119 protein-coding genes, 2 tRNA genes and 1 pseudogene (1 of these 122 only partly in view) are annotated in these 109,577 nt (G+C 67.8%); 61 read left to right on the top strand and 61 right to left on the bottom strand.

All coding sequences use genetic code 11. The features are described 5' to 3' along the window. On the top strand, positions 1-1,137 hold the 3' portion of the coding sequence (mnmA, locus tag BMX37_RS08210; protein ID WP_093665245.1) for a tRNA 2-thiouridine(34) synthase MnmA. The gene continues 24 nt to the left of window position 1, outside the view; the window shows 1,137 of its 1,161 coding nt (coding positions 25-1,161); the start codon falls outside the window, past its left edge; the stop codon is at positions 1,135-1,137. A gap of 31 nt (positions 1,138-1,168) precedes the next feature. Here mnmA and BMX37_RS08205 read toward each other — a convergent pair whose 3' ends face one another. Genes BMX37_RS08205 through pdxH form a run of 3 tightly spaced genes read right to left on the bottom strand, consistent with a single transcriptional unit; the run spans position 1,169 to position 3,485 of the window. Further along, entirely contained in the window at positions 1,169-1,966 is a 798-nt protein-coding gene (locus BMX37_RS08205) for a PhzF family phenazine biosynthesis protein (protein ID WP_093665244.1), read from the bottom strand. Beyond that, complete coding sequence (locus tag BMX37_RS08200) at positions 1,963-2,910, bottom strand: cation diffusion facilitator family transporter (RefSeq protein ID WP_093665243.1); 948 nt, start codon at positions 2,908-2,910, stop codon at positions 1,963-1,965. The genes BMX37_RS08205 and BMX37_RS08200 overlap by 4 nt, the downstream gene beginning before the upstream one ends. Beyond that, on the bottom strand, positions 2,907-3,485 hold the full coding sequence (pdxH, locus tag BMX37_RS08195; RefSeq protein ID WP_093665242.1) for a pyridoxamine 5'-phosphate oxidase: 579 nt from the start codon (positions 3,483-3,485) through the stop codon (positions 2,907-2,909). The genes BMX37_RS08200 and pdxH overlap by 4 nt, the downstream gene beginning before the upstream one ends. A 125-nt stretch (positions 3,486-3,610) precedes the next feature. Here pdxH and ku point away from each other — a divergent pair, with 125 nt between their 5' ends. Together ku and ligD are read left to right on the top strand one after the other, a co-directional pair. Beyond that, complete coding sequence (ku, locus tag BMX37_RS08190; protein ID WP_093665241.1) at positions 3,611-4,498, top strand: non-homologous end joining protein Ku; 888 nt, start codon at positions 3,611-3,613, stop codon at positions 4,496-4,498. Positions 4,499-4,501: 3 nt separating this feature from the next. After that, on the top strand, positions 4,502-6,961 hold the full coding sequence (gene ligD, locus BMX37_RS08185) for a DNA ligase D (RefSeq protein ID WP_093665240.1): 2,460 nt from the start codon (positions 4,502-4,504) through the stop codon (positions 6,959-6,961). A gap of 81 nt (positions 6,962-7,042) precedes the next feature. On the opposite strand, the gene BMX37_RS08180 is transcribed toward ligD, so the two are convergent. Further along, entirely contained in the window at positions 7,043-7,339 is a 297-nt protein-coding gene (locus BMX37_RS08180) for a hypothetical protein (protein ID WP_093665239.1), read from the bottom strand. A gap of 97 nt (positions 7,340-7,436) precedes the next feature. Here BMX37_RS08180 and BMX37_RS08175 point away from each other — a divergent pair, with 97 nt between their 5' ends. Genes BMX37_RS08175 through aroC form a run of 5 tightly spaced genes read left to right on the top strand, consistent with a single transcriptional unit; the run spans position 7,437 to position 11,677 of the window. Next, complete coding sequence (locus BMX37_RS08175) at positions 7,437-8,381, top strand: DnaJ C-terminal domain-containing protein (RefSeq protein ID WP_093665238.1); 945 nt, start codon at positions 7,437-7,439, stop codon at positions 8,379-8,381. A gap of 7 nt (positions 8,382-8,388) precedes the next feature. Beyond that, positions 8,389-9,369, top strand: a complete 981-nt coding sequence (locus BMX37_RS08170; RefSeq protein ID WP_093665237.1) for a YihY/virulence factor BrkB family protein — start codon at positions 8,389-8,391, stop codon at positions 9,367-9,369. Continuing rightward, on the top strand, positions 9,366-10,169 hold the full coding sequence (fabI, locus tag BMX37_RS08165; protein ID WP_093665236.1) for an enoyl-ACP reductase FabI: 804 nt from the start codon (positions 9,366-9,368) through the stop codon (positions 10,167-10,169). Before BMX37_RS08170 ends, fabI begins: the two co-directional genes overlap by 4 nt. 10 nt (positions 10,170-10,179) lie before the next feature. Continuing rightward, the gene (locus BMX37_RS08160) at positions 10,180-10,548 is read left to right on the top strand and encodes a hypothetical protein (protein ID WP_093665235.1); all 369 of its coding nucleotides are present in this window, start codon (positions 10,180-10,182) and stop codon (positions 10,546-10,548) included. Between the two features lie 40 nt (positions 10,549-10,588). Then, positions 10,589-11,677 (top strand): chorismate synthase, encoded by a 1,089-nt coding sequence (gene aroC, locus BMX37_RS08155; RefSeq protein ID WP_093665234.1) that lies wholly within the window; start codon positions 10,589-10,591, stop codon positions 11,675-11,677. Between the two features lie 53 nt (positions 11,678-11,730). On the opposite strand, the gene BMX37_RS18775 is transcribed toward aroC, so the two are convergent. Then, a complete protein-coding gene (locus tag BMX37_RS18775) occupies positions 11,731-12,102 on the bottom strand; it encodes a hypothetical protein (RefSeq protein WP_170841894.1) in 372 nt (123 codons plus the stop codon). A 432-nt stretch (positions 12,103-12,534) separates the two neighbouring features. Then, on the bottom strand, positions 12,535-13,824 hold the full coding sequence (locus BMX37_RS08145) for an adenylosuccinate synthase (RefSeq protein ID WP_093665232.1): 1,290 nt from the start codon (positions 13,822-13,824) through the stop codon (positions 12,535-12,537). A gap of 159 nt (positions 13,825-13,983) precedes the next feature. Here BMX37_RS08145 and BMX37_RS08140 point away from each other — a divergent pair, with 159 nt between their 5' ends. Further along, a complete protein-coding gene (locus tag BMX37_RS08140; protein WP_244501455.1) occupies positions 13,984-15,183 on the top strand; it encodes a PQQ-dependent sugar dehydrogenase in 1,200 nt (399 codons plus the stop codon). Between the two features lie 7 nt (positions 15,184-15,190). Here BMX37_RS08140 and BMX37_RS08135 read toward each other — a convergent pair whose 3' ends face one another. The 4 genes from BMX37_RS08135 to BMX37_RS08120 form a co-directional block, all read right to left on the bottom strand. After that, a complete protein-coding gene (locus BMX37_RS08135; RefSeq protein ID WP_093665231.1) occupies positions 15,191-16,291 on the bottom strand; it encodes an ATP phosphoribosyltransferase regulatory subunit in 1,101 nt (366 codons plus the stop codon). Then, positions 16,288-16,953 carry a TIGR02466 family protein gene (locus tag BMX37_RS08130; RefSeq protein WP_093665230.1) on the bottom strand — a complete coding sequence of 222 codons (666 nt, stop codon included), beginning with the start codon at positions 16,951-16,953 and terminating at the stop codon, positions 16,288-16,290. The genes BMX37_RS08135 and BMX37_RS08130 overlap by 4 nt, the downstream gene beginning before the upstream one ends. A 46-nt stretch (positions 16,954-16,999) precedes the next feature. Further along, positions 17,000-18,577 (bottom strand): phosphoglycerate dehydrogenase, encoded by a 1,578-nt coding sequence (gene serA, locus BMX37_RS08125; RefSeq protein WP_093665229.1) that lies wholly within the window; start codon positions 18,575-18,577, stop codon positions 17,000-17,002. 96 nt (positions 18,578-18,673) lie between these two features. Then, positions 18,674-19,834, bottom strand: coding sequence for a phosphoserine transaminase (locus tag BMX37_RS08120; protein ID WP_093665228.1), 1,161 nt, complete (start codon positions 19,832-19,834; stop codon positions 18,674-18,676). Positions 19,835-20,030: 196 nt separating this feature from the next. Between BMX37_RS08120 and BMX37_RS08115 the strand changes: the two genes are divergently transcribed. The 3 genes from BMX37_RS08115 to BMX37_RS18770 all read left to right on the top strand — a co-directional run bounded on the left by BMX37_RS08115 (position 20,031) and on the right by BMX37_RS18770 (position 21,879). Beyond that, the gene (locus BMX37_RS08115; RefSeq protein ID WP_170841893.1) at positions 20,031-20,672 is read left to right on the top strand and encodes an extensin family protein; all 642 of its coding nucleotides are present in this window, start codon (positions 20,031-20,033) and stop codon (positions 20,670-20,672) included. A 68-nt stretch (positions 20,673-20,740) separates the two neighbouring features. Next, positions 20,741-21,628 carry an LOG family protein gene (locus tag BMX37_RS08110; protein ID WP_093665227.1) on the top strand — a complete coding sequence of 296 codons (888 nt, stop codon included), beginning with the start codon at positions 20,741-20,743 and terminating at the stop codon, positions 21,626-21,628. An 86-nt stretch (positions 21,629-21,714) separates the two neighbouring features. Then, positions 21,715-21,879, top strand: a complete 165-nt coding sequence (locus BMX37_RS18770) for a hypothetical protein (protein ID WP_170841892.1) — start codon at positions 21,715-21,717, stop codon at positions 21,877-21,879. A 139-nt stretch (positions 21,880-22,018) separates the two neighbouring features. On the opposite strand, the gene BMX37_RS08105 is transcribed toward BMX37_RS18770, so the two are convergent. The 13 genes from BMX37_RS08105 to flgB all read right to left on the bottom strand — a co-directional run bounded on the left by BMX37_RS08105 (position 22,019) and on the right by flgB (position 32,656). Next, on the bottom strand, positions 22,019-22,924 hold the full coding sequence (locus BMX37_RS08105; RefSeq protein WP_093665226.1) for a flagellar motor protein MotB: 906 nt from the start codon (positions 22,922-22,924) through the stop codon (positions 22,019-22,021). Between the two features lie 4 nt (positions 22,925-22,928). Further along, entirely contained in the window at positions 22,929-23,792 is an 864-nt protein-coding gene (gene motA, locus BMX37_RS08100) for a flagellar motor stator protein MotA (RefSeq protein WP_093665225.1), read from the bottom strand. Between the two features lie 78 nt (positions 23,793-23,870). After that, a complete protein-coding gene (locus BMX37_RS08095; RefSeq protein ID WP_093665224.1) occupies positions 23,871-24,764 on the bottom strand; it encodes a flagellin N-terminal helical domain-containing protein in 894 nt (297 codons plus the stop codon). Between the two features lie 9 nt (positions 24,765-24,773). Continuing rightward, the gene (flgK, locus tag BMX37_RS08090; RefSeq protein ID WP_093665223.1) at positions 24,774-26,117 is read right to left on the bottom strand and encodes a flagellar hook-associated protein FlgK; all 1,344 of its coding nucleotides are present in this window, start codon (positions 26,115-26,117) and stop codon (positions 24,774-24,776) included. After that, on the bottom strand, positions 26,114-26,482 hold the full coding sequence (locus BMX37_RS18485; protein ID WP_139198052.1) for a rod-binding protein: 369 nt from the start codon (positions 26,480-26,482) through the stop codon (positions 26,114-26,116). The genes flgK and BMX37_RS18485 overlap by 4 nt, the downstream gene beginning before the upstream one ends. Next, positions 26,479-27,591, bottom strand: a complete 1,113-nt coding sequence (locus tag BMX37_RS08080; RefSeq protein ID WP_093665222.1) for a flagellar basal body P-ring protein FlgI — start codon at positions 27,589-27,591, stop codon at positions 26,479-26,481. The genes BMX37_RS18485 and BMX37_RS08080 overlap by 4 nt, the downstream gene beginning before the upstream one ends. A gap of 49 nt (positions 27,592-27,640) precedes the next feature. Further along, positions 27,641-28,339, bottom strand: a complete 699-nt coding sequence (locus tag BMX37_RS08075; protein ID WP_093665221.1) for a flagellar basal body L-ring protein FlgH — start codon at positions 28,337-28,339, stop codon at positions 27,641-27,643. A gap of 15 nt (positions 28,340-28,354) precedes the next feature. Further along, a complete protein-coding gene (gene flgG, locus BMX37_RS08070; RefSeq protein WP_093665220.1) occupies positions 28,355-29,137 on the bottom strand; it encodes a flagellar basal-body rod protein FlgG in 783 nt (260 codons plus the stop codon). A gap of 11 nt (positions 29,138-29,148) precedes the next feature. Further along, entirely contained in the window at positions 29,149-29,895 is a 747-nt protein-coding gene (locus BMX37_RS08065) for a flagellar basal body rod protein FlgF (protein ID WP_093665219.1), read from the bottom strand. A gap of 23 nt (positions 29,896-29,918) precedes the next feature. Beyond that, a complete protein-coding gene (locus tag BMX37_RS08060; protein ID WP_093665218.1) occupies positions 29,919-31,181 on the bottom strand; it encodes a flagellar hook protein FlgE in 1,263 nt (420 codons plus the stop codon). A 24-nt stretch (positions 31,182-31,205) separates the two neighbouring features. Next, on the bottom strand, positions 31,206-31,892 hold the full coding sequence (locus tag BMX37_RS08055; protein ID WP_093665217.1) for a flagellar hook assembly protein FlgD: 687 nt from the start codon (positions 31,890-31,892) through the stop codon (positions 31,206-31,208). A gap of 4 nt (positions 31,893-31,896) precedes the next feature. Next, the gene (gene flgC / locus BMX37_RS08050; RefSeq protein WP_093665216.1) at positions 31,897-32,310 is read right to left on the bottom strand and encodes a flagellar basal body rod protein FlgC; all 414 of its coding nucleotides are present in this window, start codon (positions 32,308-32,310) and stop codon (positions 31,897-31,899) included. A gap of 1 nt (position 32,311) precedes the next feature. Continuing rightward, positions 32,312-32,656, bottom strand: coding sequence for a flagellar basal body rod protein FlgB (gene flgB / locus BMX37_RS08045; RefSeq protein WP_093665215.1), 345 nt, complete (start codon positions 32,654-32,656; stop codon positions 32,312-32,314). Positions 32,657-32,875: 219 nt separating this feature from the next. On the opposite strand from flgB, the gene BMX37_RS08040 reads away from it, so the two are divergent. The 8 genes from BMX37_RS08040 (at position 32,876) to BMX37_RS08005 (ending at position 39,038) form a co-directional block, all read left to right on the top strand. Beyond that, positions 32,876-33,523 (top strand): MotA/TolQ/ExbB proton channel family protein, encoded by a 648-nt coding sequence (locus BMX37_RS08040; RefSeq protein ID WP_093665214.1) that lies wholly within the window; start codon positions 32,876-32,878, stop codon positions 33,521-33,523. Then, complete coding sequence (locus BMX37_RS08035; RefSeq protein WP_093665213.1) at positions 33,520-34,041, top strand: hypothetical protein; 522 nt, start codon at positions 33,520-33,522, stop codon at positions 34,039-34,041. The genes BMX37_RS08040 and BMX37_RS08035 overlap by 4 nt, the downstream gene beginning before the upstream one ends. Further along, entirely contained in the window at positions 34,038-34,550 is a 513-nt protein-coding gene (locus BMX37_RS08030; RefSeq protein WP_093665212.1) for a flagella basal body P-ring formation protein FlgA, read from the top strand. Before BMX37_RS08035 ends, BMX37_RS08030 begins: the two co-directional genes overlap by 4 nt. A 67-nt stretch (positions 34,551-34,617) precedes the next feature. After that, positions 34,618-34,905: a flagellar biosynthesis anti-sigma factor FlgM gene (gene flgM, locus BMX37_RS08025; protein WP_093665211.1), complete on the top strand. Its 288-nt coding sequence runs from the start codon at positions 34,618-34,620 to the stop codon at positions 34,903-34,905. After that, positions 34,898-35,212: a flagellar protein FlgN gene (locus BMX37_RS08020; RefSeq protein WP_093665210.1), complete on the top strand. Its 315-nt coding sequence runs from the start codon at positions 34,898-34,900 to the stop codon at positions 35,210-35,212. Before flgM ends, BMX37_RS08020 begins: the two co-directional genes overlap by 8 nt. Positions 35,213-35,279: 67 nt before the next feature. Further along, entirely contained in the window at positions 35,280-36,107 is an 828-nt protein-coding gene (locus BMX37_RS08015; protein ID WP_093665209.1) for a flagellar biosynthesis protein FlgJ, read from the top strand. A gap of 4 nt (positions 36,108-36,111) precedes the next feature. Then, positions 36,112-38,202 carry a flagellar biosynthesis protein FlhA gene (flhA, locus tag BMX37_RS08010; RefSeq protein WP_093665208.1) on the top strand — a complete coding sequence of 697 codons (2,091 nt, stop codon included), beginning with the start codon at positions 36,112-36,114 and terminating at the stop codon, positions 38,200-38,202. Next, positions 38,199-39,038 (top strand): sigma-70 family RNA polymerase sigma factor, encoded by an 840-nt coding sequence (locus tag BMX37_RS08005; protein WP_093665207.1) that lies wholly within the window; start codon positions 38,199-38,201, stop codon positions 39,036-39,038. The genes flhA and BMX37_RS08005 overlap by 4 nt, the downstream gene beginning before the upstream one ends. A 13-nt stretch (positions 39,039-39,051) precedes the next feature. Here BMX37_RS08005 and BMX37_RS08000 read toward each other — a convergent pair whose 3' ends face one another. After that, positions 39,052-39,726 (bottom strand): hypothetical protein, encoded by a 675-nt coding sequence (locus BMX37_RS08000; protein ID WP_093665381.1) that lies wholly within the window; start codon positions 39,724-39,726, stop codon positions 39,052-39,054. Between the two features lie 87 nt (positions 39,727-39,813). Between BMX37_RS08000 and BMX37_RS07995 the strand changes: the two genes are divergently transcribed. Continuing rightward, the gene (locus BMX37_RS07995; protein WP_093665206.1) at positions 39,814-40,395 is read left to right on the top strand and encodes a TetR/AcrR family transcriptional regulator; all 582 of its coding nucleotides are present in this window, start codon (positions 39,814-39,816) and stop codon (positions 40,393-40,395) included. Positions 40,396-40,561: 166 nt separating this feature from the next. Here BMX37_RS07995 and BMX37_RS07990 read toward each other — a convergent pair whose 3' ends face one another. Next, positions 40,562-41,389: a flagellin N-terminal helical domain-containing protein gene (locus BMX37_RS07990; RefSeq protein ID WP_093665205.1), complete on the bottom strand. Its 828-nt coding sequence runs from the start codon at positions 41,387-41,389 to the stop codon at positions 40,562-40,564. A 205-nt stretch (positions 41,390-41,594) separates the two neighbouring features. Then, positions 41,595-42,455 carry a flagellin N-terminal helical domain-containing protein gene (locus BMX37_RS07985; RefSeq protein ID WP_093665204.1) on the bottom strand — a complete coding sequence of 287 codons (861 nt, stop codon included), beginning with the start codon at positions 42,453-42,455 and terminating at the stop codon, positions 41,595-41,597. Between the two features lie 317 nt (positions 42,456-42,772). On the opposite strand from BMX37_RS07985, the gene BMX37_RS07980 reads away from it, so the two are divergent. The 18 genes from BMX37_RS07980 (at position 42,773) to fliS (ending at position 58,526) form a co-directional block, all read left to right on the top strand. Then, a complete protein-coding gene (locus BMX37_RS07980; RefSeq protein ID WP_093665203.1) occupies positions 42,773-44,059 on the top strand; it encodes a sigma-54 interaction domain-containing protein in 1,287 nt (428 codons plus the stop codon). Continuing rightward, a complete protein-coding gene (gene fliE / locus BMX37_RS07975) occupies positions 44,056-44,418 on the top strand; it encodes a flagellar hook-basal body complex protein FliE (RefSeq protein WP_093665202.1) in 363 nt (120 codons plus the stop codon). Before BMX37_RS07980 ends, fliE begins: the two co-directional genes overlap by 4 nt. 6 nt (positions 44,419-44,424) lie before the next feature. Next, positions 44,425-46,113 (top strand): flagellar basal-body MS-ring/collar protein FliF, encoded by a 1,689-nt coding sequence (fliF, locus tag BMX37_RS07970; RefSeq protein WP_093665201.1) that lies wholly within the window; start codon positions 44,425-44,427, stop codon positions 46,111-46,113. After that, positions 46,110-47,123 carry a flagellar motor switch protein FliG gene (gene fliG, locus BMX37_RS07965; RefSeq protein ID WP_093665200.1) on the top strand — a complete coding sequence of 338 codons (1,014 nt, stop codon included), beginning with the start codon at positions 46,110-46,112 and terminating at the stop codon, positions 47,121-47,123. Before fliF ends, fliG begins: the two co-directional genes overlap by 4 nt. Then, positions 47,116-47,937: a FliH/SctL family protein gene (locus BMX37_RS07960; RefSeq protein ID WP_093665199.1), complete on the top strand. Its 822-nt coding sequence runs from the start codon at positions 47,116-47,118 to the stop codon at positions 47,935-47,937. The genes fliG and BMX37_RS07960 overlap by 8 nt, the downstream gene beginning before the upstream one ends. Next, positions 47,931-49,262 (top strand): FliI/YscN family ATPase, encoded by a 1,332-nt coding sequence (locus tag BMX37_RS07955; RefSeq protein WP_093665198.1) that lies wholly within the window; start codon positions 47,931-47,933, stop codon positions 49,260-49,262. Before BMX37_RS07960 ends, BMX37_RS07955 begins: the two co-directional genes overlap by 7 nt. Then, a complete protein-coding gene (locus BMX37_RS07950) occupies positions 49,255-49,674 on the top strand; it encodes a hypothetical protein (protein WP_093665197.1) in 420 nt (139 codons plus the stop codon). The genes BMX37_RS07955 and BMX37_RS07950 overlap by 8 nt, the downstream gene beginning before the upstream one ends. Positions 49,675-49,713: 39 nt before the next feature. Then, the gene (locus BMX37_RS07945) at positions 49,714-50,904 is read left to right on the top strand and encodes a flagellar hook-length control protein FliK (RefSeq protein ID WP_093665196.1); all 1,191 of its coding nucleotides are present in this window, start codon (positions 49,714-49,716) and stop codon (positions 50,902-50,904) included. Positions 50,905-50,922: 18 nt separating this feature from the next. After that, positions 50,923-51,528, top strand: coding sequence for a flagellar basal body-associated FliL family protein (locus tag BMX37_RS07940; RefSeq protein ID WP_093665195.1), 606 nt, complete (start codon positions 50,923-50,925; stop codon positions 51,526-51,528). Between the two features lie 4 nt (positions 51,529-51,532). Next, a complete protein-coding gene (locus tag BMX37_RS07935) occupies positions 51,533-52,519 on the top strand; it encodes a flagellar motor switch protein FliM (protein WP_093665194.1) in 987 nt (328 codons plus the stop codon). Next, a complete protein-coding gene (gene fliN, locus BMX37_RS07930; RefSeq protein WP_093665193.1) occupies positions 52,516-52,827 on the top strand; it encodes a flagellar motor switch protein FliN in 312 nt (103 codons plus the stop codon). Before BMX37_RS07935 ends, fliN begins: the two co-directional genes overlap by 4 nt. Positions 52,828-52,836: 9 nt before the next feature. After that, the gene (locus BMX37_RS07925; protein ID WP_093665192.1) at positions 52,837-53,196 is read left to right on the top strand and encodes a FliO/MopB family protein; all 360 of its coding nucleotides are present in this window, start codon (positions 52,837-52,839) and stop codon (positions 53,194-53,196) included. Continuing rightward, positions 53,193-54,059 (top strand): flagellar type III secretion system pore protein FliP, encoded by an 867-nt coding sequence (fliP, locus tag BMX37_RS07920; RefSeq protein WP_093665191.1) that lies wholly within the window; start codon positions 53,193-53,195, stop codon positions 54,057-54,059. The genes BMX37_RS07925 and fliP overlap by 4 nt, the downstream gene beginning before the upstream one ends. A gap of 81 nt (positions 54,060-54,140) precedes the next feature. Next, complete coding sequence (gene fliQ / locus BMX37_RS07915) at positions 54,141-54,410, top strand: flagellar biosynthesis protein FliQ (RefSeq protein WP_093665190.1); 270 nt, start codon at positions 54,141-54,143, stop codon at positions 54,408-54,410. Positions 54,411-54,651: 241 nt separating this feature from the next. Continuing rightward, positions 54,652-55,425, top strand: a complete 774-nt coding sequence (gene fliR, locus BMX37_RS07910; RefSeq protein ID WP_093665380.1) for a flagellar biosynthetic protein FliR — start codon at positions 54,652-54,654, stop codon at positions 55,423-55,425. Then, positions 55,422-56,549, top strand: a complete 1,128-nt coding sequence (gene flhB / locus BMX37_RS07905) for a flagellar type III secretion system protein FlhB (RefSeq protein ID WP_093665189.1) — start codon at positions 55,422-55,424, stop codon at positions 56,547-56,549. The genes fliR and flhB overlap by 4 nt, the downstream gene beginning before the upstream one ends. 52 nt (positions 56,550-56,601) lie before the next feature. Beyond that, positions 56,602-58,128 (top strand): flagellar filament capping protein FliD, encoded by a 1,527-nt coding sequence (gene fliD / locus BMX37_RS07900; protein WP_093665188.1) that lies wholly within the window; start codon positions 56,602-56,604, stop codon positions 58,126-58,128. Next, positions 58,128-58,526 carry a flagellar export chaperone FliS gene (gene fliS / locus BMX37_RS07895; RefSeq protein ID WP_093665187.1) on the top strand — a complete coding sequence of 133 codons (399 nt, stop codon included), beginning with the start codon at positions 58,128-58,130 and terminating at the stop codon, positions 58,524-58,526. Before fliD ends, fliS begins: the two co-directional genes overlap by 1 nt. 39 nt (positions 58,527-58,565) lie before the next feature. Here the strand turns inward: fliS and BMX37_RS07890 are convergent, their stop codons facing one another. The 4 genes from BMX37_RS07890 to BMX37_RS07875 all read right to left on the bottom strand — a co-directional run bounded on the left by BMX37_RS07890 (position 58,566) and on the right by BMX37_RS07875 (position 62,796). Next, a complete protein-coding gene (locus tag BMX37_RS07890; RefSeq protein WP_093665186.1) occupies positions 58,566-58,877 on the bottom strand; it encodes a chorismate mutase in 312 nt (103 codons plus the stop codon). Between the two features lie 145 nt (positions 58,878-59,022). Beyond that, on the bottom strand, positions 59,023-60,777 hold the full coding sequence (locus BMX37_RS07885) for a heparinase II/III family protein (RefSeq protein WP_244501454.1): 1,755 nt from the start codon (positions 60,775-60,777) through the stop codon (positions 59,023-59,025). Continuing rightward, positions 60,774-61,439, bottom strand: a complete 666-nt coding sequence (rpe, locus tag BMX37_RS07880) for a ribulose-phosphate 3-epimerase (RefSeq protein WP_093665185.1) — start codon at positions 61,437-61,439, stop codon at positions 60,774-60,776. Before rpe ends, BMX37_RS07885 begins: the two co-directional genes overlap by 4 nt. Positions 61,440-61,479: 40 nt before the next feature. Continuing rightward, positions 61,480-62,796: an RsmB/NOP family class I SAM-dependent RNA methyltransferase gene (locus BMX37_RS07875; protein WP_093665184.1), complete on the bottom strand. Its 1,317-nt coding sequence runs from the start codon at positions 62,794-62,796 to the stop codon at positions 61,480-61,482. Between the two features lie 50 nt (positions 62,797-62,846). Between BMX37_RS07875 and BMX37_RS07870 the strand changes: the two genes are divergently transcribed. After that, entirely contained in the window at positions 62,847-63,008 is a 162-nt protein-coding gene (locus tag BMX37_RS07870) for a DUF1674 domain-containing protein (protein WP_093665378.1), read from the top strand. A gap of 350 nt (positions 63,009-63,358) precedes the next feature. Then, positions 63,359-64,339 carry an aldo/keto reductase gene (locus tag BMX37_RS07865; protein ID WP_093665183.1) on the top strand — a complete coding sequence of 327 codons (981 nt, stop codon included), beginning with the start codon at positions 63,359-63,361 and terminating at the stop codon, positions 64,337-64,339. Positions 64,340-64,557: 218 nt separating this feature from the next. On the opposite strand, the gene BMX37_RS07860 is transcribed toward BMX37_RS07865, so the two are convergent. Next, positions 64,558-64,644 (bottom strand) — tRNA-Leu (locus tag BMX37_RS07860). A gap of 109 nt (positions 64,645-64,753) precedes the next feature. After that, complete coding sequence (locus BMX37_RS07855) at positions 64,754-65,518, bottom strand: zinc-ribbon domain-containing protein (protein WP_093665182.1); 765 nt, start codon at positions 65,516-65,518, stop codon at positions 64,754-64,756. Positions 65,519-65,683: 165 nt separating this feature from the next. Here BMX37_RS07855 and ftsE point away from each other — a divergent pair, with 165 nt between their 5' ends. From ftsE to BMX37_RS07835, 4 genes are read left to right on the top strand one after another with little or no spacing between them, the layout of a single operon-like run. Further along, positions 65,684-66,394 (top strand): cell division ATP-binding protein FtsE, encoded by a 711-nt coding sequence (ftsE, locus tag BMX37_RS07850; protein ID WP_093665181.1) that lies wholly within the window; start codon positions 65,684-65,686, stop codon positions 66,392-66,394. Next, a complete protein-coding gene (locus tag BMX37_RS07845) occupies positions 66,391-67,272 on the top strand; it encodes a cell division protein FtsX (RefSeq protein ID WP_093665180.1) in 882 nt (293 codons plus the stop codon). Before ftsE ends, BMX37_RS07845 begins: the two co-directional genes overlap by 4 nt. Then, entirely contained in the window at positions 67,269-67,802 is a 534-nt protein-coding gene (locus tag BMX37_RS07840; protein ID WP_093665179.1) for a YdcF family protein, read from the top strand. The genes BMX37_RS07845 and BMX37_RS07840 overlap by 4 nt, the downstream gene beginning before the upstream one ends. Then, entirely contained in the window at positions 67,799-68,548 is a 750-nt protein-coding gene (locus tag BMX37_RS07835; protein ID WP_093665178.1) for a lysophospholipid acyltransferase family protein, read from the top strand. Before BMX37_RS07840 ends, BMX37_RS07835 begins: the two co-directional genes overlap by 4 nt. A 609-nt stretch (positions 68,549-69,157) precedes the next feature. On the opposite strand, the gene BMX37_RS07825 is transcribed toward BMX37_RS07835, so the two are convergent. From BMX37_RS07825 to BMX37_RS07815, 3 genes are all read right to left on the bottom strand, one after another. Next, positions 69,158-69,691: an ankyrin repeat domain-containing protein gene (locus BMX37_RS07825; protein WP_093665176.1), complete on the bottom strand. Its 534-nt coding sequence runs from the start codon at positions 69,689-69,691 to the stop codon at positions 69,158-69,160. Positions 69,692-69,883: 192 nt separating this feature from the next. Further along, complete coding sequence (locus tag BMX37_RS07820) at positions 69,884-70,585, bottom strand: methyl-accepting chemotaxis protein (RefSeq protein ID WP_093665175.1); 702 nt, start codon at positions 70,583-70,585, stop codon at positions 69,884-69,886. Positions 70,586-70,650: 65 nt separating this feature from the next. Further along, positions 70,651-72,789, bottom strand: a complete 2,139-nt coding sequence (locus BMX37_RS07815; RefSeq protein ID WP_093665174.1) for an AsmA family protein — start codon at positions 72,787-72,789, stop codon at positions 70,651-70,653. Positions 72,790-72,951: 162 nt separating this feature from the next. Here BMX37_RS07815 and rpmI point away from each other — a divergent pair, with 162 nt between their 5' ends. Both rpmI and rplT read left to right on the top strand, forming a co-directional pair. Then, positions 72,952-73,155: a 50S ribosomal protein L35 gene (rpmI, locus tag BMX37_RS07810; RefSeq protein ID WP_007406658.1), complete on the top strand. Its 204-nt coding sequence runs from the start codon at positions 72,952-72,954 to the stop codon at positions 73,153-73,155. A gap of 13 nt (positions 73,156-73,168) precedes the next feature. Then, positions 73,169-73,549: a 50S ribosomal protein L20 gene (rplT, locus tag BMX37_RS07805; RefSeq protein WP_093665173.1), complete on the top strand. Its 381-nt coding sequence runs from the start codon at positions 73,169-73,171 to the stop codon at positions 73,547-73,549. Positions 73,550-74,014: 465 nt separating this feature from the next. On the opposite strand, the gene BMX37_RS07800 is transcribed toward rplT, so the two are convergent. Beyond that, positions 74,015-74,383: a hypothetical protein gene (locus tag BMX37_RS07800; RefSeq protein ID WP_139198051.1), complete on the bottom strand. Its 369-nt coding sequence runs from the start codon at positions 74,381-74,383 to the stop codon at positions 74,015-74,017. 87 nt (positions 74,384-74,470) lie between these two features. Between BMX37_RS07800 and BMX37_RS07795 the strand changes: the two genes are divergently transcribed. The 4 genes from BMX37_RS07795 to BMX37_RS07780 all read left to right on the top strand — a co-directional run bounded on the left by BMX37_RS07795 (position 74,471) and on the right by BMX37_RS07780 (position 79,548). Beyond that, the gene (locus BMX37_RS07795; RefSeq protein WP_093665171.1) at positions 74,471-75,094 is read left to right on the top strand and encodes a LysE family translocator; all 624 of its coding nucleotides are present in this window, start codon (positions 74,471-74,473) and stop codon (positions 75,092-75,094) included. Positions 75,095-75,162: 68 nt separating this feature from the next. Continuing rightward, positions 75,163-76,287 carry a phenylalanine--tRNA ligase subunit alpha gene (gene pheS / locus BMX37_RS07790; RefSeq protein ID WP_093665170.1) on the top strand — a complete coding sequence of 375 codons (1,125 nt, stop codon included), beginning with the start codon at positions 75,163-75,165 and terminating at the stop codon, positions 76,285-76,287. Then, positions 76,284-78,656: a phenylalanine--tRNA ligase subunit beta gene (pheT, locus tag BMX37_RS07785; protein WP_093665169.1), complete on the top strand. Its 2,373-nt coding sequence runs from the start codon at positions 76,284-76,286 to the stop codon at positions 78,654-78,656. Before pheS ends, pheT begins: the two co-directional genes overlap by 4 nt. A 22-nt stretch (positions 78,657-78,678) precedes the next feature. Beyond that, positions 78,679-79,548, top strand: a complete 870-nt coding sequence (locus tag BMX37_RS07780; protein WP_093665377.1) for an aldose 1-epimerase family protein — start codon at positions 78,679-78,681, stop codon at positions 79,546-79,548. 45 nt (positions 79,549-79,593) lie between these two features. On the opposite strand, the gene BMX37_RS07775 is transcribed toward BMX37_RS07780, so the two are convergent. Then, entirely contained in the window at positions 79,594-80,796 is a 1,203-nt protein-coding gene (locus tag BMX37_RS07775; protein WP_093665168.1) for an ABC transporter permease, read from the bottom strand. A 401-nt stretch (positions 80,797-81,197) separates the two neighbouring features. Here BMX37_RS07775 and BMX37_RS07770 point away from each other — a divergent pair, with 401 nt between their 5' ends. Continuing rightward, positions 81,198-82,718: a peptide chain release factor 3 gene (locus BMX37_RS07770; protein ID WP_093665167.1), complete on the top strand. Its 1,521-nt coding sequence runs from the start codon at positions 81,198-81,200 to the stop codon at positions 82,716-82,718. Here BMX37_RS07770 and BMX37_RS07765 read toward each other — a convergent pair. From BMX37_RS07765 to BMX37_RS07755, 3 genes are read right to left on the bottom strand one after another with little or no spacing between them, the layout of a single operon-like run. Continuing rightward, entirely contained in the window at positions 82,715-83,977 is a 1,263-nt protein-coding gene (locus tag BMX37_RS07765) for a spinster family MFS transporter (RefSeq protein ID WP_093665166.1), read from the bottom strand. The two genes, BMX37_RS07770 and BMX37_RS07765, sit on opposite strands and share 4 nt — an antisense overlap. Beyond that, positions 83,974-84,648, bottom strand: coding sequence for an RlmE family RNA methyltransferase (locus BMX37_RS07760; RefSeq protein WP_093665165.1), 675 nt, complete (start codon positions 84,646-84,648; stop codon positions 83,974-83,976). Before BMX37_RS07760 ends, BMX37_RS07765 begins: the two co-directional genes overlap by 4 nt. 21 nt (positions 84,649-84,669) lie before the next feature. After that, a complete protein-coding gene (locus tag BMX37_RS07755; protein WP_093665164.1) occupies positions 84,670-85,710 on the bottom strand; it encodes a Ppx/GppA phosphatase family protein in 1,041 nt (346 codons plus the stop codon). A gap of 139 nt (positions 85,711-85,849) precedes the next feature. Between BMX37_RS07755 and BMX37_RS07750 the strand changes: the two genes are divergently transcribed. Further along, positions 85,850-85,923: transfer RNA gene (locus BMX37_RS07750), tRNA-Gln, on the top strand. Positions 85,924-86,005: 82 nt separating this feature from the next. Here BMX37_RS07750 and BMX37_RS07745 read toward each other — a convergent pair. From BMX37_RS07745 to BMX37_RS07690, 13 genes and pseudogenes are all read right to left on the bottom strand, one after another. Further along, a complete protein-coding gene (locus BMX37_RS07745) occupies positions 86,006-86,695 on the bottom strand; it encodes a hypothetical protein (RefSeq protein ID WP_139198050.1) in 690 nt (229 codons plus the stop codon). Positions 86,696-86,718: 23 nt separating this feature from the next. Then, the gene (locus BMX37_RS07740; RefSeq protein WP_093665162.1) at positions 86,719-87,669 is read right to left on the bottom strand and encodes an ATP-grasp domain-containing protein; all 951 of its coding nucleotides are present in this window, start codon (positions 87,667-87,669) and stop codon (positions 86,719-86,721) included. A gap of 319 nt (positions 87,670-87,988) precedes the next feature. Continuing rightward, the gene (locus BMX37_RS07735) at positions 87,989-88,483 is read right to left on the bottom strand and encodes a JAB domain-containing protein (protein ID WP_425288448.1); all 495 of its coding nucleotides are present in this window, start codon (positions 88,481-88,483) and stop codon (positions 87,989-87,991) included. A gap of 29 nt (positions 88,484-88,512) precedes the next feature. Beyond that, positions 88,513-89,013 (bottom strand): hypothetical protein, encoded by a 501-nt coding sequence (locus tag BMX37_RS19160; RefSeq protein WP_244501481.1) that lies wholly within the window; start codon positions 89,011-89,013, stop codon positions 88,513-88,515. Positions 89,014-89,051: 38 nt separating this feature from the next. After that, a complete protein-coding gene (locus tag BMX37_RS07730) occupies positions 89,052-89,387 on the bottom strand; it encodes a hypothetical protein (RefSeq protein WP_093665160.1) in 336 nt (111 codons plus the stop codon). Between the two features lie 34 nt (positions 89,388-89,421). Next, positions 89,422-89,949: a response regulator transcription factor gene (locus BMX37_RS07725; protein ID WP_093665159.1), complete on the bottom strand. Its 528-nt coding sequence runs from the start codon at positions 89,947-89,949 to the stop codon at positions 89,422-89,424. Between the two features lie 382 nt (positions 89,950-90,331). Further along, entirely contained in the window at positions 90,332-90,541 is a 210-nt protein-coding gene (locus BMX37_RS07715; RefSeq protein ID WP_425288444.1) for a DUF6961 family protein, read from the bottom strand. 321 nt (positions 90,542-90,862) lie between these two features. After that, on the bottom strand, positions 90,863-91,309 hold the full coding sequence (locus tag BMX37_RS07705) for a thermonuclease family protein (protein WP_093665376.1): 447 nt from the start codon (positions 91,307-91,309) through the stop codon (positions 90,863-90,865). 222 nt (positions 91,310-91,531) lie between these two features. Next, positions 91,532-91,912, bottom strand: a complete 381-nt coding sequence (locus BMX37_RS07700; RefSeq protein ID WP_093665155.1) for a hypothetical protein — start codon at positions 91,910-91,912, stop codon at positions 91,532-91,534. A 125-nt stretch (positions 91,913-92,037) separates the two neighbouring features. Further along, positions 92,038-92,253: a hypothetical protein gene (locus BMX37_RS19155; protein WP_244501480.1), complete on the bottom strand. Its 216-nt coding sequence runs from the start codon at positions 92,251-92,253 to the stop codon at positions 92,038-92,040. Positions 92,254-92,279: 26 nt separating this feature from the next. Beyond that, positions 92,280-92,780: a hypothetical protein gene (locus BMX37_RS19150; RefSeq protein ID WP_244501479.1), complete on the bottom strand. Its 501-nt coding sequence runs from the start codon at positions 92,778-92,780 to the stop codon at positions 92,280-92,282. 50 nt (positions 92,781-92,830) lie between these two features. Continuing rightward, a pseudogene (locus BMX37_RS19145) lies at positions 92,831-93,172 on the bottom strand (DUF892 family protein); the annotation flags it as partial. A gap of 37 nt (positions 93,173-93,209) precedes the next feature. Then, complete coding sequence (locus BMX37_RS07690; protein ID WP_244501452.1) at positions 93,210-94,067, bottom strand: MBL fold metallo-hydrolase; 858 nt, start codon at positions 94,065-94,067, stop codon at positions 93,210-93,212. Positions 94,068-94,791: 724 nt separating this feature from the next. Here BMX37_RS07690 and BMX37_RS07685 point away from each other — a divergent pair. Both BMX37_RS07685 and BMX37_RS07680 read left to right on the top strand, forming a co-directional pair. Continuing rightward, entirely contained in the window at positions 94,792-95,289 is a 498-nt protein-coding gene (locus BMX37_RS07685; protein WP_244501474.1) for a recombinase family protein, read from the top strand. A 390-nt stretch (positions 95,290-95,679) separates the two neighbouring features. Next, on the top strand, positions 95,680-96,144 hold the full coding sequence (locus BMX37_RS07680) for a hypothetical protein (protein ID WP_093665152.1): 465 nt from the start codon (positions 95,680-95,682) through the stop codon (positions 96,142-96,144). 131 nt (positions 96,145-96,275) lie between these two features. Here the strand turns inward: BMX37_RS07680 and BMX37_RS07675 are convergent, their stop codons facing one another. Both BMX37_RS07675 and BMX37_RS07670 read right to left on the bottom strand, forming a co-directional pair. Then, on the bottom strand, positions 96,276-96,887 hold the full coding sequence (locus BMX37_RS07675) for a GDSL-type esterase/lipase family protein (RefSeq protein WP_170841891.1): 612 nt from the start codon (positions 96,885-96,887) through the stop codon (positions 96,276-96,278). 387 nt (positions 96,888-97,274) lie between these two features. Continuing rightward, positions 97,275-97,859, bottom strand: a complete 585-nt coding sequence (locus BMX37_RS07670; RefSeq protein WP_244501451.1) for a TlpA family protein disulfide reductase — start codon at positions 97,857-97,859, stop codon at positions 97,275-97,277. A 16-nt stretch (positions 97,860-97,875) separates the two neighbouring features. Between BMX37_RS07670 and argH the strand changes: the two genes are divergently transcribed. Genes argH through BMX37_RS07645 form a run of 5 tightly spaced genes read left to right on the top strand, consistent with a single transcriptional unit; the run spans position 97,876 to position 102,464 of the window. Next, on the top strand, positions 97,876-99,246 hold the full coding sequence (gene argH, locus BMX37_RS07665) for an argininosuccinate lyase (protein ID WP_093665146.1): 1,371 nt from the start codon (positions 97,876-97,878) through the stop codon (positions 99,244-99,246). Next, a complete protein-coding gene (locus BMX37_RS07660) occupies positions 99,243-99,479 on the top strand; it encodes a hypothetical protein (protein ID WP_093665144.1) in 237 nt (78 codons plus the stop codon). Before argH ends, BMX37_RS07660 begins: the two co-directional genes overlap by 4 nt. Beyond that, positions 99,479-100,741, top strand: coding sequence for a diaminopimelate decarboxylase (gene lysA, locus BMX37_RS07655; protein ID WP_093665142.1), 1,263 nt, complete (start codon positions 99,479-99,481; stop codon positions 100,739-100,741). Before BMX37_RS07660 ends, lysA begins: the two co-directional genes overlap by 1 nt. Next, positions 100,738-101,514, top strand: a complete 777-nt coding sequence (locus BMX37_RS07650) for a precorrin-2 dehydrogenase/sirohydrochlorin ferrochelatase family protein (protein ID WP_093665374.1) — start codon at positions 100,738-100,740, stop codon at positions 101,512-101,514. Before lysA ends, BMX37_RS07650 begins: the two co-directional genes overlap by 4 nt. After that, positions 101,511-102,464, top strand: coding sequence for a zinc transporter ZntB (locus BMX37_RS07645; protein WP_093665140.1), 954 nt, complete (start codon positions 101,511-101,513; stop codon positions 102,462-102,464). The genes BMX37_RS07650 and BMX37_RS07645 overlap by 4 nt, the downstream gene beginning before the upstream one ends. A gap of 138 nt (positions 102,465-102,602) precedes the next feature. Here the strand turns inward: BMX37_RS07645 and BMX37_RS07640 are convergent, their stop codons facing one another. After that, positions 102,603-102,953, bottom strand: a complete 351-nt coding sequence (locus tag BMX37_RS07640) for a VOC family protein (RefSeq protein WP_093665138.1) — start codon at positions 102,951-102,953, stop codon at positions 102,603-102,605. Between the two features lie 155 nt (positions 102,954-103,108). Here BMX37_RS07640 and BMX37_RS07635 point away from each other — a divergent pair, with 155 nt between their 5' ends. Next, positions 103,109-103,651 (top strand): TetR/AcrR family transcriptional regulator, encoded by a 543-nt coding sequence (locus tag BMX37_RS07635; protein ID WP_170841890.1) that lies wholly within the window; start codon positions 103,109-103,111, stop codon positions 103,649-103,651. Positions 103,652-103,791: 140 nt separating this feature from the next. Here BMX37_RS07635 and trhO read toward each other — a convergent pair whose 3' ends face one another. The 5 genes from trhO to BMX37_RS07610 form a co-directional block, all read right to left on the bottom strand. Further along, positions 103,792-104,760: an oxygen-dependent tRNA uridine(34) hydroxylase TrhO gene (gene trhO, locus BMX37_RS07630; RefSeq protein WP_093665134.1), complete on the bottom strand. Its 969-nt coding sequence runs from the start codon at positions 104,758-104,760 to the stop codon at positions 103,792-103,794. Between the two features lie 39 nt (positions 104,761-104,799). Beyond that, complete coding sequence (locus BMX37_RS07625) at positions 104,800-105,651, bottom strand: glutaminyl-peptide cyclotransferase (protein ID WP_244501450.1); 852 nt, start codon at positions 105,649-105,651, stop codon at positions 104,800-104,802. 64 nt (positions 105,652-105,715) lie between these two features. Next, on the bottom strand, positions 105,716-107,068 hold the full coding sequence (locus BMX37_RS07620) for a dihydrolipoamide acetyltransferase family protein (protein ID WP_093665131.1): 1,353 nt from the start codon (positions 107,066-107,068) through the stop codon (positions 105,716-105,718). Positions 107,069-107,075: 7 nt separating this feature from the next. Next, positions 107,076-108,080 (bottom strand): alpha-ketoacid dehydrogenase subunit beta, encoded by a 1,005-nt coding sequence (locus BMX37_RS07615; RefSeq protein WP_093665373.1) that lies wholly within the window; start codon positions 108,078-108,080, stop codon positions 107,076-107,078. Between the two features lie 53 nt (positions 108,081-108,133). After that, positions 108,134-109,420, bottom strand: a complete 1,287-nt coding sequence (locus BMX37_RS07610; protein ID WP_093665129.1) for a thiamine pyrophosphate-dependent enzyme — start codon at positions 109,418-109,420, stop codon at positions 108,134-108,136. Positions 109,421-109,577: the final 157 nt, after the last annotated feature.

The following is a 109,577-nucleotide window of genomic DNA, read 5'->3' as shown; positions in this document are numbered from 1 at the left end:
CTGCCCGAGCGGGGCCGGGCCGGGGATGAGATCGGGGACCAGATCGACTGGGACCTGGACACGCCCGCGTCGCGCCGGATCGTCGTGGCCATGTCGGGCGGGGTCGACAGTTCGGTGGTCGCCGCGCTCGCTGCCGGCACCGGGGCCGAGGTGATCGGCGTCACCTTGCAGCTCTACGATCATGGCGAGGCGGTGGGTCGTGCGGGATCCTGCTGCGCGGGCCGCGATATCCGCGACGCCCGCGCGGTGTGCGACCGGCTGGGCATCGCGCATTACGTGTTCGACCATGAATCGAGTTTCCGCACCCAGGTGGTCGATCGGTTTGCGGACGAATATCTCGCCGGGCGCACCCCCATCCCTTGTGTCCAGTGCAACACGGGGCCGAAATTCACCGACCTGCTGACGCTGGCCCGCGACCTTGGTGCGGACTGTCTGGCGACGGGCCATTATGTGCAGCGCGTCGCCGGTCCGGCCGGCGCGGAACTGCACCGCGGCTCCGATCCCGCGCGCGACCAGAGCTATTTCCTGTTCGGCACCACGCAGCAGCAGCTGGAGTACCTTCGCTTCCCGCTCGGCGCGCTGCCGAAAAGCCGGGTGCGCGCGATCGCCGCCGACCTGGGGCTTGGCGTGGCGGGAAAGCCGGACAGCCAGGACATCTGCTTCGTCCCCGATGGCGATTATGCCGGGCTGGTCCGCAAGTTGCGGCCCGATGCAGACACCGCCGGAGAGATCGTCGACATGGCCGGCCGTCCGCTCGGCCGGCACAAGGGGCTGATCCACTTCACGGTCGGCCAGCGGCGCGGGCTGGAGATCGGCGGCCAGGCGGAACCGCTCTACGTGGTACGGCTGGAACCCGACAGCCGCCAGGTGGTGGTCGGGCCGCGGGCCGCGCTGGCGGTCGGCGCCGCGCACCTGACCGACATCAATTGGATCGGCGGCGATCATGTCGGGCCGCTGCATGCCAAGGTGCGCTCCATGGCGCGGCCGGTGCCCGCCCGCCTCGATGGCGACCGGCTGGTGTTCGACGCGCCCGAATATGGCGTCGCGCCCGGTCAGGCGGCGGTGCTCTACGCCGGGGAGCGCGTGCTGGGCGGCGGCTGGATCGCCGCGACGGAGCCCGTGGCGCTCGCCGCCTGACCCACGTCAGGCGACATCCGGCGCAACCACTTTAGGGCAACAGGAACGTCCCCTCGATCACCGTGACGCAGGCGCCGGTCAGCACAACGCGATCGCCATCCAGCGAACAGCCCAGCCGCCCGCCCCGTGCGCTGGCCTGATACCCGGTCAGCCTGTCAAGGCCGAGGCGTTCGGTGAAATAGGGCACCATCACCGCATGGGCGGAGCCGGTCACCGGGTCCTCGTCGATGCCGAACGCGGGCACGAAGACCCGGCTGACGATGTCCGTCGCCTTTCCCTCCGCCGCCAGGATGACCACGATGTCGCCCTCCCGCGCCAGCGCCGCCATGTCCGGCGCCGCGCGGCGAACGCTCTCCTCGTCGTCGACGATCACCAGCGCATAGCCGGTTTCGTACCACAGCGTGTCGACCACGCCGCTCACCTTCAACGCGGCAACCACGCCAGGCAGGTCGCGCGGCGACGGCTTCCACGCAGGCAGGCTCATCGCATAGCCCGCGTCCTGCCGCGCGACCTCCAGCATGCCGGATCGCCGGGTGCGGAAGCGCACGCGGTCCTGCGCCACTCCGGAGGACAGCACGAAATGCCCGCTGGCCAGCGTCGCATGGCCGCACAGCGCCACCTCCGCCGTGGGGGTGAACCAGCGCAGGTCGTAATCGACGCCCTCGTCACTCGCCGGCACGAGGAAGGCGGTTTCGGACAGATTGTTCTCCGCCGCGATGCTTTGCAGCACAGCGTCGTCCGGCCATTGGCTGAGCGGCAGCACCGCCGCCGGGTTGCCGGCGAACGCCTCCGTCGCGAAGGCGTCGATCTGCGCGAAGGGAATCCTCATACCCGCTTTCCGAACCAATGGGGTGTCACGTCCGCTTCGACCAGCGGGTTGTCGGTGTCCTCATGCCCCTCCGGATCGAGGTGGATCAACACCTCCACCGTCGGAAAGGCGCGTTTCAGGTTCAGCTCCACCGCCTCCACCAGATCATGCGCGCGCGCGACGGTCAGGTTGCGGTCCACCTCCATGTGGAACTGCGCGAAATCGTGGCTGCCCGACCGGCGGGTGCGGAAATCGTGGATGCCGCGCAGGCCGGGCTGGCGCGCCGCCACGTCCAGGAAACGGTCGCGCTGATCCTGCGGCCATTCCTTGTCCATCAGCTGGTCGATGGCGTTGGACGATGCCTTGAACGCCCCCCAGGCCAGCCACAGCGCGATGGCGATGCCGAAGATCGGGTCCGCCTTCGGCATGCCCAGATACTGGTCCAGCACCAGCGCCAGAATGACCGATCCGTTCAGCAGCACGTCCGACTGGTAATGGACGTTGTCCGCCATGATCGCGACCGAGCCCGTGCGGCGGATGGCGGCGCGCTGATAGGCGAGCAACACCATCGTCGCCAGGATCGCGATCACCGACACGCCGATGCCGAACCCCGCGTCGTGCGTCGGCGCCATGTCGCCGAACGCGACGATGGCGCGCCACGCGATGCCGCCCGCCGACGCGGTGATCAGCGCCACCTGAAACAGCGCGGCCAACGCCTCCGCCTTGCCATGGCCGAAACGGTGATCGTGATCCGCCGGCTCCGCCGCCAGCTTCACCCCGTACAGCGTGACCAGGCTGGCCAGCAGGTCCAGCCCCGTGTCCGCCAGCGACCCCAGCATCGCCACCGACCCGGTGTGCCACGCGGCGAACCCCTTCAGCGCCAGCAGGAACAGCGCGGTCGCGACGCTGGCCAGCGCTGCCCGCACCGCGACCGGGATGACGCGGCGACGTTCCTCGCGCGTCATGGGAACAGCAGCCCCTCGGTCCAGCCGCCCTCCGCCCGGGTGAACAGGCGCCGTTCGTGCAGGCGATGCGCGCGGTCCTGCCAGAACTCGATGCGCGCCGGCACGACGCGATAGCCGCCCCAATGCGGTGGGCGCGGCACGTCGCCCCCGGCGAAGCGCGCCTCTACCTCGGCAAAGCGGCTCTCGAACGTGTCGCGGCTGTCCAGGGGGCGCGACTGGTCGGACGCCCATGCGCCCAGTTGCGAGTCGCGTCCGCGCGTCGCGAAGTACGCGTCGGACTCCGCATCCGTGACATGCTCCACCATGCCCTCGATCCGAATCTGGCGACGCAGCGATTTCCAGTGGAACAGCAGCGCGGCGCGGCCATTCGCCGCCAGATCGTCCGCCTTCTGGCTTTCGCGGTTGGTGTAGAACACGAACCCGTCTGGTCCATGCCCCTTCAACAGGACCATGCGCGCGGACGGCTGACCGGCGGCGTCGCTGGTCGCAACGGTCATCGCATTCGGATCGTTCGGCTCCGACGCCTCGGCATCCACGAACCACGCGTCGAACAGGGAAAAGGGATCGGTTGCCATCGCAGGCCCCATACTCCAGCCGCGCCCGATTCCAAAACCCCGCGACCGGAACAAAGCGGAATCGGAACGAGTCCCGCGCCCATGGATTGAGTCGCCTCCGAAACGCATGCGCGAAGGATGAACGCATGGCCGCCAGAGCCTATTGGCAGGGTCAGATCCGGCTCGCGCTGGTATCGATCCCCGTTGAAATCTATTCCGCCACCAAATCCGGCGCGCAGGTCAGCTTCAAGCAGATCCACGAACCGACCGGCCAGCCGATCCATTACGAAAAGATCGTCACCGGCGTCGGCCCGATCGACACCGACGAGATCATGAAGGGCTATGAGGTCTCCAAGGGCGAGTACGTCCTGCTGGAACAGGAGGAGATCGACGCGGTCAAGCTGGAGTCCAAGAAGACGCTGGAGCTGACCCAGTTCGTCGACGCGTCCGACATCGACGTGCTGTATTACGAGAAGCCGTACTTCGTGGTGCCTGCCGACGACCTGGCCGAAGAAGCGTTCATCGTGCTGCGCGAGGCGCTGAAACGCACCGGCAAGGTCGGGTTGGGCCAGCTGGCGATGCGCGGACGCGAATATGTCGTCAGCCTGAAACCCTGCGGACGCGGCATGGTGCTGGAAACGCTGCGCTACGCGGACGAAGTGCACAAGGCGCAGGGCTATTTCCGCGAGATCCCGGACGACAAGCCGGATGCCGACCTGCTCGATCTGGCCGAGGCGCTGATCCAGAAGAAATCGGCGCCCTTCTCCCCGCAGGAATTCCACGACCGCTATGTCGATGCGTTGAAGGACCTGATCGAGCGCAAGCGCAAGGCCAAGGGCAAGACGATCATCGAGGACAAGGACACAGGCACGCCGTCACGCGGCAGCAACGTCGTCGACCTGATGGCCGCGCTGAAGAAATCGATGGAAAAGCCGGATGCCAAGCCGGCGGCGAAACCCGCCAAGGCCCCGGCCAAGAAGACGGCCACCAAACCGGCGGCGGAGAAGAAGCCGGCGGCGCGCAAGCGGGCCTGACCGGTGGCGGACACCGATCCCCTCGCCCGCTACAACGCCAAGCGCGATTTCGCGAAGACAGCCGAACCGCGCGGCGACTTCGCGCCTGGCAACGGCCACAGCTTCATGGTGCAGAAGCATGACGCGACGCGGCTGCACTGGGATTTCCGGCTGGAGGTCGATGGCGTGCTGAAAAGCTGGGCGGTGACGCGCGGCCCGAGCCTGGACCCCGACGAAAAACGGTTGGCGGTGCGCACGGAGGACCATCCGCTGTCCTACGCGACGTTCGAGGGGACGATCCCCAAGGGCCAATATGGCGGCGGCACGGTAATGCTGTGGGATCGCGGCAGCTGGGCACCCGTCCCCGGCAAGAGCGCCAAGGACATCGAAAAGGGGCACCTGCACTTCACGCTCGACGGCGAGCGGATGAAGGGGGAGTGGCTGCTGATCCGCCTGAAACCGCGCGGCAAGGAAAAGAACGAGAACTGGCTGCTGCGCAAGATCGACGATGCAGAGGCCGGTGCGACCGACCTGCTGACCGAGGAAGCGCTGACCAGCGTATCGACAGGCCGGACGATGCAGGAGATCGCCGACGGCGCGCCGATCCCGGAGCAACCTTCGACCAAGCCGAAAGCGAAGACTGGCGCCCCCCGGCGCGGCAAGGCAGCGCCGGCCCCCGCGTTTCGCCCGCCGCAGCTATGTACCCTGGTCGATGCGGTGCCGTCCGGCAGCCAATGGCTGCACGAGGTCAAATATGACGGCTATCGCGCGCTGATCGCGGTCGGTGGCACCGGCAAGGGACGCCAGGCGCGGGTGTTCACCCGCAGCGGGCTGGACTGGACCGACAAGTTCGCGACCATCGCGGACGCGGCCGCCGCGCTGCCGGTCGGGTCCGCCCTGATCGATGGGGAGATCGTCGCCTTCAAGGACGGGCGTCCCGACTTCTCGACCCTGAAGGACGCGATCGGATCGGGTGGCGCCATGACCCTGTTCGCATTCGACCTGCTGGAGCTGGACGGCGAAGAGCTGACCGCCCTTCCCAATGTGGCGCGCAAGGAGCGGCTTCGCCCGTTGCTCGCGGATGCCGACCCCGTCATCCAGTTCGCGGAGCATGTGCTGGGATCGGGCGAGCAGCTGTTCGACGCGATGTGCGCCGAAGGGCTGGAGGGCGTCGTGTCCAAGCTGGCCGATGCTCCCTACAAAGGGGATCGCAGCCGCGCATGGTTGAAGACCAAGTGCATCCAACGGCAGGAATTCGTGATCGTCGGCTGGCTGCCCTCCGACAAGAAGCGTGGCTTCCGATCGCTGCTGCTCGGCGTGAACGAGGACGGCGCGCTACGCTATGCCGGAAAGGTCGGCACGGGGTTCGACGCCGCGATGATGGATGCCCTGCGCGACCGGATGGACGCACTCGCGCGAACCAAGCCGACGGTGGAGGCGCCGAAAGCGGCGGTGCGGGGGGCGCGCTGGATCGCCCCGGACCTGGTGGCGGAGGTTGCCTTTGCGGAGGTGACACCGGATGGCGTGCTGCGCCACTCCAGCTTCATCGGCCTGCGCGAGGACAAGCCGGCGAACAGCGTCGTTGCCGAACGCGCCGAACAGGTCGTGGCGGATGCGCCTGCGATCCATGTAAAGGTGTCGAACCGCGACCGGGAGATCTTCCCGGAATCCACCGTCACAAAGGGGGAACTGGCCGACTATTACGCGGCGGTGGCGCCGTTGATGCTGCCCTGGGTCGCGGAACGGCCGATCAGCCTGGTGCGCTGTCCGCAGGGGCGCGGCAAGAAGTGCTTTTTCCAGAAACACGATGCCGGAAGCTTCGGCGAGCATGTGCATCAGGTCCCGGTGCTCGAAAAGGACGGGGCAACCGAGAACTACCTCTACGTGTCGGATGCCGACGGGCTTGTCGCCTGTGTCCAGATGGGCAGCATCGAGGTGCACGGCTGGGGCTCGACAGTCGCCCAACTGGAAAAGCCGGATCGTCTGGTGTTCGATCTGGACCCGGACGAGGACCTGGACTTTGCCGACACTCGCGGCGCGGCGGAGCATCTGCAAGGTCTGCTCGGCGATCTGGGGCTGGTGTCCTTCCCGCTCCTGTCCGGCGGCAAAGGCGTCCACGTGGTGGTGCCGCTGACCCCGGAGGCGGAGTGGCCGGCGGTCCGCGACTTCGCCGAACGCTTCGCCCGCGCGCTGGAACAGGCCGATCCGGCCCGCTTCGTCGCGAACATGGCGAAGGCGAAGCGCAAGGGGCGCATCTTCGTCGATTATCTGCGCAACGGGCGCGGCTCGACAGCGATCATGCCCTATTCCGCCCGCGCCCGCGCAGGCGCGCCGGTGGCCGTGCCGGTATCGTGGGCCGAGTTGCGCGACATGCGGGACGCGCACCCCTTTTGCGTACGGGATGCCGCCAAGTTGATCGAACGCGCGACCGGCCGGGGACTGCATGGCTGGGGTGTCGCCGATCAGGTTCTGCCCGACCTCTGACGGCCGGCCTGGCGCGTCCCAAACCGGATTGGACGCGGGCTGGAAAGGAGCGCGACCCGCCCCTTCCCAGCCACGCCGCCCTTACTTCGTCACGGCGTTGCTGTTGCCGACATCCTCGTCATCGTCGTGCCCGCCCTGTCCGGTGCCGGAATAGGCGATCTCCGTCTGACCGCCATGACCCATGAAACCACCCTGTTCGCCGCCCTTCTTGCCGGTGTGCGGGTTGGGATAGGCGCCGCCGTCGCTCTCGCCGCCGTCGCTCTCGCCGCCGCCGCTCGCCGCCGCACCCTGGGGGGCGCCGGGATCGCTGTTCACGCCGTCCGGCGCGCCCTTGTTCTTGTCACCGCCCGCCACCGGGGTTGGAACCTTGTCCGTCATGCGCCTTGCTCCTTTGCGTCATTAACGCAACGGCACGAATTGCGCTCCGCCCCGCTCTGCCCCACATAGCCGGGTAACACACCTATACGGGGAACACATGGCCGATCCGTACCAGACACTCGGCGTCGCGCGCGACGCGAGCGAGGCCGATATCAAGAAGGCGTACCGCAAGCTCGCCAAGGAGCTGCATCCCGACCGCAACAAGGACAATCCCAAGGCCGCCGAGCGTTTCAGCCAGGCCACGGGCGCCTATGACCTGCTGTCCGACAAGGACAAGCGGGCACGGTTCGACCGGGGCGAGATCGACGCGGAGGGCAATCCGGCGATGCCGTTCGGCTTTGGCGGCCGCACCGGTGGGGCGGGCGGCGCGCGTCCCGGCGGGGGCGGGTTCCGCAGCCAGGGGTATGAGTTCGGCGCCGGTGGCGACGGCGACATGTCCGACATCTTCGAGGGGCTGTTCGGCGGTGGCGGCGGACGCGGCGGCGGCTTCACCGGCGGCTTTGGGCGGCAGGCTCCGCAAAAGGGCGCCAACATCGCTTACCGGCTGCAGGTGCCCTTCACCGACGCCGCGACGCTGTCGCCGCAGCGCGTGACGCTGGGCGATGGCAAGTCGATCGAGCTGAAGCTGCCGGCGGGTGTCGAGACGGGCACGCAGATGCGCCTGTCCGGGAAGGGCGAACAGGGCGGCGGCGGGGCCGGCGACGCGATCGTGACGATCGAGGTCCAGTCGCACCGCTTCTTCACGCGCGAGGGCGACGATATTCGCGTCGACCTGCCGATCACCCTGGCGGAGGCGGTGTTGGGCGGGACGGTGCGTGCGCCGACCGTGGAGCGGCCGGTGAATCTGACCATTCCGAAGAACACGACGTCCGGCCGCACCCTGCGCCTGAAGGGCAAGGGGTTCCACAAAAAGGGCGGCGGTCGCGGCGACCAGCTCGTCACGCTGATGGTGGACGTGCCCGCCGACGATGCCGCGCTTGCCACCTTTGTGGAGAGCTGGTCCGGCGCTGCGGGGAACCCCCGGGCCGCGATGGGCGTCTGACGCGGTTATGGACGCCGCGACCAACCACCCGATGGAACTGACGCCCGAAGCGCGGGCACATCAGCATGGCCGCGCGCGACAGCGCCTGACCAAGGAATTCGCGAAGGTCCGACCCGGCAGCGCCGCGTTCGAGGTCACGAAACGGGCGGCGCTGGGCGTGTACAACGACGGCTTCATCCATGCCGGGAACCTCGCCTATTTGGCGTTGATGACGCTGTTTCCGTTCTTCATCGTGGCGGCGGCGATCCTGTCGCTGCTGGGACAAAGCGCGGAAACGCAGCGCACGGTCGTGTCTTTCCTCCACGTCCTGCCGCCGGATGTCGCGGACCTGTTGCGCAAACCGATCGCGGACGTGCTCGCGGCGCGGACGGGGTCGCTGTTGTGGCTGGGCGGGCTGGTCGGGTTGTGGACCGTGGGCAGCTTCGTGGACACGATCCGCGACATCTTCCGCCGCGCCTATGGCACGAAGTCGAGCATGTCGTTCTTCAAGGCGCGGTTCCGCCTGACGCTGGCGATCATCGGGTCGGTGATCATCGTGCTGCTGTCGTTCCTGGTGCAGGGCCTGCTGACGGCGGCGGAACAGTTCGTGTACCGACTACTGCCCTTTGCGAAGGATGCGGCAGGCTGGATCGGCCTGTCGCGCCTGATCCCCGGACTGGTCATGTTCGGCGCGCTGTATGTGTTGTTCTATTCGGTGACTCCGTCCAAATATAGGTATTCGGAGAGCCGCAAATGGCCGGGTGCGTTGTTCACGGCCGCCTGGTGGGTCGGGATCACCGCGCTGCTACCCGTCGTGCTGGCCAATCTGGGTGGCTACGACCTGACCTATGGCGGTCTGGCGGGCGTGGTGGTGATGCTGCTGTTCTTCTACATCATCGGACTGGGCTTCGTGTTCGGCGCGCACCTGAACGCGGCACTGGCGGAACCGGATCAGCTCGGGCTAAAGCATCAGGACAAGACCGAGAATAAAGAGGCGATTGCGGCGTGACTGGACTGATGGCGGGAAAGCGCGGGCTCATCATGGGTCTGGCCAATGACAAGTCGCTCGCCTGGGGTATCGCGCAGAAGTTGAGGGAGGCGGGGGCCGATCTCGCCTTCACCTATCAGGGTGCGGCGATGGAAAAGCGGGTGCGCCCGCTGGCCGAACAGCTGGGCAGCAGCATCGTGATCGACTGCGACGTCTCCGACATGGAGGGCCTGGACGCGGCCTTCGACGCGCTGGAGGCGGAGTGGCCGCGCATCGACTTCGTCGTCCACGCGATCGGCTTTTCCGACAAGAACGAGCTGCGCGGCAAATATGTCGACACCAGCCTCGACAATTTCCTGCTGACCATGAACATCTCCGCCTACAGCTTCGTGGCGGTGGCGAAGCGGGCGCGGCGCTTGATGCCGGACGGCGGGTCGCTGCTGACGCTGACCTATTACGGCGCTGAAAAGGTCGTTCCGCATTACAACGTCATGGGCGTGGCGAAGGCGGCGCTGGAGGCGAGCGTCAAGTATCTCGCGATGGACCTGGGTCCCGAGAACATTCGCGTCAACGCTGTGTCCGCCGGCCCGATCAAGACGCTGGCCGCATCCGGTATCGGCGATTTCCGCTACATCATGAAGTGGAACGAGCTGAACGCACCGCTGCGCCGCAACGTCACGATCGAGGATGTGGGCGGCGCGGGTCTGTACCTGCTGTCCGACCTGGCATCCGGCGTGACGGGCGAGGTGCACCACGTCGATGCCGGCTACAACGTGATCGGCATGAAGGCGGAGGACGCGCCGGATATCGCGTTGGCCTGACGCGCCGGCCGTGCTAACCTATTTCGCCTGTTTCGCCGCCGTGATCGGGTACTGGGCATGGCAGCGCAGCCGATACGAGCGCCGCCTGATTGCCCCAACCGCGCAGGCGCATGCCCTCGCGGATGCCGCGGCGATGGCGCTGGTGATCGCCCTATTGTGGGTGGGCGGGTCGGCGGCGGCGCGCTGGGGCATCGTCGCCGCGCAGGGGTTGCCGGGGGCGACGATCGGCGCGATCCTGGGCGTCATCCTGTCCGACCCGCTGCGCCAGGCGATCCTGCGCGGTTCCCGTCAGGGACGAAATGTCAGCACGCTGCGCGATGCGAGCCGGCCGGCAGGTGTCGACCCCCGCAAAGACGATCTTCCGCCCCCACGCGACTGAACGGGGTTGCGGGCCGCACCGGGCGGGCTATCGCTGCGGCATGAGTTGGAACAGCTTCGGCCGCATCTTCCGCTTTTCGACCTGGGGCGAAAGCCACGGCCCCGCGATCGGCGCGCTGGTCGACGGGTGCCCGCCAGGGATCGCCTTGTCCGAGCAGGATATCCAGCCGTGGCTGGACAAGCGTCGCCCGGGCACCAGCCGCTTCACCACGCAACGCCGCGAACCCGATCAGGTGCGCATCCTGTCCGGCGTGTTCGAGGGACGCACCACCGGTACGCCGATCAGCCTGATGATCGAGAATGTCGACCAGCGTTCCAAGGATTATGGCGAGGTCGCAAAGGCGTACCGCCCCGGTCATGCCGATTATGCGTACGACGCCAAATACGGCTTTCGCGACTATCGCGGCGGCGGGCGCTCCTCGGCGCGCGAAACCGCCAGCCGCGTGGCGGCCGGCGCGGTCGCGCGACTAGTGGTGCCGGGCGTCCGTATTCGCGCCTGGGTGGAGGCGATCGGTGGCGATGCGATCGACCCGACCGCGTTCGACGACGCAACGATCGATTCGAACCCCTTTTTCTGCCCCGATCCGGTCGCCGCCTTGCGGTGGGAGGAACTGGTCGACACCGCCCGCAAGGCCGGATCGTCCCTTGGCGCCGTGGTGGCGTGCGAGGCGACGGGCGTGCCCGCCGGCTGGGGCGCGCCGCTTTATGCCAAGCTGGACGCGGAACTCGCCGCGGGTGTGATGTCGATCAACGCGGTAAAGGGGGTTGAAATCGGCGACGGCTTCGCGGCCGCTGCGCTGAGCGGTGAGGACAATGCCGATCCGATGCGCCCCGGGCAGGACGGCCCCCGCTTCCTCGCCAATCACGCCGGCGGCATCGCCGGAGGCATCGCGACCGGACAGCCGATCCGCCTGCGCGCCGCGTTCAAGCCGACCTCTTCGATCCTGACACCTGTCCCGACCGTCACCCGCGAGGGCGAGGCCACCGACATCGCCACGCGCGGACGACACGACCCGTGCGTCGGCATCCGCGGCGTGCCGGTGGTGGAGGCGATGGTGGCGCTGGTGCTGGCGGATCAGGCTCTGCTTCACCGCGCGCAGTGCGGCGCTGACGCCAACATGGGTCAGTAAAGGGAACGTAAACCACGCTGTCTTGTTGAGCTCCCACGAAATATTGGGAGAACTCACATGCGTAGCATTGCCATGATCGCAGCGGGCGCGCTGCTCCTGCCGGCCGCCGCAATGGCGCAGACCACCGCTGGTGGCACGACCGGGACGATGGGCGCCACCACCGGAACGTCGGGCACCACCGGCACCGGGATGTCGACTGCCCCGCAGACCAGCACGACCACCGCGACCCGGTCGTCCAGCCGCCGTGGCACCACCACCGGCACCCACCGCGGCAGCGCCACGACGTCCGGCTCCACGATGACCGGCCCGACGACCAATGGGTCCACCACCACCGGCGTCGACTCGTCCACCACCACCACGACAGGTACGATGGGTAGCGGTACGGCGGGCACGACGACCGGCACGATGGGCACGACCGGGACCATGGGCACTGGAACCATGGGGACGACGGGGTCTGGGACCATGGGTTCGGGTACCACCGGAACGATGGGTACCGGGACGACGGGTTCGACCACCACCGGCGGAACCACGTCTCCCCGCTAAAACGATGCGAAGGGCGCGCTTCGGCGCGTCCTTTCTTCGTTCTCCAAGACGAGAGGGTTTGCCGCTGAATTGCTGTCAGCGTCGGAGCAGTGATTCTCTAGGTTAATCGAAGTTACCTTCGGATCAGCGAGAGCGACAGACAGCTTTGTCAGCCCTCCGTAATTAAGCGTAGCGCGTAGCCTCTAACAACGGATCATGGCCAGCGTGTCGAACGTCCGCGCGCAGCTAACTCAAGCGCAGCCGCCGACGGCACGCCACCGCCTACTCGCAGTGCCGAGCCTTGAGCCCACCGACCGCACCGCTGACAGCCGATATCAATCGGCGAACGGGTCCCGCACCAGGATGGTGTCCGCCCGCTCCGGGCTGGTCGACACCAGCGCCACCGGACAACGGATCAGCTCCTCGACACGGCGGATATACTTGATCGCCTGCGCCGGCAGCTCGGCCCAGCTGCGCGCACCAGCCGTGGTGTCCTGCCAGCCCTCCATCGACTCATAGATCGGCTCCACGCGTGCCTGATCCGCGGCGTGCGATGGGAAGTAATCCAGCACCTCGTCGCCCAGCCGATACCCGGTGCAGATGCGCACCTCGTCGAAGCCGTCCAGCACGTCCAGCTTGGTCAGGGCGATGCCGGTAATACCGCTGACGGCCGCCGACTGGCGCACCAGCACCGCGTCGAACCAGCCACAGCGGCGCTTGCGCCCCGTGACCGTGCCGAACTCATGGCCGCGCACGCCTAGCCGCTCGCCCGTCTCGTCGTGCAATTCGGTCGGAAAGGGCCCGGACCCGACGCGCGTCGTATAGGCCTTAGCGATGCCGAGCACGAAGCCGACCGCACTCGGCCCCAGGCCGGAGCCGCCCGCCGCCGCGCCCGCGATCGTGTTGGAGGAGGTGACGAAGGGGTAGGTGCCGTGATCGATATCGAGCAGCACGCCCTGCGCGCCCTCGAACAGGATGCGCCGGCCGGCCCCACGTGCCTCGTTCAGGTCGCGCCACACCGGACGTGCGAAGGGCAGCACGAAATTGGCGATCGCCTTCAATTCCGCGACCAGCGCGTCGCGGTCGATCGGTGCTTCTCCGAAACCGGCACGCAGCGCGTCGTGATGTGCGGTCAGCCGGTCCAGCTGCGGCCCCAGCGCGTCGAGATGCGCCAGATCGCAGACCCGGATCGCGCGTCGCCCGACCTTGTCCTCATAAGCGGGGCCGATGCCACGCCGGGTGGTGCCGATCTTGCCCGACGCGCTCGCATCCTCTCGCAGTCCGTCCAGATCGCGGTGGAACGGCAGGATCAGTGCACACGTGTCCGCGATCCGCAGCGTGTCGGGCGTCGCAACGACGCCCTGTTCCGCCAACCGCGCCACTTCATCGCGGAGCGCCCATGGGTCCAGCACCACGCCGTTGCCGATCACCGAAGGCGTTCCGCGCACGATCCCCGACGGCAGCAGCGACAGCTTGTACGTCGTCCCGTCCACGACCAGCGTGTGCCCGGCATTGTGGCCGCCCTGAAAGCGCACCACCATGTCGGCCCGGCTGGCGAGCCAGTCGACGATCTTGCCCTTGCCCTCGTCGCCCCACTGCGCGCCGATGACTGCTACGTTGGCCACACACCGTTCCTCGTTGTTCGGCCCGCGATTAGGGAAGGTGGGCGGCAGGGTCCACGCCTTATTTGCCAGGCGGCGGACCTGCCCGGGATGGCCGCGCGCGGAACGAGGGCGCGGGCGACGCGTAGGTACCCCAGAGTCTATGCGCGAAGGGACCGCAACATGCGCCCATGGATCTTTGGCACCTCGCTTGTCGCACTGGCGATGCTCGCCGCCTGCGGAGCGGACGGAGAGAACAGCGATGCCCCGGTCGCGGGCTTGCCCGGTGGCACCCCGACCCCGACCCCTGCGCCCACCCCGACACCGACGCCCGCCCCCTCACCGGCACCGACACCGACCGCTTCGGTCAGCCAGCGCAGCGTTGCGACGTTCGACAATCCATGGGCCATGACCTTCCTGCCCGACGGGCGGATGCTGGTGACCGAGAAGTCGGGTCATCTCCAGCTGGTCACGCAGACCGGGACCAAGACGGAGGTCACGGGCGTCCCGACCGTCACCTATTCGGGACAGCTGGGGTTCCAGGACGTCGTGCTCGACCCGGAGTTCGCCACTAACGGCCGTATCTGGCTGAGCTATGCCGAACCCGCGACCGGTGGACAGCGGCTGGCGGTCGCGCGCGCGACGTTGGTGACGACGGGGACGCCGCGACTGGACGGGCTGGCTGTGATCTGGCGCGCGACGCCCGCCACCACCGGCGGACAATTGGGCGCGCGCCTGGCCTTTTCCCCCGACAAGCGCTTCCTGTTCATCTCCAGCGGCGAACAGCAGCAGGGCACGCCTGCCCAGGACATGTCGGGTACGCTGGGCAAGATCATCCGCATCGCGGTCGACGGGTCCGTCCCGGCGGACAATCCCTTCGTCACGACGGCGGGCGCACGGCCGGAAATCTGGTCGCTGGGCCACCGCAACCCCTATGGCCTGGTGTTCGCCAGCGACGGGCGCCTGTTCGAAAGCGAGATGGGGCCGGCCGGTGGGGACGAGTTCAACCTGATCGAACCGGGCCGCAATTATGGCTGGCCTCGTGTGTCGGAGGGCGACAATTACGACGGCACCCCGATCCCGCGCCATGCGACGGACACGCGCTACACCCCGCCCTTGACCAGCTGGACGCCGGTGATCGCGCCGGGCGGGATGATCCAGTATCGCGGCACCCCCTTCATCGGTTGGACCGGCGATTTCGTCCTGGCCGGCCTAGTCGCGCAGGGGCTGGTCCGCGTCCATGTCGACGGCAACACCGCGCGGGAGGCCGCGCGCCTATCCCTCGGCGCCCGCATTCGCGAGGTGGAGGAAGGGCCCGACGGATCGATCTGGGTGCTGCAGGATGGCAGTGGCGGCAAGCTGATCGAGCTGACGCCGAACTAGCCCCCGGTCAGACCGGCTGGACGCCCCCGCCCTGCCAGATATGGGTCGCGAGTTGCGCGCCCGGCGTATCGTCCGCATCCAGCGCCGCCACCGTCACCCAACCCTGCGCACGCAACGCGGCGCCATCGCCCGGCGGCGTGCCGAACGGCAGGAACAGGCGCCGCCGTTCGGGTCGCGGCGCGCCCGCGACCAGCGCGTCGGCATAAAGCGAAAAGCCGGTTGCCGCTTCCTCGCTCCCATCGTCGCGCACCACGGTATAGGTGCCGCCACGCCCCACCTCGCGCTGGGCGCCCGACACGAACAGCGAGAAGCCCAACCAGGACTGGAACTCGAACCCGTGCCGCTCGGTCGGGTCCAGCGTCAGCGTGACGTCGCCGCCGATCCCCGCGGCGATCGTCTCCAACCCGTCGAGCCGGCTGGCCAGCGCACCCGCCACGTCCAACGCACGCAGCCGCTGCATCGCGGTCGCGAACGGCCCCGCCGCCTCGATCAACGGCAGATAGTCCGGCGCGATCGCGGCCACCGCACCGGCATCCTTCGCGTCCAGCCGGTCGCGCAGCATCGCCACCCTGTCCGCCGCCACAGGGAGCGGTCCGCCGGCCAGCACCTCGACCAGATCGGGCAGCGTGAAATCGATCGACACCCCGCCGGCACCGGCGGCAGACAGCGCCTCCACCGCGATGCCGACGATCTCCTGCGCCGCGACGACCGAGTCGAGCCCGATCAGCTCCGCGCCGATCTGTCGCCGCTGCCGCGCCGGGGCGAGTTGCCCGCCGCGCAGCTTCAGCACTTCGCCGGCATAGCTGAGCCGCACCGGGCGCGGATGGTGGCCCATGCGTGTCGCGGCGATGCGGGCGATCTGTGCGGTCAGGTCGGGGCGGATCGCCAGCGTCTGCTGGCTGATCGGATCGACGAAGCGCACCGCATCGGTCAGGCCACCCGCCTTCAACCGCGATGCGAGCCCCTCGGCGAACTCGGCCAGCGGGGGCGCGGCGCGCTCATAGCCATAGCTGGCCGCGACGCGCAGCACCGCCGCCTCCGCCGCCGCCTCCGAATCGGCAAAGGGAGGCAGGGCGTCGCGGAACCCCTCGGGCAGCAGCGCGGTCATGCCGCCTTCTCCCGCGCGTACAGGTTCATCGCGATGGAGATGCGGTCCCGTAAGCCCCGATGCGGCCGCACGCCGTGGCGCAGATAGCCGGGAAACAGCACCAGATCGCCCGCGCCGGTCGTCACCGTCCGCTCATGGGATTGCGGCCGGCCATCGGCGCCGATCGCGCGGAAACCGGGAAAGGTCATCAGGGGCATGGGAAAGCGTGGGTCCTCAAGGTAAAGCTCGCCGCCGGCATCCTCGCCCGGATCCGCACCGCGATCGACATAATAGACCGCCGCCCACAGCACCCCGGGATGCGCGTGGCTCATGTTGAGCGCGCCGGGTGGCGAGACATTGGCCCACATGCGCACCGACCAGTCGATGCTGGCCGGATCGCGATCCTCGAAATGCGACAGGCGGCGGGCGGCGCGTATGGCGGCGTCCGCCACCCGCTCCGCCGGCGCGCCGCCCCATTCCAGCATGTCGGTGCGCGAATGCCAGCCGCCGATGTTGGAGCGATTCAGCCCCTCGTCCGCCGCCATTCGATCACGGATGGCTGCTGCCAGTTGCGCGTCGATCGCGCCATGATCGGCGACATGCGCGGTCATCACCACCGTTTCGAACAGCGGCAGCATGTCGGCCTTCAGGCGCAGCATGTCGGGTCTGGCGGCGGGCGGCATCCCGCGCGCCTAGCCCGCCGCCGCGCCCGAATCCACTAGCGGGCGATCAGAAGTTCAGCCCCATCGCGGTCTTCACCCCCGGCAACGCCTTGACCCGCGCCAGCAGTTCGCCCGTGACCGGCTCGTCCACCGACAGCAGCAGCACCGCCTCGCCCCCCGCGGCGCGCCGGCCGAGGTGGAAGGTGCCGATGTTCACGCCCGCCTCGCCCAGCGTCGTGCCGAGCCGGCCGATAAAGCCGGGCGCATCGACATTGACCACGTACAGCATGGCGCCGGTCAGGTCGGCCTCGACCTTGATGCCGAACAGTTCGACCAGGCGCGGCGCCTGATCGCTGAACAGCGTCCCCGCGACGGAGCGCTCCCCGTCCTGCGTCGTCACGCTGACGCGCAGCAGCGTGTGGTAATCGCCCTCGCGCTCGGTCCGCACCTCCCGCACCGCGATGCCGCGGTCCTTCGCCAGCAGCGGCGCGTTGACCATGTTGACGGTCGCGGTCTGGGTTTGCAGGAACCCGGCCAGCACGGCGCTGGTGATCGGCTTCTGGTTCAGCATCGCCGCCGCCCCCTCGGCCTCGACGGAGATCGCGGTGATCGCCCCGGTCGCGAGCTGCCCGACCAGACCGCCCAGCTTTTCCGCCAGCGCCATGTACGGCTTCAGCTTGGGGGCTTCCTCGGCGGACAGGCTGGGCATGTTGAGCGCGTTGGTGACGCCGCCCGACACCAGGAAGTCGGCCATCTGCTCCGCCACCTGGATCGCGACGTTGACCTGCGCCTCGGTCGTGGATGCGCCCAGATGCGGGGTGGAGACGAAGTTGGCCGTCCCGAACAGCGGGCTTTCCTTGGCCGGCTCGGTCACGAACACGTCCAGCGCCGCGCCCGCGATGTGGCCCGAATCGAGCCCCGCCTTCAACGCCGCCTCGTCGATTAGGCCGCCGCGCGCGCAGTTGATGATGCGCACGCCCTTTTTCGTCTTCGCCAGGTTGTCCGCCGACAGGATGTTGCGCGTCTGGTCGGTCAGCGGCGTGTGCAGCGTGATGAAGTCGGCGCGGGCGAGCAGCGTGTCCAGCTCGACCTTCTCCACGCCCATTTCCAGCGCGCGTTCGGGCGTCAGGAACGGGTCGAACGCCACCACCTTCATCTTCAGACCGCGCGCACGATCGGCGACAATGGAGCCGATATTGCCCGCACCGATCAGGCCCAGCGTCTTGGCGGTCAGCTCCACGCCCATGAAGCGGTTCTTTTCCCACTTGCCAGCCTGGGTGGAGGCATCCGCCTCCGGCAGCTGGCGGGCGAGCGCGAACATCAGCGCGATGGCGTGTTCGGCGGTTGTGATCGAGTTGCCGAAGGGCGTGTTCATCACGACCACGCCTTTTGCGGAGGCGGCGGGGATGTCGACATTGTCGACACCGATGCCGGCGCGACCCACGACCTTCAGGTTGGTGGCGTGTTCGAGGATGTCCTTGGTCACCTTGGTCGAGCTGCGGATCGCGAGCCCGTCATATTCACCGATGATCGCCTTCAGCTCATCGGGCGTCTTGCCGGTGATCTCGTCCACCTCGACCCCGCGCTCGCGGAAGATCTGGGCGGCCTTGGGGTCCATCTTGTCGGAAATCAGTACCTTGGGCATGGGAATGTGTCTCCACCCGGCGCAGGCCGGGGTCCTGGAAAGCGGTGCCGCTTTGGGCGGTGGATCCCGGCCTGCGCCGGGACGATGCGAAAGGAGTCAGGCCGCCTTGGCGGTCGCGTAGGCCCAGTCGAGCCAGGGACCGAGCGCCTCGATATCGGCGGTGTCGACGGTGGCGCCGCACCAGATGCGCAGGCCCGGCGGGGCGTCGCGATATCCGGCGACGTCGAACGCCGCGCCCTCCTTTTCGAGGAGGGAGGCCATCTTCTTGATGAACGCCTCGTCCGCGCCGTCCACGGTCAGGCAGACGCTGGTTTTCGACCGGGTCGCCGGATCGGTGGCGAGATGGCCCAGCCAGTCGCGCGCATCCACGATCGCGTCCAGCGCGGCGGCATTGGCATCCGACCGAGCGATCAGCGCGTCCGCGCCGCCCAACCCCTGCGCCCATTCCAGCGCGAAGATCGCATCCTCGACCGCCAGCATCGAGGGCGTGTTGATCGTCTCGCCCTTGAACACGCCCTCGGCCAGCTTGCCCTTGGACACCAGGCGGAACACCTTGGGCAACGGCCAGGCGGGAGTGTAGCTTTCCAGGCGCTCGACCGCGCGCGGGCCGAGGATCAGGACGCCGTGCGCCCCCTCCCCGCCCAGCACCTTTTGCCAGGAAAAGGTCGCCACATCGATCTTGGTCCAGTCGATATCGTACGCGAACACGCCCGACGTCGCGTCGGCGAAGCTCAGGCCCTCGCGGTCCGCCGGGATCCAGTCGGCGTTCGGCACCCGCACGCCGCTGGTGGTGCCGTTCCAGGTGAACAGCACGTCGTTCGACCAATCGACCTGCGTCAGGTCGGGCAGCTGGCCGTAATCGGCGCGGATCACGATGGGATCGATCTTCAGCTGCTTGACCGCATCGGTGACCCACCCCTCGCCAAAGCTTTCCCAGGCGAGCGTGGTGACCGGGCGGGCGCCGAGCATGGTCCACATCGCCATCTCGAACGCGCCGGTGTCGGAACCGGGAACGATGCCGATGCGGTGCGTGTCGGGCAGGCGCAGCATCTCACGCATCAGCGCGATGCAGTGAGCCAGGCGATCCTTGCCCAGTTTCGATCGATGGGAACGGCCGAGCGCGGCGGTGTCGAGCCGGTCGGCGGACCAGCCGGGCGGTTTCGCGCAGGGACCGGAGGAGAAAAAGGGGCGCGCCGGCTTGCTGGCGGGCTGTGCGATGGACGCACGGGTAACGTCGGAAACGGCAGTATCAGTCAATGCAACTCTCCTTACAGAGAGCACGCGCGGCGTTGGGACCGCGTGGCCCGTCGACGGGGGTACAGAGGACCATCCCGCCGGGCAAGCGGGATTCGGCGCGAACTTCGCTCCTTTTGTCACCGCGACCTTGAGCCGGGCGCGCCGCTTGCGCATGGACACGCGGGTGAGGCGTTCGCGAAGAAGGGGATGCCGGATCATGTCCGGCATGGTGGTGGTCGTTGCGGCAATGTTCGCGGCCGCCTGTGGCCGGGTAGAGCGTCCGGCGGAACGGCGCGCGGAGCCGGAGCGGGTGCCGCTCCGCGAGACCGCGCAATGCCTGCGCGACCTGGACGCACAGGGCATCGCCTATCGCCGCCTGCCGGATAAGGCGACCGGTCCCGGCTGTGGCCTGTACGGCACGGTGCAGCTGCTAGACATCGGCGTGCCCGTGAACAACCTGACCGCGGTCCGCTGCGGCGCAGCGCGGGCGTTCAGCGCCTGGGTCCGCAACGCCGCCGTGCCCGCCGCCTATCAGATCATGGGATCGGAACTGGCGCGGGTGGACACGATGGGCAGCTATGCCTGCCGCAACGTCGTCGGCACGGCCGGGATCGGCAACCGACGGTCGGGCCACGCCCTTGCCAACGCGATCGACGTATCCGCCTTCGTGCTGAAGGACGGGCGGCGGATCAGCATCGTCGGCGACTGGAACACGCCCGACCCGGCCACGCGCACCTTTCTGCAGACCGTCCGGCGTTCCGCGTGCCGGCGGTTCGGCACGGTGCTGAGCCCCGACTACAACGCCGCGCACCGCGACCACCTGCACCTGGAGGACGACCACGCCGCGTTCTGCCGGTAACGGCGCGCGGAGCCGCCGGCATCCGCCCCGTCTGGACAGGTGTAACATTGCGGGCGTAACGCCCCGTGATGACTGATCCACGAGTACCATCGCGTGTATTCCCGCGCGCCAAGCAGGACGCCGAAGCGGCCGCGCACATCGCGACCCACACGCCGCAGACCGAGAACCCGGCCTATCGCCTCGCCTTCCAGGACATGGACTTCCTGCTGCGCGAGGATTTGCGACCCGTCCGTTTCCAGCTCGAACTGCTGAAACCGCAGCTGCTGCTGAACGAGGCGAACATCGCCTCCACCTTCGTGATGTACGGCTCCGCCCGTATCCCGGAGCCGGAAAAGGCGCACGCGCTGCTCGAACTGGCAACCGACGACAAGAGCCGCCGCATCGCCGAGCGGCTGATCGCCAAGAGCAAATATTACGACGTCGCCCGCGAGCTGGCGGCCAAGGTGTCGCGCCTGCCGCGCGATGCGGACGGCAAGCGTCAGTTCGTGGTCTGCTCCGGCGGCGGTCCGTCGATCATGGAGGCGGCCAATCGCGGCGCGGCGGATGCCGGGCAGGAATCGATCGGGCTGAACATCGTGCTGCCGCACGAACAGGCGCCCAATCCCTACGTCACGCCCTCTCTCAGCTTCCAGTTCCATTATTTCGCGCTCAGGAAGATGCATTTCCTGCTGCACGCACGCGCGCTGGCAGCGTTTCCGGGTGGCTTCGGCACGTTCGACGAACTGTTCGAGCTGCTGACCCTGATCCAGACGGGCAAGATCGCGCCGATCCCCGTGCTGCTGTTCGGGCGCGAGTTCTGGGAACGCGTGGTCGATTTCGATGCTCTGGTCGAAGAGGGCGTGGTGTCCGAACGCGACCTGGGCATCTTCACCTATGTCGAAACCGCCGACGAGGCGTGGGACGCGGTGCAGACCTTCTACCGCAACCGCGAAAAGGCGGAGGCGGAACAGGGCTGATCGCGCGCGGGAAACGCTTTCGATCGCGGCCGCTTACCTGCCGTTAACGAGCGGCGCGGCATCGCGGGCGCGAGAAGGAGCGTCCCATGTTCCACGATCCCGAAGCATTCCAGCGGCCACGCGCGTTCGACCGCCTGCGCCGCAAGATGCTCGCCCCCGCCCCGGCGCACCCGGCCGGCGCCTCCGTCGCTCCGGGCGAGTTGATCGCGCGCATCGATGCCATGCTGAAGGACCGATCCCCGGAACGGTGACCCGCGCCGGCGCGGCGTGGCGCCCGCCGGTCCCACCACGCCAGCAACACGAGAAACCGCGCACCCGGTCGTCCCGGATGCGCGGTTTTTCTGTTGTCGCTGAAATCCCCTGCGCCCGTCCCGCGCCGCTGCGCGTGATCTATTGGCCGAACCCGCTGCGGCGATAGAGCAAGGTGATCGCCACGCGACGGTTGCGTGGGTCGGCGGGATTGTTGGCGATCATCGGCTCCCGGTCCGCGACGCCTTCGATCCGCTCGAACCGCGATTCCGGGATGCCACCGCTCGCCAGTCGGCGGCGCGTCGCCTCCGCCCGGCCCGACGACAGCATCCAGTTGTTCATGGCGCGCGGGTCGCCATAGGGCACGCTGTCGGTATGGCCGCGGATCATGATCGGGTTGCCGGTCGCGCGGATCACCTCCGCGATCTTGCCGATCAGCTCCGACGCACGCGTATCGAGCGCAGTGGTACCCAGTGCGAACATCGAATAATCGGCGTCGTCGACCAGGTCGATGCGCATGCCCTGATCGGTCATGACGAAACGAACATGGTTGGCCAGCTTCGCCAGCTCGCGCTGCGCGGCCATCTGGCTGAACACCTTGCGGCGCATCGCCTCGAAATTCTTGCGATCCTCCGCACGGGTCTGCGGGTTGTTGAGCGATCCGCGATTGCCCGTGCCCGCCTTCGGCCCGCCGCCCGCCGTCGTGTTCGGCTGCGCCATGAACTGCATGGTGCTGGCACCGGAATTGGTGCCGACACCGGGGGCCTGCGCGGCGGACTGGCCACCCATCACGCCCTGCCCCCCGATACCCAGCGCACGCGTGTCGAGCAGCGTCGGCGCGAAATAGTCCGCGATACCCTTGCGCTGCTTTTCGGTCGTGGCGCCGAGCAGCCAGAGCAGCAGGAAGAACGCCATCATCGCCGTCACGAAGTCGGCATAGGCGACCTTCCATGCGCCGCCGTGATGGCCGCCATGGCCATCGGCGATGATCTTCTTGACGATGACGATCTTGGGCGGCTCGTTGCGCCCATGGGGAGCCTTTGCCATCGGATCAGCGCCCGCGCAGCCCGTCGAAGACTTCGGCGAAGCCGGGCTGGTTCTTGTGCGCGATGCCGGAGCGCGCAGCCTCAATCACCAGCGGCTGCGGATGGCCGTGCAGCGAGGCGATGATGATCTGCTTCACCGTGTGGTAGATCGCGGCATCGGCGTCCAGCACCTGCTTCAACCGTCCCGCCAGCGGCGACACGATGCCATAAGCGAGCAGCACGCCCATGAAGGTGCCGACCAGCGCCGACCCGATCATGCCGCCCAGGATGGCAGGCGGCTTGTCGATCGAACCCATGGTCTTCACGATGCCCAACACGGCGGCGACGATGCCCAGCGCGGGCAGCGCATCGGCCAGGCTTTGCAGCGTGCCGTGCGGCCCCTCCACCTCGTGGTGGTGGGTCTTGATGGAATTGTCCATGACCTCTTCGACCGCATGCACGTCGAGGGTGCCCGACGACACCACCACCAGGCGCAGCGTGTCGGCGATCAGGTTGACCAGCGTGTGGTCGGCCTGGAGGCGCGGATATTCGGCGAACACGGCGGAGGACTTCGGATCCTCGACATGCGGCTCCAGCGCGATCGGCCCTTCGGTCCGCAGCATCTTCATCAGCTTGCTGACCAGGAAGATGACGTCGAGATAATCCTGCTTCTTGTACTTCGGCCCCTTGAACACCTTGGCCAGGCCGCCGCCCATCGCCTTCAGCTCCGCACCGGAATTGCCGATGATGAGCGCGCCGACAGCGGCGCCGCCGATGATGATGAGCTCGTGCGGGATCGCCTCGAACACGGGGCCGAGCGCGCCGCCGGTGAAGGCGAAGCCGCCGAACACCATCGCGAAAAGAACAACAAGACCGATTGCCGGAAACATGGCTGGCTATCTATCCCCCGGGATTGCGAGGAACAGTGTTAACCGGAGAACGTAGCCATCCGGTTACCGGCGCGCGCGTTATTTCAGATAGTCGAACAGCGACAGGCTGGACAGCTTGGTGAAGCTGGCCTGGGTCGCCGACAGGACGGTCATCGTCTTTTGCAGCTCGGCGATCGCGCTGGTGACGTCGACGTCCTCCACCGAGGACCGCAGCGCGGCGCGGTCGGTGTTCGACTGGGTCAGCAGCGTCTGTTGCAGGTCGACGCGCGCCGCGCGGGCACCGACGGAGGCGCGCACGGTCGACACCTGGTCGTTCGCATCGTTCAGGTCGCCCAGCGCGTCCTTCACGGTGTCGCCGACGTCACCACCGCCCTGCAACGCGGCCGCCAACTTGGCGATCACGCTCAGCGTGTCCTTGCCCTTAAAGGTGAACACGCGTTCGGCCGACTCGTTCGCCTGAACCGTCTGACCATCGCCGATCGGGATTTCCGACACGTTGGTCTTGGCGTAGGAGAAATTGCCCTGCGCATCGCGCGACACCGCCGGCGTGCCGTCGGGCGTGCCGAACAGCGGCTGGCCGCGCACGTCGGACGTGTTCGCCAGGCCCTGCAGGGCGCCGACGATGGAGCCCAGCTCGTTGCCGATGATCGACCGGGTCGCGCCGTTCTGCGTGCCGCTGGCCGCCTGGATCGCGAGTTCCAGCGCGCGCTGAACCTGGCTGGCGATCTGTTTCAGCGTGCTGTCCGTCTGGCTCAGCTGCGAATCGGCCAGCGTCAGGTTGGTGCCATAGACCTTGGCATCCGAGTCCATCCGGTCGAACTCGGCCGACTGCTGCGACAGCACCGGGTTCTCCGACGGCGTCTGGATCTTCTTGCCGGTGGAGATCTGCGTCTGCAACAGGGTCGCGCGGTCGTTCAGCGCCGTCATCCGCTTGGACGACGTGTCGTAGAACATGCTGGTGGATATCTGCATGGGCGGCGCTTACCGAATTTCGAGAATGGACTGGAAGGTGTCGCGCGCGACCTGGATCACGCGGCTCGATGCCGAATAGGCCTGCTGGAACCGCATCAGGTCGACCGCCTCCGAATCGAGGCTTACGCCGGTCGTCGTCGACAACGTCGTCAGCGCGCCCTGGCGGATCGCGGCCTGCGCATCGGCGATGGTGTTCTTCTGATCGATCGCGCTCGCGGTGGAGGTCACCAGCGCGGTGGTGTTCGCCTCGAACCCCTTGGCCACGCGGTCGACCTGCAACATCGCCAGGTTGGATGCATCGCGCACGCCGCCGCCCCGCGCCGACGCGGCGATGCCGCGCCCGTCGGTCATCGCGACGGTGATGTCGGTCGCGTCCGCGCCGGTCGCGAACAGGGGGCCGCCGGGCTTGCGATCCAGGTCGTCGCCGCTGGCCTGCACGTCGTTGACCGTCTTCACGAAACTGGTGGCGATGTCGTTCAGCGTGGTGCGCGCGGCAGCGATCTTTTCGGCGCCGTCGACCAGACCGGCGATCGCGCCGCCCTCCGTCGCCAGCGGCGTCTGATCTCCGCCGAACGCGACGGAAAAGCTGACCGCGCCCTCCGCGTTGCGGCGATAGGACACCGCGCCGGCCTCCGTCATCCACACCAGCGTCGGACCGTTCGCGCCGCCCGCCTTCACCGTCGCGCGCCCGACCTGGTCGAAGGTGGCACTGACGGTGGAGATGTCGCTCATCTGCTGAAGGATCTGGTCGCGCTGGTCGGCCAGCTGCGCCGCCGCAGCCGTGCCGGGCTGGGTCCGGCCCAATCCGTCGTTGATCCGCGCCAGAGAGGTGGCGAACGAGGTCAGGTCGCGCGCGGCGTTCAGCGCGGACGCGTCGAAATCCTGGTCGATGCGGTCGAACGCATTGCCGGTGGCGGTGAACGCCGCCGCCGTGGTGGTGGCGGTACCGAGCAGATTGGCGCGCAGCGCACTCGATGTCGGGTCGGCCGCCAGGCTGCTGGCGGCGGAGAAGAACGAGGTGAGTCGGTTGGAAACCTGATCGCCGGTCAGGGCCGACTGGATGCGGCCCAACCACGTCGTGCCCGTAGTTGTGCGCGACAGGTCGGCGCCGGCGGAGCGGACCGCCTGGCCGGCGTAGACGTCGGTGGAACGGGCGATGCCGCCGACCGCGACGCCCATGCCGGCGTCCATGCGCGTGGCACTCAGCCCCTGCCCTGCCGATACCTCCTTCAGCTCGACGGATCGGCGCGCATAGGTGCTGCTCCCCGCGTTGGCGATGTTTTCGCCCACTGTGGACAGCGCGGTCTGATACGCGCGGACGCCGGATGCGCCGATGGAGAGCAGATCGCTCATTTCGGCGGGCTAGTGCCTGGCTGGTTAAGATTCGGTTTAGAAGCGTCAGCCTCGGCAAGTTTTTGCGATTTCGACAGAAACTCCGTCATCGCCTTGCCGATTCCCATCGGTGCATGCTGCGCCATGGTCTTTGCGATCTGCGCATCCTGCATCTCGCTGAACGTGTCGATCGCCTTCGAGTCGAACAGCGGATCGGCCAGTTTCGCCTGTCGCATCGACTTCAGCATCATGCCGGTGAACACCGCCTCGAACTTCTCGCCCGCCGCCTTCAGGTTGGCGCCCGATTTCAGCCGGCTGGTGTCCGTGGAGATGCCGGCGGTCGGCGTCGGCGCCGCGGCGTTCGGGACGGCGGGAATGTCGCTCACAGGACGATCAACTCCGCCTTCAACGCGCCCGCTTCCTTCAGCGCCTCCAGGATGGCGACCAAGTCGGCGGGCGACGCGCCGATCGCGTTCACCGCCTTCACCACATCGGCCAGCTTCGGCCCCGGAGCGAGCAGGAACATCGGACGACGCTCCTCCTCCACCGCGACGCCCGACTTCTGCACGGCGGCGGTCTGTCCCTGGCTGAAGGGGGCCGGCTGGCTGATGCGCTGGTTCTCGTCGATGCGGACCGTCAGCTTGCCATGGGTGACGGCGGCGGGTCCGACGCGCACGGCGGAGTTGATGACCACGGTGCCGGTGCGCGCGTTGACGATCACCTTGGCCGACGGTTCGGCGGAGGCCACGTCGAGGTTCTCGATCGCGCTCATCATGGATGCGCGCACGTCGGCGCCGACCGGCGCCTTGACGGACACGGACACCGCGTCGAGCGCCTCGGCGCTGCCGAAGCCCAGCTTCCGGTTGATCGCGGCGGCGACGTTCTGCGCGGTGGTGAAGTCGGCGCGCTGGAGGTTGAAGGTCAGCGTGGGCGCCGTGTCGAAGCCGGTCGACACCGCGCGCTCCACGGTCGCACCTTCGGGAATGCGGCCGGTCGAGGGGATGTTGACGACGATCTTCGACCCGTCCGCGCCCTCCGCGCCCAGGCCGCCGACGGCCAGGTTGCCCTGTGCCATCGCATAGATCTGCCCATCCGCGCCGAGCAGCGGGGTCATGATCAGGCTGCCGCCGCGCAGCGACTTCGCCTTGCCCATCGATGCGACGGTGATGTCCAGCCGCTGGCCCGGCTTGGCAAAGGCGGGCAGCTCTGCGGTGACCAGCACCACGGCCGCGTTCTTCATGCCCGGATTGGCACCCGGCGGTAGTTGCAGGCCGAACCGGCTCGCCACCGCCTTCAGGCTCTGCACCGTATACTCCAGATTGTCGTCGCCCGTGCCCGGCAGGCCGACCACGATGCCGTAACCGGTCAGCTGGTTGGCGCGGATGCCCTGGAACCCGCCCAGGTCCTTGATCCGGTCGGCATGTGCCGGGCCGCTGAACGCGACCACCCAACACATGGCGAAGATGCAGGCAAGCAGGGTGCGAAACGTCTTCATGATGCCGATCCTGGCGCGAACATGGTTACCGGGCCGCTAACGAGCGGGGTCAAAAGGGCGAAACAGTCTGGAAAAAGCGCGACAGCCAGCCCTGGCGTCCGGCGCGGGCGACATCGCCCTTGCCGGTATAGGCGATCTGCGCATCCGCGACGCGGGTGGAGGCGACGCGGTTGTTGGCGTCCACGTCGGCGGTGCGGATCAGCCCCTTGATGCGGATGAACTCGTCGCCGCGGTTCAGCGTGACGCGCTTCTGACCCTGGACCAGCATGGTGCCGTTCGGGAACACCTGCGCCACCGTGACGCTGATCTCTCCGGTCAGCGAGTTGGCCTGGTCGGACGTGCCCGCGCCGTTGAAATTGCGCGAGCCGCTGGCGCCGATATCGCTGTTCTTGAACAGCGACAGCGGGCCGGTGCTGGGCGGGGTCAGGCCGAAATCGCCGGTCGAGCCCAGCTTGGACGAGGACGATTTGGACGCCGCCGTCTTTTCCACCAGCACGATGGTGACCGGATCGCCGACACGACGCGCGCGCCACCCCTCGTACAGCGCGGCATAGCCGTTGTCGGCCTGGAAGATCGCGCCGGTGGCGATCACCGGCGGTGCGATCGGCACGGCGGCGGGATGCGTGGTGGAGAAATCCTCGGGCGGTGCCTTCTTGCCGAACAGGCCAGCCAGGGCCGGCGACGGCGCGGCGACCGCCAGCATGACGACCGGCAGAGCGAACAGCGACAAACGGAATGAGCGGATCATGGCGTGCAAAACCGATCAGATGTTCTGGTTGACGTATTTCAGCATGTCATCGGTGGCGGAGATCATCTTGGAATTGACCTCATAGGCGCGCTGGGTCTCGATCATGTCGACCAGCTCCTCGACCACGTTGACGTTGGACGCCTCCAGCATGCCCTGCCGGACGTTGCCGCGCCCATCCTGCCCCGCGACACCCAGGTTTGCGGCGCCCGATGCGGCAGTTTCCAGCAGGTAGTTGTCGCCCTTGGACTGAAGACCGGTGGCGTTGGGAAAGCTGGCGACCTGGATCTGCCCGATTTCTGACGACTGGCCGTTGACCGTCGCGGACACGGTCCCGTCCATGCCGATGGTGACGTTGGTCGCCCCTTCGGGCACGGTGATGCCGGGCATCACCTGATAGCCCTCGCTGGTGACCAGCAGCCCCTCGGGCGAGCGCGAGAAGTTGCCGGCGCGGGTATAGCCCAACTGGCCGCCGGGCATCTGCACCTGGAAATATCCGTCGCCGTCCAGCGCCAGGTCGAAGCTGTTGCCCGTCGTCTGCATCGACCCCTGCGTGTCGATGCGCGCCGTACCCTGGATCTTCACGCCGGTGCCGAGGTTCAGGCCCGTCGCATACTTCGATTCGGACGACGACGCCGCGCCCGGCGCGGTGACGACCTGATAGGCCAGCGTCTCGAACGAGGCGCGATCCTTCTTGAACCCGGTCGTGTTGACGTTGGCCAGGTTGTTGGAGATCACCCGCATGCGCATGTCCTGGGCGTCGAGCCCGGTGCGCGCGATGTGCATGGCGGAGGAGGACATTCGTTTCTTCCTTAGCTCGGCAGGCGCATGATCGATGCGCTGCTTTCGTCCATGGACTTGGCCTCCTTCATCAGGTTGGCCGTGACTTCGTAGGACCGCTGGTTCTCGATCATGTCGACCAGCGCCTGCGTCATGTTGACGTTGGACCCTTCCAGCGCGCCGGACGTCAGCTTGGCGTCCATGTCGTCGGGCAGCGTACCGCCGCCGCGCACCTTCAGCAGGTTGTCGAGGCCCTTCACCGTGTCGGTGCCCTTGGCGGACACCATCTTCAGCTTGTCGACGATCTGCGGCTCGCCCCCTTCGGGCGGGACGATGGAGATGGAGCCGTCGTTCGCGATCGACAGCGACTTGTACGGCGGCAGGCTGATCGGACCCGATCCACCCTGCACGATGAACCCGTCACCGGTCTGAAGGACGCCGGAGGGGGAAACCTCCAGGTCGCCGCGACGCGTATACGCCTCCGACCCGTCGGCGGACTGTACCGCCAGCCAGGTGTCGTTGCCGTTCATCGCGACGTCCAGCGGGCGGCCGGTGGTCTGGATCGTGCCGGGCGTGCGGTCGGCGTCCGTCACCTCTTCGGAGGTCGGCGCGCGCGCCTGCAACGTCGCGCCGCCACCTTTCAGGTCGATGCGGTCGAACACGACGCGGTCGGCACGAAAACCGGTGGTGGACGCGTTCGCCATGTTGTTGGCGATCGCCGCCTGCGCCGCCATGTGCGCGCGCAGGCCCGTCGCCGCAGTGTAGACCAGCTTGTCCAATTACGTGCTCCCGCTTCCTGCGATCAGCTGCGGATGTTGAAGATGGTCTGCGAGATCTGGCTCTGCGTATCGAGCGCCTTGGCATTGGCCTGGAAGTTCCGCTGTGCCGCGATCAGCGCGACCAGTTCCTCCGTGATGTCGACGTTGGACCCTTCCAGTGTGCCCGACATCATGTTGCCGTACCCGTTCTCGTTCGCGGCACCCATCTTGGCGTTGCCGGAAATGCCGGTCGCCGACCAATAGCTGTTGCCCAGCTGCTTCAGCCCGGCGGGATCGGTGAAGTTCGCCAGCGCGACCTTGCCCAGCTTCTTGGTGTCGCCGTTGGAGAAGCTGGCAGTCAGGACGCCGTTGGTGTCCACGGTGACGCCCGCCAACTGGCCCGTCGCCTTGCCGTCCTGGCTGCGCGTGCCGACCGAAAAGACCGACGACAGCTGCGTCGATCCGGTCAGGTCCAGCTTCAACGTCTGGTTCGAGGCACTGCCGGCCGGAACATAGGCGTCGAACGTCGTCGCGCCCGTCGGCGAAGTCAGCTTGCCCGAGGTAAAGGTCAGCTGGGTCGGCGCGGTCGAGCCGCCGGTCTTCATCGGCTGGTCGCCGACATAGGTGTACACGGACCAGTTGCTGGTCGGATCGGTATCGGTCGACGCCTTGGTCCGGACGAAATAGCTCGTCATCGTCTGGGCGTTGCCTGTCGCGTCATAGATCGTCGTCGCAGTGGAATTGTTGAACGTCGACGGGTCGGCACGATCGAACGTCTTGGTGCTGACGGCGCCAGTCGGGGACAGGTTGACGCCCAGAGTCACCGACTTGGTCGCGACCGGGATGCCGCTGCTGTCGGGCAGCTTCACCGGGGTCAGGCCGTCCGCGCCGGTGGCGGTGACGTTGCCCTCCGCATCGACCGGATAGACCTGCAGGTACGAACCCTGTGCATCGACGATGTTGCGCTGCGGATCGATTTGGAAACTGCCGTTGCGCGTGTACGCGGTTGCCGACGCATTGCCGCTGGTCTTCACCGTGAAGAACCCGTCGCCGGAGATCGCCAGATCCAGCGACGACGACGTGGTGGTCAGGTTACCCTCACCGAATTGCTGGCGGTTGCCCTTCACCACCACCCCGGACCCGACCATCTTGGTGGGGTCCACCGCGACGGACGAGGCCATCACGTCGGCGAAGTCGGTGCGGCTCTTCTTGAAACCGGTGGTGGCGACGTTGGCCAGGTTGTGGCTGATGACCGACATGTCGGTCTGGGACGCCTGAAGGCCGCTGAGCGAATTGTAGAAGGACATCGGGAATAGCTCCTGGAATTGGGCTCAGCCGGCCGAACGGACGGCGGACAGGGCAACGGCGCCGATGCCGCTGACCTGAAGGGTGGGATCGCCCGTGGCGGGCAGGGAAACGGATTCGACCGGGGCCCAGACCAGGCCGCGGCTTTTCACCGTGGTGCCGCCGTTGGCGGCCGCCACGGTCACCGCGAACGGCCCGGATCCGGCCTTTTCGCCGCTGTCGGTGGTGCCGTTCCAGTCATAGCTGGCGGTGCCGGCCTTCTGGTTGCCCAGCTTGATCGTCTTGAGGATGTTGCCGCCGGCGTCGGAGATGGTCACGTCGACGTCGGTCGCATCCTTGTCCAGCTCCACCGCACCCGCGATGCCGCCGGTGGTGCGGCCATAGGCGGTGGTCCCTTCGGTCAGCACCGTCTTGCCGACATAGGCCATCGCATCGGTCGCGGACGTGCCGCCCAGCTTGGTCGCGATCGCCGACAGCTTGGTGTTCATCTCGCTGATCCCGGCAACGGACGAGAACTGCGCCATCTGCGCGATCATCTGAGTGTTGTCGGTCGGGTTGAACGGGTCCTGATTCTTCAGCTGCGCGGTCATCAGCGTCAGGAAATCGGACTGGTCCAGCGTCGTCTTGCTGTTCTTGATCGCGGCGGCGGCATTCGTGTTGTTCGTGGTGCCGACGCCCGGCGTGATCAACGAGGATGCGGTTGCGGTGGTCATCGGATCAGCGGCCCATCTTGAGGGTGTCGATGATCAGCGACTTCGCCGTCTGCATCACCTCGACATTGTTCTGGTAGGAACGGGCGGTCTCCATCATGTCGACCAGCTCGCGGGTTTCATCGACCGCCGCGTCGAAGACGTTGCCGTCCTTGTCGGCCATCGGGTTGGACGGATCGTGGCGCTTGGTCGGCGCCTCGCCGGCGGTGACCACCTTTTCCACGTCAACGGTCGCCATGCCGCTGGCCTGGTCGAACGAGGTGCGGAACACCGGCTTCATGGACTTGTAGGCGTCCGCCTCCGACCCGGCGACGCCGCCGGCATTGGCCAGGTTGGACGCGGTGGTGTTCATGCGGACGAGCTGCGCCGACATGGCGCGGCCGGCGACCTGAAAGATCGTCATCGGCTGGGCAGCGGCCATCTTATTCCCCCTTCAACGCGCGGGTGACCTGGCTGATGCGTCCGTTCAGGAACGACAGCGTGGTCTGGTACTGCACGGCATTTTCGGCGAACGCGGTCTGTTCCTGGTTCAGCTCCACCGTGTTGCCGTCCATCGTGGTCTGGTTCGGCACGCGGAACTGCACCGCCTTGGCAAAGGCGTTGTCGCCGCCATTCTCGACCGCCGCGAGGGCGGAGCCGAAATTGATGTCGCGCGCCTTGAAGCCCGGCGTGGACGCGTTGGCGATGTTCGACGCCAGCAGCCCCATGCGCTGCGAGCGCACCTCCAGTGCCGCTCCGTGAACTCCGAACAAACTGTCGCCAGCCATGGCAATGATCCCATGCGCCCGATTGCGCGTGCCCTGTCCAAAGCAATGGGCGTGCCAAGTCGTGTGTAGAGCCGGAAAACACGTGCATGACGCGCTCTGGCCCGGTCAGGCGGCAACCGTTTGCCGGGTGGGCGGCAATGTTGCCGGGCCACGGCAAGCGCATCGCGTCCGGCAGGCTGGTTAACGAAACTGGCCCGCGCCTTGCAAAGCGGTTCGCGCATGACCCCCGCGACCTTTCTCGATCCGCTAGCCTTTGCCATCGTCGGTGGCGGCACGCTGCTGGCGACGCTGCTGCGCAACCCGCTGGCCGATGTCGGCCGGGCGGTGGCCGCGCTCACCGTGCTGCCGCGCCGCCGTTTTTCCGCCGATCCGCTGCTTGAACAGCTTGCCGCGCTCAGCCGCATCGCCAAACGCCACGGTGTCATCGCGCTAGACCGGTCGGTGATCACCGATCCCGATCTGAACGCGGGCATCGCCGCGATCGTCGACGGCGCCGACCCGGCGGAGGTGGAGCGATGCGTCGTCCATGCACGGCGCGCGCGAGTGGAGCGGCACCTGGCGGCGGCGGAGGTGTGGGCCGGTGCCGCCGATGCCGCACCCGCGATGGGCATGGTCGGCACGCTGGTCGGACTGGCCGGCATGTTCGCCACCATGACCGATCCCGCGGCGATCGGGGGTGCGATGGCCGTCGCGCTGCTGGCGACATTATACGGCGCACTGCTCGGCAACCTGGTTGCTCAGCCCGTGGCCGTACGCCTGCGCGCGCGTGCCCGCCGCGAAGCCTTCGAGCGTCAGCGGATCGAGGCACCCCTGGTCGCGCTCGCCATCCGCGAGGCCCCGCGCCCGCTGCAAAGCGTCGCCGCATGACGGACGACTTCTTCCCCGAGGCGCCGTCCGGCCGCCCGCTCTGGCTGGTGACGCTGGCCGACCTCGCGCTGCTGTTGCTCGGCTTCATGGTGCTGACCCAGGCTGCCCGGCTCGACCGCCACGCGCTGGCAAAGGGTCTGCGCGACGGGTTCGGGCAGCAGGCGGACGCGAGCGCGCCGGCCATGCCGGTTGCATCGAGCGGCGTCGCCTTCGCCGTCGGGTCCGCCAATCCATGGTCCACCGCCGAGCTGGTCGCCTGGGCACGCGAGGCGGCCCGTGATCCGCGCGTCGCCTTCACCATCACCGGGTCCACCGACGGCAGCGCGGCCGATATCGACGCGCCGACCGGCAGCGCCGCCGTTCTGGCCGCCGATCGCGCGCGCGCCGTCGCCGCCGCGCTGGCGCCGGTCGTGCCGTCGCGTCGCCTTTCCATTCTGACCACCCTTCGGCCCGGCCCCCGCGCCGCGCTGGTGACGCTCGCCTTCGACGGCGAGCCGCAACGGAGTTCCAAGCCATGATCCTGTCGCTGCTTGCGGTTGTCGCATTCCAGAACACCGCCGGCCTCGACCGCGCGGTCGCCGCCTTCACCGGACAGCCGGTCGGCGCGGTCGGCGGCGCGCGCGCAGGTGTGGATCCGCGCCTGCGTCTGGCGCAATGTCCGACGGTCGCGCTGTCCTGGCGGACGGAGGCGCACGATGCCGTCGTGGTCAGCTGTTCCGGACCGGACTGGCGCCTGTTCGTGCCGGTGATCCGGCAAACCCCTGCCGCTCCGGTTGCCGCCGTTGCCGCCGCCGTCCCGTTCGGTGGCGTGAAGGCACCACCCGTCATCAAGCGCGGCGACCCCGTGCTGATCGAGGCGGGCTCCGACGGCTTTTCCATCACGCGAGAGGGCGTCGCGATGGGCGACGCGCCGCCGGGTGGCCGCTTCCTGGTCAAGGTCGACGATGCCAAGGGCCCGGTTCAGGCCGTTGCCGTGGAGAGCGGCCGTGCCACCCTGCCCGGCTGGAGCGCCGCGACAGGCAGCTGATTTTTTTTGCTAAAGCCTGCTCGCATCGGGTCGTTTATGGGTTCGACAGCGGGAAACAGGTGCGGACATGGTCGATCCGATTGGCATAACAGGGGTAAGTGGAAGGGGCCTGACGGTCTCGCGCGTCGCGCCGACCGCTCCGGTGGCCAAGGCGGCGACCGCGAACACGGCAGGCGCGGCCGACACGGCGGCGCTGACCGGCCTCGCCAAGACGCTCAGCGCCGCCGCGCCGGTCGACACCGATCGCGTGGCCCAGGTGAAGAAGGCGATCGCGGAAGGAAACTTCCCGATCCTTCCCGCCACCATCGCCGACCGCCTGATCGCCTACAAGCTCAACTGGAATTCGAATGACTAGGCGTGACGCCCTGATCCGCGTGATCGACGCCCTGCATGCCGAGATCGCGGCGCTGAAGACGAACGACGTCAACGCGCTGGAACGTGCGACCAAGGACAAGCTGGCGGGCATCGAACAGGTCGCCAGCCTGGGCACCGGCCCCGCCGGGCCCGACCTGCGGGAACTGGCGGACGAGGCGAACCGGTTGAACGAGACCTGCCGGATCTACGTCAACCTGATGGCGGCAAATGTTCGCCGCCGCCTGCAAACCCTGACCGGCGATGCCGGCATGGGCGGGTCCGCCCCCGTGCTGCGAGCCTATGCCTGAGCGGTTTGCGCTCCTGACATCCTGAATGCGATGAAACTGGCACAGCCCTTGCTGAGAAGCGGGGGTCATGACCGTTTCTGCCATCTCCACCGGCCGTATCCAGTCCGCCATCGCCGCAGCCGCGCAGCGGACGGGGATCGACTTCGACTACCTGCTGGGCCAAGCCAAGCTCGAATCCGGGCTCAACGCCAATGCGCGCGCCGGCACCTCGTCGGCATCCGGCCTGTACCAGTTCATCGAGCAAAGCTGGCTTGCCGTGGTCAAGAAGCACGGTGCGGAGCACGGCCTGGGCTGGGCCGCCGACAGCATCGGACGTTCGTCCTCGGGCCGCCTGTCCGTCGGTGATGCCGGCACGCGCCGGGCGATCCTGGCGCTGCGCAACGATCCCAACACCTCGTCGCTGATGGCGGCCGAATATGCGTCGGACAACAAGACCGCGATCGAGGCGGCGACCGGGCGCGCCGCGAACGGCACCGACCTGTACATGGCGCATTTCCTGGGTGCCGCCGGCGCGCGCAAGTTCCTGACCGGCATGGCGTCCAACCCGGATGCGAGCGGTGCCGCCCTGTTCCCGCAGGCCGCCGCCGCCAATCGCGGCGTGTTCTTCGAACGCAACGGCAGCCCGCGATCGCTGTCCGCCATCTATCAGCGCTTCGCCGACAAGCTGGGCGATGCCGCCGCAGCCGGTGCCGCGATGAAGGGCCGGGTCGATTACGCCGCACAGGCGCTCGACACGGGTGACGGATCGACGATCGTCACCGGTAACGGCGAAAGCGCGACGGACGCGCTCGCCTGGGCGCAGAGCGTCGGCGATCGCCAGGCGGCCAGCCTGCTGCGCCCCACGCCCGACACGGCGCGCCTCGCCTACATGATGCTCGCGCAGATGGGGGCCTGAACCAATGAAGCGCTTCATCAACGCCCGCGCCTCCGCACTGCCCGCAGCCATCCTGCTGCTGGTGCTGGTGATGGTCGTACCCATCCCCAAGCAGCTGCTGGACGTGTTCTTCATCGCCAACATCGCGATCAGCCTGGCCGTGCTGATGGTCGCGCTGAACGCGCAAAAGCCGCTCGACTTCTCCGCCTTTCCCACCGTGCTGCTGTTCGCGACGCTGTTCCGCCTGGGCCTGAACGTCGCATCCACCCGCGTCGTGCTGGTGCACGGGCATGAGGGCGAGAGTGCGGCCGGTCATGTGATCGAGGCGTTCGGCACCTTCCTGATCGGCGGCGATTACGTCGTCGGCATATTCGTCTTCGCGATCCTGATGATCATCAACCTGATCGTCGTGACCAAGGGCGCGGGCCGTGTGTCGGAAGTGTCCGCGCGCTTCACCCTGGACGCGTTGCCCGGCAAGCAGATGGCGATCGACGCCGACCTGAATGCCGGCCTCATCACGCCGGACCAGGCCAAGGCGCGCCGCGTCGAGGTATCCACGGAGGCCGATTTCTACGGATCGATGGACGGTTCGTCCAAGTTCGTGAAGGGCGACGCGGTCGCCGCGCTGCTGATCCTGGCGGCCAACATCATCGGCGGCCTGATCCTGGGCCCGGTCAGCCACGGCCTGTCGATCGCCGACGCTGCGCACAATTACATCCTGCTCGCGATCGGCGATGCACTGGTGGCGCAGCTGCCCAGCCTGATGCTGTCGATCGCCGCCGCCGCGATCGTCACCCGCGTCAATTCGGAACACGACCTGGCCGGCCAGATCGGCTCGCAGTTCGGCGCATCGCGCACCTGGACACCGGTTGCCGGCATCCTCGGCCTGCTGGGCGTGCTGCCCGGCATGCCGCACCTCATCATCCTGCCCGCCGCCGGCATCGCCGGGTTTGCGGCATGGAAGCTGCGCCAGATCGAAAAGCGCCCGCCCCCACCAGCTCCCGTCGAGGCGGCCGAGCCGGTCGACCCGTCGAAGATCGGCTGGGACGAGGTGTGCGACGCGATGCAGGTCAACATCGACATCGGTTATGGCTTGGTGCCGCTCGCCGACGAGCGTCGCGGCGCGCCCCTGATGGGTCGCATCACCGGTGTCCGCCGGCAGTTGTCCAAGGAACTGGGCTTCGTGGTGCCGCAGGCGCGGGTGCGCGACGACATCAACCTGGCGCCCTTCACCTATCGCATCATGGTCAACGGCGTCTGCGTCGGTGAGGATCAGGTGTCGCCCGACGAGATGCTCGCGCTCGACACCGGCCAGGCGTACGGCAACCTTCAGGGCAAGAAGGCGAAGGACCCGACCTTCGGCCTGGACGCGACCTGGATCGCGAAGGGCGATGCCGACGCCGCGACCGGCATGGGCTTCCTGGTGGTCGATCCTGGCACCGTCATGGCGACGCACCTCAACCACCTGCTCGGCAGCCATGCCTGCGACCTGCTGGGTCCCGACGAGGTGCAGTCGCTGCTCGACGGGCTGAAGGATCGCGCCGGCCAGCTGGTCGCCGCGCTGACGCCTAACCCGCTGCCGCTGACCACGCTGACCCAGGTGCTGAAGGGCCTGCTGGCGGAGAACATTCCCCTGAAGGAATTCCGCCGGATCGCAGGCGCGATCGCCGTCGCCGCACAGCGGACGCAGGACGCGGAAGAGATCATCGAACTGATCCGCCCCGACCTCGGCGCGCTCATCATCCAGAAACTGTGCGGCGTGCGCGAGCCGCTGCGCGTGATGACGCTTGAGGGCCAGCTGGAAGGCTTGCTCGGCCAGGCGATGCGCGCCGACACGTCGCGCCGCCATGTCATCGAGCCCGACCTGGGCCGCCGCATCGTCGATGCGCTGCAGAACGCCGCGCAACCGCTGATCGCGGAGGCCAAGCCCTTCGCGCTCGTCGTCCAGCCCGCCTGCCGGCTGGCCATCCGCAAGCTCGTCAAGACGTGCCTGCCCGACACCCCCGTCCTCTCCTTTTTCGAGGTTCCCGAAGAAAAGGCGGTCGAGGTGGTGGCGGTCATCGGCGCTCCCCAGCCGGCTCAGGTCGGCCACTTCCAAGGTGCCCTTGCAGCATGAGTGCCGAACCCATGAAGGCCGCGTTCGCCAACGCCCAGCCCCTCAACGGACCCGTTCCCGCTCCCGTTTCCTTCGCGCCCGCGGCGGCGACGCCGGTGACGGTGACGGTTGCCGAAACCGACGCCCCGCTGACCTATCGCCCGCGCCAGAGTCCGCGTGGCGAGGGGGAGGCGCTGATCCGCCAGCACCTGCCGCTGGTGCGCAAGATCGCGTGGCACGTCCACGGGTCCATGTCGACGCTGGTCGATGTGGAGGATCTGGTGCAGGTCGGCCTGGTCGCGCTGGTCGAGGCGGCGTCCGGGTTCGAGGATCGCGGCCAGGTGACGTTCCAGCAATATATCTCCACCCGCCTGCGCGGCGCGATGATCGACGAGCTGCGCCGTCAGGCGACGACCACGCGCGGTGCGATGCGCCGGCGCAAGGAGTATCATCGCGCCGTCAACACGCTCAGCCAGGGTTCCGCCCGCGCACCCAGCGAGGCGGCGGTCGCCGCGCATCTGGGCGTCAGCCTGGAAAAGCTGCGCACCGATTACCTAACGGCGGAGGCGGTGCGCTTCGACTCGATCGACGACGTGTACCAGGACGACATGCCCTGGTTCGCCGACGACACGCCCAACGCGTTCGACCAGCTGGCGGAGGGCGACATGCGCGACGCGCTGATCGCCGCGATCGCCGCCCTGCCGGAACGCGAGGCACAGGTGATCCAGCTCTATTATGTGGACGAGATGAACCTGGAGGAGATCGGCCAGGTGTTCGGCATCGGCGCGGCCCGCGTGTGCCAGATCAAATCCGCCGCGCATGCCAAGCTGAAAAAGGCGCTGGCGCAACGGGCCTGAAAGCCCCGCACGCTTATCCGGAGGACGCCCGACGCTTCGCGCGCAGCGTCGACACCACGCCCCAAATGCCGGGAACCATCGGCATCACCGCCGTATAGAGTCCGGGAAAATAATAGCGCCCGGTCACGCCGATCCAGTGGTTGCCCATGTCCGCGACCAGCGTCCCGTCCGCGACCTGCCGGGTGATCGTCGCCGACAGATCGGGATCGATCGCGGGCGTCAGCAGCGGAAACAGGAAATGCGTGAACTCCGCCGCGCCAGGTCCGACGAAGATGAACGCCGCGACGAAGCCGGCCAGTCGCACGCCCCGGAACAACCCCAGCGCGGTGAGCGCGTAGATCGCCGGCCCGGCAAAGGCGAACACCAGCAGGAATCCCCGTTCCGTCCAGCCGATGTCGAAAAGGCGGCTCATCGCTGGCGCGAAGCCGGCGAGATATTCCTCCGCCATGTGCACCTCCAGCATCGCGACCGTGAGCAGGAAGGGCGGCAGGATCACCGCAGGGGAAACCGGGCCATGTCGGTAGGTCCGCAACCACAACAGCAAGCCGATCGCCCCCGACCCGCCGACGATCACCACGGGCGGCCACCCCACCAGCATCCATCCCTCGGCGCAGGCCGCCAGCACCGACGCCGATGCGACGACGATCTCGGCCGCGCATGGAGCCGACGTGTCCGGGATGCTCTCCATCTTTGCGCCTCCTACTGCATACATCTGTATGCATACAATCGTCTGCATGTTTGGCAAGCACCCCAGGGGTTGCTACCAGAGACCGGCATGACGGATGTCCCGACCGCCACCCCGCCGCGATCGCAACCGACGCGCGACCGGATCCTCGAGGCGGCGCGCCTGGTCTTCGCGCGCGAGGGATATGAGCGTGCCACGGTGCGCCTGGTCGCGGCAGAGGCGGCGGTGCACCCGTCCATGATCACCCGCTATTACGGCACGAAGGAACACCTGTTCGCGCTGGCCGCCAGGATCGACCTGGGCCTGCCCGACGTCACGACGCTGGAGCGGGACTCGATCAGCCCGGCACTCGCTCGCCATTTCGTCGATCTGTGGGAGGGCCCCGGCACGGGCGGTCGCTTGCAGGCGCTATTGAGAGCGTCGGTCAGTCATGAGGCCGCGCGACTGGCGCTTGTCGCGATGTTCGATGAACAGGTGTTGGCGACGGTGCGGCGCATCGCCGGCGTGTCACGACCCGAACGCAGTGCCGCGCTGATCGCGTCGCAGCTGCTGGGCATCGCCTTTTCCCGCTACGTCGCGCGCATCCCTGCGGTGGAGGCGCTGTCGGCGGACGATCTGGTCGCGGCCCTCGGGCCCACGATCCGACAGTATATAGAGTGTCGCGATATATAGAGTGTGCTGACGGCGCGTTCGCGGGGTCGGTGACGCCGAGAAGCCCCGGCGGTGCCTTTTCGGGCGCCGCCGGGGTTCGTCGTTCGACGCATGTCCGCCTGCACGGCGAACCGGTCGCCCCCAGCTTCACGAGTTGGGGGCAAGAAGCCGGGGAGCCTCGAGCCCGTTACGACCCGAGGAGCTTGAGCACGCCCTGCTGCGACTGGTTGGCCTGGGCCAGCATCGCGGTGGACGCCTGTGAAAGGATCTGCGCCTTGGCGAGCGCGGTGGTTTCCGCCGAAAAGTCGGTGTCCTCGATGCGGCTGCGCGCGTCGGCCAGGTTGGTGGCGTTGCTGGTCAGGTTGTTGACCGCCGACTGGAGCCGGTTCTGCGTCGCGCCCAGCGCGGCGCGGACGTTGGCGACCTTGCCGATGGCCTTGTCGAACTGATCCAGCGTCGCGGTTGCCTTCACCACAGGCGTGGCGCCGCTGGTGTCGATCACGTTGCCCATGTCGGTGTCGGTCTTCAGGTCGCCCAGCGTCATGTCGATCGCATCGGACGCATTCGCGCCCGCCTGGATCTGCACGGTGCCGGCGCTGCCATCGAGCAGGTTCTTGCCGTTGAAGGACGTGTTGGCGACGATGGTGACGATCTGCGCGGCCAGCGCGTCCTGTTCGGACTTGATGTTGGCGACGTCCGTCGTGGAATAGGTGCCGTTCGCCTTTTGCACGCCCAGCTCGCGGATACGCTGGAGCATGTTGCTCACCTCGTCCAGCGCACCTTCGGCGGTCTGCGCCATGGAGATGCCGTCATTGGCGTTGCGGACGCCCTGGTTCATGCCGCGCACCTGTGCGGTCATGGATGCGGCGATGGCGAGGCCGGCGGCGTCGTCCTTGGCCGAATTGATGCGCTTGCCCGTGGACAGGCGTTCCATCGAAGTGGACAGCGCGGTCTGCGCCATGGTCGACGCATTGCCGGCGCGAAGCGCGGCGATATTGCTAGCGATAACCGTCATGGTCGTGTCTCCATGTCATGGAGCTCTCCGCCGCCCCCAATTGGCGAAGGCCGAGCTGCCAGCAGGGATAACGACACGTCCTCGACGGACTTTAGACGAAAAAAGACGCCCCCCGAAAATTTTTCGGGAGGATCCCCCGGCAGCGGTGGCTGCCGGGGGTCCTTGCCCCCGCCGATCGGGGGGGAGATGGCGGGCGCCTTGGCCCTTACGAGAGCAGCTTCAGCACACCCTGGGTCGACTGGTTCGCCTGGGCGAGCATCGCGGTCGACGCCTGGCTCAGGATCTGCGCCTTGGCGAGAGCGGTCGTCTCTTCGGAGAAGTCCGTGTCCTCGATCCGGCTGCGCGCGTCGGTCAGGTTGGTCATCGTGCTGGTGGAGTTGTTCACCGCCGACTGGAGCCGGTTCTGCGTCGCACCCAGGCCGGCACGGATGTTCGACAAATCCTTGATGGCGCCGTCGACGTCATCCAGCGCAACCGACTTGACCGTGGTCGCCGTACCCGTGGCGGTGAAGTCCACCACCGCCGACAGCTTGGAACCGGTGTCGGCCGCGCCGCCGGTGCCCGCCGCATAGGTCGCGGTCAGGTCGCGCAGGTTGATCGAAACCTTGTCGCTGGTCGTCGAGCCGGTCTGGATGTCGACCGAGCTGGCGGCGTCGAACAGCTGCTTGCCGTTGAAGTTGGTGTTCTTGACCACCGAGGTGATCTGGTCGGTCAGAGCGCGCTGCTCGGAGGTGATGTTCGCCTTGTCCGTGTCGGAATAGGTGCCGTTCGCCGACTGAACCGACAGTTCGCGGATGCGCTGCAGCATGTTGCTGACCTCGTCCAGCGCGCCTTCGGCGGTCTGCGCCATCGAGATGCCGTCGTTCGAGTTGCGGATGCCCTGAGCCATGCCCTTGATCTGCGAGGTCATCGAGGCGGCGATCGCCAGGCCGGCGGCGTCGTCCTTCGCGGAGTTGATGCGCTTGCCGGTCGACAGACGCTGCATCGAGGTCTGGAGCGCCATGGAAGCGCTGGTGGAGGCGTTGGTGGCGCGCAGAGCGCTGACGTTGCTGGCGATAACGGTCATTTCAAATCTCCTTCGGTCCGGCGATCCCCCCTTCGATCCGTGTCAGGACCGCCGAGCCGCCAAGTGGAGTAACGGCGGCAGGCCGGCAGGTTTTAGCCGGTCACCGAACATTTTTTGCCGGTTGTTGCCGGTCGCTTGCCGGTTTGGCCCGGTTCCTCGCGCGCGATCGGGCGCGATGCCCGCGTGTGTAGGCGCGCGCGATGCGGGCACTCGCGAGGGCGCGTGGCGCGCCCGGAAAATATTTGCCGGCAAGCGCTCGGGTTTACCGCGCGTTTACTAGCCGACCGGCAAAAGCGTGCCCGAACAGAGGAACTTCCATGCCGTCGATTCACGCCTCTCCCGACATCGCAAAGCGCCGCTACGCGCTGCTGTCGTCGCTGCGCGCTGCCGGCCTGACGCTGGCCCAGCCCGGCGCGCCGGTGCTGCCGGGCGACACGATCCTGGTCGCCGAGGGTGAGCCGGTGGCGATCCCCGCGCGCACGCTGGTGCTGGCCGATGGCGGCGACCGGTTCGAGCCGGCGACCGACAGCCGCGCCGCGCGCATCGGCTTCGACTCCGCGTCCGGCGCGATCGGCAACGCCTTCGTCCGCGCGCTGGTCGCTGGTCCCGACGCCCCCACTGCCGCCGATCCGGAGAGCATGGCCCTGCTGGCGCTGGCCGAGCGGGTGGCGCAGGCGGACATCACCGTGCTGATCGGCGGCCCGACCGGTACCGGCAAGGAAGTGCTGGCCCGCACCATCCACCGCATGTCGCCGCGCGCCGAGGGTCCCTTCATCGCCATCAACTGCGCCGCCCTGCCCGAATCGATGCTGGAGGCGATGCTGTTCGGCCACCAGAAGGGCGCGTTCACCGGTGCGTCCTCGGGTGGCGAGGGCTTTTTCCGCGCCGCGCATGGCGGCACCATCCTGCTCGACGAGATCGCGGAAATGCCGCTGTCGCTCCAGGCCAAGCTGTTGCGCGTGCTTCAGGAGCGCGAGGTGGTGCCGATCGGCGCGACCCAGCCGGTGTCGGTCGATGTCCGCGTCGTCGCCGCCGCCAATCGCGACCTGCAGGCGGAGGTCGCCGCCGGCCGCTTCCGCGCCGATCTCTACTACCGCCTGTCGGTGTTCCCGCTGTCCACCCGCGCGCTGGTCGACCGGCCGCAGGACATCCCCGCCCTCGCCGCGACCATGATCCTGCGGCATGCCGGCAACCGGTCGGTCGTGCCCTGGCCGACGGTCGAGGCGATCGAGACGCTGACCGAGCACAGCTGGCCCGGCAACGTGCGCGAGCTGGAGAACGTGATCCAGCGCGCGCTGCTGTTCGCCGCGGGCGACCGGATCGAGGCGAGCCACATCCATTTCGACCGTCCGATCGCCGCCACCGCGCCGACGGCACCGATCCACGCCAACGACGAACCCGCCGCCCCCGCGACGCTGGGCAAGGTCGTGCAGATGAGCGAGTTCGCCGCGATCCGCGAAACGCTGCGCCAGTGCGGCGGCAGCCGGATCGAGACCGCGCGCCGCCTGGGCATCTCGGAGCGCACGCTGCGCTATCGCCTGGCCAAGGCACGCGAGCAGGGTGAGCAGATCGACGCACCGCGTAGCTGGGCGATCGGCGCATGACCGCCGCGATCGGCGGCGCGATGGGGATCGATCGCGTCATGCAACTGCGCCAGCAGATCCTGGACCGCAACGCGGCGCTGTCGCGCGCCGGTGCCGCGGCCCCGGCCGGCAACGTGTCCGCGCCGGACCAGGCAAAGCCCGCCAACTTCGCCGACAGCCTGTCGGACGCGCTGAAGACGGTGAACGACGGCCAGAACCAGGCGTCGAAGCTGTCCGAAGCCTATGAACGCGGCGAAACGGTCGACATCGCCAAGGTGATGCTCGCCCGCCAGCAGGCCAGCGTCGGCTTCGAAGCCACGCTGCAAGTCAGAAACAAGCTCTTGTCCGCCTACAAGGACATCATGAGCATGCCGGTGTAACGCGCCATGTCGAACGCCCTCGCAACCGTGACCCCCGGCTCCGGCGCCCTGCCCGAGCGGTTCGCCAACCCCCTTCTCCAGATCAAGGGCTTCATGGCGCAACCCGCCGTGCGGCGCAGCCTGCCCATGGCGCTGATGATCGGCCTGATCGGCGCCGCGGCGCTGGCCTGGGCGATGCTGTCGACGCCCACGCAGAAGACGCTGTTCGAGGGGATGACCGACGCCGACAAGCAGGCGGTGTCCTCCGCGCTGACGCAGGCAGGCATCAAGAGCCGCATCAACGATTCCACCGGCGCGCTGACCGTGAACGAGGAGGATTTCTCCCGCGCACGTATGCTGCTCGCCGGCCAGGGCCTGCCGAAACAGGCGCCGGGCGGTTACGCCATCCTCGACCAGCTGCCGATGGGCGTGTCCCGTGCGGTCGAGGGCGAGCGGCTGCGCCAGGCGCGCGAAACCGAGCTGGCGCGCTCGATCGAGGAGATCGACGCGGTGGCGGAGGCGCGCGTCCATCTGGCGATGCCCGAAAGCTCCGTGTTCGTGCGCGACAACGCCTCGCCCTCCGCATCGGTGGTGCTGAAGCTGCAGGGCGGCCGATCGCTGTCCGACGCGCAGGTTCAGTCGATCATCAACCTGACCGCCTCGTCCGTGCCGGGCATGAAGCCCGACGACGTGACGGTGGTCGACCAGCTCGGCGCGCTGTTGTCGAAGCCGGGCGGCGCGGGCGTGTCGGACGGCGACAAGCGCCTGCAGATCCAGCGTCAGGTCGAGGACAAGGTCCGCCTGCAACTGAACGGCCTGCTGACCCCGCTGGTGGGCGCCGGCAACTTCACCGCCGAGGTGCAGGCCGACGTCAACCTGGACGAAACGCAGGCGACCCGCGAAAGCTATGACAAGCAGGGCACGCTGCGCGCCGAGACGGGCAACTGGACCGGCAACCAGAAGGACGGCGCCGGCGCCCCCGGCGGCATCCCCGGTGCGCTGAGCAACACGCCGCCGCCCGCCAGCACCCTGTCCAAGCCGCAGCCCGCCAATGGCACGTCCGGCGCACCCGCCGCCGACACGGCGCCGGTCGCCGGTGGCCAGGGCGTCAACCCGGACAAGCAGAGCGACAGCTTCCAGCGCGCCTATGACCTGGGCAAGGAAGTGTCCGTGACCCGCGCCGCGCCCGGCGGCACCAAGCGGCTGTCCGTCGCCGTGCTGCTGCGCGATCCGGACAAGGGGGCCAAGCGCACGCCGGCGGAGATCACCCAGATCACCGACCTGGTGAAGAGCGCGGTCGGCTTCGACCAGAGCCGCGGCGACACGGTCACCGTCATCAGTCGCAAGTTCGCCGACATGACCGACACCGCGGCCGGTCCCAAATGGTACGACAACAGCTGGCTGCCGGTGCTGGCCCGCAACGCCACCGCCCTGGTGATCGCGCTGATGGTGCTGCTGATGGGCGTGCGCCCGCTGGTCAAGGCGATGACCAAGAAGAAGGAAAAGGAGGAGGCGGATGCCGCCGCCGCCGCGCTGCCCGGACCCACGGTGGACGAGGACGGCGTGGCCGTTCCCGCCGGCCCGGTCAGCCTGGACCAGATCGGCAGCGGCCGCAGCTATGACGAGCGGATCGGCGCCGTGCGCGGCTTCACCCGCGACAATCCGTCGCGTGCGGCCTTGGCGGTACGCGACATGATCAAGGCGGAGGCCAAGTGAACGCGCTGACCACCAGCCGTGCCTTCACCGGTGTGGAGCGTGCCGCCGTGCTGATGATGCTGGTCGGCGAGGAGGAGGCCGCCGGCATCCTCCAGAAGCTGGACCCGGACGAGGTGCGCGAATTGGGCAAGGCGATGTTCAACGTCGCCGACGTGTCGGAGGAAGAGGTCGAGAACGTACTCGACGATTTCGCCGACCGCGCCCGCGAGCGCAGCGGCATCACCTTCGACCCGCGTCCCAAGGTGGAGGCGGTGATGACCCGCGCGCTGGGCCCCGACAAGGCGGGCAGCGTGCTGGCGCGCATCATCCCGCCCGAGGCCGCGTGCGAGATCGAGATGCTGCAATGGCTGGACGCGCCCGAGATCGCGGCCATGCTGGAAAAGGAGCATCCGCAGATTTCCGCCGTGCTGATCGCCAATCTGGACCCGGCGGTCGCTGGACAGGTGCTGGAGTTGCTGCCCGAGGCGGCGCAGCCGGAGATCCTGCACCGCGTCGCGCGGCTCGGCCCGATCACGCCCGAGGCTGTGGAAACGCTGAAGACCATGCTCGCCAACCGCAGCGGCGGGGCCAAGCATGCCGCCGGCGTGACGCTGGGCGGCACGCGCGAGGCGGCGAAGATCCTTCAGGGCGCGCGCAAGGCGACCGAACAGCGGCTGATGCCCAAGCTGTTCAAGATGGACCGCGAAACCGCCAAGCAGATCGAGGAGGCGATGTTCGTCTTCGACAACCTGCTGGAACTGGACGACAAGAACCTGGGCACGCTGATCCGCAACATCGACGGCGACATCCTGACCCGCGCGCTGAAGGGTGTGGACGAGGGCGCGCGCAACCGCTTCCTGGGTTGCATGTCGGCGCGCGCCGCCGACGGCATCCGCGACGAGATGGAGGCACGCGGTCCGATGAAGCTGGCCGAGGTGCTGGAAGCGCAGAAGGCAATCATCGCGATCGCCCGCAACCTGGCCAAGGACGGCACCATCCAGATGGGCGCGGGCGACGACGATTATGTCTGACGCCGCCGCGTTTCAGCAGGCAGGCGGGTTCATGCCGGGCTTTGTCGGTCGCCACGACGCCGCCGCCGCCGCACTGGCGCAGGCCTTTCCGACGCCGGGCTTCGCCGCCGTCGATCTGCGCGCGCTGTGTGCCGGCGTGGGCGCACAACCGCGATCCTTTGCACCGCAGCCGGTCTGCCCGCAGCCTGATGCCTCCTGCCCGCCCGCGGCCGAGGCGGCGGCAGGACCGCGTCACTTCAGCCCCGCCGATCCGGACGCGAAGCCGACCGAGGGCTGGGACCTGCTCAATCCCGATGCCAGGCCCAGCGACTATATCGACCCGCTCGCCGCCGCCCACGCCGCCGGCTATGCCGAGGGGATGGCCGCAGCGGCCGCCGCGTGCCGCGAGGCGGAGGAGCGCGACCGCGCGTTGATGGACGGGCTGGCCGACCGGATCGGTGCCGGCTCCACCTTGGACCGGACGCGCATCGCGCGCCACCTGCGCCAGACGGTGCTGGCGTTGGTCACGAAACTGGTCGGAGAGGTCGGCATCGCGCCCGACGTGCTCGCCAGCCGGATCGAGGGCGCGACGAAGTTGCTCGCCGACAGCAGCGAATCCGCCCTGTTGCGCGTCCACCCCGACGATGTTCCGCTGTTGGCGGGTCGTCTGCCCGCCACCATCTTCGCGGCCGGCGACCCGGCGCTGGCGCGCGGCAGCTTCGTGCTCGAATCCGCGTCCAGCCTGGTCGAGGACGGCCCGGACCTGTGGCTGGAACAGCTTGCCGCCGCGATCGAGATCGTACCCGTACCGAAAGACATCGTCGCCACATGCTGAACCGTTTTGCGAGCGACTATCTCGACGGCATCGCCGGCGCGGCGATTGGCGCGTCCCCGCGCGTGGCGGGCAGGCTGGCCGCGTGCGACGGCCTGTTGATGGAGGCGGTCGGCCTGAACGTGCCGGTCGGCACCGTCTGCACGGTGGGCGAACCCGGCGCGGGCCAAGTGGAGGCGGAGGCGATCGGGTTCCGCAACGGCCGCACGATCCTGATGAACCTGGGCGGCCCCGCCCCCCTGCTGCCCCGCGCTCTGGTGCGTCCGACCGGCACGCCGGGAGAGGCGGAGGTGGGCGCCGCGCTGCTCGGCCGGGTGGTCGACGGCGCCGGGCGTCCGATCGACGGCTTGGGTCCGATCCGCGGCGCCGGCCGCTGGCCGCTGGCCGGGACCATGCAGTCGCCGCTGGACCGCGGCCGCGTGCGCCAGCCGCTGGACGTGGGCGTGCGCGCGATCAACGGGTTGCTCACCATCGGTCAGGGACAGCGCGTCGGCATCATGGCCGGGTCGGGCGTCGGAAAGTCGGTGCTGCTGGGCATGATGGTCCGCGCGGCGGAGGCGGACGTGGTGGTGATCGGCCTGATCGGCGAACGCAGCCGCGAGGTCGCGGACTTCCTGGAGACAAAGGTCGCCGGCGAAGCGCGCAAGCGGTCGGTGGTCGTCGCCGTCCCGGCCAACCACTCGCCGGTTCTGCGCATCCGTGGCGCGCTGCGCGCGACCGCCATCGCCGAGTCATTCCGTGCCGAGGGCAAGAAGGTGCTGCTCATCATGGACTCGCTGACCCGCGTCGCGCATGCCGGTCGCGAGATCGGCCTGGCACTGGGCGAGCCCGCGTCCGCGCGCGGCTACCCGCCGTCCGCCATCGCCATGCTGCCCAACCTGATCGAACGCGCGGGAGCCGATGCGCACGGCACCGGCTCCATCACCGCGATCTACACCGTGCTGGCGGACGGCGACGACGGCAACGACCCGGTGGTCGATTCGGCTCGCTCCATTCTCGACGGGCACATCGTCCTGTCGCGCCAGCTGGCGGAGCGCGGCGTGTACCCCGCCATCGATCTGGGCCCCTCGGTCAGCCGCGTGATGACCGACATCGCGCAGCCGGCGCATATCCGCGCCGCCCGCGTGCTGCGCCGTCATCTGGCGACCTATGAGGAGAATCGCGACCTGATCCTGATGGGCGCGTATCGCCCCGGCGCCGATCCCGCGATCGACAAGGCGATGGCCTATCACCCGGCAGTGCTCGACTATATCCGCCAGGATGCCGATGTGCCGGTGTCGCTGGACGATGCGGTGACCGAGCTGACCGGCGTGTTCTTCGATGAATAACCCCAAGAAGCTGGCGCGCATCCACCGCGTCCGCACGCTGCAACTCGGCCTGACCCGCGCGGAGGAGATGCGCGCCGGGGAAAAGCTGGACAGCGAGGCCGCCCTGTCCGCGCGGATCGCCGGGCTGGTCGACGCCGTGTCGCCGGTGGCGCAATCCGCCAGCGCCTTTTCACTGGGCGCATCCGCCCATTACCGCGAGCGGCTGCACCAGTCGGCGCTCGCCGCGGCTCAGCGCGAACAGAATGCCCGCCTGCTGCTCGAACGATCAGCGGAGGCGACCCGCGCGGCCAAGCGCGACCAGAGCGCGGTGGAAAAGCTGATGGAGCGCGCCCGCCACCGGCAGGACGCGCGCGAGCGCCGCGCGCTGGAGGATGTTCCCGCCTTTCCCCGCAAACGGCACGATCCTTGCTGATGATCGGCGCGAGTGTGTCCAAAGGAACCGTTCGCGCCGATGACCCCGTCCGTTTCGCCAGCACCATCGCGTAGCATCGCCAGCCCGGCGCCACAGCGCGCCAGGCCGGGTGCCGGCAACGCCAATCCGTTCGATCGCGCACTCCGCGACCGGTCGAGCGACCATGCCGACACGGAAGAAGCGAAAGACAGCGCCGACACGCGGCACGAACCCGCCACGCCCGGCAAGATGCTGCCGGATGCCGGCCCCTCGCTCGACTGGATCGCGACGCTGATCGCGGCACAGCCGGCCACCGTTCCCGCTCCACCGCCGGTCGCGGCCCCGACAGTGGCGGCGGACACTGCGGGTGCGGTGGTCACTGCCGCGCAGGGCGGAAGTGGCGCGGCGCTTGGCGCGACACCGGCGGGCATGAATCCGGCCGGTGCCATCGACACCAGCGGCCTGATCCAGACCGCCGCCTTCGCCAACGATCCGGCCTTGGCCAACGCCACCGGCCCGATCGTCATCGAAATCGCCCCTGCCCTCGCCCAGTCGTCGGCAACGCCCGGCAAGGACATGGCACCGGATGCGGTACCCGCGCCGGATCCAGCCCTCACGCCCGCTTCGAGCGGGCCCACGCCCGCGCTCCCTACCGGAAAGGCGATGCCGGCCGCAGAACTGTTCGCCGCCGCCATCCATGCCGCGCGCGACGACCGCGATGGTCGCCCCGTCGCGGCCGGCTCCAGCGATGCCGACGCAGGCGCCATCCTGTCTCCGGCAGGGCTCGGCGCCCCAAGCGCCCACGCCGTCACGGGTGCGGGCGCAGCCGGCCAGTCCGGCGGGTCGAGCCTCGACATGGGCCAGGACCGCTGGCCCCATGCGATGATGGACCGAATCGAGCGGCTGCGTGACGAGGCGAACGCCGCCGACACGCGCATCCGGCTGGTGCCCGACGCGCTCGGCGCGGTGGACATCAACGTCCGCCGGGAGGGCGACACGCTGCACGTCCGCTTCCACGCGGACGAGGCGGCGACGCGGGGCATGCTGACCGACGCCCAGCCTCAGCTCGTCCGCATCGCAGAGGAACGCGGTCTTAAGCTTGGTCAGTCCATGGTGGGTGGCGGCTCCACCGGTGGCGGAACGGGATTCGGCGGCGACGATCGCACGCCGCCCCGCCCCGCCCCGGTTTCTGCCCGGCCCCCGTCGGCCGCGGCGCCGGCGCCGGACACCATCGACGCCCGAGTCGGCTGAGATTCGAAGGACTGACAGATGAGCGACAAGAAGGAAGACGCGCCCAAGAAAAAGGGCAAGATGGGCAAGATCATCATGATCGCCGTCGGCGCGCTGGTGCTGGCCGGCGGCGGCGTCGGCGCGGGCCTGTATGCGGCCAAGTCGACGGGCGGCCCCGCCGAACACGGCCCCAAGCTGGTCCCCAAGGACGAGCAGAAGCGTGCCAGCGCGGCCGCGGGCGCGGAGGGCGGCGGCCATGGCGGCGGCGGCGAATCGGCCGGCAGCGGCGGCGGCCACGAACCGCCCAGCGGCTCGGGCGGCGACAAATACGCGTCCAACTACTACGCCATGGACAAGGATTTCACCGCCAACCTCCAGAATTCGGTGCATTTCCTGCAGATCGGCGTCGCCGTGTCCACGCCCTATGACGACAGCGTCATCGGCAACCTGAAAACCAACGACATCGCCGTGCGCTCCGCCATCCTGATGGCGCTGGGCGACACCACGGAGGACGAGGTGTTCACCGCCGACGGCAAGAAGCAGCTGCAACGCCGATTGGTGAAGGCGATCAACGATACCCTTCAGCAAAAGGAAGGGTTTGGCGGCATCAGTAACGTTTACTTTACCAGTTTCGTTGTTCAGTGACGGCATGGTTAACGCCGAGACACTGTCTGCCGATCGCCGCACGCGCACCCGCGCGGATGCGGCCGATCATGGCGTGCTCGGCCAGACCAAGCTCAATCCCTTCGGCGACCTGCACACGCTGCAACACCTGTCGGCGCGGCTCGCCCGATCGCTGCGGGGCGTGTTCGAACCGTTGCTGCGCCGTGAGTGCCGCACCTGGGCCGAACCGCTCAGCGTGCAGCGCTTCGCCGATTACCGGACGGAACGTGGCGAGGGCCTGATCGCCTGGCTGCCGCTGGCGTTGCATCCGACCGGCGGCACCGCCTTCTGCACGCTGGAGGGCGGCTTCGTCATGGAACTGCTCGACCTGTTCTTCGGCGGCACCGGCACCGCGCCCGATCCCTTGCCGACCGAATTCTCCCCCGCGGCGGAGGCGATGATGGGTCGGCTGGGCGTGCAACTGAGCCGGCCGCTGGCGGCCGCGTGGGAGCCGCTGTCCCCGATCGGCTTCACGCCGGGGAAGGTCGAATCGAACCCCGCCCTGCTCGGGCAGGTGGATGGCGACGACGCCATGATCGTGACCCGCCTGGGGCTGGCCGCCGGCACCTCGGCCCCCGTGTTCCTGGACATCGTCTATCCGGTGTCCGCGCTGAAGCCGCATGGCACCGCGCTGACCGGAAAGGTCGTGTCGAAGCCGGTGGAGCCGGACCCCAGCTGGCGCAACGGCCTGACCCGCGCGGCGATGACCGTGCGCTTTCCGGTGCGGTCCGTCCTGGCCGAACCGGTGGTGCCGCTCAGCACGCTGATCGACCTGAAACCCGGTGACGTTATCCCGATCAGCTTCGGGCAGGAGGTGCCGGTGATGGTCGGCACCGACCAGCTCGGTTTCGGCATCGTCGGCACCGCCAACGGCCAGGCCGCGATCCGCCTCACCCGCCTGGCCGACACCGACCCCGGACAGGCCGCCAACCCAACCAACGCCAATTTCCAGAACGGTGGAACCAACCCATGAACGACATGACCGGGGGCTTTCCGCCGCCGTCCTTCGGCGACGCTTCCGTGGCGGCCAATTTCCGGCTGTTGCAGGATGTCGACGTCAAGCTGACCGTTGAGATCGGCTCCACCAGCCTGACGCTGCGCGAACTGCTCGCGCTGGGCGAATCGAGCGTGATCGAACTGGACCGCCATGCCAACGAGCTGCTCGACGTGTTCGTCAACGGCACGCTGATCGGGCGTGGCGAGGTGGTCACGGTGGGCGACCGGTTCGGCGTCCGCATGACCGAGCTAGTCAATCCCGACAAGTCGCCCGTCCGGAACTGAGGCACAGCCATGCTCTGGCCCTATATCCTGAAGCTCGTGATCCTGTTGCCGCTGGTGTGCGGGCTGATGATCGGCTGTCTGTACCTGTGGCGCCGGCTGGAAATCCGCATGCCCGGCAAGCCGCAGACCCGGCTGATCCAGGTCAAGGAAACCATGATGATCTCCCCCGGCCTGCGCCTCGCGGTGCTGGATTTCGAGGGCAAGCGCCTGCTGGTGTCGGTCGGACGCGGCGGCGTGGTGCTGGTCGACAAGGCCGATGCAGGCGCGACGCCGGAGCGTCCGGTGCCGACCGACGGCTTCTCGCCCACACCGGCGCAGGATTTCGCCGCCCGCTTCCGCTCCTCGCTCGGTCGGAAGTTCGACCAGTGAGCGTGTCCGTCACCCGTCACGGCAGCGGCCCGGCGCTGTTCCGCGCCAAGGCCGCATCCGCCCGTCGCACCGGACCGCGCGTGATCTGGGTCGCGCTCGCGCTGTTGCTCGCCATCTTCCTGGCCATGCCGGCCCTTGCCCAGTCGGCGCCGGCCGCCGCACCCGGACCGGGCGTGGGCGACGCGGTGGACCGCGCGCTCGGCCAGCTCGGCGGACAGGCCGGACAATCGGGCTCGCTTTCCCTGTCGCTCCAGGTCCTCATCATCATGGGCCTGCTCACGATCCTGCCGGGCATCCTGTTGATGATGACCAGCTTCACCCGGATCGTGATCGTGCTGGCCATGCTGCGCCAGGCGATGGGCCTGCAACAGACGCCGCCAAACCAGGTGCTGATCGGCCTGTCGCTGTTCCTGTCGCTGTTCGTGATGGCGCCGACCATCAACCAGATGAACACCCAGGCGATCCAGCCCTATGCCGCCGGCCAGATGGCGGGCACGCAGATGATCCAAGCCGCCGGCGCGCCGCTGCACGCCTTCATGGTCAAGCAGACGCGGGTGAAGGACGTGACCATGTTCGCCGACCTGGCGAAATCCGGTCCCTATGCGTCCCCGCGCGACATCCCTTATGCGGTGCTGCTGCCCGCGTTCATCACGTCGGAGCTGAAGACCGCGTTCCAGATCGGGTTCCTTATCTTTCTGCCCTTCATCGTCATCGATCTGGTGGTCGCCACCGTGCTGATGGCGCTGGGCATGATGATGCTGAGCCCGCAGATCATCTCCCTGCCCTTCAAGCTGCTGTTGTTCGTACTGGTCGACGGCTGGGCGCTGACCATGGGCAGCTTGGCCAACAGTTTCGCCACCTGACCTGCACCGGATCGATGGTCCGGCGGGCGCGACGATCATGGTTTACGCGCCGTAAACCTTTTGACGGCATCTGGAACGCTTATGGACGCCGACTATTTCCTGACGCTCGCCAATCAGACCATGTGGGTGCTCGCCCTCGCCAGCGCACCGATCCTGATCCCGGTGCTGGTATCGGGTCTCATCATCGGCATGGTGCAGGCGGCGACGTCGATCAACGAACAGACGCTGTCCTTCGTGCCGAAGCTGATCGTGGTGGCGATATCCATCCTGATCTTCGGCAGCCTGATCCTGGGCCTGCTCAGCGATTTCACGGTCGGCATGTTCGACCGCATCCCGGACCTGGTGAAGTGACGCGCAGGGCGCGAGAGCGCGCACCCTGCGCGCCACGCGCCCAAGCGCGGCCGACGGCGCCCCGGCGCCGTTCGACGACGCGGCTTCGCCGCGGCGTGGTCGGGGGGTGCTGTCGACCCATTTACCCATCCTTCCTGCCAGCCCTCGCCGCGGCAGAGCCGCGTCGTCAGTCGGCGCTTTTGCGCCGCTGGCCGGGCTTGCCAGCGTGGCGCACGATGCGCGCGCGCTCGCTGGCTGCGCCGTGCTAGGGTTCGGCCTTGCTATCGAGCCGCAGGTCTGGGCCGTGATCTTCGTCATGGTCCGGATCGGGGCGGCGTTCATCACTGCGCCCGTGTTCGGCGCGGTGACCATTCCGCTGACCGTGCGCGTGTCGGCGGCGGGCGCGATCGCGTTCCTGGTGCTCGGCACGCATCGCATCGTGCCACCGGCGCAGGTGTTCGGCGTCGCGACCTTCGTCGCGGTGGCGGCGGAGGCGGTGATCGGCCTGGCCATCGGTTTCGTGCTGCAGACCGCCTTCGCCGCGCCGCTGGTCGCGAGCGAGCTGGTCGGCGCATCCATGGGCATCAATTTCGCCAGTGCGATGGACCCGATGAACGGCCGCCCCAGCCCGGCGCTGGGCCAGTTCTTCACCGTCATGCTGACGCTGTTGTTCCTGTCGGTCGACGGCCACCTGGTGCTCGTCGAGATGCTGGTGAAAAGCTATGACGCCATGCCGCCGGGCGCGGCGTGGCTGGACGCGCGCCACCTCAAGAACATCGCGCTGTTCGGCGGCTACACCTTTGTCGCCGGGCTGTTGCTCGCCCTGCCGGTCGGCTTTCTGCTGCTCTGCCTCAACCTGGTGGTCGGCATGATGAGCCGCGCGGCGCCGTCGCTGAACCTATTCGCGGTGGGCCTGCCCGCCAGCCTGACCGTTGGCGTGATCGCGCTCGCCACCGCATTCCCGGCGATGGGCGACTACATGCTGGTCATCATCCGCGAGAGCCTGGCCGCCGTCGAAAGCCTGGTGCTGTCGTGAGCGACGAGTTTGGCGAAAAGACAGAAGCCCCAACACCCAAGCGCCGCGAAAAAGCGCGCGAGGATGGCAATGTCCTCAAGTCCAAGGACCTCGCCACCGCGCTGACCGTGCTGGCCGGCGTCGGCTGGCTGGTGATGTTCGGCCCCTCGCTGATGCGCGCCTGTGCCGGCGTGATGGCCGCCAGTTTCCAGTTCGGACGCGCCGATGTGGAGGACTGGTCCCCCTTTCGCCCGTTGCTGGAGGCGGGGTGGAAACTCGCGCTGCCGATCGGCAGCCTGATGGCGATCAGCGTGCTGGCCGCGATCGTCAGCCAGGCGGGCCTCGGCTCGATCGGGTTCAACGCGGGGCTGTGGGCGCCCAAGGCGAACCGGGTGAACCCCGCATCGGGCCTGAAGCGCATCTTCGGCTCGGCCGGGTGGATCGAACTGGGCAAGTCGCTGATGAAGGTCGTGCTGCTCGGCGCGATCGGCGGCTGGATGCTGTGGAAGACGACGCGACCGACGCTGGGCCTGGCCCAGTCCGACATCGGCAGCGCGCTGGGTGCGCTGGGCGGCACATTCGTGTCGATCCTGTTCGCGATGGCGGGCGGGCTGGTGCTGATCGCCGGTTTCGACGTGCCGATGCAGATCTGGCAGCGGTTGAAGGGCCTGCGCATGACCAAGCAGGAGGTGAAGGACGAGCACAAGGAATCGGAAGGGTCCGCAGAGGCGAAGGGGCATATGCGCGCGCGCCAACGGGCGATCCTGTCGCGTTCGGTGCAAAAGGCGGTGGCGGAGGCGCATGTGGTGCTGACCAACCCGACCCACTTCGCCGTCGCGCTGCGCTACGACCGCGGACGCGATCAGGTGCCGGTGGTGGTCGCCAAGGGGCGCGGCGCCACCGCACTGTCGATCCGCGAACTGGCAAAGGATCAGGCGGTGCCGGTGCTGGAATATCCCGCCCTCGCCCGCGCGGTCTATTACACCAGCCGCGAGGGGCAGGAGATCCGCGACGACCTGTATCAGGCGATCGCCACGGTTCTCGCCTTCGTGTTCGGGGTCAACGACCGCGCGCGGGGCGTGCAGCCGGTGATCCCCGTGCCCGACACCGCCCGCTTCGACGAAAACGGCGTGCAGGGACGCTAAAACTCGGCGTTCGCGCGCCGTTTACGGGGACAGCCAGGCTTAGGGTGCATCGATGACGACGACGACCAGCGCGACGAGCTCGACGAGCACCGCCAACACCACCACGACCAGCAAGCCGGCATCGGCCAGCACCACCGCCGCCAGCTCGACCAGCGCGGCGACGACGCAGTTGCTGAACTCGCTGAACGCGGGTTCGGGCGTCGACACGGCCAGCCTCGTCACGTCCCTCGTCGCCGCGCAGTTCGATGCGAAGACGACCCAGCTGACCAAGCAGGCCGACACGCTGACCGCGCAGATCAGCGGCATCGCCACGCTGAAAAACGCCCTGTCCACCTTTTCCAACGCGCTCGACACGCTGACCAAGAACGGCACGCTGGTATCGCAGCCGGTCAGCGGCAACAACGCGGTGTTCACCGCCGCGGCCACCGGTACCGGCGCCGCGTCGCTGTCCGCGAACCTGAGCGTCACCCAGCTGGCGAGCGCGCAGGTCGCGGTCAGCAAAAAGGCTTTTCCCAACAGCACTGCCAGTGTCGGCACCGGCCAGCTGACGCTGACCTTCGGACAGGCAGCGTACAGCGCCGATGGCAAGTCCGTGGACGGCTTCACCGCCGGGTCCGCCGCGCCCATCACGATCGACATCACCGACGGCAGCCTGACCAAGATCGCCGCCGCGATCAATGCGAAGAAGGCCGGCGTCACCGCGTCGGTCGTCACCGATGCGGACGGCAGCGCGTATCTGTCGCTGAAGAGCGCGACGGGCAAGGATCAGGCGTTCACCCTGTCCTCCACCTCCACCACCGGCGACCTGTCGGCGCTGAACGTCGGTCCGGGTGCCGGCAACAGCACCATCACGTCGGGCGCGCAGAACGCGAAGATGACGCTGGACGGCGTCGCGGTGGAGCGCGGCAGCAACACCGTGTCGGATCTGATCGACGGGGTCAGGCTGCAACTGACCGGCGTTTCGTCGGGTCCCGTATCGCTGACCAGCACGGTGCCCGCCGATGCGCTGAAAAGCGCGGTCACGGATTTCGTCGATACCTACAACCAGGTGCTGGCGATGGTCGACGAACAGCTCGACTCGACCGACGGCCCGTTGAAGAACGATCAGGCGGTGCGCTCGCTGAAGGATTCGCTCCAGGCGCTGACCCGCCGGGCGCTGTCGCCCAGCACCACCGACGGATCGCCCTCCACCCTGGCCGGCATCGGCGTCCGCACCACGAAGACGGGCACGCTGGAGGTCGACGACGCGTCGCTGACCCGCGCGCTGAAGGACTATCCCGAGCGCATCCAGGCGATGTTCGCCAGCACCACCGACGGCACCGGCATCTCCGCCGCGCTGAAGTCGGTGTCGCTCAACGCCGGCAGCACGCTGTACGGCCTGGGCGCGTCCAACATCCGCTATCTCCAGCAGCAAAAGGACCTGGCCACGCAGCAGGACCGGCTGGCCGACCAGAAGACCGATGCGACCACGCGCATGACGCAGCAATTCTCCAGCATGAACAGCAAGGTGGCCGCGTACAAGTCGACGCAGACCTTCCTGACCAACCAGATCGCCGCCTGGAACAAGAGCGATAATTGATGGCCTATGCGACCGCCCTTTGCCGCGATCCGGCGGCGACCTATCGCCAGGTCGACATGGTGGGCCGCACCGCCGTCGCCGATGGCGCGGGCCTGGTGCAGCTCATGTACGACGAACTGGTCGCCGCACTCCGCGCCGCCGCCTGGGCGACGGAGAACGGCCAGCTTCAGGTGCGCAGCGACCGGGTGACGCGCGCCACCGCCATCCTGTTCGCGTTGGAGGCGGGGCTGGATTTCGAAAAGGGCGGCGACCTGTCGCGCACCTTGGCCGGGCTGTACACCGGCGCGCGTCGCGCGGTGGTGGAAGCGGCGATCGGCAACGATCCCCGCCCGTTCCGCGAAACCGCCAAGAACCTCGAAGAGATCGCCTCCGCCTGGCGCACGGTCAGCGGCGGCTGACGACCGGATGCCGGCACAGGTTCAGCCGGCGGGCGTAGCTCAGCCCCGGCTGCGGTCGAACGCGGCCAGTTCATAGGCGATCGATCCCTCGACCAGCCGCTCCCACATGTCCGCGATCACGGCGCCCGGCAATCCGGCCGCCCCCGCCGCGTCGCGTGCGTTGCCGATCACCTGCGCCTTGCGCCCCTCATCCCGCACCGCATTGCGCGTCGGTTTGATCCGCGCGGCCGCATCCATATAGGCGAAGCGGCGCGCGAGCAGCGCCACCAGTTCCCGATCGACCGCGTCGACGCCCGCGCGCACCTCCGCCATGGTGGTGCAATCGGTGGCGGCAAGGATCGGGGCGGTCATGCGCTTTCCTTAACCCGCGGCGTCGGGCTGTCCACCCGGTCGGGATGGCGCACGCTCAGGATGGGCAGCGCGGTCGTCGGCCGTGGTTGTTGACGCTGTTCTGCGGCAGCGGGTCGCGCGACGCTCGGGCGAGCCGCCGTCCGGGCTACATCGCCCGCTTCAGCGCCCAGCTGACGGTTGCGCCACCGGCCTGCGCCTCGCCGCCGATCACCAGCTGCTGCGTCGCCACCGGACGGCCGTCCGCATCGATCCACAGGCTGTCCTCGATCGCCAGCGTCCCGCCACGGCAGCGGAATTGCCACAAGGCGCCGCCCGGCACCCGGAGGATCGCGCCAAGGCTGTCTGCGGTCGCCGACGCCTCGACCCCCCCGCCCAAGTGGAACCGCACGGCGAACCCGACCGCACCGGAACGACGCTTGCGCCCCACCGGCAGCAACTGGTCCTCGCCGCGCAGCTCGCGCCCCTCGGCACCCAGCACCAGTTGCCGGCGATGCTGGAAGCCCCAGCGGCGGGCATAGCCGTCATGCGCGGCGTCGATCCGGCTCGCCGCCTCATTCTCCAGGCGCGACAACTCCACCTCGACCACACCGCGCCCCAACGTGCCATCGGCATGGATCGCGGTCGAGTTGGAGTCGCCCACGATCAGCGTGGAATGCGCGGCCGTCGTACGCAGTCCCTCGACGATCGGACGCGGCAGTCCTGCCACCGCCGCGCGCGCGCCGCCGCAATTGACCACGATCCGCGCCGGCCCGTCGGAGAACTCGAACGCCAGCGTGGAGGCACAGCCGCCATCGACCACGCGCGCGACCGGCGGCGGCGCCGCGTCGACGATCAGCACCGCGCCGCCCGCCGCCAATCGCTGATAACCCCAGTCGCGTGCCTGGCGCAGCGGACGGGTGCGGACCCCGCTGCCCTCGATCACCGCCGCGACCTCTTCGGCGGAGGCGGGGCCCCCACCCTGCCAACTCGACAGGCCGCGATCCGCATGGCTCACGCCCAGCAAGGCGCCGACCGCCTTGTTCAGGGCGGTGGTCACCGGCTCTGGCCAATCGATCCGCCGCGCGTCGTAGCAGCCGGCGAGCAGCGTCAGCAGCGCCACCGTGTCCAGCAACGCAGCCGGGCTGCGCGTCACGGACCCGCCATCGTCGAACTGCGACGCCGCCAGCGCCCTGAGCAGCCCCGCTTCCCCAAACGCCTGGCGCGGCTCTCCGCCGGGGATCAGCAGGCCCGCCGCGATGACCCCGCACCATGCCGCGATCCGGCGCGGGCCCGCCGGCGCCTTGTCCGCCCCCCGATCGAGATGGCGCGCCCCGCGGGCCAAGGCGTTCAGCACCTTGGAGCGATAGATCAGGTCGGCCGACGACAGGATCAGCGGCGCGTGCGCGGTCCAGAACAGGATGCGCCGTCCCCACATGTCGGGCCGCCACGCCGTACCCGCCACCGTCTCGGCGTGCGCGTCCAGCCAGCGTGCCATGACCAGTTCGGCCACCGGCGCGCCCTGTGCCCGCGTCGCCACGGTGGACAGGTCGCGCAACCAGGCGAAGCTGTGGACATATTCGGCAAACGCCGCACCGACGTTCGGGCCCGAAACGTCCAGCGTCTCGATCGGCTGGCGCTCGCCGCGAAACACGACCTGGCCCTGCAACAGGGCCTGGCCGCGCGCCACATCGCCCATGATCGTGTCGTCCGGGATCGCCAGCAGCTTCAGCGGATAGCGCCCCTTCAGTCGCAACGAGTGCAGCGGCGTGCGCCAGGTCAGCCTGTGGAACCGATCGGCCAGCCGCTCGGCCAGGCTCAGCCCCTTGTCACCGCCCAGCCGGACCAGCCGGCGACCCTCGTCGATCGTGTCGGAATTGGGGTCGGCGGCCGTTTCGTCGATCCCGTCCTCGGGCGCGCTCACCCGTTCCTCAAGGCGGCGATCGCGGCCGCATAGCCGGTCGGACCATGGCGGAACACCGACGTGCCCGCGACCAGCGCGTCCGCGCCCGCCTCGACACAGCGGCGTGCATTGTCCGCATCGACGCCGCCATCCACCTCCAGGTCGATGTCGCGCCCGGTGGCGTCGATCATCTTGCGGATCGCGGCGATCTTCTTCAGCTGCGACTCGATGAAATGCTGGCCACCGAAACCCGGATTGACGCTCATCACCAGCACCAGGTCGACGGTGTCGATCAGATAATCGAGCATCTTCGCCGGGGTGCCGGGGTTCAGCACCACGCCCGCGCGCTTGCCCAGCGCCTTGATCGCGCCGACCGTGCGGTGGATATGCGGGCCCGCCTCCGGATGCACGGTCATGGTGTCGGCACCCGCCTCCGCGAACGCCTCCAGGAACGGATCGACGGGGGAGATCATCAGGTGGACGTCGAACGGCTTCGTCGTCAGCGGCCGGATCGCCTTCACCACCGCCGGACCCATCGACAGGTTGGGGACGAAATGCCCATCCATGACATCGATATGGATCCAGTCCGCGCCGGCCGCATCGATCGCGCGCACCTCCTCGCCCAGTCGCGCGAAGTCGGCGGACAGGATGGACGGGGCGATGCGGACGGGCTTGGCTGGCATAGGCGGATCGTTCTGTAGCAACCCCGAACGCCCCCGCAAGTCAGGCGTTGCGGATCAGGCGCGCGATGAAGAACCCGTCCATGCCGCCGTCGCCCTCCATTATCCCCGGCAGGGTCCTGACATGACCGTCGGGTATCGCGGGTCGCATCGCCGCCGGCAGGCGATCCGCGACACCCGCGTCCAGCCGATAATCGTCACGCGCTGCCAGGAAGGCGTCGACCTGCGCCTCCCCTTCCTCGCGTTCCAGCGAGCAGGTGGCATAGACCAGCACGCCGCCCGGCTTCACCCAATCGGCCGCACGGGCCAGGATGCGCGCCTGAAGCTCGGCCAGCTCGGCGACGATGCCGGCATGGGCCCGGTACAGCACGTCCGGATGACGGCGGAAGATGCCGCTGGCGCTGCACGGGGCGTCGACCAGCACGCCGTCAGCCGGTGCGGCCGGCGCCCAGTTCAGTGCGTCGGCACGCACCACTTTCGCCGCCAGTGTCGTGCGGGACAGATTGTCGCGAAGTCGCGCCAGACGACTTTCCGACACATCCACCGCCGTCACGCGCTTACCCTGGGCGGCGAGTTGCAACGTCTTCCCGCCCGGTGCGGCGCACAGGTCGACCACCTCGCCCGGCACCTCCGCCAGCAATCGCGCGGGGATCGACGCGGCGATGTCCTGCACCCACCAAGCGCCCTCCCCGAACCCCGGCAACTCCGGGATCGGCGCGTGGTCGGCGGGCAGGCGGACATGCCCGCTCATCAGGCTGACCCCGCCCAGCCTGTCCGCCCATTCGGCCGTGGCGGCGGGATCGCGCAGCGACAGGTCGACGGGTGGCGGCGCGGCGATGGCGCGGGCGGCGGCGGCGGCGACTTCTACGCCCCAGACATTCGTCCAGCGCTCCGCCACGCCGACGGGCAGCACCGGCACCTCCGGCAGAGTCGCGCCACCGCGCATCAGCGTGCCGAATACGCCATGGACCAGCTTGCGCGGGCCGCCATCCACCAGCGGCAGCACGGTCGCGATGGCGGCGTGCGGCGGGGTGCCGAGCGCCAGCACCTGGACCAAAGCCACGCGTAGCGCCGAACGCGCCTTGGCATCGTCGGGCAACCGCTGCCGCGTCGCGCTGTCGATCAGCGCGTCCAGGTCGGTCATGCGGCGCAGCGTCTCTGCGGCGATGGCATGCGCCAGCCCGCGATCGGGCCCGCCGTGCAGCGCGCGCGTCGCGCCGGGCAGCGCCGCCTCCAGCGCCTCGCCCCGGCGCAGCACCGCATCCAGCAGGCGCAGCGCAGCGCGGCGGACGGCGGTGCCCAGCGGCTCCGGCGGGCGAACGGGGGCGGAGCGGCGGTTTGTCTCTTGTGGTCGTGCCATCGCGGGCCGACATGGCCCCGGTATCTGTCAAGCGCAATCGGAAGCATGTCATGGCCCAGCGCCCGCCCAACCTGAAGCCGCCAGCCTATTTGTCGAAAAGCCCGCCCGTGCCCGTGCCGGAGGATCGCCCCCGCCCCGCGACCGACCCGCTGGGCAAAGACCCCGTTCGCTATGGCGATTGGGAGTCGAAGGGCATCGCGATCGATTTCTGACGCGTTGGCATTGGCCGGCGCATACCTTCAGTGACTTCGGATCAGGCCGAGCGGTGGGCTTAAGCTGGTGAAGCGCCGGACCTGTGTTCCAGACCCCTGTAAATCCTGGTGCGTAGTGTCCTAATTGCGGGGTGCTAGGCAAAGCGTCGCACCCGGCCTGCCCCAATGTCCTGTGATGCGCTTTGCCGACCCTGCGAGGCACGGCAGCAGACTTCAAACCTGAGAGCCCCCATGCCTCGCGTGCCCAGCGCATGGGCGTCTCCGCGATAGGCGACAGTTTGCCGCCTCCTGCCCGGACACGGACCCTCCGTGCGATCGAGGCGTTCCGCACACCCATCGGAGGACGCGTCATGGAATACACGAAACTCGGCTCGACGGGCCTCGACATATCGCGACTTTGCCTCGGCTGCATGACCTATGGCGACCCAGCGCGCGGCAACCACGAATGGACGCTGGACGAAGCAAAAAGCCGCCCGCTTCTGCAGCAAGCCGTAGAGGCCGGGATCAACTTCTTCGACACGGCCAATGTTTATTCGGATGGCAGCTCTGAGGAGATCGTCGGGCGCGCGCTGAAGGATTTCACCCGGCGCGAAGAGGTGGTGATCGCCACCAAGGTGCATGGCCGGATGCGCCCCGGCCCCAATGGAGCGGGACTGAGCCGCAAGGCGATCATGCAGGAGATCGATGCCAGCCTCACCCGGCTCGGGACCGACTATGTCGACCTCTACCAGATCCACCGCTTTGACTACGACACGCCCATCGAAGAGACGCTGGAGGCGCTTCATGACGTCGTGAAGGCCGGCAAGGCTCGCTACATCGGCGCGTCCTCAATGTACGCCTGGCAGTTCGCCACCATGCTGCACACGTCCGATGCGAATGGCTGGACCCGTTTCGTCACGATGCAGAATTACGTGAACCTCCTCTACCGCGAGGAAGAGCGCGAAATGCTGCCGTTGTGTGAGGCGGAAGGGATCGGTGTCATCCCGTGGAGCCCGCTGGCCCGCGGGCGCCTGACGCGCGATTGGGACGAGACGACCGAACGTTCGCAGACCGACAATTTCGGCAGGACGTTGTACGAACACACCGCTTCGGCCGATCGCAGGGTCGTGGATGCGGTTGCCGCCGTGGCGAGCGAACGCGGCGTGGCCCGCGCGCAGATCGCGCTGGCATGGGTCCTTGCCAAGCCGGTCGTATCGGCGCCTATCGTGGGCGCGTCCAAGCCCGGCCATCTGAACGATGCGATCGCCGCCCTCGACCTCGTGCTCAGCGAAAGCGAGCTGGCCCGGCTGGAGGAAGCCTATGTCCCCCACGCCGTGGTCGGATTCGAGTAGGCTGCATGCACGGGGCCGGCAGGCGTACCGACGGATGCGGTTGTCATGAGAGATAGTCGACGACCTTGATCGGGTTCAGCGGAGGTCCCGTATCTCGGGCAGGCGCGCCGACCCGAACTGAGAACCGCTTACGTTGGGGAAGATCGATCATCCCGCACCGTCAACGGGGGTGGTGGAGACACGCCCATCGGGGTCCACATCTGCAAGATGGATGATGGTGGTGCGGTCGAGAAGACTCGAACTTCCACGGCCTTTCGGCCACAACGACCTCAACGTTGCGCGTCTACCAATTCCGCCACGACCGCACGTGCCAACACCGTCGGACGTGCCGACGGCCGGTAGGCGGGTGCCCCTAGCAAAGCGGATCGCGCCCCGCAATGGGGCTTGTGCGTGACGATCCGACCGGAAACCTGCTCAGCCGCCGCGGCAGTTGCTGCGCCGCGCCGAACGAACCCCCTCGCCGGCGAAGCTGAGTTCCAACAGCTTGGAACTAGGCGGCACGTCCAGCCGCGCGGAATAGAAGTCGATCGCACCGCCCGGTGCAACCAGCCGCTTTTGCGGCGTGATCTTCCAGCTGAACACCAATCGGCACGTCGCGTCGCGAAGGTCGGCGGTGATGTCGGGCACCCGCTGCCGCTCCGATGAGGGGTTGGTGACGCGACCGCTGACCGCGAACAGCTCGGACCCGTTGTCCAGCTCGCGTCGCTCGATCGGATTGTCGCGCAGTTGCAGCGGCGTGTCGCTCGTCCCGATGCCCAGCCGCGCGGCGAAGCCAGGCGCGCCCGACCACAGGATCGCTGCCGCCCCGGCCAGCATCAGCAACCCGGCCACCACCGCGATCAACGTCCAGTGTCGCGCCGGCACCCGCCGACGCCGCGCCGCCGCCGGTCGAGCGGCCAGCGCGTCGAACACGGGGTCGCGCGCCACCGACTCCGCGACGGTCGACTGCGCGACATCATCGGCAGGGGCCGCGTCTGCCACGTCCTCGTCCCTCGGCGCCGGATCCGTATCAGCTGCCGCACCTGATTCCTCAGGAACCGGCGGCGGGGCGAGCGGATCGTCAGGCGCCTGGAACCAGCTGTGCCGGCACTTGGCACAGCGCACCGTGCGCCCCTCGTCGCCGATCGCGCTGTCGGGCACGAGATAGCGGGTACTGCACTCGGGGCATTCGAGGATCATGGACGCGTTTATGCCGAAAGAAACTCGGCCGCTTCGGGCGACCCGCCGTTGTGGTGAAATTAAGCACGCCGCGCGCGACCCTGGCAAGCTTGAAGCGGCCAGCCGAAACGTGCCAAGGCAGGCGTCATCACCCGGCAAGAGCGAACGGACCGCGAAACACGCACCATGGCGAACATCGTCCAGTTCGAGAATGTCGGGCTGCGCTATGGCACGGGGCCGGAAACGCTGTCGGATGTCAGCTTCGCGCTGGGCAGCGGCGCATTCTATTTCCTGACCGGGGCGAGCGGCGCGGGCAAGACGTCGCTGCTGCGCCTGTTGTACCTGGCACAGCGGCCCAGTCGCGGCATCATCCGCCTGTTCGGGGAGGACACGGTGATGCTGCCGCGCGACCGCCTGCCCGGCTTTCGCCGCCGCATCGGTGTGGTGTTTCAGGACTTCCGGCTGGTGCCGCACCTGTCCGCCTGGGACAATGTCGCGCTGCCGTTGCGCGTCGCCGGCGTGCCGGAGGCGCAGGTGGAGCAGCCGGTGCACGAGATGCTCGCCTGGGTCGGACTGGCCGACCGCGCGCGGGCGAAGCCGGCGACCCTGTCGGGCGGGGAGCAACAGCGGGTCGCGATCGCGCGCGCGGTGATCGGCCGGCCGGAAATGCTGGTGGCGGACGAGCCCACCGGCAACGTCGATCCCGACATGGCCGAACGCCTGCTGCACCTGTTCGACTCGCTCAACCGGCTGGGCACCACGGTGGTGGTCGCGACCCATGACCTCCACCTGCTCAGCCGCATTCCCGATGCGATCATGATGCGCCTGGACAAGGGGCGGTTGCTCGATCCCACCGGATCGCTCCGCTACCCGCCGCCCGATCGGGCACGATCATGAGGCGCCGCGCATCCGAACGCCGGGTGCTGGACGAAGCGGGCGGCATCGGCGCGATGACCGGCGTCATGGCGATCATGGTCTTCCTCACCGTGCTGGCGGCCGCGCTGGGTCTGGGAACCGCCGGCGCGGCCCGGCTGCTGACCCACGACCTGGCCGGCCGGGTGACGGTGCAGGTGGTGGAGGGCGACCCGGTTCGCCGCGACGCGCTGACCGCCCGCATCGCACGCACGCTACGCGGGCAGGCGGAGGTACGACGGGTCCAGCCGGTCGCGCCCGCCGAACTGGCCCGGCTGCTCCGTCCCTGGCTGGGCGAGGACGGCGCCGATCCTGCATTGCCGATGCCGGCGCTGATCGACGCAACCCTGCGCGACGACGCGGCGGCAACACTGTCGCGCGTGACGGCCGCGGTGCGCCGGGTCGCGCCGGCCGCGCGGATCGACCGGCACGAAAGCTGGATGGCACCCGTCGGCGGGCTGTTGCACACCACCGTGCTGCTGGCGGCGGGACTGGTCGCGCTGATGGCCGCAGCGACCGCTGCGGTGGTGATGCTGGCGGCGCGCGCCGGGCTCCAGACGCATCGCGCCACGCTGGAGGTGATGCACATGCTCGGCTCCACCGACGTGCAGGTCGCGCGCCTGTTCCAGCGTCGCGTGGCGCTGGATGCGGCGATCGGTGGCGGCGTCGGCGCGTTGGCGGCACTGGCGGTGACCTCGGCCGTGCAGGCGCAGGTCGCGGGGTTGGGATCCGACCTGCTCGGCGGGGCGGCGTTGACGAGGGGCGACTGGGCCGTGCTGATCGCGCTGCCCTTCGCCTTTGTCGCGCTGGCCATGCTGGCGGCGCGACTGACGGTCGTGCGGGCGCTGGGGCGGATGCTGTGATCGCGCGGCTGATCGGGCTGGCGGCGATCGGCTGGTGCCTGGGATTCGCGGCGTTCATGCTGACCCTGGCGCCCCCGCTGGAGGGGACCACGACCGATGGCATCGTGGTGCCGACCGGCGGGGCGGGACGGATCGACCGCGGCCTTGCCCTGCTGCGCACACACCAGGGAAAGCGGATGCTGGTCAGCGGCGTGGGTCCGGGCGTCCGTCCAGAGGATTTGGCGCGCACCAGCCGGGTGGACCCTGCACTGTTCCGTTGCTGCGTCGATCTGGGCGCGCGGGCGGTGGACACGCGGTCCAATGCGAAGGAGACCGTGGCCTGGGTCCGGGCGCACGGATATCGCACCGTGCGGCTGGTCACGTCCGACTGGCATGTCGCGCGGGCCCGCATGGAATTGTCCGCGGCGCTCGGCCCCGGCGTGCTGGTGCTGGGCGACGGCGTGCCGACCAATCCCCGGCTGACCGCGCTGGTCAATGAATACAACAAGCTGATCCTGCGACGGGTCGCGCTGTGGATCGGATGGGAATGAGCGGAACCGAAAGCGGGGACACGACGGGCCGCGGACAAGACGATGCCACCGTTGCGGACTGGTGCCGCACGGTCCTCTTCACCGTCGTCTTCTACGGCCTTTCCGTGCCCGTGGTCGCCATCGCCCCCGCGTCCGCGTTGTTCGGACAGCGCAGCGCCATCGCCTATGCCCATGGCTGGGCGCGGCTGCATCGTTGGGCGACGCGCGCGATCCTGGGCATTCATGTCCGGGTGGAGGGTCAGGTGCCGCCCACCCAGACCCTGTTCGCCGCCAAGCATCAGGCGATGTTCGAAACCTTGGAACTGCAATTGCTGCTCGGCGGGCCGGCAATGGTGCTGAAGCGGCAATTGATGCGCATCCCGCTATGGGGCTGGGCGGCGCGGCTGTACGGCGCGATCGCGGTGGACCGAGAGGCATCGGCAAAGGCGCTGCGCGGCATGGTCCGGGAGGCGGAGGCGGCGAAGGCGACGGGCCGATCCGTGATCGTCTATCCGGAGGGGACGCGGGTCGCGCCCGGCCAGACGCCACCGCTCCGCTCCGGATTTGCGGGCCTGTACCGCGCGCTCAGCCTGCCGACGGTACCGATCGCGCTCGACACCGGGCGACTGCTCCCCCGCCACGGCGCCCGCCGACCGGGCGTGGTGACGATCCGGCTGGGCGAGCCGATCCCCCCCGGCCTGCCCCGGCGCGAGATAGAGGCGCGCGTCCACGCGGAGATCAACGCGCTGGAGCCGAGCCGGGCTTGACCGGCGCCGCAAGCCGATCTCGGGGCACGTTCGAGATTGCCTTGTCGATCAAGCCGGCAAGATGCGATTGAAGACGTTTGTCATAGTTCTGGCACTCCTGACGGTCGCATGGTTTGTGTGGGTTGCCGAATTGAGCGCCTACGACCACCGCACAAAAAACGAGCTAACGCTACTCGTTAAACGAGAACTCGGTCCCGCTTCTGGCAAGGAGGCAATGCAAGCCTTCATGCAACGACACGTAGCCGCCTATCATTTAGATGACAGGGTCGATTTCGAGTATGCAGGCATACGAAAACAGGACCGGATAGACACGGTCTTGTTTGACAGGAAGGTTCAAGTCGCCCTGACGTTCAATCCACTTACACATAGGTACACAGGCTGCCGCGTAAGCGTGTTCTACACGCTGATGTAGTCACAAAGGGCTCTCGATACTGATTACGTCGAGGTGACGTTTTGGTCGCCAAGGCCCCTGCGCATCGCCGGGCCGATACGCCGCTGCTTTCCAGCACGCGTTTGCCAAGCGGCAACACCTACCGCCGGCTCCTTCAACCTAGGGCACGCAATCGTTCACAAATCGGAGGCTGAAGCGCACCGCCCAAGCCGACCGGCTCAGGCTGCTGATGCGCCAGCCTCAACCGCCCCCTCCAGCCGGTCCGCCAGCGCCATGTGTCCTTGCGCCCGCGCCAGGCCGGCGGCGGTGTTGCCCGCTCCATCGGTCACGCGGGGGTCCGCACCATGGGCCAGCAGCAGGTCGACGATCCCATCCTGCCGAAACAGCGCGGCGGTCATCAGCGCGGTCTGGCCGGCGGCGTTGACCAGGTCGGGATCGGCCCCGCGCGCCAGCAGCAACTGCGCGACCGCCTCATGCCCCTTGAACGCGACACCGATCAGCGGCGGGTTGCCGCGTGCGTCGCCGACGCCGTTCACCGCCACGCCCGCATCGAGCAGCAACGCGGTGGCGTCGGGAGAGCCGTTATACGCGGCGAGCATCAGCGCGGTGAAGCCGCGTTCGTCCCTGCCCTCCACATCCGTGCCCGCGCGCAACAATGCGCCCAGCGCCGCCAGATCACCCTCTCGCGCCGCATCGAACAGCAGATGCTGCAATTGCGCCGCATCGGGCAAGGGAGGGTGCTGGTCGTTCATGCCGCCACGCTAACGGCTGATCCGCCCACGGGGAAGCGGCTACGCGATCACGTTTGGCACACCGCGCGCCACCGTCTCTTCTTCTATACTATGACCATCGGCGTAAGAGACGCAGCGACAAGCGTGTTTCCACACCCTGCACGCCCTCGTGCAAAGGGCTACACCCGCTCCGTCCCACGACGTTCCGTCGCCTCAGCCGCGTTGCGCCGCCACCAGCAACTGCGCTCGCTCCGCCGCCTGGCGCGTGTCACCCGCCAGCTTCTTGACCTCGCCCGCGACCACGCCGAACCCGCGCCCGGCCACCCCGGCCCGCGCCGCCTCGATCGTCGCGTTCAGCGCGAGCAGGTTGGTCTGCTTGGCGATGCCGGAAATCGCGCCGACGATCCCGGCGACATCCTCCATCGTCTGTTCCAGCGCCGCGCCGCGTTCTTCCAGGCGCGACTGGTACAAACGCGCCTCGGCCAGATGGCCCTGGTTCTCATGTTCCAGCCGCACCTGGCGGGTAATGTTGGTCGCCACCTTCAGCACCCGTTGCGCGATGCCGCCCTGGTCGATGATCGGGTTGTAGCTGGCCTGCAACCACACCTCCTCGCCATTCCGGGTCTGGCGGGCATATTCGCCGCGATCGAACTGACCGGACGACAGGCGCGCCCAGAACTGCCTGTATTCCGCCGACTCGGCCTGGCCCGGCAAGCACAGCATGCGGTGGTGACGCCCCACCAGTTCATCCAGGCGATAGCCGACGATGCACAGGAACAGGTCGTTGGCCCAGGTGATCGTGCCGTCCATGGTGAATTCGATCAGCGCCTGCGACCGACAGATCGCCGCCCATGCCGCGCGGCAATAACCGGCAGTGGGCTCGTTATCGCCCTCGGGAAACTGTTCGACCGCCATGCCCGGCTTATCGGACGGCGTGCTTAAAAGTCGGTTGACGCCTGGGGCGTGCCCGCCGGCAAATTTCAGAAGATGCCCAGGAATTTCTTCCGCTGCGACTTCCGCTCCGGCCCCGTGCTCTTGCCGTCCTCGTCCTTGGCGGTGGTGCCATGGCCGACATCGTCGCGCGGCTTGCCCTTGGTCGTGCGCTGCGCATTGGCGTTGGCGCCCGCCAGGATCGGACCGCACGCCGCCGCCTTCGCATCGCCCACGTCCACGAACGCCAGCACGCCCGCCACCGGCGTCGCGACCAGAGCCAGGCCCAGTCCGGCCCCGGCACGACCGAGCAACTGGTCGGAGATGACGTTGATCCCCGGCTTCGCGAAATAGCCGTTGATGCCGACCGGCGACTGGCCGGAAAACAGCGAGAACTTCTTGCCGTCGGCGCGGAACGCCAAATCCATCGCTTCGGTGCGGAAGCTGAAGCCGCCGCGGCCCAGCATCACGTTCTTGCTGGTGTCGATCAGGATCGGGTCGGCCGCCGCGACGCCGCGACGCACGGTAAAGCCGATCAATCCGCAGTTGATCTGCACCGGCGACTTCAGCTTGTCCTCGAACATCTTCTGGACGAACGTGCCCAGGTCAAGCTCGGCCAGCTGGACGTTGCGGGTCCAGAAGGTGCCGCGCGGCAGGATAAAGGCCATCCGGCCCTGCGACGTCGACAGCGAATCGTGGATCGTGTCGCCCCGCCCCTTCAACTGGATGCGCCCCTTCACCGTCCCGCTGGTGCCCGCCTCCACCACGCCATAGCCGGCGAGCAGTTTCGCGAGCGGGGTCGGCGACAACCGCACGTCGTACGACACGGCACTGGGCCGCTGGCGCGTGTCGAAGATCAGGTCGGATGCGACATTGCCCCGCGCCATCGAAAAGGTCAGCGGCGACAACGCGAGCCGCCCGCGATCCAGGTCCAGCGTCAGGTCGACGTTCGAGATGGGCAGGTTCTTCGAGCGCACATCGGCGATCGTCCATTTCAGGTCGGCGTCGAACGCGCGCATCGTCTCGACGGGGAAACGCGCGTCCGGCATGACCCGGCTGGGCGCCGCACCGGTCGCCGCCGCCGCCGCCACGGCACCCTTCGCCGCGACGATGTCCGGATTGTAACCGATGAACGGCGCGGCATCGATGATGTCCAGGCTGCGCGTCGAAAGCTGCGAGTCGAGGTGCAGCCGCTCGCCATTGGTGATGGTCAACCGCCCGGCCAGATCGGTCCGGCCCGCGACGCCGCTCACCTTGGTGAAGCGATATTCGTTGCCCTGCATCACCAACTGCCCGCGCAGGCGATATGTACGCGTCTGCGGGATCGCCACGCCGATGATCGCCAGCAGCGTCGACAGGTTACGGCCCCGGGCCTGCACCTGCAGCGGCACGTCCTCGATCTCCGCGATGGAGGGCAGCGTGCCGGCGACGTCGATCGTGTTGCCGGCGGCGCGCGCAGTCATCACCAGCTTGTTCTCGCCACGATTGGCGGTCGCGTCTGGGGACAACAGCTGTGCGGTGACGGTGAACGGCGTGTCGCGCACGGTACCATCGCCGCTGACGCCCACCGCCTTGCCGATGCGCGCGTCGGTGGAGCGGATCGTGTCGACCTTCAGATTGGCCAGCAACCGCATACGCGGATCGAGATAGCGCACCGTGGTGCCCGCGACCGTCGCCTGGTCGATGCGCGGGAATTCCAGCGGCTTGCCGCCCTTCTTGCCCGTATCGAAGGTCCAGGTGTTGGTGGAATGGTCGCGGTTGAATTCCAGGTCCACCGCGCCGCCGGTCAGGTCCAGCCAGTACAGCCGCCGCTTTCCGAACAACAGCGACAGGGGCGCGATGCGCGTGTCGATCCGCTGTGCGCTGAACAGGTTCGGCCGAGTCGCCCAGGACGGATTGGAGATCGTCAGCCCTTCGGCGAGGAACTTGATCTTCAGCGGTGCGAAATACAGCTGGAAGTCACCGCGCACCGTGATTGTCCGGTGGGTCATGCCGCCGACGATCCGTTCGAACGGATGCTTCAGGAACCGGCCCCTGGTGATGAACAGCACCAGCCACACCGCGAAGATCGCGACCACCACGCCGATCAGCACGTTGCGCAGGGTTCGCCTTCCCCGCCCGTGTTGCGTATCGGGGGGAGTGTCGCCGGCCTGCACCGGTGGCTCGCTGTGCTGACTCGCCAGGTCCATGGATCGGCCAAGCGCACGATGCCTCGTTCCGGTTCCGCATCGGTTGCAATCGACGGCATCCGCGGCTAAGGGGCCCGCTTCCCGAGCGCGACGCTACAGGACTGCCCGGCCACCAAGGGCTGCCGCGGCCGTCTCAGTCACGCTCAAAGCGAAAGGACCAAAATGCCCAAGCTCAAGACCAAGAGCGGCGTCAAAAAGCGCTTCAAGCTCACTGCCACCGGCAAGCTGAAGCACGGCGTCGCAGGCAAGCGCCACCGCCTGATCAGCCACAACGGCAAGTACATCCGCCAGAACCGCGGCACCTCCGTGCTGTCGGACGCCGACACCAAGACGGTGAAGGCCTGGGCGCCGTACGGCCTGAACTGAGGGAGATTAGGACATGGCACGCGTCAAGCGCGGTGTAACCACCAAGGCGAAGCACAAGAAGATTCTTGAGGCCGCCAAGGGTTATTACGGTCGCCGCAAGAACACCATCCGCATCGCCCGCCAGGCCGTCGAAAAGGCCGGCCAGTATGCGTATCGCGACCGCAAGGTGAAGAAGCGGACTTTCCGCGGCCTGTGGATCCAGCGCATCAACGCTGGCGTCCGGGCGGAAGGACTGACCTATTCGCAGTTCATGCACGGCCTGAAGCTGGCGGGCATCGACCTGGACCGGAAGGTCCTGGCCGACATCGCCATGCACGAGGGTGAGGCGTTCACCGCCATCATCGCGCAGGCGAAGGCTGCCCTGCCGGCTCAGACCGAGCAGCAGGCCGCCTGAAGCTTGCTCAGGCAGGCTTGAGGGCCGGTCAGGCGAGCAGCGGGATCGGCGAGCCGGCACCTAATGTCGGTGTGACGGTCCTGCGACTGCAGCGAGTATAGAAAGGGCGCGGGTGGACACATCCGCGCCCTTTTCAGTTGCCTCCTCACGCCTTACCGTGACCGGCTTCCCGAGCGAGGAGCTCGCCACTGGCTGATGCGGCGACATTGAAGCTTCGAGCGCTTCGTCGCAGGCCTCAGCGGTGCTGAACACAGTGTATCTTGGTATCTTGCGCCCACCTCCAACCGATCCGGTATTCCGTCAAAGACGCTCGATCGGTAAGGCAGGCTTGCTCGGAAGCCGCCGCTGCTCGACAATCCTGACGTCCTGCCCGCCCCGAGGTTCGATGATTCAGACGTTGCCGGCAGTTCCACCCGTCGCCGTCGAACGCCAGAGATTGCCGGCAACGATCTGCGCCGGCTTGCCTCAAACCGTCAGTGGCGACGTCAATTCCTGCGTGTTGGGTTCACAGTCCGCGGTGGACGGCGAAGCCTTGACGAACGCGGTCGGGAATGGCGCACGGATGGGTGGAATGCCGTTGAGCGGCAGATTGGGCCCAATCAGCGCCTGGTCGTGATCGATGAACAGGAAAGATCGTTGCCAGCGATCACATCGCGGCTCGCCAGGCTCGACCACAGCGAGTTCGGAATCGTGCAGGCCGTCGCCATGTCGATACCTGTGCCGCCCACCAACCAGGTCCTGGGCTGATGCCGGCCGATGCTCCCATACCCAGTTCGCCACCTGCAATTCCAAGGCGATCTGACGGCATTTCACCGAGCTAGGGTGCGACTCCATAACGACCGCCCGGCGTCACGGCTCGCCACGTCTACGCCGCACGCTTAGAGCAGTTCCCGACCACGCAATCCGCGAAAGGACTCGCCCATGGCCCTGCACACATGGTGGCTTTACGTCACCGCCGTGTTCCTGATCGCGGCGACGCCGGGGCCGAACATGCTCCACGTCACCGTGCAGAGCGTCCGCCACGGACCCCGTCGCGCGACGATCGCGATGGCCGGGCTAATGAGCGCGGTGCTGCTGTGCCTGGTCGCCTCGGCGCTGGGGCTGGGCGCGTTGCTCAAGGCGTCGCCGAACCTGTTCGGGGTGCTGCGCTGGCTGGGCGCCGGCTATCTGATCTGGCTCGGCATCAAGGCGTGGCGCGCCCCCGCGTCCGCCGCCACCCCGACCGACCCGCCGCCGGTGCGCCGTTCGGCGGGCGCGCTCTACGGCGCGGGGCTCGCCACCGGCCTGTCCAATCCGAAGCTGATCCTGTTCGCCGCCGCGCTGTTCCCGCAATTCCTCGACCCGCTTCGGCCGTTCTGGACACAGCTGGCCGTCCTGGTCGCCTCGTTCGTCGCGATCGAGGGATTCTGGTACACCATGTACGCGCTCGGCGGCCGCTCGCTCGCCGCATGGCTCGCGCGGCCCAGCCGCCAGCGTCTGTTCGACCGGGTGACGGGCACGATCTTCATCGGCTTCGGCGGCGCGCTGCTCGCCAGCCGCGTCTGACTCCTCAAACGGCTTGACCTTCGCGCCGGACCCGCGTTTCGGTCGCGGCACATAGCCAACGGACCATCATGACCACCGAACTCGACCAATTGCAGGGCCATCTGCTGACCGCGATCGGGGCATCGCCCTCGCTCGACGCGCTGGAGGCGTGCCGCGTCGACGCGCTGGGCAAGCAGGGCCGCGTGACCCAGCTGCTCAAGACGCTGGGCGCGATGACACCGGAACAACGGCAGGAACAGGGCCCCGCGATCCACGGCCTGCGCGAGGCGGTGACGGCCGCGATCGCATCGCGCAAGGCGGCGCTGGAACAGGCGGCGCTGGACCAGCGCCTGGCCGCCGAGCGCGTCGACCTGACGCTCCCCGCCGACACCGCGCCCACCGGCACGATCCACCCGGTCAGCCAGGTCATGGACGAACTGGCGGAGATCTTCGCCGATCTGGGCTTCGCGGTCGCGACGGGTCCGGAGATCGAGACCGACTGGCACAACTTCACCGCGCTCAACATCCCGGAAACCCATCCGGCGCGCGCGATGCACGACACCTTCTATCTCCAGCAGGGCCTGGACGCGAAGGCGGCGGGCGAGGCGGATGAGCGCGCGACATTCTCGCTGCTGCGCACCCACACCTCTCCGGTGCAGATCCGCACCATGCTGAACGGCAATCCGCCCATCCGCATCATCGCGCCGGGCCGCACCTATCGCTCCGATTCCGACGCGACCCACACGCCGATGTTCCATCAGGTGGAGGGGCTGGTGATCGACAAGGGCATCACCCTCGGCCATCTGAAATGGACGCTGGAGACGTTCCTGAAGGCGTTCTTCGAGCGCGACGACATCGTGCTGCGCCTGCGCCCCAGCTACTTCCCGTTCACCGAACCCTCGGCGGAGGTCGATGTCGGCTACACCCTGCAAAAGGGCAAGCGCGTGATCGGCGGCTCCGGAGACGACGCCAATGGCGGCTGGATGGAGGTGCTGGGCAGCGGCATGGTCCATCCAAAGGTGATCGCCGCCTGTGGCCTGGACCCCGCCGAATGGCAGGGCTTCGCCTTCGGCTGCGGTATCGACCGGCTGGCGATGCTGAAATACGGCATGGACGACCTGCGCGCGTTCTTTGACGGCGATATCCGCTGGCTGAAGCATTACGGATTCTCGGCGCTCGACGTCCCCACGCTGTCCGGAGGAGTCGGCGCATGAAGTTCACCCTCTCCTGGCTAAAGGATCATCTCGACACCACGGCATCGCTGGCGGACATCGTCATCGGCCTGACCCGCATCGGGCTGGAGGTGGAGGGCGTCCACAACCCCGCCGAGGCGCTCGCCGGCTTCCGCATCGCGCGGGTGCTGACCGCCGATCGCCATCCGCAGGCGGACAAGCTGCAGGTGCTGTCCGTCGATACCGGCGACGGCACCCCGCTCCAGGTCGTGTGCGGTGCGCCCAATGCCCGCGCGGGGTTGGTCGGCGTGCTCGGCCTGCCCGGTGCCAGCGTGCCCGCGAACGGCATGCAGCTGAAGGTGTCGGCGATCCGCGGCGTCGAATCGAACGGCATGATGTGCTCCTCGCGCGAACTCGACCTGGGCGACGAGCATGACGGCATCATCGAACTGCCCGACGATGCGCCGGTCGGCACCGACTTCGCCGCCTATGCCGGCAGGGACGATCCGGTCATCGACGTGTCGATCACGCCCAACCGCCAGGATTGCATGGGGGTGCGTGGCATCGCGCGCGATCTGGCCGCGGCGGGTCTGGGCACGCTGAAGCCGTTGGACGCGGTGGTCGCCATGTTGCCGACGGTCGATGGCCAGGGTCCCGGCCCAAACGTGCGGATCGAGGACAGCGCCGGCTGCCCCGCCTTCTACGCGCAGGCGGTGACGGGCGTCCGCAACGGCACGTCGCCCGACTGGCTGTCGCGTCGGTTGAAGGCGGTGGGGCAAAAGCCGATCTCGACGCTGGTCGACATCACCAACTTCGTCATGATCGGGCTCGGCCGGCCGCTCCACGTCTATGACCGGGCGACTTTGTCCGGCGGGCTGGTCGCGCGCCGGGCGCAGCCGGGCGAAGAGGTGCTGGCGCTCAACGGCAAGACCTATGCGTTGACCGACACCATGACCGTGATCGCCGACGACGCCGCCGTCCACGACATCGGCGGCATCATGGGCGGCGAGCATTCGGGCGTGTCGGCGGGAACGACGGACGTGCTGATCGAATGCGCCTATTTCGACCCGGATGCGATCGCGCGCACGGGCCAGGCGCTGACCCTGACCTCCGACGCGCGCCAACGGTTCGAGCGGGGCGTCGACCCGGCCTTTCTGGACGAGGGGCTGGCTATCGCAACGCGCCTGGTCATCGCGCTGTGCGGCGGCACCGCCAGCGGCGTGACGCGCGCCGGGCAGCCGCCGGTGGAAACCCGTACGCTGTCCTACGATCCCGCCCTGTCCGAAACGCTCGGCGGCCTGGCCGTTGCGCCGGAGCGGCAGCGCACGATCCTCGAAACCCTCGGCTTCACCGTGACCGACGACTGGCAGGTGACCGTGCCGACCTGGCGCCGCGACGTGGACGGCCCGGCCGATCTGGTCGAGGAGGTGATCCGGATCGAGGGCATCGACAAGGTCGCGCCCGTCGCCCTGCCCCGCACCCCCGGTGTCGCCCGTCCGACCGCGACCGCCGAACAGAAGGTGGAACGCCGCGTCCGCCGCGCCGCCGCCGCGCGCGGGCTGGACGAGGCCGTGACGTGGAGCTTCATCTCCGACGCGGAGGCCGCCCCCTTTGGCGGCGGCGCATGGACGCTCGCCAACCCGATCAGCGCCGACCTGCGCGTCATGCGCCCCTCGCTGCTGCCCGGCCTGTTGGCGGCGGCGGAGCGCAACCTGCGTCGTGGCGCGTCCAGCGTGCGCCTGTTCGAGATCGGCCGCCGCTACCTGTCCGACGGGGAGCACCCGACGCTCGGGCTGGTGCTGGCCGGCGACAAGCGCGCGCGGGGATGGCAGGCGGGCAAGGCCCCGCCCTTCGACGCGTTCGACGCCAAGGCGGAGGCGCTGGCGCTGCTGGCACAGGCCGGCGCACCCGTCGACAACCTCCAGGTGTTCGGGGAAGCCGGAGAGGCGTGGCATCCCGGCCAGTCCGGCACGCTGCGCCTGGGGCCGAAAACGGTGCTCGCCGCTTTCGGCGCGGTGCACCCGACCGTGTTGAAGGCGTTCGACCTGTCGGGCGCGGTGATGGCGGTGGAGCTGTTCCTCGATGCCATCCCGGCAAAGCGCGGCGGCACCGGCTTCGCGCGACCGGCCTATGCGCCACCCGCGCTGCAACCGGTGCGCCGCGACTTCGCCTTCACCGTGCCCGCCGCGCTGAGCGCCGACGCGCTGGTGCGCGCGGTCAGGCAAGCGGACAAGGCGGCGATCGTGTCGGCCCGCCTGTTCGACCTGTTCGAAAAGGACGACGTGCGTTCGATGGCGGTGGAGGTGACGCTGCAACCCGGCGACAAGAGCTTCACCGACGCCGACATCAAGGCGATCTCCGACAAGGTGGTCGCCGCCGCCGCCAAACAGGGAGCGGAACTCCGTGGCTGAACCGCACGACACCCGGCACGACATGGTCCGCATCCGCTCGGACGCGCTGACCGCCGCCATCAACCCGTTCGGCGCGGAACTGTCGCACCTGGAGGATGCGGACGGTCGAGAGCTGATGACGAACGCCGATCCTGCCTTCTGGACCGGGCGTGCGCCGCTGCTGTTCCCGATCGTCGGTGCGCTGAACGACGACACCCTGCGCGTCGATGGCGGCGCATACCGGATGGGCAAGCACGGCTTTGCGCGCAAGTCGCTGTTCGAGATGGTGGAGACGGGCGACAGTCACGCCGTGTTCGCGCTCGAAGACAGCGAGCAGACGCGCGCGCAATACCCCTTCGCCTTTCGGCTGGAGGCGGCGTTCCGCCTGACCGGTGCGACGCTGGCGATCGACATCACGATCGCCAATCGCGGCGACGTGACGATGCCGGCCAGCTTCGGCTTCCACCCCGCCCTTGCCTGGCCGCTGCCGTTCGGCGCCGCCAAGGAGGCGCACCGCATCACCTTCGCCGCGCAGGAGCCGGGGGCGTTGAAGGCGATCGCCGCAGACGGCACCATCGCCGCCGCCACGGTGCCCAGCCCGTTGCAGGACGGCTATGTCCTGGCGCTGCACGACGACCTGTTCGCCCATGACGCGCTGGTCTGGGACCCGGTCCATGCGCAATCGGTGACCTATGGCGCCGACACCGGTCCGCGCTTGCAGGTCGCGTTCCCCGACACGCCCCGCCTGGGCATCTGGACCAAGCCAGGCGCCCGCTATGTCTGCATCGAGCCCTGGCACGGCATCGCCGACCCTGAAGGTTACACGGGCGACTTCCGCGACAAGCCGGGCGTGTTCGAGGTGCCGGTCGGCGGTGCAAAGCACATCGGGATGAGCATCACGCTGGCTGGGTGACAAACCGTCACGGGTTCGCCCGCCGGTTTACGCGCGTTGGACCAATCACCAGCGCAAGGCTTCGGCGGGTGAAACGGTTGTCGCACGTACCGCCGGATAGAGCGTGCTGAGAATGACGCCGAGCGAGACCAGCCCCATGATCCAGCCAAACTGGGCGCCGGATATGGCAAGCGGGATGGAGGCAAGGGCATCCAGTTCTGCCGATGGTGCACGCAAATGCGCCTCGATCGCCCGGACGGCAGGGTCTTTTGCGCTCTTGAGTGCCAGGCCGATGCACAATCCCGCACACTCTCCGGCCACTCCGATCACGGCGGCGACACCGATGAAGACCCTGGCGATCGAGAACCTCCCCATGCCCATCGTTCGCAGAATGGCGATCTCGCGCATCTTGTGACGCACCAGCATCACCATGGATGATGTGATGTTGGACAGTGCGACAAGCGTGACCATGGAGATGATGGCGGTCATGGCGAACCGCTCCTGCTGCAAGGCCGCGAAAAGCGATCGGTTCATGTCGCGCCACGTGCGCACCGTCATATGCGGCCCCGCTGCTCGACGTATATCGTCGAGGATCGCCTGATCATCCTGCCCTTTCAACCACACGCTGGTTCTGCTGATCGGGCTGCTGCCGTTCGTGTATCGCTGCAGATCGGCCACGGGCATGACGACCCTGCGGCTATCGAACGCCTCGACTTCGGTGTCGATGATACCCGCCACCACCGCCTCGAAATTGACGACGTCGAGATCGTCACCGGCAACGCGTGGCAACGTGATCGCTATGTGACCGCCAGGGCCGACGCCCAGCTGCATGGCTAGCCCGCTGCCCAGCGCCACCGTACCCGACTCCCTCGGCGCACGGCCCATCAAGGCGGAAGATTCATTGGCGAGAGCCGGAAGCGCCTTCATGTTGGCAGGCTGGATGCCTTGCAATTCCGCTCCAAGGGTTCTGCCGTCCGCGCTAACCAGGCCGTTCACATCGAGTGAGGGGATGACGCGCCCAACACCGCGAACATGTTCCAGCCGCTGTTGCATGCCGCTCCACGTGCCGAGCGCGTTGCGGCGCGTTACGAACACATGCCCATCGGCCGAAGCGATCTGCCCGCCCAGGCGCGCCTCGGCGCCGTTCATGAAGCTCACGACCAACACCAGCGAAGCAACGCCGATCGCCACGCCCGCACAGCCGAGCGCCCCAATCAACAGCACGAACCGCCCGGCCCTGCCCGGCAGCAAATAGCGTGCGATCAGCATGCGCTCATGGGACGTTGTCAGATGTGGTACCTTTGATGAAGACGGGCGCTAGGCTCAGGTATCAAGGCGACCTCCCCTCCCGTGTCAACGGCATCGCGACGCCACGCCGCTTGGTAAGGTTTGCCGTCCGGGATTTCCGCCGCGTCCTTCCGAGCTGTTTCGAAATCGGCCACGCCGCGTTCGGCGCCCTTTGCTCCAGCCGCACTTGCCTTTCATGGCGCACGGATCGTCCTGCTCAGCCCCTGTCCTACGCCGGCGCGATCTGGCATGGCGCGCGGCATGATCGTGCACCACATTCCGCTTACCTGACGCGCACGCTTTCCACCCAAAGTGGAGAAGGGCGTTTCAGCTCTCCACTTTCTCCACTTCACCTTCATCTCTCCCCCGATCGGCCCATCCGCATGACCCTTCCCCGCCGCACTTTCGCGATCATCTCGCACCCCGACGCCGGCAAGACCACGCTGACCGAAAAGCTGCTCTATGTCGGCGGCGCGATCCATCTGGCAGGGGAGGTCAAGGCGCGCGGGGCGAACCGGCGCGCGCGGTCGGACTGGATGAAGATCGAGCAGCAGCGCGGCATCTCCGTCACGTCGTCCGTCATGACGTTCGAAAAGGACGGCGTGTTCTTCAACCTGCTCGACACGCCGGGGCACGAGGATTTCTCGGAGGACACCTATCGCACGCTGACCGCGGTCGATTCGGCGGTGATGGTGATCGACGCGGCGCGCGGCATCGAGGCGCAGACGCGCAAGCTGTTCGAGGTGTGTCGCCTGCGCTCCGTCCCCATCATCACCTTCGTAAACAAGGTGGACCGCGAGGGGCGCAGTCCCTTCGAGCTGCTCGACGAGATCGCGGACGTGCTGGCGCTGGACGTGTCGCCGATGAACTGGCCGATCGGCATGGGCGGCGAGTTCGAGGGGATCATGGACCTGTCGTCCGGCCGCATCAGCCGGCCGGAGGGGGACAGCCGGACCTTTCAGGGCAAGCAGGACGAGGTGCCGCTGTCCGATCGCTTCGCCGAGGAAGTGGAGCTGGCGCAGGCGGGCTATGCCGAGTTCGACGGTGCGGCGTACCGTGCGGGCGACCTGACCCCGGTCTATTTCGGGTCCGCGTTGAAGGATTTCGGCCCGGCCGAGCTGATCGCCGCGCTCGCCGCGCATGCGCCGCCGCCCCGACCCCAGCCCGCCGAGCCCGCGCCCGTGTCGCCCGACAATGGCGAAGTCACCGGTTTCGTGTTCAAGGTTCAGGCGAACATGGACCCGCAGCACCGCGACCGCATCGCGTTCATGCGGCTGTGTTCGGGCACGTTCAAGCGCGGCATGAAGCTGACGCCGACCGGCCATGGCAAGCCGATCGCGGTGCATTCGCCCATCCTGTTCTTCGCCCAGGATCGCGAGATTGCGGATGAGGCGTTTCCCGGCGACATCATCGGCATCCCCAACCACGGCACATTGCGCGTCGGCGATACCTTGTCAGAACGCGCCGACGTGCGCTTCACCGGCCTGCCCAATTTCGCACCGGAGATCCTGCGCCGTGTCGCGCTGAAGGACCCGACCAAGACCAAGCAGCTGCGCAAAGCACTGGACGACATGGCGGAGGAGGGCGTGACCCAGGTCTTCTACCCGGAAATCGGGTCGAACTGGATCATCGGCGTGGTGGGCCAGCTTCAGCTGGACGTGCTGCTCAGCCGGCTGGATGCGGAGTACAAGGTCGCCGCGGCGCTGGAGCCCGCGCCCTTCGACACTGCACGCTGGGTGGCAGGCGATGCGGCGGCGCTGAAGGAACTGGCCGAGCAGAACCGATCCGCCATGGCGAAGGATCGCGACGACAACCCGGTGTTCCTGGCCAAGTCGGCCTGGGAGGTCGGCTATATCGCGGAACGCTATCCGAAGGTGCGCTTCCTCGCGACGCGCGAACGCTAATCCATCCAGTCGCGGCTGAGCGTCCGCGCGGCAACCAGCATCAGCACCGCCGCGATCGGGTAGAAGCCGAGCACGTACAGCGCCGCCCAGCGCAGCGCGTCGTCGCCCAGGCTGTAGGCCAGCCGGTCGGCGATGTGCCCCATCAGCAGCGGCCCGCCGCCCAGCCCGATCAGGTTGGTGACGAGCAGGAAACTGGCCGATGCGGTGGCACGCATCTGGGCCGGTACCAGATGCTGCACCGCCGCCGTCACCGTGCCCAGCCAGACCAGCGCCAACCCGCTCGGCACGAGCAGCGCCGCGAAGCTCACGACCGACGACCCGGTCGACATGCCTGCCGCGTACAGCGGCGCGGCGATCAGGAACGACACGCCCGGCACCCAGGCATGCGCCGCCCGCCCCATCCGGTCGGCCATCCAGCCGCCCGCCAGCACGCCCGCGCAGCCCCCGACCAGGAACAGCGCACCGGTGAACATCGACACGCCGACCAGATCGAACCCGTTCGCCCCCATCAGCACCGATGGCAGCCACAGCGCCAGCCCATAGCCCACCAGGGACGCGCAGGATGCGCCGAACGCCAGCAACCAGAAGCTCGGCTTGCGCACCAGCAATGCCAGCGCGCCGCGCGGCGGCGGCGACGTCGACACGCGCGGCAGGTCGCGCACGGCCCTGGCGAACAGCGGCGACACGATCAGCCCGATCAGCCCCAGCACCACGAACGCCGCGCGCCAGTTCACCGCCGCCGCGATGGCGCCGCCCAGCAGCGTGCCCGCCGCTAGCCCGATCGGCGCACCCAACGCATAGGTCGCCAGGGCGCGCGCCCTTTGTCCCGGCGGGAAATATTCCGCGATCAGCGCGTATGAGGGGGCGGTCCCGCCGGCCTCCCCCACCCCGACGCCCAGCCGGCACCAGAACAGCGACCAGAAACCGGATGCCGCGCCGCACAGCGCGGTGAATCCGCTCCACACCGCCAGGCTGGCCGCGATCACGCGCGATCGTCCCACTTTGTCGGCCAGCAGGCCCAGCGGCACGCCGGCGGTCGCGTACAACAGGGCAAAGGCGAGGCCACCGATCGCCCCGAACTCGGTACGCGACAGGCCTAGGTCCGCCTGGATCGGCCGCGCCAGAATGCCCAGCACCTGCCGATCGACAAAATTCAGGATGTACACCAGCAGCAGCAGCGCCAGCACCCGCCGGGCACCGGGGGCCGGGGCAACGGCCGGTTGAACGGCGACCGGCCGATCATCGGCACGAACGGTCATTCCGCGTCCGTGCGGCCCTTGAACCCCTGCGCCACCACGAACCATTCCACCGACCCCTTGCGGCTGGACGGCGGCTTGGCATGCTTCACCGTGGCGAACCGCTGCTTCATCTCCGCGACCAGCGCCGAATCGGCTCCGCCCGCGAAGACCTTGGACACGAACGTCCCGCCCGGTGCCAGCACATCGACAGCGAAAGCGAGCGCCGTCTCCACCAGCGCCATGGTGCGCAGCGCGTCCGTCTGAGGATGCCCGACAGTATTGGCGGCCATGTCGGACAGGACCAGGTCGGGCGCGCCGCCCAGCGCCTCCATCAACAGGCCCGGCGCGGCATCGTCCATGAAGTCATGCTGGAAGATGGTGACGCCGTCGATCGGATCGACGGGCAGCAAGTCGATACCGACCACCGAGGCGCCCGGTACGCGCCGACGCACCGCTTGACTCCATCCGCCCGGCGCGATGCCCAGGTCGATCACCCGTTTCGTGCCGCGGAGCAGTCCGAATCGCTCGTCCAGTTCCAGCAGCTTGTAGGCGGCGCGGCTGCGATAGCCCTCCGCCTTTGCGCGGCGGACATAAGGGTCGTTCAATTGCCGTTCCAGCCAGCGCGTCGACTGCGCGGTCCTGCCACGCGCCGTGCGGACGCGTTGGCGCCCGCCGGTACCGCCCCTGCTCATGCCGTCCTCTCCAACTTGCTCTTACGGCCGCGCCGCGCCCATCAGCCGTTTCAATATGCCCTCGCGGATCCCGCGATCGGCGATGCCCAGCCGCTCGGCGGGCCAGATGTCCATGATCGTCTCCAGGATCGCGCAGCCGGCGACGACCAGTTCGGCCCGCTCGTTGCCGATGCACGCCCAGCGCGCCCGCTCCGCCACCGACATGCCGGACAGGTCCGAACAGATGCGCCGCATAGCGGGGGACGGCACGATCAATCCATCCACGGCAGAGCGATCGTAATGGCTCAAGCCCAGATGCACGCTGCCCAGCGTCGTGACCGTGCCGCTGGTGCCCAGCAGGCGTGGCCGCGTTGCGCCGCGCGGCAGGCGGGCGGCGAAGCGCGCCATGCCCTCCGACGCCAGTTCGCACATCCGGCGATACGCGTTCAGGCGGCCCTCCCGATCCTCGCCGCCGCCGGCGCTTTCGGTCAGCGACACCACGCCCCAGGGCATGGAATGCCAGTCCAGCACACGCGGAACCGGTCCGGCGGTGTCGATCAGCACCAGTTCGGTCGATCCCCCGCCTATATCGAACACCACCGCCGGCCCGTTGCCCGGCTCAATCAGCGCATGGCAGCCCAGCACCGCCAGCCGCGCCTCCTCCTCGGCGGAGATGATGTCGAGATGGATGCCGGTTTCGGCATAGGCCCGCTCGATGAATGCCTCGCCGTTGCTGGCGCGGCGGCACGCCTCCGTCGCCACGGAGCGGGCGATCAGGACGTTGCGGCGCTTCAACTTGTCGGCGCACACACGCAGCGCCGCGATGGTGCGCTCGATCGCGTCGTCGGACAGGCGCCCGGACGCAGCCAGCCCCTCGCCCAGCCGGACGATCCGCGAAAACGCATCGACCACGGCAAAGCCCGGACCCTGCGGGCGCGCGATCAGCAGGCGGCAATTGTTGGTGCCCAGGTCGAGCGCGGCGTAATGGCGCGCGTTGGACCAGCGACCCCGCATGGGCCGCGGTGGAACCGGACGGGGGGAATCGGTCCCCCGGTACGGCATCTTGGCGGAACTGTCCCCCATGCCGTGTTTCACTCTTTTCTGTTCTGCCGTCGCGGGTTGCCCGCACGGTGCTTGCACGCAAGGTAGCGCGGCCCGTCATTCTCCACAAGCACCCGGCGTTGACAGCCCGCGCCGGCCCGCCTATTGGCGCCCCCCTTGCTGCCCGATCGTCTAACGGCAAGACTACGGACTCTGACTCCGTCAATCGTGGTTCGAATCCACGTCGGGCATCCACTACCTTTTGTTGGATCAGGTTATCTGATCCGCAGAATCAGCTTTAATCGTGTTCTCGGTTTTGGCGCCTGCTCTTAGGTGGCTACGACGTCCGCCCTGAGGGATGATGCAGGCCAAGCAACGAGTCAGTTGGACGGTCCCAAATGCTGACCATCGCTTGAGGACCGGCACTGTTCGAATCCGTCGTCACGCCCTTACCCAATCCCGCTGCTATCAGCCCGACCAACATTGCGGCCGCGAAAGCGAGCACTCCGTTTCTGATTGAGACGATTGCTGCGACAGCCTCGTTCGCGCGCAGGAGGTTGTCCCGCTCAAAGCTACGCGCCGCCGCGATCATCTCCTTTCGAGCGGCATCGCCTCCAGATGCGACTATGCTGAGGTACCCGGCTCCGTAGCCGTAGCGGGGCTTCGGCTGCAGCCCGTTGAAGCCGATTAGGACGCCTGTCAGCAGGAGGGCAACTGCGAGCAGGAAGAGGACGGCAGCGGCGATCTTCCACCCCGATGCCACCAAATCCTGCAGCATCGTCGAGCCGACGAGCCCTCCGACGGTAACTGATACGGACAGAGCGGCGGTCAGCTTCTGCAGCTTGTCGTCGAGTTCCTTTCCCCGCGTCCATTCGGCCTCGATTAGCTTCGCGAGGTCGTCGTTCGACAGCGCCGCGATTGGACCTCCCGTGGCGATGGCACGCTGACGAATTGTCGAGTTGGTCCGCCACATTGCGATTGGCGTCCACAGCTCCCCCGCCAGGAAGCGGATCGGGCGAAGCGGCATGCTGGCCACCCTTCGGACACGATCTAGCGCGAGCATGACAGCGCGACTGCAATTGCCGCGGCGATCGGTCGTGTCTCTCCGTCGACCCATCCCCATTCACCGGTTGGATTGATCTCGATGAACCAGCTTCGTCCGGCGGCGACCGCTAGATCAATGGCTCCATACCGCAGGCCAAGCCTAGCTACGAACTCGCGGCAACGATTCGCGTCCTCGTCGCTGAGGACGTGATCGACGATCTCCAGTTGGTCCTTCCCGGTCAGTCGCCAATCGACTTCGATGCCCTCCCCGGCACGCTTGATTGACGTACACCAGAGACGGTCCTCGACGACGGTGACCCGAAGGTCGAGCTTGTTCATAAGCGCCTGCTGAACGGTCAGAGCCGCCGTCAATTCTGGAAGGGCCGCATCCTTCCAGTCCATGATCGACGTGTAGCCGAACAGCTGGTCCGGGCCGTCGCGCAGCAGTAGCGTGTCCACGCTCTTAATTGCGACGGGAAGACCATCGGCTGCCGGAGGGTTGATATCAGGATCGTTGGTCATGACCGTGCGTGGCACATCGAAGCCGACCTCCGCGGCTGCGGCGAGCTGCAACGCCTTGATTTCGGCACGGTACACTGCGGAGGGACAATTAAACCATCGCGCGTCATCGAAAACCATCATGGAACGCATGAAAGCGGACCACTGCGAACGCTGCAGCTGATCCTCCACCTCCGCCCCGTTCCCCGCGACGTTCCGATCAAACGTGCCTTGGCGCCACCATACCGATCGAAGCTCCGACCCGACTGTCCATGTGCGACCGTCGTGACGGCAGGTCAGCCGAGGTTCGGTCGGATCTAGCGCTAGCAGGACGTCGCCCAACTGCTCTCGGTTGAGGCGGAGAAACTTCCTTCCCCTGCGCGTCAGTTCGCGGCAGACCCGGTCGGTGGCGAAGTCGAGATCGCTTGTCAGGATCAGCACCTCGACTTGGTGTGCCACTCTCCTGCCCCTTCTGATCCTCTCCGGTTTCCACGTCGTTCTTCTTGCTCTGTGGAATATGGTTGGGATCGTCGCACAACGGCCCTCGCGGTCCGTTCCACATGCCGCTGATGAAATTGTAGGTGGCGCCATGCGGTCGGCCGAGTTCAGGGTCAGAAAGGGTCCGGCGGGTGTCTGAGGGCTCATCGTGTTGCGTACGCAGAACTGAATGAGGGTCGCGAAGCGTCAGTCAACTCGAGACGCAACCGGTAGCGCCAAGGCCGATGGGGTATCAACGACGCCGACTAATCCGAAATGGCGGCAATTCTGGTTTCAATAGTCAGATCAGGCCTTGAGCCCGGAGCGAGACATGGCCGCTCGCGCCGACGATGACGTGGTCAAGGACCGCGATGCCGAGACGCTTGCCGACTTCCGCGACGTTGCGCGTGACGTCGATATCGGAGCGACTGGGCGAAGGGTCGCCTGAAGGATGGTTGTGGACCAGGATGATGGCGGCGGAGCCGAGCTCAATCGCGCGACGAACGACCTCGCGGGGATGTATGGGCGTGTGGTCGATGGTACCCTCGGTGATGACATCGTCGCGGATCAGCATGTTGCGCGTGTTGAGGTGGAGTACGCGGAACCTCTCGACCGCGAGATGCGCCATGTCGACGTGGAGGTAGTCGAGCAGCGCCTGCCAGTTCGTCAGAAGCGGCCGCTCGGCCGCCCGATACTGGGTGACGTGGGTCAGGCCGGCCTTGAAGGCTGCGATCGCCTGCACGGCCGCTTGGTCCTGCCCGAGGATGCGGGCGCGACATTCGTCAGTCGCTGCCAGCGCGGCGGGAAGCGACCCGAAGCCGTCGATCAGCCGCTCCGCGGTTCGGTTGGCGTCGGTGCTGCCTGCCAGGCGGATAAGTCGTTCCGCGACGGCACGGCACTCGCCACGACCTGCCCCTGCTTCCGCGAGTGATGCTGACAGATGCCGATCGCTAGCAGGACCAGCATGGGATAGCTCCCCGCCTCCTCCATCAACTGGTAGCCGAACCACCAGAGCGTCGGATCCATGGCTCGCGCCAGATGGGCCAGCGACGAGAGAATCTGGAGCGCGGACGCGGTCAGTATCCATATTTTGCCCGAGCGGATGCCGAGCCGCATCATTCCCAGCGCGAGCAGGACGTCGACAAGCAGGATCGCCGGCTCGACGTCCCTCCAACGCATGGCCAGAGCCGGGCGAAGAACCAGCGTCCCGATGGCCGCCGCAAGGTACATCGTGGCGACCTGGCGTTCCGTGCGCCCGCCGAACCTGTAGGCAGCGGCGAACAGCGCGGCGAGCGCGATCCAGAACCCATAGATGTACCAGAGCATCGGCCATTCGAAGCAGGACGCCGGTCAGCGGTCAACGCCTATGCCGCGGCGGCGATCGAGAGGACTTGAGCTTCCGGGAGCAGCGCGCAGCCTGGACCGAACTGGTCCGCCGCCAGCTTCGTCGGCAGGGCCGTCAGGATCGCGTGAGCGTCCGCCAGCTCCGCCTGGGCGGCGAGGGAGAGATCGATGCTGCGGCATACCTTGCGGATGGCCGCGATGGCATCGGGATCGAGGATCGTCCGGGATGAGGTACGCTGCTCGATCATGCTGGTCATGCAGCGCGAAAGGTCGGCGATGCTGCGGTCGTTGGACCGCTCCGCCGCAATGACGCTCTTGGCAACGGTGGCGATGTGGGTGTCAGAAACTCGAGACATGCAAACTCCCTCCCGGAAGCGATCAGCCCCGGGCTCAGTGATAGTACGGTTTCACGAGCGCGCCGAGGTGCATGAACACCCCGCCGAGCTTTGGCGTGACGAGCACGAGCACCGCTATGAGCACCGTGATCGTCAGGAGCAGCGTCGTGTGGACAAGCCTGGCCGGATCGAGGCCATGCTTCTCTTCGACGTCAGGCGGCCTTTCGGTCCGAACCGGGGGGAAGTGGTCGAATGGGACCGACGTCTCCCGCACCTCGGCGACAGGGGCCTGCTGCTGTTCCTGAGCCGCTTCTGGTGTCGGGCGGACTGGGTCGGCGACCCCGATCACGTCACCCCCGACCGGATGGGGGGATGCTGGCACCTCGTGCTCGATCACCAGTCGAGCGGCGGTGGTTCGCCGCAGGCCGCCCAGCTTGCCGCGAGCGCCGTCCACGACCTCGTCGACGCGGTGCTTGGAGATGCCCAGCAGCAGGGCGATCTCCTTTGAAGTACGACCAGTGGCGACCAGCCGCAGGCACTCCAGCTCGCGTTCGGTCAACGAATCGTAGGAAGACTGATCCATGTTGGCCGCGATACCGGATGACCGCGCCTCCTTTGAGTAGGAGATTGAGGCCGCTGGACTATCCTTGATCAATGACAATCGAAACTACACTGCTCCGACTGGAGCTCCAGGCTCGCCTGGCCCACTGCGCGTATCTGGCGGACAAGGTTGAAGCCTGGGATGTCTGGACGCAGCTGGTCGCAGCCCAGGCGCGCCTGGAGAGCGCAGCGCCGGCCGGCACCGATGGTAGGATCGACGCCCTCATCACGAGGGCTGGGCTCCTCGCTGGGAGGGCCGCCCATATCCAAGTGTCAGCCGAACCCGAATAGGGCAGCGACACAGACGACCGCCAGCAGGCCCAGCCAGGCGGCATCACGACCGACGGCACGCCAGACGGCCAACATCATTCCACCGATCCCTGCGTCGTCAGCTGCTCCAGCCGCCAGGCGATCTCCCGGAACCGGCCCACGCCCGCTTCGTCCCCGATCAGCGCCAGTTCGCCGACACGCTCCGCGAGCCATGGGACCGCCCTGTCGCCATGCATCCGGTGCATCGCGATCGCTTCTGCCCATCGTTCCTGATCCGGGGTCACGGTTCGACGTGGGCGGACCATGGTCCGAAGGCTGATCGGCCCTGGACGCGGGTCGATGCCGCCATGAGGCGCTGGTACGCCCTGCCGGCGAGGGGCGTGCGACAGGCGGCCAGGATCGTCGCCATGTGACCGGCAGCGAAGAGCGCCCAGGCGCCGGCGAAGCGGAATGGATTGCCCATGCCGGCCAGCCTACGGCTTCTGCGGTTGGTCGCAAGACGTCGTGTCGCGTCGCTCGCCACCCTGCATGAGCCGCCACGTACCGCCGTCCCGGATGTCGAGCACCAGCGCGCCGTGTCGCTCCAGCGGCATGTCTTCGAGTCCGTACCGCGTCCCCCCTCGGCATCAGCCGCGCCCTCCGCAGCCATGGTCGCGCCAGTATCGGCTCCACCGGAGCACGGTCCCGCTCGCGACCAGCGCGCACGACAGGTCGACGCCGGCCGCCTTCGTGCACCATGCGCCTGTCCGACTGCCGCCCGCAGGGCCGTTCGAGACGCAACGCATCGTCCCTCCCGTCACGAGCACGTGTCCTTCACGTGAGCGGCCGGTCGGACGTCCGACGAGCCGGACCAGCGCATCGCGAGATGCCGAAGCTGTCGCCGAGGGACAGGGCTGGTTCAACCGGCACGAGCCGTCGCGCTCGCGCGCCGCGACGCCGGCGATGCGCAGGCGCGGCCCCTCTGCGCACCACACCGGCCCGTCCCCGTCCCAGACGCGGGTCGGGGTACAGGTGAACGAGGTGCCCGCCGGCAGGAGGGGAACGGCGGCGGCAAGCGTCAGGAAGGTCGGCATGGCTCCATCTGCGGCACGTCCGGCGGGCATATCGATGGTTACCGCGTGATCCATCCTGAAAATGGTCGCCATCCTGAAATCGGCGACCTATGTTCGCCGATGCACGGGAAGCGGTTCCCGAGCCGGGGCGTGGAAACCCTGAACGAGAGTCGGTCGAAAGACCAATGACGGTCGAAGAGCTTCTTCGGCCGGGTGGCGGACACGTATGTCCAGACCACCCGGTTAAAGGTGCCCGTTCGTTCGGTCGGGCACCAGGTCGGTGATGTGGTTGCACTCGAAACCCACCCACCAGATATGCCCTCCGCTCCCCGGCGAGGTGCCACGCGGAACGTGGCAGACCGAGATCTCCTCCGGACCGCTCGCGTCGCAGGCGGCGGCGTAGGAGATGCCGCCATGGACCTCGATGTCGAGGCTGGCGGGGATCGCCTGCCATTCGACGCCGAAGAGCGTATGGTCAGGCCCGACGCCGACATAGCCGGAGAGATGGCCGCCGTTCCGTTCGCGCCGAATGATGCAGCCGAGGCCGGTCGCGGGATCAGTCCACGCGATCTTGTCGGCTTCGCGCGACCACCTGCCGGGACCGGGCCTGTGCACCGCGGGCACATGGTAGACGGCCTAGACCGGGATCACGGCCGAGCCGATGCGGCGCTCGCCACCGTGCTGCGCCTGGACGGCAGGCAGGTTGCTCCTGACGGAGCGCTTGCTCAGCTTCGCCATGCCGACCTCCTTCAGATCCGGACGAGCGCGATGGTCGCGCCCAGTCCGACGATGACGAGATCCACGGCCAGGATGAAGATCATCGCGGCGAGCACCGGCCAGTCTGCGATAGATCGACCGATGCGCGGAACGGCGATCACCTCGATACAGGCCTGGACGGCGACAGCGACGCCACCGAGCCCGACCATGGCGGTACCAGCACCGAAGAGATTGAGCGGATCCATCATTCAGTCTCCCGTCGAAGTACGCCCCGTCATCCTCGTCCCACTCTCGACGACGGTGGCGGGGGTGCCATTCGACTTCGGCCATCGTTGTGCGGTTCAGAAGCGCGCCGCGCTCGCCAAGCCACGTCGCGGCGGTCGCGAGCCGCGCGGCTGGGTTCATCGTCAGGTATGGCTGCGAGAAGGTTGAGCAGAGTGACCAGGCCGAGCGGGTCCATAAGGTTCGCGCTGAGCGCCGCCGCGCTACCCGCGATCTCGGCACAGAGCCCAAGCTGCATTCCGTCAAGCCGCATGTAGAAGGCGGCAAGTTCGTTCCAGGTTCTGGCGCGCTCCTCCTCCAGTGAGGTGGTGAGCTCGCCGATGAGATGGTCGGGGGCGAGACGGGAGACGGCCGCGATCGACGCGACTGCCGCCTCGACGACGTCAGCGTTCTGGGCGAACTGCTCGGCGGCGAGCGTCCGCCACCAGCAAAGGGGCGCGGTATGGTAGCGCTCGTGAGCTTCCAGTTCCCGTTCGAGGGCGTGATTGTACATTGGCAGAGCTCCGCTGCTGCGGCGCCGATGGGGCGTCGTGACTTGTACGCGGCGATCTCGAAATGCTCGAAAGCGTAGTTGGCGAAGCTGTTCTTGACGATCTCATCCCCCGCCACGCTGTGTGTCAGCGCGGCCATGCTGCCTGACATGCTGAGACCCATGTCCTTCAGCACGGAACCGCTCGTGTCAAAGGCCGCCAAGAGCTCGTCAAGCCGAGCAATTTGTCCTTCCGTCTCCCTGATATGAAGGCGCAGCCGGTCAGCAACTTCGGGGTAGTTCTCGATCCGCTCTACCCGCGGAGTCATGATCGACAGGGCCTGCTTCTCCACCGCATGGGCGTTGACCAGTCCGGTCACGAACAGTTCGCGAACGACATCCTGTTGGCTTGTCATGGTCTGTGCTCCTCTTGCGGTTGCATGAATTTCGGGATCAGAGGGGCTGCCCTGCCTGGCATTGTTCCAGTTCGACGGGATCGTGGGCACAGGCGATCGACACCTCGTTGGCGTGCTCCAGGGAAAGTCGCCGAAGCCGCTCCTGGTTCCGCAGGCGGTGGGTTGAACTGACTTCCATCAACCGCTGATAAGCTCGGAGACCGGGCGTACAATGGCGACGAGCCTGACGCATTTCGCCGCGATAGAAATACGCGTCGCCCGCGTGCAACAGCCAACCACCATCGTCGCGTCGGACCGCAACTCCCGCATGGCCCCATGTATGACCGGGAAGGGGAACGAACAGGATTTCCGGCGGCAGTCCCGCCAAATCGCGCACGGCGTCGAAGCCGAACCACGGCTCGCCGATTGCGCCATAGCCGCGCCAGTGTTGCACGTTGTCGAGTTGCGAGCGGCGCCACCGATGGCGTGCCACCACCCCTGAATGTGGTCCGGTGGCGTCATCATATTCGCGCTTCATCACATGCACGGTTGCGCCGGGGAAATCCTCAAGCCCGCCGGCATGATCGAAGTCGAGGTGGGTGACGACAATGTGTCGCACGTCGCTTGGACGGAAGCCAAGTGCCTCGATCTGCCGTGCTGCAGTATCCTCTTCCCGGAGCCGGATGTTGAGCATCAGTTGCCATGGCCGGGTGATGCGCGGCGCCGGTCTTGTATGCGGATGCGCCACGTCGCGCAGACCGTAGCCGGTGTCAATCAACACCAGCCCGTGCGCATCCGTCTCGAGCAGCAAACAGTGACACACAAGCTTGCCGAGGGGCCCGATGCTCCTGCCGTCGAACAAAGCGCCGCCAAGCGGACAATCCGTGCCGCAATTCAGATGGTGGATGCGCATCATTCGGTCTCCGATGCCGTCATAACTACTTAGGCCGAGATAAGTCGTTCGCCTGCCGTTCCGATGTGTGCCGGAACTTTCATTATGGGGTCGGTCCGATCCGTGATGGTGGATCGGCCCTGCATTGCGATCCTCAGCGGGTATGCCGACGCAACAGCACAGCAAGCCCGGCGAGCTGATCGTAAGGTTGGCCCGAACTCTACGATTCAGATGGAGGCGACAGGCGTTGCCAAGCGACGATTCGCGCGACGACGAGTCGTTGGTGACGTTGCCGAGCGTACGGAACAGGTCGGGCACTGCCTCGAACGCGAGCAGTAGCGGCAACGCGGTCAGGGCCGCTGTACGCCGGGCGGGAGCCCCCGTAAGGGGTGATCACATACCGGCACATTATGCTTTAGCGCTCCCTCCCTTATCCCCGCAAACGAAGTCGCTCGAGACTGCTGGAACGAGTCAAGTGCTCGCTGTTAGCAGTGAGGCAGTTTTACCAAGATCTGTTCCGCTTGCGCTTTTCCATTGAAGAGATGGCGACGGAGGAGCGCAAAGCGGTCGCGTCGCAAAAGTGCTAAATTCTGCGACAGCGCCTCCGACGTTCAACTTTCCTCGTGCATCGCTGTCGCAGAAGTCGATTGCATAACCCAGCCGTTCTGATGCACTTTTGCGACATGATGATCGCTACGCTCGCGTGTCCACCGATGACCAGGACCTCCGGCTGCAACGCGCCGCGTTGATGGAGGTTGGATGCAAGCGGACGTTCGAGGAGAAGGTGTCGGGCGCGAAGCGCGACCGGCCCGAGCTGGCCCGGATGATCGAGCAGTTGCGCGACGAGGACACGGTGGTGGTGACGCAGGGCGACCGGTTGGCGCGCTCTACCCGCGATCTGCTCGACATCGCCGAGAAGCTGAAGGAAGCCGGCGCCGGCCTGCGCTCGCTAGCCGAGCCTTGGGCAGACACGACATCACCAGCGGGTCGCATGGTGCTGACAGTGTTCGCCGGTATCGCCGAGTTCGAGCGCGAGCTGATCCACCAGCGCAGCAGCAGCGGGCGGGTAGCAGCTAAGGCGAGGGGAGTACGCTTCGGTCGCCCACCTAAGCTCACACCCGATCAGATCGCACTAGGCGAACGGTTGGTGAGCGAAGGTGCGTCGGTGCGCGAAGCCGCCAAGCTGCTCAAATGCCACCATGCCACGCTCTACCGGGCGCTGACCGCTGCAGCACTGACAGCATGATGCCGATCATCCGGCTACTGACATCCGAGCGGGAAGCACTCAGCCGTACCGGATAATTCGGTGTCAAAAATCTGCATGATCGGTCAAAACGACTGTCACTCGGTTTTGACAAATCACGATATGTTCTGCCTTGAGAGGGCAAGTTCTCTTGTCAACGGACACTTTCCTTCGCGTATCGCAGCAATGGGGGCGTGGCCGCGGCGTCAGCTTCCGTAGCGCCATACGGCTTAGCATGTCGTGAGCGGCAGTCTTCGCCGCGGTTCTATCGCAGACTACGGAATGCTTGCTTCAGCCACCAACGCCTCGCGTCACATCCGGGCGGCCGAACTTGCCTTCGACTGGCTGCCGGCTCTACCTGAAGCCGATCTTTGTGGTCAGGGAGAGGCGTAAGTGAAAGCGACGGCTGTGCTGGGCTACGCAGTGGTGCTGATGCTGGCCGGGTGCCAGCAGACGCCGGACCATACGGACAACGCCGTCGCGGCGCAGGCGCAACCGGTGCGAGCCGGCGATGTGGCGGACAGGCTGGCGAAGGCGGGCTTGCCGGTGACCCAGATCACGGCCCTCACGACCCAGACCGACCCCGACCACCTTCTCGGTCAGCCGGGGGAATATAGCAGCAAGGCGAGCTTCTCCGACGCCACTCAACCCAAGGCTGGCCAGAGCATCATCGAGGTGTTCGCGACCCCGGCCGATGCGATGAAGCGGGCCGAGGTGGTGACCAGCGGGGCGAAGGATCCCGCAGTCGTCACGCAGTATCAGGCCGTTTCGGGCAAGGTGTACCTCCGCCTGAACGAGGCGCTACCCGCGGCGGAGGCGAACAGGTATCTGAAGGCGTTCGTGGCGCTGGGTCTCTGAACCGTATCGGGATGCGTCCCGCGCGGCGTCATGCGAAACAACCGGAACCTGTCCTACACCCTGCTCATTGATCGTCGGTCACCGATCAGGCTTGAGTGGTCAGCGCAAGCCGATGGCGGGACCGACGTCGCCTAGCGGGAATTCACCAGACCATCGACCTGTGCTTTCACGGCATCGGCCCAGATTTGATATCCTTTGGCGTTGGGATGGAGATAATCGGGCATGATGTTGCCGGGCAGCGTCCCGTCGGCATCCAGGAACTTCGATCCGATATCCGTGTAATACACCGTCTTGCGATCCTGCAGGCCCGCGATGATCGCGTTGGTCGCGTTCACCGCCCGCCTCAACGGGTCGTCGCTCCGGTTGGCACGCGGGAAGATGCCGAGCAGCAGGATCTTGCTGCCGGGCAGCTTGGCGCGGATCGCCTCGACCACGGCGGCGACACCGTCGGCCGTTTCGGCGGGACTCATCCTGTTGGCGTTGGCCAGGTTGTTCGTCCCGATCATCAGGACGACCAGCTTCGGCTTCAGCCCGTCGAGCTCGCCATGGTTGATGCGCCACAGCACATGCTGGGTCTCATCCCCGCCGATCCCGATATTGTACGGGCGATAACGGCCGAAATAATCCTCGAAGATCTCGCGCTGCGGGTCGCTGCGCCAGGCGTCCGTGATGGAGTCGCCGACGAAGATCAGATTCGTGCCACCCGTCCGGATCAGGCGATCCTTTCTGGCGAGGAAGTCCATGTGGCGGGAGACATCCTTTTCGGTAGGCAACCTGCCTCGGTTCCGCGCATGCTCCTGCCCGCCCTGCACGGGCCCTTGTGCGTGCAACATCGATGGAGCGCCCGAAAGACCGGCAAGCAGAAGCAAGCCGGACAGTTTCGACACGAGCCCGATTCTGCGCCCAAGCATCAGCATCTCTCCACGATGGCGGTCATGTTTGTCGTGGGAATGTTACCACGTGTCGAACGATTGACCAGCGCCCCTCTCGCTCGATCATGTCGGTCGAGCGGAAGGTCGGCAACTTGCCATGAGGTGTCGCGGCCTTGGACGGCGGTGCTGATCGCCTATGCCGGCCTGACGCTGTGTAATAAGCCGGTGCCGAGTCACCGCCAGCCCGGCCAACGACGCTCAGCTTACCAACTTCAGCGCATCCGCAGCCGCTGGGCCGGTCCAGTCCATGTCGCCCAGCACGCGCCAGACCTCGCGGCCCTCGGCATCGAACAGGATGGAGGTGGGCAGGTTCGACGCGACCGCCGGCACCCAGACCATCTTTTCGTCCGTATAGGGGGTCAGCGTCGTCAGGTGCCGATCCTTCAGGAACGGCGCCACCTTCGATGCGTCGGTGTCCTGGCTGATCGCGACCACGGTCAGGCGCCCCGCCTCCCGCTTCGCCAGCGCGTCCAGCGTCGGCAGCTCCTTGACGCACGGGCCGCACCATGTCGCCCACAGGTTCAACAGCACCGGCTTGCCGCGAAACGCCGCCAGCGTGGTCGCCTTGCCGTCGGGGCCGGTGAAGGCGAAGGCGGGCGCCGCCTCCCCCTTGTAACTGCGGTCGATCCGACCCGCAGCGGCGGGGGTCGCGGCCGGCGCGGTGGCGGGGGTCGCAGCCGGCGCGGCGGCGGCCTCATTGCCTTGCCCCGCGACCGGCGAATGCCTATCGCAACCGGCGGCCAACAGGGCCGGGACCAGCATCAGGCAAGCAGCGATACGCATGAATTCCTCCAACACCATGTGGGGCGGCCGCTTCGCCGAGGGACCTTCCGCCGTGATGCGGGAGATCAATGCCTCCATCCCCTTCGACAAGCAAATGTGGCGACAGGACATTTCCGGGTCGAAGGCGCATGTCGCCATGCTGGGCGCGCAGGGCATCGTGTCGACCGAGGATGTCGCGGCCATCGACGCCGGGCTGGACCGCGTGGCGACGGACTATGCCGATAACGGCGTGCCCGACGATCTGGCGCTGGAGGATATCCACATGCTGACGGAGGCGCGGCTGGCCGATGCGATCGGGCCGGCGGCGGGCCGCCTGCATACCGCGCGCAGCCGCAACGATCAGGTCGCGACCGATTTCCGCCTGTGGGTGCGCGACGCGATCGACGCGGTGCTGGCGGCGCTGACGGGATTGGACGCGGCGCTGCTCTCCCGTGCGGAACAGCACGCCGCCGACGTCATGCCCGGCTTCACCCATCTGCAATCGGCACAGCCGGTGACGCTGGGCCACCATCTGATGGCGTATCACGAGATGGTGAGCCGCGACATGGCCCGGTTCCGCGACGCGCGCGCGCGGATGAACCTGTGCCCGCTGGGCAGCGCCGCGCTGGCCGGCACCAGCTTTCCAATCGACCGGCACGCGACGGCGCAGGCGCTGGGGTTCGACGGGCCGACCCGCAACTCGCTCGATTCGGTCAGCGACCGTGATTTCGCGCTCGAATATCTTACCTCGGCCACGCAATGCGCGCTGCACCTGTCGCGGCTGGCGGAGGAGTTCGTGCTGTGGGCGTCGCAGCCGTTCGGGTTCGTGGCACTGAGCGACGCCTGGTCGACCGGCAGCTCGATCATGCCGCAAAAGCGCAATCCGGACGCCGCCGAGCTGGTGCGCGGCCATGCCGGTCGCATCCTTGGCTGCATGACGTCGCTGATGGTGACCATGAAGGGCCTGCCGCTCGCCTATTCCAAGGACATGCAGGACGACAAGCCGCCGGTGTTCGAGGCGCATGACCTGCTCGGCCTGTCGATCGCAGCGATGACCGGCATGATCGACAGCGCCACGTTCCGCACCGACCGGATGCGCGCCCTGGCGGAAAGCGGCTTTGCAACCGCCACCGACCTGGCCGACTGGCTGGTGCGGGAGGGCGGGATGCCGTTCCGGGAGGCGCATCACGTCACCGGGCGCGTCGTGAAGCGCGCCGAGGAACTGGGCGTGACGCTGGACGCGCTGCCGCTGCATGAGATGACCGCGATCGACGCGCGCATCGACGCGCGGGTGTTCGACGTGCTGAGCGTGGACGCGTCCGTCGCCAGCCGTACCAGCTTCGGCGGCACCGCGCCCGCCAATGTCCGTGCCGCCGTCGCGGCGGCGCGCGGGGGAGAGATGGCATGACGCGTTACGCGATCGCCCTGTTGGCACTGCCGCTTGCGGCCTGCGGATCCAATGTCGGGCTGAAACCCCCGCCCAACACGCCGCTGCCGGTCGCGCCCTATGGTGCGAAGACGCAGCCGGACGCGGCCGCGCTGCTCACCCCGACAACGCAGCAGCGTCCCCAGCGCAGCGACGAACTGTCGCGCAGTTCCGAGCGTCGCCGCTCCGACGAATTCGACCTGCCGCCGCAATAATGGACCATTTCGCTTTCCGCGACGGCATCCTCCATGTCGAGGATGTGCCGCTGCCCACCATCGCCGAGGCGGTGGGCAGCCCGGTCTATGTCTATTCCGCCGCCACCTTTCGCCGTCACGCACAGGTGTTCCGCGACGGGTTGAAGGACGTCGCCCGCAAACACATCGCCTATGCGATCAAGGCGAATCCGAACCTGGCCGTGCTGCGCCTGCTCGCGGACGAGGGTTACGGCGCCGACGTGGTGTCGGGCGGCGAGATGGCGCGCGCACTGGCGGCGGGGATGCCACCGGACGGGATCGTCTTTTCCGGCGTCGGCAAGACGGCGGACGAACTGGCGCGAGGGCTGGACGCCGGCATCGGCCAGTTCAACCTGGAGCTGGAGGAGGAGGGCGAGGTGCTCGCCCGCATCGCCGCGTCCAAGGGGTTGCGCGCGCGAGCGACGATCCGGGTCAACCCGGACGTGGACGCGGGCACCCACGCCAAGATCTCCACGGGTCGCAAGGAGAACAAGTTCGGCGTGCCGATCGACCAGGCGCCGGACATGTTCGACCGCCTGTCGCGCCTGCCCGGCCTCGACCTGCGCGGCGTCGCCTGCCACATCGGCAGCCAGCTGTCCGACCTGGCGCCGCTGGAGGCGGCCTACGCCCGGATCGGCGAGCTGGTGGCGGAGCTGCGGCGCCGCGGCCACGCGATATCGCGTGTCGATCTGGGCGGCGGGCTGGGCGTGCCGTACAAGCCGGGCGACACCTTCCCCAGCCCCGCCGATTATGGCGCCATGGTCGCGAGCGTCACCCGCGACTGGGACGCGGAACTGATGTTCGAACCCGGCCGCGTCATCGCGGGCAATGCCGGCGTGCTGCTGACCCGCGTCATCTGGGTGAAGCCTGGCGTGGTGAACCCCTATGTCATCGTCGATGCGGCGATGAACGACCTCGCCCGCCCGGCGCTATACGATGCGTGGCACGACTTCGTCGCGGTGCAACCGACGGGAGAGCGGATGGTCGCCAACATCGCCGGCCCAGTCTGCGAGAGCGGGGACACGTTTGCGATGGGTCGCGACATCGATCGGGTGGAAAGCGGCGATCTGGCGGTGTTCCGCACTGCGGGCGCCTATGGTGCGACCATGGCCTCCACCTACAACAGCCGTGCGCTGGTGCCGGAGGTGCTGGTCGATGGCGATCGCTTCGCCGTGGTCGCGGACCGGATCGCGGCGGAAACGATCCTGGCGGCGGAGCGCGTGCCGGAGTGGCTGGCGCGGTGACGCCCCATGCGCCCCTCCCGGCTCTCCCGATCTTCGTGAAGCTGGCGGGACGGCCGGTCATCCTGCTGGGCGAGGGCGAGGCCGCCGACGCGAAACGCCGCCTGCTGGAACGGGCCGGCGCATCGGTGGCCGACGAAGGAAGCGATGCGCGCCTTGCGATCATCGCGCTCGACGACGCCGCACAGGCGGAGGCGGCGGTCGCCCGCCTGCTTGCGCGCGGCGTGCTGGTCAATGCGGTGGACCGGCCGCACCTGTGCGATTTCACCTTGCCCGCGATCGTCGACCGGTCGCCCGTGCTGGTCGCGATCGGCACGGCCGGCGTGTCCGCCGGGCTGGCCGCCGCGCTGCGTCAGCGGCTGGAGATGCTGCTGCCGCCGGGCCTGGGCCGCCTGGCGGAGGCGCTGCACGCGGCGCGCGAAGTGCTCAGGCGCAGGCTTCCCGACAGTCGCGACCGGCGGCATGCGATCGCCGCCGTGCTGGCGCCCGGTGCCCCGCTCGATCCGCTGACGCCGTTCGCGGGTGGTGAGGTGGCGCATATCCTCGAAAGCGCGGCGCCGTCCGCCCGCCAAGAGCGTATCGCGGTCCGCTCCGCCGACCCGGACGACCTGACCCTGCGCGAGGCACGATGGCTGGCCAATGCCGACCGGCTTTACCACGCGCCAGCCATGCCGACGGCGATCCTGGACCGTGCCCGCGCCGATGCGGACCGGATCGCCGGCCCTGCGCCAGTCGAGGCTCTGCCGGGCCTGACGGTCGAACTGGTGATGGCGTGAGCGGCTTCGCCTATCGCATTGACGACGGTTCCGCCGAACAGGTGGACCTGCACGACGCGTTCGACAGCCCTGCGCACCTGATCTGGACGCACCTGGAGACGACGGACGACCGTGCGAAGACCTGGTTCAAGGACCGCGCCGGCCTGGACGAATATGTGATCGACGCCCTCACCGCCGCCGAGACCCGCCCCCGGTGCGAGAAATTTGAGTCCGGCGCGCTGCTCAACCTGCGCGGCCGGTCGGAAGAGACGCTGAGCACGTCCGACCCGCTCGCCTCCATCCGCATCTGGGCGGTGAAGGGCCATGTCTATTCCGCGACCCGCAAGCCGCTGGTCGCGGTGACGGAGGTGCGCAAGGAGGTGGAGGCGGGCGACATCCGCGATCCCGGCGACCTCATCACCGCCTTCGCCACCGCGATCACCGCCGACCTCGATCCGGTGGTCGCCGATCTGGGCGACGAACTGGACGATTGCGAGGAGGCGCTGGACGCGAACAGGGTGTTCACGCTGCGTCGCACGGTGACGCGCGTCCGGGTGCAGGCGATCGGCCTGCGCCGCTTCATCAATCCGCAGCGATCGGCGCTGGAGACGCTGGCGGCGCTGCCGGGTGACTGGCTGGGCGCGGACGATCGCCAGCACCTGTCCGCCGCCGCCGACCGCGCCGCGCGCATGGCCGAAGAGCTGGAGGCGATCCGGGAACGCGCCGCGCTGACGCACGAACAGCTGACCGACCTGCGCGCCGAACAGCTGGACATCCGCTCGCTCATCATCTCCATCGTGGCGATGATCTTCCTGCCGCTGACCTTCGTCACCGGCGTGTACGGGATGAACGTCAAGGGTCTGCCCTGGGCGGACGAGCCATGGGCATTCGACGCGGTGATGGGCATGTGCGCCGGGCTGGCGGTGCTGATCTCCGTCTTCTTCGTCGCGCGGCACTGGTTCAGGAATTGAACCGAGCGGTCCTGGCTGGTCAAGCGGAAGAGCGGTAGCGCCAAACCGGCTTCCAAGCGGCATGTCCGATCAGGCGTCCTTCAGAGCAGTGGTCCGCTTTCACTTCGGATTCGTTGTCGGGACAACGTGACAAGGATGCTATCCCAACACCCGACCAATGCGAACGAGAAGGCCGCTGGGATCGCTGACGGCGAACTCATAGGTGCCCCAGGGCTTTGGGTGTGGGGCACCCTCTTCGATTATATGCTCCCGAACGGCATCCGCCATCGCGTCCACGTCTTCGACATACAGGTACAGGCCGAAGGGATTGTCCTCGATATTCTTCGGCCATCCCGCAGCATATGTCAGATGGAGGTGCGAGCCTCGGCCGTCCTCAAGGATGCGATAATGACCATAGTCACTGACGACCGTAAACTTGAGACGCCGGTAGAACGCCTCACTCGCGTCGAGATTGCTGCTTGGTATGATTGCGACTGCACGATGTTCCATCTGTCGACGCTCCATGAACGATGCTCGTAGCGATGACGGTCGGGATCAGCCTTGGCGAGTGCGAAAACGCCCTGTGAGGGCCGAGGCGGACTATCGCCCCCGATAGTCCGCCGCCCCGATGCTTCCAGGCCGATCCGTCCATGGTAGACCGGGCTATGGCAGAGCCTGCTTCCTGGAATGCACGGCGGCTTTCGAGTACCGAAAGCGCCATCGTGGAAGCGTTTCGCACGTTGGCGATCGAACGGCGATATGGCGCAATCCGCGTGGTCGACATCATCGACCGTGCCGGCGTCGGCAAATCCACTTTCTACGAGCATTTTAAGGGAAAGGACGATGTTCTTCTGACAGCAATGCGGCCGATCCTGCTGGTGCTTGCCACCGCCGCCTCGGGACGCGCAGCGCGTTCCTACGTCCAGCCCGTCGTTGAACATCTCTGGGAGCGGCGATCATTTGCGAGGCCGATCCTGCATTCGACCGCCGCTTCGATCCTGCAGCGCCGCTTGGCCGATGCCATCGCGATGCACGGCGGCAGGAAGATTGACACTCAAGGTGTTCCCGTCTTCGCGGTCGGGATAGCCGCTGCCCAGCTGGCGATGCTGCGATGCTGGTTGGCAGGTCACGTAGCCGCCACGGTCGATGCGATGACCGATCAGTTGATCGCTTGCTCCCGGCTCAACGACGGTGACTTGCCATCATGACGGTGGCAGCCGTGGCAAATTGCCCTTTCCTCCTTCACCATCCTTTGTGAGAAAGGCAGCTACCGTCACCTACCTTTTCGAAAGCGGTCAGACTGCTCACCACCCCGCAGCGAACTGACCGTCCCCACTCAACCCATCCATCAGGCAGCGTCCTGCTCTCCATGCAAGCCGGCGGTCTGCCCGATGTGCCTCTCGCCCCGCGCCTCGGCCAGGCGGGTCTGGCGGTGGCGTTCGGCATAGCCGGCCAGCCGGTCCGCATCGCGTGTGCCGTGGCAGGCGGGGCAGCTGACCCCTTCCTCGAACAGCGGAGACGCGCGATCGGCCTCGTTGACCGGCATGCGGCATGCCCGGCACAGCGCATGGCTGCCGGGTTCCAGCCCGTGGCCCACCGCCACCCGCTCGTCGAACACGAAGCATTCGCCCTGCCAACGGCTGTCGGCGGCCGGCACCGTTTCCAGATAGTTCAGGATGCCGCCCTGTAGGTGGAACACCTCCTCCACCCCTTCCGCCTTCAGGAAAGCCGTCGACTTTTCGCAACGGATGCCGCCGGTGCAGAACATCGCCACCCGCTTGGGCATGCCGTCGTCGCCCAACAGGGCATCGCGATTGTCGCGGAACCATTGCGGGAAATCGCGGAAGCTGCGCGTGCCGGGATCGATCGCGCCCGCGAAGGTACCGACCCGCACCTCGTAATCGTTGCGCGTGTCGATCACCACCGTGTCGGGGCTGTCGATCAGCGCGTTCCAGTCCGCCGGCGCGACATAGGTGCTTACGTCGCTTAGCGGGTCCAGCCCCGGCTGGCCCATGGTCACGATCTCGTGCTTCGCCTTCACCTTCAAACGGTGGAACGGCATGGCGTCGCTCCAGGCGAATTTGGGTAACAGGGTCGCGCAACCGGGCAGCGCGCGGATATCCACCAGCACCGCGTCGATGCCATCCGACGGGCCTGCTATCGTGCCGTTGATCCCTTCGTTCGCCAGCAACAGCGTGCCCCTGACCCCCTGCGCAACACACAGCGCCTTGAGCGGCGGGATCAACGCCGCCGGATCGTCGAACCGGCTGAACTGGTACAGGGCGGCCACGCGGACCTGCGCATCGGGATGGGCCATGCCGGTGCATCTAGGCCCAGTCTTGTCCGCGCGAAAGCCTCAGCGCTTCGGCGCGATGGCCGGGGTCAGCCGGATCTCGAACAGGGTCGGCCACAGCTTGCCGGTCACGAACAGCCGCTTGCCCACCGGGTCGTAGGCGATGCCGTTCAGCACCGCGTCGGGGTTGCGCGCCTTCACCTCGGCCACCAGCGGGCGCAGGTCGACGATGCCGGTCACGCGTCCATCGGCGGGGTCGATGCGCAGGATGAAGGGGGTGCGCCAGACATTGGCGAACAGCGCGCCGTCGACCATCTCCAGCTCGTTGATCTGGTCGACCGACCGGCCATCGGGCATGTGCACCCCGATCCGCCGCCGCTCCGCGAAGCTGACCGGATCGAGGAAGCGCAGCGTCGGCGACCCGTCGCCCAGGATGAAGCCCTGCGCGTCGCTGGCCAGGCCCCAGCCCTCGCCCGTGTACCGGTTCTCGCCCGTCGGCTTCAGCGTATGCGCGTCCCAGCGATGCGCGACCCCGTCATGCCAGGTCAGGCTGACCAGCTCGCCCTTCCAGGCCGCGAGCCCCTCGCCGAACTGCGCGGCGGGGATGGTCGCGCGCGCCATCACCTTGCCATCGGTCAGCCGGACGCGGCGGACGTCGGATCGCCCCTCGTACCCGACGCTTTCGTACAGGGCGCCGTCTCGCCAGATCAGTCCCTCGGTAAAGGCGGTGGTGTCGTGCGGGTAACGTGCCGTCACGCTGACGGTCAGGACCGGCGGGGTTGCCGTGGCGCGCGAAGCCGGGGCCGGCGCGGGCACGGCTTGCGGCACCGCCGGTGCGGCAAGCAGCAGGGCCGCGCCCATGGCGGCCGTGCAGGCAGCGAGGGAACGGGCGCGGAGCGGATGGCGGCGGGTCATGCGATCGCTTGTGTCCTGCCGCCGATGCGTCGGCAAGCCCGCACGAACCGTGCCGCCGACCGCATCAGTCCGCGAACAGCAGAACCGGCGTTTCCAGCTGCTTGCGAAGCGCCTGGACGTAGCTTGCCGCGTCCCAGCCATCGACCACGCGGTGGTCGCAGCTGATCGACAGGTTCATCAGCTTGGCGCGGCGGATCTCGTCGCCCCGTCCGGTGAAGACCGGGCGCTCGACGATCTTGTTGGGACCGATGATCGCCACTTCCGGCCGGTTGATGACCGGCGTGGTCGCGATGCCGCCCAGCGGACCCAGGCTGGTCACGGTGATGGTACCGCCGCCCATCTCCTGCGGCGTCAGCTTGCCCGCGCGCGCCGCCTCGGCCAGCCGGCCGATCTCGGTCGCCAGCTGCCACACATTCTTGTCCTGCGCGTCGCGGATCACCGGCACGGTCAGCCCCGCGTCGGTCTGCGCCGCCATGCCCAGGTGCACCCGCCCTGACCGCGTCACCACGCCCGCCTCGTCGTCGTAGCGCGCGTTCAGCATCGGGAATTCGGGCAGGGTGCGACAGATCGCAACGATCAGGAACGGCAGCAGCGTCAGCTTCGGCCGCCCGCCGCGATGCTCGTTCAGGTCGGCGCGTACTCGCTCCAACTCGGTCACGTCGATCTCGTCGACATAGGTGAAGTGCGGAATGGCGCGCTTCGACGCGGCCATGTTCTCCGCGATCCGGCGCCGCATGCCGATGACGCGGACCTGCTCGTCCGCCCGGACGCGGCTCGCCCCCGGTGCCCGGTAACCCTGGCCCGAGGAATAGCGCAGATACGCGTCCAGATCGGCGTGGCGCAGCCGATCGCCCTCCGCCGGCTTCACCTGCGACAGGTCGATGCCCAGGTCATTTGCCCGCGCCCGCACTGCCGGGGATGCGAGCACGTGCCGCTCCGCGTCGGCCCCCGCCGGTGCCGCCGGCTCGGGCTCAGACTCAGGCGCGGACGCACGCGTCGCCGGCGCCGGAACCTCCGCACGGGGGGCGGCGTCGGAACCGGAGCGCGCCGGGGTGGTCATGCCGGCGGTTTCCGCGACCTCCACGCCGGGGTTTTCCGCCTCATACTGCTCGGCCGTCTCCGCCTGCGCCGCGCTTTCGGGTGCGGCGACGGCTTCGGCCTCGCCAGCTTCCTCGCCCTCGACCTCGATCACCACCAGCGCCGCGCCGATCGCGACCTGATCGCCGACATCGCCCGCCAGCTCAACCACCGTGCCGGCGACCGGGCTTTCCATCTCCACGGTCGCCTTGTCGGTCATCATGTCGGCGAGGTTCTGGTCCTCCTCGACCCGGTCGCCGACCGCGACATGCCAGGTGACGATCTCCGCCTCGGCGATGCCCTCGCCGATGTCCGGCAGCTTGAAGGTAAAGCGCGCCATGGTTCGTTTAGTCCTTCATGATCTTCTTGAGCGCCTGGGCGATTCGGACGGGGCCGGGGAAATAGGCCCATTCCAGGCTGTGCGGATAAGGCGTGTCGAACCCGGTCACCCGCTCGATCGGCGCCTCCAGATGGTAGAAGCAGCGTTCCTGCACCAGCGCGGACAGCTCCGCGCCGAAGCCGCCGGTGCGCGTCGCCTCGTGCACGATCATGCAGCGGCCGGTCTTTTTCACCGACGCCTCGATCGCGTCGATGTCGAGGGGGATCAGCGTGCGCAGGTCGACGATCTCCGCGTCCACGCCCGCCTCCGCCACCGCGCGTTCGCAGACATGCACCATGGTGCCGTAGCACAGCACGGTCAGCGCCTCGCCGGCGCGGACCACCTTCGCCTGACCCAGCGGAACCGTGTAGTGCCCAGTCGGCACCTCTCCACCGGGATGCTTCGACCAGTTCTCCGCCGGCTTGTCCCAATGGCCGTTGAACGGGCCGTTGTAGATGCGCTTGGGCTCCAGGAACAACACGGGGTCGTTGTCCTCGATCGCCGCGATCAGCAGCCCCTTGGCGTCGTATGGCGTCGCCGGGATCACCGTCTTGATCCCCGATACGTGCGTGAAGATACCCTCCGGCGACTGCGAGTGCGTCTGCCCGCCGAAGATGCCGCCGCCATAGGGCGACCGCACGGTGATCGGCGCGGTGAACTCGCCGGCCGATCGATAGCGCAGCCGTGCCGCCTCGCTGACCAGCTGGTCCAGCGCGGGATAGATGTAATCGGCGAACTGGATTTCCGGCACCGGTCGCAGGCCATAGGCGCCCATGCCGATCGCCACGCCGATGATGCCGATTTCCGTGATCGGCGTATCGAACACGCGGGTCTTGCCGTATTTGCTCTGAAGGCCGGCGGTCGCGCGGAACACGCCGCCGAAATAACCGACATCCTCGCCCATCACGATCACGTCGGGATCGCGCGCCATGACCACGTCCATGGCGGAATTGATCGCCTGGATCATGTTCATGCGGGTGGTGGCGGGCGCTTCGGTCCCGTTGCCGGTTTCGGTCACGATGTCGCTCACTTGCGCGCCCACGGCCTGCCGGAGGCCGCCTCCTCGTCCAGCATCATCTGACGCTGCTCCCTCAGGTGCCAGGGCATCTCCTCGAACACGCCGTCGAACAGCGAGTCGAGCGGCTGGTGCAGGCCATGGCCGAGAATGCCGTTCTTTTCGGCGGCCTTCTGCGCGGCGCGGACATCCTCCGCGATCGCCTTGTCCTGCGCGGCGTGACGGTCCTCGTCCCATTCGCCGATCTGGATCAGATGCGCCTTCAGCCGCGCGATCGGGTCGCCCAGCGGCCAGGCCGTCGGCTCCCCGGCGGAGCGGTACTGGGTCGGGTCGTCGGAGGTGGAATGCCCCTCCGCCCGGTATGTGAAATGCTCGATCAGGGTCGGGCCGCAATTGGTGCGGGCACGCTCCGCCGCCCATTGCGTGGCGGCATAGACCGCCAGCGCATCGTTGCCGTCGACGCGCAGGCCCGCGATGCCGTAGCCGATGGCACGCGCGGCGAAGGTCGTCGCCTCCGCCCCCGCGAACCCGGAAAAGCTGCTGATCGCCCATTGGTTGTTGACGATGTTCATCACCACAGGCGCCCGGTACACGCTGGCAAAGGTGCAGGCGGAATGGAAGTCACCCTCCGCCGTAGAGCCCTCGCCGCACCACACGGCGGCGATGCGGGTGTCGCCCTTCGCCGCCGACGCCATCGCCCATCCCACTGCCTGGGGATATTGCGTCGTCAGATTGCCGGAGATCGAGAAGAAGCCGAAATCTTTCGCCGAATACATGATCGGCAGCTGCTTCCCGCCCAGCTTGTCCGCCGTGTTCGAGTAGATCTGGTTCATCATGTCGACCAGCGGATAACCGCGCGCGATGAGCAGCCCCTGTTGCCGATACGAGGGAAAGCACATGTCGTCGCGGTCCAGCGCGTGTGCGGCGGCCACGGCCACCGCCTCCTCACCCGTCGCCTTCATGTAGAAGCTGGTCTTGCCCTGGCGCTGTGCCCGGAACATCCGCTCATCGAACGCGCGCAGCCGCACCATGTCGGCGAGCAGGCGGCGCAGCGCGTCGGGCGACAGGCGCGGGTCCCATGGCCCCACCGCGCGATTGTCGTCGTCCAGCACCCGGACGAGGGAGTAAGCGAGCTCGCTCATGCCGCGCGGCTCGGCCGCCGAGTCGGGCCGGGGTGCCGCGCCCGCCGGAGGAACCTCCACCGCGACGAAGTCCGCCGCGTCGCCGGGACGGAAGCGGGGTTCCGGCACGTGCAGCGTCAGCGGCGGCAGGTTGGCGCGAGGATGCTCGCTCGCCATGGTCTCTCCATCGGTTGGCGTTCCTTAAACGCCTTCGGTCCAGCCATCGGCTGCTTGTAATTAAATTTCAAGGGCGATTTACGCGGGCGGTTGGGTTCGGACACGTGCCGCCGGTTCCTCAGCGCTTCGTTAACCCTTTTGCGGCAGGGTTGGCGGC

Origin of the sequence: Sphingomonas gellani, assembly GCF_900110035.1 — a bacterium.
Taxonomy (GTDB): Bacteria; Pseudomonadota; Alphaproteobacteria; order Sphingomonadales; family Sphingomonadaceae; genus Sphingomonas; species Sphingomonas gellani.
Note: the sequence above shows the minus strand (reverse complement) of the source record. Positions and strands in the feature narration are given on the sequence as shown.

Excerpts from the sequence above, each read along its gene's own strand:
- flhA (WP_093665208.1), top strand. The coding sequence starts at position 36,112 with ATGAAGCGCTTCATCAACGCCCGCGCCTCCGCACTGCCCGCAGCCATC.
- BMX37_RS08055 (WP_093665217.1), bottom strand. The coding sequence starts at position 31,892 with ATGACCACCGCAACCGCATCCTCGTTGATCACGCCGGGCGTCGGCACC.
- BMX37_RS07640 (WP_093665138.1), bottom strand. The coding sequence starts at position 102,953 with ATGGAACATCGTGCAGTCGCAATCATACCAAGCAGCAATCTCGACGCG.
- BMX37_RS07940 (WP_093665195.1), top strand. The coding sequence starts at position 50,923 with ATGAGCGACAAGAAGGAAGACGCGCCCAAGAAAAAGGGCAAGATGGGC.
- BMX37_RS07980 (WP_093665203.1), top strand. The coding sequence starts at position 42,773 with ATGCCGTCGATTCACGCCTCTCCCGACATCGCAAAGCGCCGCTACGCG.
- BMX37_RS07685 (WP_244501474.1), top strand. The coding sequence starts at position 94,792 with ATGGAGGTTGGATGCAAGCGGACGTTCGAGGAGAAGGTGTCGGGCGCG.
- BMX37_RS07945 (WP_093665196.1), top strand. The coding sequence starts at position 49,714 with ATGACCCCGTCCGTTTCGCCAGCACCATCGCGTAGCATCGCCAGCCCG.
- flgC (WP_093665216.1), bottom strand. The coding sequence starts at position 32,310 with ATGGCCGCTGCCCAGCCGATGACGATCTTTCAGGTCGCCGGCCGCGCC.
- BMX37_RS19155 (WP_244501480.1), bottom strand. The coding sequence starts at position 92,253 with ATGATGGATCCGCTCAATCTCTTCGGTGCTGGTACCGCCATGGTCGGG.
- motA (WP_093665225.1), bottom strand. The coding sequence starts at position 23,792 with ATGTTTCCGGCAATCGGTCTTGTTGTTCTTTTCGCGATGGTGTTCGGC.
- fliS (WP_093665187.1), top strand. The coding sequence starts at position 58,128 with ATGGCCTATGCGACCGCCCTTTGCCGCGATCCGGCGGCGACCTATCGC.
- BMX37_RS07770 (WP_093665167.1), top strand. The coding sequence starts at position 81,198 with ATGACCCTTCCCCGCCGCACTTTCGCGATCATCTCGCACCCCGACGCC.
- BMX37_RS07745 (WP_139198050.1), bottom strand. The coding sequence starts at position 86,695 with ATGCCGCTTCGCCCGATCCGCTTCCTGGCGGGGGAGCTGTGGACGCCA.
- BMX37_RS08015 (WP_093665209.1), top strand. The coding sequence starts at position 35,280 with ATGACCGTTTCTGCCATCTCCACCGGCCGTATCCAGTCCGCCATCGCC.
- BMX37_RS19150 (WP_244501479.1), bottom strand. The coding sequence starts at position 92,780 with ATGTACAATCACGCCCTCGAACGGGAACTGGAAGCTCACGAGCGCTAC.
- BMX37_RS07675 (WP_170841891.1), bottom strand. The coding sequence starts at position 96,887 with ATGGACTTCCTCGCCAGAAAGGATCGCCTGATCCGGACGGGTGGCACG.
- argH (WP_093665146.1), top strand. The coding sequence starts at position 97,876 with ATGTGGGGCGGCCGCTTCGCCGAGGGACCTTCCGCCGTGATGCGGGAG.
- BMX37_RS08040 (WP_093665214.1), top strand. The coding sequence starts at position 32,876 with ATGACCCCCGCGACCTTTCTCGATCCGCTAGCCTTTGCCATCGTCGGT.
- rplT (WP_093665173.1), top strand. The coding sequence starts at position 73,169 with ATGGCACGCGTCAAGCGCGGTGTAACCACCAAGGCGAAGCACAAGAAG.
- BMX37_RS07985 (WP_093665204.1), bottom strand. The coding sequence starts at position 42,455 with ATGACCGTTATCGCCAGCAACGTCAGCGCTCTGCGCGCCACCAACGCC.
- flgM (WP_093665211.1), top strand. The coding sequence starts at position 34,618 with ATGGTCGATCCGATTGGCATAACAGGGGTAAGTGGAAGGGGCCTGACG.
- ftsE (WP_093665181.1), top strand. The coding sequence starts at position 65,684 with ATGGCGAACATCGTCCAGTTCGAGAATGTCGGGCTGCGCTATGGCACG.
- aroC (WP_093665234.1), top strand. The coding sequence starts at position 10,589 with ATGAGTTGGAACAGCTTCGGCCGCATCTTCCGCTTTTCGACCTGGGGC.
- serA (WP_093665229.1), bottom strand. The coding sequence starts at position 18,577 with ATGCCCAAGGTACTGATTTCCGACAAGATGGACCCCAAGGCCGCCCAG.
- BMX37_RS07760 (WP_093665165.1), bottom strand. The coding sequence starts at position 84,648 with ATGAGCAGGGGCGGTACCGGCGGGCGCCAACGCGTCCGCACGGCGCGT.
- BMX37_RS08205 (WP_093665244.1), bottom strand. The coding sequence starts at position 1,966 with ATGAGGATTCCCTTCGCGCAGATCGACGCCTTCGCGACGGAGGCGTTC.
- BMX37_RS07635 (WP_170841890.1), top strand. The coding sequence starts at position 103,109 with ATGGCAGAGCCTGCTTCCTGGAATGCACGGCGGCTTTCGAGTACCGAA.
- lysA (WP_093665142.1), top strand. The coding sequence starts at position 99,479 with ATGGACCATTTCGCTTTCCGCGACGGCATCCTCCATGTCGAGGATGTG.
- rpmI (WP_007406658.1), top strand. The coding sequence starts at position 72,952 with ATGCCCAAGCTCAAGACCAAGAGCGGCGTCAAAAAGCGCTTCAAGCTC.
- BMX37_RS07815 (WP_093665174.1), bottom strand. The coding sequence starts at position 72,789 with ATGGACCTGGCGAGTCAGCACAGCGAGCCACCGGTGCAGGCCGGCGAC.
- ku (WP_093665241.1), top strand. The coding sequence starts at position 3,611 with ATGGCCGCCAGAGCCTATTGGCAGGGTCAGATCCGGCTCGCGCTGGTA.
- BMX37_RS07690 (WP_244501452.1), bottom strand. The coding sequence starts at position 94,067 with ATGATGCGCATCCACCATCTGAATTGCGGCACGGATTGTCCGCTTGGC.
- BMX37_RS18770 (WP_170841892.1), top strand. The coding sequence starts at position 21,715 with ATGTTCCACGATCCCGAAGCATTCCAGCGGCCACGCGCGTTCGACCGC.
- BMX37_RS08000 (WP_093665381.1), bottom strand. The coding sequence starts at position 39,726 with ATGGAGAGCATCCCGGACACGTCGGCTCCATGCGCGGCCGAGATCGTC.
- pheS (WP_093665170.1), top strand. The coding sequence starts at position 75,163 with ATGACCACCGAACTCGACCAATTGCAGGGCCATCTGCTGACCGCGATC.
- BMX37_RS08030 (WP_093665212.1), top strand. The coding sequence starts at position 34,038 with ATGATCCTGTCGCTGCTTGCGGTTGTCGCATTCCAGAACACCGCCGGC.
- BMX37_RS07845 (WP_093665180.1), top strand. The coding sequence starts at position 66,391 with ATGAGGCGCCGCGCATCCGAACGCCGGGTGCTGGACGAAGCGGGCGGC.
- BMX37_RS07730 (WP_093665160.1), bottom strand. The coding sequence starts at position 89,387 with ATGTCTCGAGTTTCTGACACCCACATCGCCACCGTTGCCAAGAGCGTC.
- BMX37_RS07855 (WP_093665182.1), bottom strand. The coding sequence starts at position 65,518 with ATGATCCTCGAATGCCCCGAGTGCAGTACCCGCTATCTCGTGCCCGAC.
- BMX37_RS07865 (WP_093665183.1), top strand. The coding sequence starts at position 63,359 with ATGGAATACACGAAACTCGGCTCGACGGGCCTCGACATATCGCGACTT.
- BMX37_RS08115 (WP_170841893.1), top strand. The coding sequence starts at position 20,031 with ATGTCCGGCATGGTGGTGGTCGTTGCGGCAATGTTCGCGGCCGCCTGT.
- BMX37_RS08095 (WP_093665224.1), bottom strand. The coding sequence starts at position 24,764 with ATGCAGATATCCACCAGCATGTTCTACGACACGTCGTCCAAGCGGATG.
- BMX37_RS07620 (WP_093665131.1), bottom strand. The coding sequence starts at position 107,068 with ATGGCGCGCTTTACCTTCAAGCTGCCGGACATCGGCGAGGGCATCGCC.
- BMX37_RS07610 (WP_093665129.1), bottom strand. The coding sequence starts at position 109,420 with ATGGCGAGCGAGCATCCTCGCGCCAACCTGCCGCCGCTGACGCTGCAC.
- BMX37_RS08175 (WP_093665238.1), top strand. The coding sequence starts at position 7,437 with ATGGCCGATCCGTACCAGACACTCGGCGTCGCGCGCGACGCGAGCGAG.
- fliF (WP_093665201.1), top strand. The coding sequence starts at position 44,425 with ATGTCGAACGCCCTCGCAACCGTGACCCCCGGCTCCGGCGCCCTGCCC.
- pheT (WP_093665169.1), top strand. The coding sequence starts at position 76,284 with ATGAAGTTCACCCTCTCCTGGCTAAAGGATCATCTCGACACCACGGCA.
- BMX37_RS18775 (WP_170841894.1), bottom strand. The coding sequence starts at position 12,102 with ATGGTCCCGGTCGTGCCCATCGTGCCGGTCGTCGTGCCCGCCGTACCG.
- BMX37_RS08105 (WP_093665226.1), bottom strand. The coding sequence starts at position 22,924 with ATGGCAAAGGCTCCCCATGGGCGCAACGAGCCGCCCAAGATCGTCATC.
- BMX37_RS08060 (WP_093665218.1), bottom strand. The coding sequence starts at position 31,181 with ATGTCCTTCTACAATTCGCTCAGCGGCCTTCAGGCGTCCCAGACCGAC.
- BMX37_RS07775 (WP_093665168.1), bottom strand. The coding sequence starts at position 80,796 with ATGCTGATCGCACGCTATTTGCTGCCGGGCAGGGCCGGGCGGTTCGTG.
- fliE (WP_093665202.1), top strand. The coding sequence starts at position 44,056 with ATGACCGCCGCGATCGGCGGCGCGATGGGGATCGATCGCGTCATGCAA.
- BMX37_RS07835 (WP_093665178.1), top strand. The coding sequence starts at position 67,799 with ATGAGCGGAACCGAAAGCGGGGACACGACGGGCCGCGGACAAGACGAT.
- BMX37_RS07960 (WP_093665199.1), top strand. The coding sequence starts at position 47,116 with ATGTCTGACGCCGCCGCGTTTCAGCAGGCAGGCGGGTTCATGCCGGGC.
- BMX37_RS08080 (WP_093665222.1), bottom strand. The coding sequence starts at position 27,591 with ATGAAGACGTTTCGCACCCTGCTTGCCTGCATCTTCGCCATGTGTTGG.
- BMX37_RS08130 (WP_093665230.1), bottom strand. The coding sequence starts at position 16,953 with ATGCCGCCCGCCGCCAGACCCGACATGCTGCGCCTGAAGGCCGACATG.
- BMX37_RS08180 (WP_093665239.1), bottom strand. The coding sequence starts at position 7,339 with ATGACGGACAAGGTTCCAACCCCGGTGGCGGGCGGTGACAAGAACAAG.
- BMX37_RS08035 (WP_093665213.1), top strand. The coding sequence starts at position 33,520 with ATGACGGACGACTTCTTCCCCGAGGCGCCGTCCGGCCGCCCGCTCTGG.
- BMX37_RS07715 (WP_425288444.1), bottom strand. The coding sequence starts at position 90,541 with ATGGTCCGCCCACGTCGAACCGTGACCCCGGATCAGGAACGATGGGCA.
- BMX37_RS08110 (WP_093665227.1), top strand. The coding sequence starts at position 20,741 with ATGACTGATCCACGAGTACCATCGCGTGTATTCCCGCGCGCCAAGCAG.
- BMX37_RS07795 (WP_093665171.1), top strand. The coding sequence starts at position 74,471 with ATGGCCCTGCACACATGGTGGCTTTACGTCACCGCCGTGTTCCTGATC.
- BMX37_RS08140 (WP_244501455.1), top strand. The coding sequence starts at position 13,984 with ATGCGCCCATGGATCTTTGGCACCTCGCTTGTCGCACTGGCGATGCTC.
- BMX37_RS08170 (WP_093665237.1), top strand. The coding sequence starts at position 8,389 with ATGGACGCCGCGACCAACCACCCGATGGAACTGACGCCCGAAGCGCGG.
- BMX37_RS07825 (WP_093665176.1), bottom strand. The coding sequence starts at position 69,691 with ATGAACGACCAGCACCCTCCCTTGCCCGATGCGGCGCAATTGCAGCAT.
- BMX37_RS07755 (WP_093665164.1), bottom strand. The coding sequence starts at position 85,710 with ATGGGGGACAGTTCCGCCAAGATGCCGTACCGGGGGACCGATTCCCCC.
- fliN (WP_093665193.1), top strand. The coding sequence starts at position 52,516 with ATGAACGACATGACCGGGGGCTTTCCGCCGCCGTCCTTCGGCGACGCT.
- BMX37_RS07820 (WP_093665175.1), bottom strand. The coding sequence starts at position 70,585 with ATGGCGGTCGAACAGTTTCCCGAGGGCGATAACGAGCCCACTGCCGGT.
- pdxH (WP_093665242.1), bottom strand. The coding sequence starts at position 3,485 with ATGGCAACCGATCCCTTTTCCCTGTTCGACGCGTGGTTCGTGGATGCC.
- trhO (WP_093665134.1), bottom strand. The coding sequence starts at position 104,760 with ATGGCCCATCCCGATGCGCAGGTCCGCGTGGCCGCCCTGTACCAGTTC.
- BMX37_RS08005 (WP_093665207.1), top strand. The coding sequence starts at position 38,199 with ATGAGTGCCGAACCCATGAAGGCCGCGTTCGCCAACGCCCAGCCCCTC.
- BMX37_RS08020 (WP_093665210.1), top strand. The coding sequence starts at position 34,898 with ATGACTAGGCGTGACGCCCTGATCCGCGTGATCGACGCCCTGCATGCC.
- BMX37_RS07995 (WP_093665206.1), top strand. The coding sequence starts at position 39,814 with ATGACGGATGTCCCGACCGCCACCCCGCCGCGATCGCAACCGACGCGC.
- BMX37_RS07615 (WP_093665373.1), bottom strand. The coding sequence starts at position 108,080 with ATGAACATGATCCAGGCGATCAATTCCGCCATGGACGTGGTCATGGCG.
- BMX37_RS07875 (WP_093665184.1), bottom strand. The coding sequence starts at position 62,796 with ATGGCACGACCACAAGAGACAAACCGCCGCTCCGCCCCCGTTCGCCCG.
- BMX37_RS07990 (WP_093665205.1), bottom strand. The coding sequence starts at position 41,389 with ATGACGGTTATCGCTAGCAATATCGCCGCGCTTCGCGCCGGCAATGCG.
- BMX37_RS07780 (WP_093665377.1), top strand. The coding sequence starts at position 78,679 with ATGGTCCGCATCCGCTCGGACGCGCTGACCGCCGCCATCAACCCGTTC.
- fliD (WP_093665188.1), top strand. The coding sequence starts at position 56,602 with ATGACGACGACGACCAGCGCGACGAGCTCGACGAGCACCGCCAACACC.
- BMX37_RS07950 (WP_093665197.1), top strand. The coding sequence starts at position 49,255 with ATGAATAACCCCAAGAAGCTGGCGCGCATCCACCGCGTCCGCACGCTG.
- BMX37_RS19160 (WP_244501481.1), bottom strand. The coding sequence starts at position 89,013 with ATGCTCTGGTACATCTATGGGTTCTGGATCGCGCTCGCCGCGCTGTTC.
- BMX37_RS08075 (WP_093665221.1), bottom strand. The coding sequence starts at position 28,339 with ATGATCCGCTCATTCCGTTTGTCGCTGTTCGCTCTGCCGGTCGTCATG.
- BMX37_RS07870 (WP_093665378.1), top strand. The coding sequence starts at position 62,847 with ATGGCCCAGCGCCCGCCCAACCTGAAGCCGCCAGCCTATTTGTCGAAA.
- BMX37_RS07660 (WP_093665144.1), top strand. The coding sequence starts at position 99,243 with ATGACGCGTTACGCGATCGCCCTGTTGGCACTGCCGCTTGCGGCCTGC.
- rpe (WP_093665185.1), bottom strand. The coding sequence starts at position 61,439 with ATGCCAGCCAAGCCCGTCCGCATCGCCCCGTCCATCCTGTCCGCCGAC.
- BMX37_RS07955 (WP_093665198.1), top strand. The coding sequence starts at position 47,931 with ATGCTGAACCGTTTTGCGAGCGACTATCTCGACGGCATCGCCGGCGCG.
- BMX37_RS07935 (WP_093665194.1), top strand. The coding sequence starts at position 51,533 with ATGGTTAACGCCGAGACACTGTCTGCCGATCGCCGCACGCGCACCCGC.
- flgK (WP_093665223.1), bottom strand. The coding sequence starts at position 26,117 with ATGAGCGATCTGCTCTCCATCGGCGCATCCGGCGTCCGCGCGTATCAG.
- BMX37_RS08135 (WP_093665231.1), bottom strand. The coding sequence starts at position 16,291 with ATGACCGCGCTGCTGCCCGAGGGGTTCCGCGACGCCCTGCCTCCCTTT.
- BMX37_RS08200 (WP_093665243.1), bottom strand. The coding sequence starts at position 2,910 with ATGACGCGCGAGGAACGTCGCCGCGTCATCCCGGTCGCGGTGCGGGCA.
- BMX37_RS07800 (WP_139198051.1), bottom strand. The coding sequence starts at position 74,383 with ATGGAGTCGCACCCTAGCTCGGTGAAATGCCGTCAGATCGCCTTGGAA.
- flgG (WP_093665220.1), bottom strand. The coding sequence starts at position 29,137 with ATGTCCTCCTCCGCCATGCACATCGCGCGCACCGGGCTCGACGCCCAG.
- BMX37_RS07705 (WP_093665376.1), bottom strand. The coding sequence starts at position 91,309 with ATGCCGACCTTCCTGACGCTTGCCGCCGCCGTTCCCCTCCTGCCGGCG.
- BMX37_RS07625 (WP_244501450.1), bottom strand. The coding sequence starts at position 105,651 with ATGACCCGCCGCCATCCGCTCCGCGCCCGTTCCCTCGCTGCCTGCACG.
- flgB (WP_093665215.1), bottom strand. The coding sequence starts at position 32,656 with ATGGCTGGCGACAGTTTGTTCGGAGTTCACGGAGCGGCACTGGAGGTG.
- BMX37_RS07890 (WP_093665186.1), bottom strand. The coding sequence starts at position 58,877 with ATGACCGCCCCGATCCTTGCCGCCACCGATTGCACCACCATGGCGGAG.
- BMX37_RS07725 (WP_093665159.1), bottom strand. The coding sequence starts at position 89,949 with ATGGATCAGTCTTCCTACGATTCGTTGACCGAACGCGAGCTGGAGTGC.
- BMX37_RS07670 (WP_244501451.1), bottom strand. The coding sequence starts at position 97,859 with ATGCGTATCGCTGCTTGCCTGATGCTGGTCCCGGCCCTGTTGGCCGCC.
- BMX37_RS07765 (WP_093665166.1), bottom strand. The coding sequence starts at position 83,977 with ATGACCGTTCGTGCCGATGATCGGCCGGTCGCCGTTCAACCGGCCGTT.
- fliQ (WP_093665190.1), top strand. The coding sequence starts at position 54,141 with ATGGACGCCGACTATTTCCTGACGCTCGCCAATCAGACCATGTGGGTG.
- BMX37_RS07925 (WP_093665192.1), top strand. The coding sequence starts at position 52,837 with ATGCTCTGGCCCTATATCCTGAAGCTCGTGATCCTGTTGCCGCTGGTG.